Origin of the sequence: Streptomyces sp. NRRL S-455 (genome assembly GCF_000717875.1) — a bacterium.
Classification (GTDB): domain Bacteria; phylum Actinomycetota; class Actinomycetes; order Streptomycetales; family Streptomycetaceae; genus Streptomyces.
The window spans coordinates 1-113,311 of the sequence record NZ_JOCT01000017.1 but is presented as its reverse complement, the minus strand read 5'-3'; the positions used below and the strand labels follow the sequence as shown (position 1 = coordinate 113,311).

Genomic DNA, 113,311 nt, shown 5'->3' with positions numbered 1-113,311 from the left:
GAGCAGCAGGGATCCGGTGCACACGGACGTCGTCCAGGTGCTGGCGGCGTCGGCGGTGCGCAGCCAGTCCAGCAGGGGTGCGTGTTCCATCAGCGACTCCTGGCCGGGGCCGCCGGGGACCACGACGATGTCGGGGTTCGGTACGTCGGTCAGGGTCCGGTCGGCGGTGAGCGCGAGGTTCCCGGTCTCGTTCCGTACGGGTCCGGCCTTCTCGGCGACGAAGACGGTCTCCGCGTCCGGGATACGGCCGAGGGTCTCGTACGGTCCCACGGCGTCGAGGGCGGTGAAACGGTCGAAGAGGACGATGGCGATCTGCATGAGGTCCTTCCGTCTGATCGGCGGGGTTCAGGGCGTGGTCGCCGGGCGGAAGCGGCGGCGGTACTCGGCCGGGGGCGTACCCAGGGCCTTGACGAAGGCACGGCGCATGGCTTCGGGGGTGCCGTAGCCGCTGGTGCGGGAGATCTCCTCGATGCCGTCGGCGGTGTCCTCCAGGAGGCGGCGGGCGTGTTCGAGGCGCACCCGGTCCACGTACCGGCCGGGCGTCATGCCGGTCTCGGACCGGAAGGCGCGGGTGAAGTGGCGGGGCGACAGGCGGGCGCGGGCGGCCAGCGACTCGACGGAGAGGTCGGCGTCGGGGCGGTCGGTGATGAACCGCTGGATCTCCCTCAGGGGTTCACGGTGTGCGGTCTGGGCGGCGAGCTGGACGCTGAACTGCGCCTGGTTCCCGGGCCGGCGCAGGAACACCACCAGGTGGCGGGCGATGGTGAGGGCGGCCTCCCGGCCCAGGTCCTCCTCGACGAGAGCGAGGGCGAGGTCGATGCCGGCGGTGACACCGGCCGAGGTGGCGATGGGGCCGTCGCGTACGTACACGGGGTCGGGGTCGATCTCGGCGGCCGGGTGGTCACGGGCGAGCTGGTCGCAGTACGCCCAGTGGGTCGTGGCCCGACGGCCGTCCAGCAGGCCGGCCTCGGCGAGCACGGCCGCCCCGGTGCACACGGAGACCAGCCGGCCGGCCCCCGGCCCGTGCTCGCGCACCCAGTCGACCAGGCGCGGGTCGGGCGCCAGGGAGCCGGTGCCGCCGGGCACGAGAAGGACGTCCGGGGCGGGCGCGGTGGCCAGGGACGTGTCGGGGACCAGGGTCAGGCCGCTGGTCGTCCGCACCGGAGCACCGTCGAGGGAGGCCGTGCGGATCCGGTACGCCCCCGGGGAGAGCAGCTCCGCGCCGGCGAAGACCTCCACGGGTCCGGTGACGTCGAGACTCTGCACGCCGTCGAAGAGGACGGCGAGTACGGTGCGCTGGGCCATGCCGTCGATTCTTCGCGGGCGCGGAGTGTGGCCGCAATGACGACTTCCCCACCTTTCCTGCCATGGGATGTGCGGGTGGGGGAGCATCCGGGGCCGGGGAGTCGTGTCCGGCCGTGACGCATGGTGAGGCGTTGGTGAGGTACCCGGTCTCTCCCGGCCGGTGCGGTCGGGGAGGAGAAAGGGGAGTTACGTGTTCCGTGCTATCGCAGATGTGCTGCGTCAGATCGGCGGCGCCATCGCCACCGTCGTGACACTGCCTTTCCGGGCCCTGGCCCGGCTCTTCGGCGGGGCTTCGTCCACCACCCGCAGCCGCAGGGTCTGATCGGGGTCACTTCCGACGTGCCGGGTGCCGCCCTGGCCCCCGGGTGTCGGTGTCACCTGCCACAATTGCCGCGCAACCTCAGTGGAGAAGGCGGTACGGGACGTGACGACACCCGGGTCCCTCGAAGTAGGGTCCATCGAAGGCAGGATCGCCGGGGAACTCGGCGTACGGGAGCGGCAGGTCAGGGCCGCCGTGGAACTGCTCGACGGCGGTTCTACGGTGCCCTTCATCGCCCGCTACCGCAAGGAAGCGACCGAGATGCTCGACGATGCGCAGCTGCGCACGATCGAGGAGCGGCTGCGCTATCTGCGGGAGCTGGAGGAGCGCCGGACCGCGATCCTGGAGTCGGTGCGCGAACAGGGCAAGCTCACCGAGGAGCTGGAGGCACGTATCCGGGGCGCCGAGACCAAGGCGCGTCTGGAGGACATCTACCTCCCGTACAAGCCCAAGCGGCGCACCAAGGCGCAGATCGCCCGCGAGGCCGGTCTCGAGCCGCTGGCGGAGGGGCTGCTCGGCGATCCGTCGGTGGATCCCCTCGCCGCGGCCGCCGCGTTCGTCGACGCCGACAAGGGCGTGGCCGATCCGCAGGCCGCCCTCGACGGTGCCCGGGCGATCCTCACCGAGCGGTTCTCGGAGGACGCCGACCTGATCGGCGAGCTGCGCGAGCGCATGTGGGTGCGTGGGCGGCTGGCCGCCAAGGTGCGGGACGGCAAGGAGGAGGCGGGGGCGAAGTTCGCCGACTACTTCGACTTCGCCGAGCCGTTCACCGAGCTGCCCTCGCACCGCGTCCTCGCCATGCTGCGCGGCGAGAAGGAAGAGGTCCTCGACCTCGTTCTGGAGCCCGAGGAGCCGACCGACGGCCCGTCGTCGTACGAGGGGATCGTGGCCAACCGGTTCGGGATCGCCGACCGGGGCCGCCCCGCCGACAAGTGGCTGACGGACACGGTCCGCTGGGCGTGGCGCACCCGCATCCTCGTCCACCTCGGCATCGATCTGAGGCTGCGGCTGCGCACGGCCGCCGAGGACGAAGCGGTGCGGGTGTTCGCGGCGAACCTGCGCGACCTGCTGCTCGCGGCTCCCGCGGGCACGCGCGCCACGCTCGGTCTGGACCCCGGCTTCCGTACGGGTGTGAAGGTCGCCGTGGTCGACGCGACCGGCAAGGTCGTCGCCACGGATGTCATCCATCCGCACGTCCCCGCCAACCGGTGGGACGAGGCGATCGCCAAGCTGGCCCGGCTCGCGAAGGAGCACGCGGTCGAACTGATCGCGATCGGCAACGGCACGGCGTCGCGCGAGACCGACAAGCTCGCCGGGGAACTGATCACCAAGCACCCGGAGCTGAAGCTCACGAAGGTGATGGTGTCGGAGGCCGGCGCGTCCGTGTACTCGGCGTCGGCCTTCGCCTCGCAGGAACTGCCCGACATGGACGTCTCGCTGCGCGGCGCCGTGTCGATCGCCCGGCGTCTGCAGGACCCGCTGGCCGAGCTGGTGAAGATCGACCCGAAGTCGATCGGTGTCGGCCAGTACCAGCACGACCTGTCCGAGGTGAAGCTGTCGCGTTCGCTGGACGCGGTGGTGGAGGACTGTGTGAACGGCGTGGGCGTGGACGTCAACACGGCGTCGGCCCCGCTGCTCTCCCGCGTCTCCGGCATCACCTCGGGGCTCGCCGAGAACATCGTGGCGCACCGGGACGCGAACGGCCCGTTCACGTCCCGGGGTGAGCTGAAGAAGGTGACACGGCTGGGCCCGAAGGCGTACGAGCAGTCCGCGGGCTTCCTGCGGATCCGCGGCGGTGACGACCCGCTGGACGCGTCCAGTGTGCACCCGGAGGCGTACCCGGTGGTCCGGCGCATGGTGAAGACGACGGGGCAGGAGGTGGCCGGTCTCATCGGCAACACCTCTGTGCTGCGTTCGCTGAAGCCGCAGGACTTCGTGGACGAGACGTTCGGTCTGCCGACCGTCACCGACATCCTCAGGGAGCTGGAGAAGCCCGGACGCGACCCGCGCCCGGCGTTCAAGACGGCCGCCTTCAAGGAGGGCGTCGAGAAGATCTCCGACCTGTCGTCCGGGATGGTCCTGGAGGGCGTGGTGACGAACGTCGCCGCCTTCGGGGCGTTCGTCGACGTGGGTGTCCACCAGGACGGCCTGGTGCACGTCTCCGCGATGTCGAAGACCTTCGTCAAGGACCCGCGGGACGTGGTCAAGCCCGGCGACATCGTCAAGGTGAAGGTGCTCGATGTCGACATCCCGCGCAAGCGGATCTCGCTGACACTGCGACTGGACGACGAGGCGGCCCCGCAGGGACAGGGCGGCGGTTCCGGCGAGCGCCGGCAGCGCGGCGGGCGTCCGCCGCAGCAGCGGCAGGGCGGCGGGCGCGGCGGCCAGGGCGGCGGTTCGCGTCAGGCGCCGCCGCCGGCCAACAGTGCGATGGCCGATGCTCTGCGCCGGGCCGGGTTGGTGGATCCCAAGGGTGGCAAGCGCTGACGGCGTTGCCGGGGAAGGCCGTGGGGAGCTGCGGGTCCGTTGTGGCTGGTCGCGCAGTTCCCCACGCCCCTGAAAGAGGCGCTTCGCGCCCTTTCCACCATGGGCCCCGCCTGACGGCCCGTCAGCGCTCGGTGACCTTGCCGTCCGTCACCTCCAGGCGGCGGGTCACATGTACGGCGTCCAGCATGCGGCGGTCGTGGGTGACCAGCAGCAGGGTGCCTTCGTAGGAGTCGAGGGCCGACTCCAGCTGCTCGATGGCGGGCAGGTCGAGGTGGTTGGTCGGCTCGTCGAGGACGAGGAGGTTGACGCCCCGGCCCTGGAGGAGCGCCAGGGCGGCTCGGGTGCGTTCGCCCGGGGAGAGCGTGGCCGCGGGGCGCAGGACGTGGTCGGTCTTGAGGCCGAACTTGGCCAGCAGGGTGCGGATCTCGACCGGTTCGGTGTCGGGGACGGCCGCGCGGAAAGCGTCGAGCAGCGTTTCCTGACCGTAGAACAGCTTGCGGGCCTGGTCGACTTCGCCGAGCAGGACGCCCGAGCCGAGAGCGGCGTGCCCGGCGTGGAGCGGGACACGGCCGAGCAGGGCGGCGAGCAGCGTGGACTTTCCGGCGCCGTTCGCGCCTGTCACCGCGACCCGGTCCGCCCAATCGATCTGGAGGGAGACCGGGCCGAGCACGAAGTCACCGCGGCGCACCTCGGCGTCCCGCAGGGTCGCCACGACCGCGCCCGAGCGGGGCGCGGAGGCGATCTCCATGCGCAGTTCCCACTCCTTGCGGGGCTCCTCGACGACCTCCAGGCGCTCGATCATGCGCTGGGTCTGCCGGGCCTTCGCGGCCTGTTTCTCGCTGGCCTCGCTGCGGAACTTGCGGCCGATCTTGTCGTTGTCGTTGCCCGCCTTGCGGCGCGCGTTCCTCACGCCCTTGTCCATCCAGGCGCGCTGCGTCTGGGCCCGGTCCTGGAGGGCGGCCTTCTTGTCGGCGTACTCCTCGAACTCGTCGCGGGCGTGCCGGCGGGCGACCTCCCGCTCCTCCAGGTACGCCTCGTAGCCACCCCCGTAGAGGTTGATCTGCCGTTGCGCGAGGTCGAGTTCGAGGACCTTGGTGACGGTGCGGGTGAGGAACTCGCGGTCGTGGCTGACGACCACGGTCCCGGCGCGCAGGCCGCTCACGAAGCGTTCGAGGCGCTCCAGGCCGTCCAGGTCGAGGTCGTTGGTCGGCTCGTCGAGGAGGAAGACGTCGTAGCGGGACAGGAGCAGGGAGGCGAGTCCGGCCCTGGCCGCCTGGCCGCCGGACAGGGACGTCATCGGCTGGTCCAGGTCGACCGCGAGGCCGAGGGAGTCCGCGACCTCCTCTGCGCGTTCGTCGAGGTCGGCGCCGCCGAGGCCGAGCCAGCGCTCCAGGCTCGTGGCGTAGGCGTCGTCGGCTCCGGGCGCCTGGTCGACCAGCGCCTGGGTCGCCTCGTCCATCATCCCCTGGGCCTCCGCGACGCCGGTACGACGGGCCAGGAACGCGCGGACGGTCTCGCCGGGCCGGCGCTCCGGCTCCTGCGGCAGGTGGCCGACGGTGGCGGTCGGCGGGGACAGGCGCAGCTCTCCCTGTTCGGGCGCGGTGAGTCCGGCGAGCATCCTGAGCAGGGTGGACTTGCCCGCACCGTTGGCTCCGACCAGACCGATCACGTCGCCGGGCGCGACGACGAGGTCGAGGCCGGTGAACAGGGAACGGTCGCCGTGGCCGGCGGCGAGGTTCTTGGCGACGAGGGTGGCAGTCATCAGGTCGCTGATCCTAATGGCCGCAGCGAGCGGTTCGCGTACCGGCTTTCCGTACCCGTTCTCACCGGCGTACGGCCGTCACCAGCACGCTCGTGGAGCTGCGTGCCACCAGGTACGACCGTCCTTTCACCGCCCTGGCGTCGAGGACGATGCGGTGGCGGCCCGGTTCGAGGACGCCGTCGAAGATCTCGTGGGTGTGGGGGCGGGCGAGCCGGTCGAGGCGGTACGCGGTGAGCGTGACCCGGCAGGCGGAGGTGACGTCGACGTCCGCCGTCCCGCCGTCCGCGGTCAGGCCGGTGAGACGGCGCCGCTCGACCGGGCCGCGGTCCAGGGCCTGTTCGATCTGGGCGACGAGGAGGGGGACGATCGGGGCGAGTCCGTCGACGTGGGCGACCGGGACGCGGGCGTTTGCGAAGGCGCGGCGGACGGCGGCACGTTCCCGCTCGCCGATGCCGGGGCCGAAGGCGACGGCGTCGTAGCCGCGCAGTTCGTCGGCGGGCACCGCGTCGGCGTCATGGGCGATGTCGGCGCCGACGCCGATGCCGCGCAACGCCGCGGCGAGCCTGGCCAGGACGGCGACGCGGGCGCCGATCAGCAGGACTCTGCGCCGGGTGTCCGGGGCGGAGCCGTCGAGCAGGGCGCTCAGTGCCGCGCGGTACTCGGCACCGCGGAAGCGGAAGGGACCGATGCCGTGGTAGCCGTTGAGGTCCAGGTCGGCGTGTTCACCGGTCTGCCAGGCGAAGTCGCGCCAGAGGAAGTCCTCGCCGTCCCGGAGGATGACCGCGGTGACGGCACCGCAGGCCAGGTCCTCGCACTCGGGACAGCCGTAGACGACGTACCGGCCGCCCGGCAGTGGGGCCGGGCTCTCCAGGAGCAGGCTGCGGACCTGGTCGGTGAAGATCGCGGGTGGTACGTCGGAGGCGAGCGGGGAGACCGCGTCGAGGTCGGAGAGCTGGAACAGCAGCGGGCGTCCGTCGACGATGAAGTCCACGAAGTCCCGGTGGACCTGGAAACCGCCGTCGGTGAGGACGCCGCCGGCCCGCGTGGCGGGAGCCAGGCCGAAGGTCGCGTACTCGGCACACATACGGTGAGTATTCCCACACCGCGCGTGATGTGAGCACGGCATGACACATTCCGCTACGGTCCGGGCATGGCGGGTGAGCGCGGTGACGAGATCGTGGTGGTCGGTGGCGGGGTCGTGGGGCTGACGACCGCGGTGGTTCTCGCCGAGCGCGGGCGGCGGGTGCGGGTGTGGACGCGGGATTCCGTCGAGGCGACCACCTCGGCGGTCGCGGGCGCGCTGTGGTGGCCGTACCGGATCGAGCCGGTCGCGTCGGCGCGGGCGTGGGCCTTGCGGTCGCTGGAGGTGTACCGGGAGCTGGCGGCGCGGTCCGGGCGGAGCGGCGTACGCATGGTCGAAGGGGTACTCGGCGAAACGCGTCTCGACGAGGTCGACGCGTGGCTGGCGGGGCGGGTGCCGGAGCTGCGCGCCACCTCGGCCGGGGAGTACCCGGGCACCGGGGTGCGGGCGCGGCTGCCGCTCATCGACATGCCGGCGCATCTGCCGTGGCTGCGGGAGCGGTTCGTGGCGGCCGGTGGCGTGGTCGAGGAGCGTACGGTGTCCTCGTTCGCGGGGGTCGGGGCACCGGTCGTGATCAACTGCACGGGCCTGGCCGCGAGGGAGCTGGTGCCGGACGAGTCCGTGACTCCCGTACGCGGGCAACTGGTCGTCGTCGAGAACCCCGGCATCGACACCTGGCTGGTCTCCTCGGACGCGGCCGGGGAGCACGCGTACATGTTTCCGCAGCCGGGCGGACTCGTCCTCGGCGGTACGGCGGAGGAGGACGCCTGGTCGCTGGAGCCGGACCCCGCGACGGCGGAGGCGATCGTACGCCGTTGCGCCGCGCTGCGGCCGGAGATCGCGGGGGCGCGTGTGCTGGCCCACCGGGTCGGACTGCGCCCCACCCGCCCGGCGGTGCGCCTGGACCGCGAGCCACTGCCGGACGGGCGCATGCTGGTGCACAACTACGGCCATGGCGGCGCGGGTGTGACGGTGGCCTGGGGGTGCGCGGAGGAGGCGGCCGGACTGGCACTCGCCTGAGAGGTCCGGACGGCCGCCCCACGGTTGTGGGCTGGGCGGCCGGGCCGGAATCCTGGCGGCTCCGGAGGCGTCCGGGCCTACGGCCCGGGCCGGCTTCCGGCTGACCACGCACGAGCCCGGGCCCATGGCCCAGGAGGCCGGAGGGGATCGGGGCGCCGGGTCCGGTTGGCCCGGGCGTTGATGCCGCGGCCGGGAGGCTGGTGCCCGGGGTCCGGCACCGACGCGGCGGGGCCGGGCGGCCCGGCTCGGAGAGCCGGGCCGCCCGGTTGCCGCTCAGTGCTTGCCGATCGGGTCGCCCTCCACGTCCGGGCCACGGCCCGGGCCGACGCGGAACTCGAAGTCGCCGTCGTACTTCTCATGTCCGGCGATGACGGCCTGTTCGACGGCCTCGGAGCCCATCTGCTCACGGACCATGACCGGATCGCGGCGCAGGTCGCGCATGAGAGCGACGCACATCAAGGTCATGACGACGACGAACGGGGCCGCCGCGAGAATCGTGAGGTTCTGCAGGCCGGTCAGGGCGTCGCCCTGACCGCTTCCGACGAGAAGCATGATCGCGGCCACCGCACCGGTGACCACGCCCCAGAACACCACCACGAACCGGCCGGGTTCGAGCGCGCCCCGCTGCGACAGGGTGCCCATGACGATCGACGCCGCGTCCGCGCCCGACACGAAGAAGATGCCGACGAGGATCATCACGAGCAGGCTCGTGACGGTCGCGACGGGGAACTGCTGGAGCACGTCGAAGAGCTGGCCCTCGGCGGTCGCCTCCTTGCCGAGCTGTCCGTCTTCCTGCATCTTCATCGCCGAGCCGCCGAAGATCGCGAACCAGATCAGGCTGACCGTGCTGGGCACGAGGATGACCCCGCCGATGAACTGCCGGATGGTCCGGCCCCGGCTGATCCGGGCGATGAACATGCCGACGAACGGCGTCCAGGAGATCCACCAGGCCCAGTAGAAGACCGTCCAGCTGCCGAGCCAGTCCGCGACTCCCTCCCCGCCGCTGGCCTCCGTACGGCCGGCCAGCTGCGGCAGGTCGCCGAGGTAGGCGAAGACGGAGGTCGGCAGCAGGTCGAGGACGATGATGGTCGGACCCGCCACGAACACGAACAGGGCGAGGATCAGCGCCAGCACCATGTTGGTGTTGGACAGCCACTGGATGCCCTTCTCCACACCGGAGACCGCGGACGCGACGAAGGCCAGGGTCAGCACCGCGATGATCGTGACGAGCAGCCCGGTGCTCACCTTGTCCATCCAGTTCAGCTCCTGCACACCGGAGCCGATCTGCAGCGCGCCCAGCCCCAGTGAGGCGGCGGAACCGAAGACGGTCGCGACGATCGCGAGGATGTCGATGACGCGGCCGGCGGCGCCGTTCGCGTGCTTCTTGCCGATGAGCGGGGTGAAGACGGCACTGATCGTCTGGCGCCGCCGCCTGCGGAAGGTGCTGTAGGCGATGGCGAGGCCCACCACCGCGTAGATCGCCCAGGGGTGGAGCGTCCAGTGGAAGAGGGTGGTGGCCATGGCCGTCTCCATGCGGTCCCCGGAGTCGGCCGGATTCGTGCCCGGCGGGGCCGTCGAGTAGTGGGAGAGCGGCTCGCTCACACCGTAGAACATCAGCCCGATGCCCATGCCCGCGCTGAACATCATCGCGACCCAGGAAACCGTGCGGAACTCGGGCTCCTCACCCTCCGCTCCCAGGTGGATACGCCCGTAGCGGCTGGCCGCGAGCCACAGGGCGAACACGACGAATCCGGAGGCGGCGAGCATGAACGCCCAGCCGCCGTTGTGCATCAGCCCGCTGAGCATGCTGGTGGAGACGCTCTCGAGCGAGTCGGTCGCCGTGGCACCCCAGATCACGAAGGCGAGGGTGAGCGCCGCCGTGACCCCGAAGACTATCCGGTCGGTTCTGGGCCGTTCCTGGCCGGGGAGGCCCGCTTCCGAACCCGGAAGCGTGCCTCCCGCAGGGGGGCTGTGATCGCTTGGTCGGTCGTTCGTCACAGGCGGCACCTTTCATTGGGACGTAGGAGGGACGTAAGTCCTCCGTAACGCCCCTACCACGTGTGGCGCAAATTCACCCCCCTCAACATTGCGTTTCGGGAACGGCTTCCGTCAGGTGGTACGTGGCCCGCGCGTCCAGCAACAGCGGGACGAGCGCCCGCAGGGACTGACGCAGAGGTACGAGCACGCCCTCGCCGTCCTTGCGTACGCGTACACCGTGCAGCGCGAGTTCGTCTCCGACGTCGTCGTACTGCGCGGGTGTGAGGCGGTAGCCGCAGGGCGGATTCTCGATCACGTCTGCCGGTTCGGGCGCGTCGTTGTCGGCGCCGCCGACGTAGACGGGGCCCGTGTCGGCCCAGCCCGTGAGCCGGGCCCTGCCCGTCGCCGCCCCGACCGCTCCGCGCCGCTGGTCCGCGTATGTGAACAGGCCCTTGAGCGCGTTCAGTTGGGACGTCACCCGACGTCGGTTGTTCAGCGCCTCGTCCTCCTTCTCCGCGTCGGTGAGCGGGTCCACGCGGCTCTCGATGAGCAGTCCGACCCCATGCTTCACACCGGACATATTGCGCAAAATGCGCTCCTGTCCGTCTCCGGCGACCTGCTTGACCGGCTCGCCCGTCACGGGGTCGGTCCAGATGCCGTAGGTGCCGGTCGAGTGTCCGCCCCGCCGCGCGGCGGGGCGGACGTACTTTTCGGACAGGGTCCTGGCCTCGTCATGCACCGCCTGGTGGGTGTTGAGGTTGCGCGGCCACAGGTCGAAGAGGTCCTTGTCGTAGTACGGGGGTGTGGCGCCGTACTCGTGCAGGTCGTACACGAGGTCGGGGCGCTGGTCGCGGATGAGCGCCGCCAGTGCCCGGCCTTCGGCGGTGCGCAGTGCGAGGTGGTCGCGGTTGATGTCGACGCCGTCACTGTTGCCGCGCGTGCCGGCGGCCCTGCCGTCGGGGTTGGCCGTGGGTACCACGAGGACCGTGGTGCGGTCCAGGAAGCGCCGGGTGCGGCTGTCGCGGGCGTACGCGAGATCGCGGATCGTGGTCAGGCACGCTTCCCGGCCGGAGGGTTCGTCGCCGTGCTGGCTGCAGACGAGCAGCACCTTGCTGGGTGTCGGCCGGGTGCCGATCCGGACGAGTTGCAGCGGGCGGCCCTGCTTGGTGGTACCGAAGCGGGTCATGGAGACGCGGCTGCTCGACCGGTCGACGGACTTGAGGAAGTCCTGCTCCTCGGGCTGGGTCGTCCAGCGCGCGCCCTGGGCCTGCTCGAAACCGGTGCGGGGCGGGGAGTCGGTGGTGGCCCGGGCCGGGACGGCGACCAGGGACGCGGCCAGGGCCGCGGCGGTCAAGGTGAGGGCGCGGACGCGGGTCACCGGCTTGCCTCCGGGACGCGGTGAGTGGTGCGCGGCTCCCGCACGCCGTCCAGGAAGCGGGCGTCAGGCGTGGTGAACACGGCACCCGTGGTGGCGCGGGCGAAGGCGGTGGCCCCGCCGACGAACGGCACACGCGCCGAGGTGCGGGACAGGTCGAGCTTGAGCCGGGGCTTGTCCGCGGGAGGGTCGATGAGGCCCTTGTCGGTGCCCGCCACGATCAGTGCCAGGCGGTGCCCCTTGGGCACGACATGGTCGGTCGCCGCCAGGTCGAGGGTGATCGTGTACCGCTTGCCCGGGGTGAGGGGGGCGCCCTTCAGGTCCGACGCGTGGTTGCCGAGGTCGGCCCAGCCGCGGCTGACGATCGTGTAGTCGACGCCGGTGGTCTTGGCCTTCGTCTCCTTGAAGCAGGAGCTGTCGCCGGCGGTGCTCGCACCCCAGCAGGTGCGGTCAGTGAGGGTCGTGATGCCTTCGTCGCCGTCGGCGTAGTCGCGGATGGTGGCGGGGCCGACGTCCACGAGGACGGCGGAGAGGTGGGCCGTCGGCGTGGAGGGCGTCGCGGTGACGGTGACCTCGGAGGCGCCGGACAGGCGCAGGTCGCGGCCGAGCGGCCCGGTGACGAAACCGGCCTTCTCCGGCGTCGACTTGTCGATCTGTGCGGCCCAGTCGCTCTCGCTCAGGTCCGGGCGGTCGGTGAAGGTCTCGGTGCCCTGGCCGCGGCGCAGGCCGAGGGTGCCGACACCGGGCAGGTTGCCGCGGTCGGGGCGCAGGGTGGCGGCCCGGGTGCCGTTCGGCGGCCAGACCTTCGAGGTCGTCCACTGGTCGGGGTGCCGTTCGATGTCGGCCATGGGCTCGCGGTCGATGCCGTTGTCGTAGCCCATGAGTTCGTGGTCGAACCAGCGGTGCAGGGTGTCGACCCAGGCGGCGCGGCGGAAGTCGAAGGGGTCGACGTGGCCGGTCTGGGAGAGCCAGATCTTGCGCTCGACGCCGTTCTTCGCGAGGGCGTCCCACCACTGGCCGACGTGCTTCATACGGACGTTGAGGTCCTGCATGCCGTGGACCAGGAAGACGCTGGCCTTGACCTTGCGCGCGGCCCTGACGTAGTCGCGTTCGGTCCACAGCGGCGTCCAGTCACCGGTGCGCGGGGCCCCGTCGACGAGCTTCTGCTGCACGGCGCCGCACCTGGCGCGGGCGTCGGGGCTGTTGACGTAGTCGGACAGCCACTCGGGGCCGGAGTCGTACAGTGGGGCGCCCTGCTGGAAGTAGTAGTCGTACCAGGAGGAGATGGCGCTGATCGGGACGATGGTCTTCAGGCCCTTGACGCCGGTCGCCGCGACGCCGTTGGCGATGGTGCCGTCCCAGCTCTTGCCGATCATGCCGGTCCGGCCGTTGGTCCAGCCGGCCTTGGCGCGAGTGGTGCCGGTGCGGGTGGTGTAGGCCTTGGCGCGGCCGTTCAGCCAGTCGACTACGGCCTTCGCGGACTGGATGTCGGAGCGGCCGCCGACGTCGACGCAGCCGTCCGAGCGGTTGGTTCCGGCCAGGTCGACGCCGACGACGGCGTAGCCGCGGGGCACGAAGTAGTTGTCGTAGAACAGCGGCATCTGTACGACGTCGCCGTCCGCGTCGTAGGTCTTCTTCTGGCTCTCGTTGCCGCGGCCGCAGCAGGAGTAGTACGGGCTGGCGTCCATGATGACGGGAATCTTGCGGCCCTGCCGGGCGGGCTCGCGGGGGCGGACGATGTCGACGGCGACCCGGTCGGCCTTTCCGTCGCGGTCGCCGTCCAGCCCGGTGTCCACCCAGACGGCCTCGCGGATGGCGTTCTCGTAGGAGTGGACGGGCTGGCTCCCGCGCGGGGCGGCGTGTGCCGCGGCCGGGGTGAGCAGCGTGGCCAACAGGGCGGCCGTGGCCGCCGTCGCGAGCGGTCTCCAGGTCGTGAAGCGCGTGCGTTTCGGCATGGCCGGACGCTACATCGGTCAACTCCTGTTCTGAAGAGGGCACCTGACGGACCGGCGTGTCCGGGGTGACCGCCGGAAGACAGGGGTCCATGTCGGCCGAATGGCGATCGTGTGACAGCGGTGTCCATGGACATGACCAGAGGCACCGGGGTCAATAGGCTTCGGGAAGACTTCGGGACCCTACGACTTGGAGCTTGCGTGCACCGCAGAATCATCGCGCCGGGAGCCCTGACGACGGCCGTTCTCCTGCTGGCGATCCCGGCATCGGCCGCGTCCCACTCCCCCGGCGCGCCGGGCATCGGCGACCCCTACTACCCGGCATACGGCAACGGCGGATACGACGTCTCCCACTACGACCTCCGACTGAAGTACCAGCCGGCCACGGACGAACTCGAGGGCACGGCGACCCTCGTGGCCCGGACCACGCAGGATCTGTCGCGGTTCAACCTGGACTTCCTGCTGGACGTCGGGGAGGTCCGCGTCAACGGCGCCAAGGCCTCGTTCCGGGCGTCGGCTGAGCACGAGCTGGAGATCACACCGAAGACCCCGCTGGCCAAGGGCACGCCCGTCACGGTGGTCGTGCGCTACCGCGGGGTTCCGTCGTCGAAACAGGCGTACGGCTTCACCAGCTGGCACCGCACCCCGGACGGCGGAGTCGCGGCGAACGAGCCCGAGGCGGCGGCGTGGTGGTTCCCGAGCAACGACCACCCCCTCGACAAGGCCACCTACGACGTGTCGGTGCTGGTCCCGGACGGCACGCAGGCCATCTCCAACGGCACGCTGCAGTCGACGAGTTCGCGACTCGGCTGGACCCGCTGGAACTGGCGCTCCGACAAGCCGCAGGCCACGTATCTCGCCACCCTCGCGGTCGGGAAGTTCGACATCACCACCGGCACGACCGAGAGCGGTATCCCGGTCCTCAACGCGTACAGCGAGGACCTGGGCGCGAACGCCGGCTCGGCCCGCGCGAGCCTCGAGCGGACCGGGGAGATCGCTGACTGGCTGACCGGGTACTTCGGCCCGTACCCCTACAACGCGCTCGGCGGATACGTGCCGAACACGACCACCGGGTACGCCCTGGAGACCCAGACCCGGCCGTTCTACAGCCCGCGCCAGTTCGCGAACGGGTCGAACGTGTCCGTCGTCGTCCACGAGCTGGCGCACCAGTGGTACGGGGACCTGGTGTCCCTCAAGCGCTGGAAGGACATCTGGATCAACGAGGGATTCGCCCGGTACGCGCAGTGGCTGTGGTCCGAGCACGAGGGCGAGGGCACGGCGCAGGAACTCGCCGACCACGTGTACGCCTCGCATCCGGCGGACGACCCGTTCTGGACGGTGAAGCCCGGCGACCCGGGCCCTGACAACCAGTTCGACACGGCGGTCTACGACCGGGGCGCGCTGGCCGTGCAGGCGCTGCGCAACGCGATCGGTGACGAGGCGTTCTTCGCGATCCTCAAGGGCTGGCCGCGCAAGTACGCCCACGGCAACGCGTCGGTCGCCGACTTCCGGCGGTACGCCGAGGAGGTCTCCGGCAAGCCCCTGGCCGCGCTGTTCGACACATGGCTGTTCCAGCCGTCCAAGCCGACGGCATCGGCGGCCCGGACGGCGTCCGTCGCGCAGGCCGGCGGCCCGGTGACGCGGCCGAAGTCGTGGAAGAAGATCGCGGCGACGAACGGCGTGCACGCGCACGCGGAGCGCGGGAACGGGGGGCACGTGCACTGACGCGCCCGGCGCCGGCACCCACGCCGAGCGCCTTCCAGCCCCTCGTTCTAGCTTGGGTGCATGCCGGGCATACGGAACATGGCGACCATCGAGGCACCGTCCATCCTGGGGCTACGCCCCACCGGCGTCGAGCAGCTCCCGGAGGCGCTGCTCGGTGCCGGGCTGGCCGAAGGGCTGGGCGCGGTACGGGCCGGCCGCGTCGAGCCGCCCGCCTACGACCCCGTGCGGGACCCGGACACCGGGGTCCTCAACCCCAACGGCATCGCCGCGTACTCCGCCGCCCTGGCCGACGCGGTGGGCGGCGTCCTCGACGAGGGCCGTTTCCCGGTGGTGCTGGGCGGCGACTGCAGCGTGCTGCTCGGCGACCTGCTCGCCCTGCGCCGCCGGGGCCGGCACGGTCTGCTGTTCCTCGACGGGCACACCGACTTCTACCAGCCGTCGGCGGAACCGGCCGGCGAGGCGGCCTCCATGGAACTCGCCCTGGCCACCGGGCGCGGCCCGCGTGTACTGGCCGACCTGGAGGGCCGGGCCCCCCTCGTGCGGGACGAGGACGTCGTCGCCCTGGGATTCCGGGACGCGGAGGAGTCGGCGGGGTACGGCATGCAGCCACTGCCGCCGGCGTTGCACGCGCTGGAGCTGGACACCGTGCGGGCCCTGGGGGCGGATGAAGCGGCCCGGCGCGCGGTCGGGGTGCTGAGGGGCGCCGGGTACTGGGTGCACCTCGACGCCGACGTGCTGGACGACGCGGTCATGCCCGCCGTCGACTACCGGCAGCCGGACGGGCTGTCCTGGCAGGAGCTGGAGACGATCCTGCGCACGGCCCTGTCCGGCCGCGGAGCCGTCGGCTTCGACGTCACGATCTTCAATCCCCGGCTGGATCCCGACGGGACGATCGCGGAGCGTCTCAGCGACTGTCTGGTGCGAGCCTTCGACACGGATGGCCGGGGCTGAGCCGGGCACCGTCGGTCCCCGTGGTCGTACATCGTCACCGGTATCCCCCGCCGCGCCGGGTGCCCGCTACTTCGTGAGCCGCGACAGCTCCTGGTCGGCCGTCTGCGAGACCCGGCGGCGGACGCCGAACCAGCCCGCGACCAGCATGGCCGCGATCAGCGGGACGAGCAGCAGGGTCCTGCGGCCGACCTCGGGGTCGTTCCACATCATGCCGAGGCAGGCCAGCAGGAAGGCGATCGTGGTGATCTCCGTGACCGGGCTGCCCGGGAGGCGGAAGGACGGCCGGGCGACCAGGCCCGCCTTGGCGCGACGGACGAAGACCAGGTGGCAGATCATGATGATCACCCAGGTGCTGATGACGCCGAGCGAGGCCACGTTCAGCACGATCTCGAAGGCCTGGGCCGGCACGAGGAAGTTCAGTCCGACGCCGAGCACGCACACCGCGCAGGTGAGCAGGATGCCGCCGTAGGGGACCTGGCTGCGGTTCATGAGGGCGGTGAACTTGGGCGCCGAGCCGGCCATCGCCATGGAGCGCAGGATACGGCCCGTGGAGTACAGGCCCGAGTTCAGCGAGGACATCGCGGCGGTCAGGACCACCAGGTTCATCACGTCGCCCGCCGCCGGGACGCCGATCTTCGACAGGACCGTGACGAAGGGGCTCTGGTCGGCGGAGTAGACGGAGCCGGGCAGGAGCAGGGCCAGGAGAACGACCGAACCGACGTAGAAGAGGCCGACCCGCCACATGATCGAGTTCACCGCGCGCGGGACGACCTTCTCCGGCTCGGCGGTCTCGCCCGCGGCGACTCCGACCAGCTCCAGCGCGGCATACGCGAAGATCACGCCCTGCATGACCAGGACGACGGGCATCATGCCGTGCGGGAAGACGCCGCCGTGGTCGGTGATCACGCTCAGGCCCGGGGTCTGCCCGCCCACCTCGGACTGCGTGGCGAGCAGGAAGATACCGATGAGCATGAAGCCGACGAGCGTCGCGACCTTGATGATCGAGAACCAGAACTCCATCTCGCCGAAGATCTTCACCGAGATGAGGTTGACGGCCAGCACGACCGCGAGGGCGGCCAGCGCCAGCACCCACTGCGGGATGTCGGTGAACAGACTCCAGTAGTGCGTGTAGAGCGCGATCGCGGTGATGTCGGCGATGCCGGTGGTCGACCAGTTCAGGAAGTACATCCAGCCGGCGACGTAGGCGCCCTTCTCACCGAGGAACTCACGCGCGTACGACACGAAGGAGCCCGAGGAGGGGCGGTAGAGCACGAGTTCGCCGAGGGCCTTCACGACGAAGAAGGCGAAGACGCCGCACACCAGGTAGGCGATCGCCAGCGCCGGGCCCGCGTCGTGGAGGCGGCCGCCGGCACCCAGGAAGAGTCCGGTTCCGATCGCGCCGCCGATGGCGATCATGTTGACGTGGCGTGCCTTGAGGTCCTTGCTGTAGCCGGCGTCGCCCGCGTCCGCGGGCACCTGGGCCGCGTCGCTGGGGGATGCGGCTGCTGCCGTGTTCACGGCGTCCTTGCTCACGGGTGGATCCACTCTCTGGTGCGCCCGAGCGGGTCGCGCTCGGCTGTCCGGACGTACATGAGGTCTGTGCCCCGGTAAAGGCACAGACCAAGGGGCCGCCTTCCCCCGCGGAACCCGGCTCACGCGGTGGCTTACGTCACAGAGCGCTGCTTCTCACACTGCCGTCACCTTGGTCGCCGGAGGTTTCACAGCGCTGGTGAGACAGCGATACTGCTGCACATGACGACCGACACCGAGGAGCCGACCCTCACGATCGACGAACTGGCCGCCCGGGCCGGTGTCACGGTGCGCACGGTCCGCTTCTACGGCACGAAGGGGCTGCTGCCGCCGCCGGTGCTCGGTCCCCGGCGCGTGGGGCGGTACGGGCGGGAGCACCTGGCCCGGCTGGCGCTGATCGAGGAGTTGCAGCACCAGGGCATGACGCTGGCGGGCATCGAACGCTATCTGCGGCAGCTGCCGCCGGACCTGAGCGCGCACGATCTGGCCATTCACCGGGCCGTGGTGGCGTCCTGGGCGCCGGAGACCGTCAAGAGGGTCACGCGGGAGGAACTGGAGCGACGGGCGGGGCGCGCACTCGCCGACGAGGATGTCGAGCGGCTCGTCGCGATGGGCGTGGTCCGGTCCGGGGACGGCGAGTTCGAGGCCGACCTCGGGCTGCTCCGGCTCGGCGCCGGGCTGCTGGACGTGCCGCTCTCGCCGGAGGCGATCTTCGCGGCGCGCAAGGTTCTCCTCGAACACTCGCGCGCCGCGGCCCGTGAACTCTCCCAGCTCTTCCGCGGCGAGGTGGCGGAGCGGGACGCGCGGGACGTGCGGTCCCTGTCCGCGCACATGCACCCGCTGGTGGTGCAGGCGCTCCTCACGGCCTTTCAGCGGTCGCTGAAGGAAGAACTGGGCGAGTGGCCGGCCGAGTCCCCACGGGAGACCCGGCCTTCGCGGCAGTCAGGCTGAGTCGCTGAACCGCTCCCCCCGCTCGGCCTTCTCCACCAGCAGGGCGGGCGGCGTGAACCGCTCCCCGTAGCGCTCGGCGAGTTCCCGCGCGCGGGCCACGAATCCGGGCAGACCGCCCTCGTAGCCGTTGATGTACTGCAGCACGCCGCCCGTCCAGCCCGGGAAGCCGATGCCGAAGATCGAGCCGATGTTGGCGTCGGCGACGGAGGTCAGCACGCCCTCCTCCAGCAGCCGGACGGTGTCCAGCGCCTCGGAGAACAGCATGCGTTCCCGCATGTCCTCGAAGGGGATCCGGTGGCCGGCCCTGGTGAAGTGCTCGCGCAGTCCGGGCCAGAGGCCGGTGCGCTTGCCGTCCTCGCCGTAGTCGTAGAAGCCGGCGCCGCCGCTGCGGCCGGTGCGGCCGAACTCGTCGACCATGCGGTCGATGACGGCCTCGGCGGGATGCGCGACCCAGGTGCCGCCCGCCTCCTCCACGGCCCGCTTCGTCTCTCCCCGGATCTTGCGGGGCAGGGTCAGCGTCAGTTCGTCCATCAGGGACAGCACCTTGGCCGGGTAACCGGCCTGGGCGGCGGCCTGTTCGACCGACGCGGGCTCGATGCCCTCGCCGACCATGGCGACGCCCTCGTTGATGAAGTGGCCGATGACCCGCGAGGTGAAGAAGCCGCGCGAGTCGTTGACGACGATCGGGGTCTTGTTGATCTGCCGGACCAGGTCGAAGGCCCGGGCCAGTGCCTCCTCGCCCGTGCGCTCGCCCTTGATGATCTCGACCAGCGGCATCTTGTCGACCGGCGAGAAGAAGTGCAGGCCGATGAAGTCGGTCTGGCGCTCCACTCCCTCGGCGAGGGCGGTGATGGGGAGGGTGGAGGTGTTGGAGCAGAGCAGCGCGTCGGGCGCGACGACGTTCTGGATCTCCTGGAACACCTTGTGCTTGAGGGACGTGTCCTCGAAGACGGCCTCGATGACGGCGTCGCAGCCCGCCAGGTCCCGCGCCTCGGCGGTGGGGGTGATGCGCGCGAGCAGCGCGTCGGCCTTCTCACGGGTCGTACGGCCCTTGGCGACGGCCTTGGCGCACAGCTTCTCGGAGTAGCCCTTGCCCTTGACGGCCGCTTCCAGGGAGACGTCCTTCAGGACGACCTCGATGCCGGCGCGGGCACAGGAGTAGGCGATGCCCGCGCCCATCATCCCGGCACCGAGGACGGCGACCTTGCGGACCTTGCGCGGCTCGATGCCCTGGGGGCGGTTCGCGCCCGAGTTGACGGCCTGCAGGTCGAAGAAGAAGGCCTGGATCATGTTCTTCGACGTCTGTCCGGCCGCCAGCTCCACGAAGTAGCGGGCCTCGATGACCTGGGCGGTCTCGAAGTCGACCTGGGAGCCCTCGACGGCCGCGGCGAGGATGTTGCGCGGTGCCGGGTAGGGGGCCCCGCCGGTCTGCTTGCGCAGGGTGGCCGGGAAGGCGGGCAGGTTCGCGGCGAACTTGGGGTTGGCCGGCGTGCCGCCCGGGATCCGGTAGCCCGGCCTGTCCCAGGGCTGCTGGGATTCGGGGTTGGCGTCGATGAAGGCCCGGGCCTTGGCGAGCATGTCCTCCCGGCTGTCGGCCACCTCGTCGACGAGGCCGTTCTCCAGGGCGCGGCGGGGGCTGTACTGGGTGCCCTGGAGGAGCACCTTCAGCAGGGCGTCGGCGATGCCCAGCAGGCGGACGGTGCGGACGACGCCGCCGCCTCCGGGGAGCAGGCCGAGGGTGACCTCGGGGCAGCCGATCTTCGAGCCTGGTGCGTCGAGGGCGACGCGGTGGTGGCAGGCCAGGGCGATCTCGTAACCGCCGCCCAGGGCAGCGCCGTTGAGAGCGGCGACGACGGGTTTGCCCAGGGTCTCGATGCGGCGCAGGTTCCGCTTGACCGCCATGCCGCCGTCGAAGACCTCCTGGGCCGTCTCGGGCGTGACCCGGATGAGGTCGCGCAGGTCGCCGCCGGCGAAGAAGGTCTTCTTGGCGGAGGTGATGATGACGCCCCGGATGGAGTCCTTCTCGGCCTCCAGGCGGTCGGTGACAGCGGCGAGCGAGTCGCGGAACGCCTGGTTCATGGTGTTCGCGGACTGGTTCGGGTCGTCGATGACGAGGGTGACGAGGCCGGTGCGGTCCTGTTCCCAGCGGATGGTGGTGGGCTCAGTGCTCATGTGGAGGTGCTCCGTGTGATCCGTCGGGAGGGGGTCAGATGCGCTCGACGATGGTGGCGACGCCCATGCCGCCGCCGACGCACAGCGTGGCGAGGCCGTAGCGCTTGTCCTGGCGCTCGAGTTCGTCGACGAGGGTGCCGAGGATCATGGCGCCGGTGGCGCCGAGGGGGTGGCCGAGCGCGATCGCGCCGCCGTTGACGTTGACCTTGTCCAGGGACAGGCCCATGTCCTTCACGAAGCGCAGCACCACCGCCGCGAACGCCTCGTTGATCTCGACCAGGTCGATGTCGTCGATGGTGAGCCCGGCCTTGGCGAGTGCTTTGCGGGTGGCGGGGGCGGGGCCGGTGAGCATGATGGTGGGTTCGGAGCCGGACACGGCGGCGGAGACGATCCGCGCGCGGGGCGTGAGGCCGTAGCGCTCGCCGACCTCCTTGGATCCGATCGCGGTGAGCGAGGCACCGTCCACGATGCCGGAGGAGTTGCCCGCGTGGTGGACGTGGTCGATCTTCTCCACCCAGTGGTACTGCTGGAGCGCCACCGCGTCGAAGCCGCCGAGTTCACCGATGTCCGCGAAGGACGGCTTCAGCTTCGCGAGGGAGTCGGCGGTGGTACCGGGGCGCATGTGCTCGTCGTGGTCGAGGACGACGAGGCCGCTGCGGTCCTTCACCGGCACGACGGACCTCTCGAAGCGCCCCTCCTTCCAGGCGGTGGCGGCCCGCTCCTGGGAGAGGGCCGCGTATTCGTCGACGTCACGCCGCGAGAATCCCTCGATGGTGGCGATGAGGTCGGCGCCGATGCCCTGCGGCACGAAATTCACCTGGAGGTTGGTCATCGGGTCGTTGAACCAGGCGCCACCGTCGGAGGCCATCGGCACCCGGGACATCGACTCGACGCCGCCCGCGAGGACGAGGTCCTCCCAGCCGGAACGCACCTTGGCGGCCGCCAGGTTCACGGCCTCCAGGCCCGAGGCACAGAAGCGGTTCTCCTGCACACCGGCGACCGTGTCGGGCAGTCCCGCGGCGATGGCGGCGATCCGGGCGATGTCGGAACCCTGGTCGCCGACCGGGCCGACGACACCGAGCACGATGTCGTCGACGGCGGCCGGGTCCAGACCGGGGAAGCGGGCGCGGATCTCGTGGATGAGGCCGACGACCAGGTCGATGGGCTTGGTGCCGTGCAGGGCGCCGCCGGCCTTGCCGCGTCCGCGCGGAGTGCGGATCGCGTCGTACACGTACGCTTCGGTGCTCACGAGGAGGCCTTTCACTGAGGGTGTCGGGACGACGGGAAAAGCCCGGGGACGTCCCAGTCCCGGGCGACCTCCGCAGTGTCGGCGCCCGGGAGGGCCGGGCCGGTGCGGACGGAGGTCGGGGTCGCGGAGAAACGGGGGGCCGGGGCGGGCTGGGTGATGCCGCCGTGGTCGGTGAAGGTGCCGCGGGCCGCCAGGTGCGGGTGGTGCGGGGCCTCGCGCAGGGACAGCACGGGCGCCACGCAGGCGTCGGAACCCTCGAAGACGGCCGTCCACTCGTCCCGCGTACGGGTCTTGAAGCGGGCCGCGACCTGTTCCCGTAGTTCACCCCAACGGGTGACATCCTTGCGGGCCGTGGCCTGGCCCTGGATGCCGAGGAGGGCGAGGAACTCCGTGTAGAACCGCGGCTCCAGCGCGCCGACGGCCATGTGCCCGCCGTCGGCGGTCTCGTACGTCCCGTAGTACGGGCAGCCGCCGTCCAGGAGGTTCGCGCCGCGCCGGTCCTGCCAGCCGCCGGCGGCGAGCATGCCGTGGATCATCGTGGCGAGGTGGGCGGTGCCGTCGACGATGGCGGCGTCGACGACCTGGCCGGTGCCCGTCGCCCGCGCGTGGTGCAGGGCGGCGAGGACGCCCACGACGAGGTAGAGGGAGCCGCCCGCGTAGTCGCCGAGCAGGTTGGCGGGAACCGCCGGCGGCTGGTCCGGGCGGCCGATCATGCCGAGGGTGCCGGTGGGGGCGATGTAGGCGATGTCGTGCCCGGCGCGCTGGGCGAGCGGCCCGTCCTGGCCCCAGCCGGTCATCCGGCCGTAGACGAGCCGCGGGTTGCGGGCGTGGCAGGCCTCGGGGCCGACGCCGAGGCGCTCGGCGACGCCGGGGCGGTAGCCCTCGACGAGGATGTCGGCGTGTGCGGCCAGGTCGAGCACCCGGTCGGGGCCGTCCGGGGACTTCAGGTCGACGACCACCGAGCGCTTGTTGCGGTTGGTGACGTCGTACGCCGGGTCGATCGCCAGCCCGGGCCCGCCCGGACGGTCCACCCGCACGACGTCGGCCCCGAGGTCGGCGAGCAGCATGGCGGCGAACGGGCCGGGCCCGATCCCGGCCAGCTCGACGACCCGCACCCCGGTGAGCGGTCCGTACGCCGGCGTCGTTGCCGTGGTCATCGAACCCCCAGTGCCGTGACACAAGTGATGTAACACCAGTGATGCTAAGAACACGTTCCACTCGGCACAAGACCTGAACGAGCAAGCGCTTAGCAATCTGCCGGACGGGGTCGGACCCCGTCCAGTACCGTCGTTCCTCCGGGCTCGTCGTCGGGCTGCGCACCTCTCACGCTAGCCTCGGCCACCGACAGCGGCACGGGCTGCACGACCGAGGGGTGTCATGAGCAGGCAAAGCAGGACGGACCGTCCGTACGACATCGTGCTCTTCGGAGCCACCAGTTTCGCCGGGACGCTCACCGCGGAGTATCTGGCCGGCCACGCGCCCGAGGGGCTGCGCTGGGCGATCGCGGGCCGCAGCGCCGAGAAGCTGGAGCGGCTGCGGGACCGGCTGCCCGGCGGCGCGGAGGTGGGGGTGCTGCGGGCGGACGTCTCCGACCCGGCCTCGGTGCGCACGCTCGCCGAGAGTGCGCGCGTGGTGGCCACGACGGTCGGCCCCTACCTGACGTACGGCGAGGAACTCGTGGCCGCCTGCGCGGACGCCGGGACCGACTACCTCGACCTCTCGGGCGAGCCGGAGTTCGTGGACCTGATGTACGTGCGGCACGACGCACGCGCGCGGGAGACCGGGGCACGGCTGGTGCACGCCGCCGGGTTCGACTCGATCCCGCACGACCTCGGTGTGTACTTCACCGTGCAGCAGCTGCCGGAGGGCGTGCCGCTGACCGTGGACGGCTTCGTCACCGCCGACGCGGCCTTCTCCGGCGGCACCTTCGGCTCGGCCCTGAACCAGTTCGCGCGGCAGCGGGAGATGGCGGCGGCCGCGCGGGACCGGCGGCGGCACGAGCCGCGGCTGGTCGGCCGGCGGGCTTCGGCGCCGACGGGTGCGCCGCGGTTCGCCAAGGAGGTCGGCGCGTGGGCGCTGCCGATGCCGACCATCGACCCGCAGATCGTGCGGCGGTCGGCGTCGGCGCTCGACCGGTACGGGCCCGACTTCCGCTACCGGCAGTACGCGGCCGTCCGGCGCCTGCCCGTCGCGGCGGGCGGGGTCGCGGCCGTCGGCGCCGTGGTCGCCGCGGCCCAGCTGCCGTCCGCGCGACGCTGGTTGTCCGACCGCCTCAGGCCCGGGGACGGGCCGAGCCCCGAGAAGCGGGCGAGGAGCTGGTTCTCCCTGCGCTTCGTGGGCGAGGGCGGTGGCCGGCGGGTGTTCACGGAGGTCTCCGGCGGCGACCCCGGTTACGACGAGACGGCCAAGATGCTCGCCGAGTCGGCACTGTGCCTCGCCTTCGACGATCTCCCGAAGACAGCGGGTCAGGTCACCACGGCGGTGGCCATGGGGGACGCGCTGATCGACCGGCTGCGCGCGGCGGGCATCCGCTTCCGCGTCGCGTCCACGCGCTGAGGCCGCTTCCGGCCTAGAGCGGCCACTCGGCGAGGGTGTAGATCATCCCGGCGATCCAGCCGAGCCCCGCCAGGACGGCGAGGATCAGCCCTATGGTGACGGCCCGCTCGACGGTCTGGGTCGGGTGGGCGACAGGCTTGGGTGCGCGGTGCGTCGTCATGCGCCCCAGCCTGCCGACGGGGGTGGGGGCCGGGCATCCGTACGGATACTCAGAGCCGGTACTCAGATCGCGCCGCCCCGGCCCGTGCGGGCTCCTCCCCCGTTTGAGACCTTTCGCCCTCCGATGCTGCCCATGGCTTCAAAAGTGCCAACAAGGACTTCAATGGAACCATTGAAGGCATGAAGTTCCTTCTCGAAGTCACCATGGACGACACGGCGTTGGCGAACGATCCGGCGGGCGAGCTGGGCCGGATCCTCAGGTACTGGGGCGGCAATCTGCACCACTACGCGCTCCGGCCGGGTGACGGTTCGGTCGTCTACGACTCGGAGTACCGCGAGGTGGGGCGCTGGCGCGTGGCCGATCAGTCGGAGGAGTAGGCCTGCCGGAGCGCCTCTCGGCAGAGCGCGTCCGCCCGGCGCGTGGTCTCCGGGAGGCGGTACTCGGGGGTGAGCGCCAGGGTGTGGGCGCAGGCGCCGGGCAGGGTCACGCGGTGGCCTACCGAGACGAAGACCGGCTTGACGCCGTCGCGTGTGCGCAGGGCACGGCCGACCTCCTCGGTGCCGGCGAGCAGCGGCGACGTGCTGCCGCGCGGGGCGGCCGGGTCGTCGTGGGTGAAGGTGAACGGGTTCTTCGCGACGCCGATCGTGGGCAGGCCCGTCAGGACGCCGAGGTGGCTGGCGAGGCCGAAGCGGCGGGGGTGGGCGCGGCCGTAGCCGTCGCAGACCACCAGGCCGGGCGGGCACGGCAGGGCGTCGAGGGCGGCGAGGACCGTGGGGAGCTCGCGGAAGGCGAGCAGTCCGGGTACGTAGGGGAACGCGACCCGGCCCACCGCCGTGGCCTCGGAGACGACGGCGAGACTCGACGCGTCCAGGACGACCGCCGCCGCGGCGACCACGTCCCGTTCGTCGTCGTACGCGACGTCGACGCCTGTCACATGGCCGGTTCCGGGCGGCGGCCCCGGTTCGTCGAGGATCACGCGCTCACGCAGTTCGTCCTGGACGGCACGGGCCTGTTCCTCGGTCACGGGCCAGCCGGCGGGGATGGGTACGGTCGTCGTCATGGTGGCCTGAGCCTACGGGCCGTGCGAAGGCCGACGGGACCAGAGAGCCCCGCCGGCCTCGGAGGGTGTGCGCCTTACTTGCCCAGTGCGCGCTGCAGCTGGCTCTTGTTCATGTTGGAACGGCCCTCGACGCCCTTGCGCTTGGCCTCCTGGTACAGCTGGTCGTAGGTGGGGCCCTGGGAGCCCTGCCCCGACCGCTGCCCGCCGCGCTTGCCGGACGACATGTCCTTCGTGGAGGTGCGGCTGGCCGTCTTCGACTCGCCGGAGCGGGCGCGTTCCTTGTTCACCGTCCGCGCGGCGATCTCCTTGGCGCGGCCGGTGCTCTCGCCCCGGTCCTTCGCACTCTCCTTGATGTGCTCGTACTGGCGCTCCCGCTTGGGGCTCGAACCGCGTGGCATTCTCGCTCACTCCCTTTCACATTCGGTGAACGAGTACCCACACTGCCGACCATCACCGCGTACCGCTCGCTCACTGCTCCAGGCGGGCCACCCGCCCCTGCTCGCCGGCGGCCCAGCATCCGTGCCGCGCGGTCAGTGCGGCCAGGGGCGCCGCGCATGTCACCGCAGCGGTCGCGGTCAAGAGAAATCCATGAATCCGCGCATCTGGTGAACATTCCGTGCCCGCATCCGTATCCCAGAGAGGTTCCCGTGCGGGAAGCCCCCAGCGGCTCCGCAAGATGCTCTGAGAGGCCTGATGAGACGCAACACGCGGAAGAGATCGAAAACCGCCCGCCGGGTGGTGGGCGCGGTGGCCGCGCTGGCCGTGGGAGCCGGCGGACTGGTCGCGGCCAACATCTACGCCTCGGCCGACGAGACCGGCGCGCCGGGCGCAGCCCAGAACCAGGCCAAGGCTGCCTCCTCCACCATCGACTGTCCCGACGTGGGCCAGAAGCTGACGGCCGTCCCGGCGCGGGCCCGCGCCCAGGTCGACAAGGAACTGGCGCTGCTCGACAAGCAGGTGGCCGAGGCCTACCAGCGCCTGGCCTCCTCCCAGCGGGCGATCCAGCAGGACCCCGGTTTCGCCCAGAACGCGATCATCAATCCGCTGAAGGACAAGCGGAAGGCGGCGATCGACCGGATCGCCATCGCCATCGGCCGGGTCGCCGCCAAGCCGCAGGGACTCGACACCCTGGCGGCCTGCACGCTGCGCGCCACCGGCAACCAGACCAACGCCGGTCAGGCCGGCAACGGCAACGGCCCCGTCGCGGCCGACTTCGTGGACATCACCAAGGTACGTCCCAACGTACGCGCCCCCCGCAAAGCGGCCACGGCCTCCACCGGCGTCTTCACCACCAAGTGCGGCGTCAACGCCAACAAGCTGTACAACTCCGACAACGTCATCGTCGCGCCCGGCGTCACCAACGGCGCTCACCACATGCACGACTACGTCGGCAACCAGGCCAACGACGCCTTCGCCAGCGACCAGACCCTCGCGGCCGGCAAGACCAGTTGCCGCAACCAGGGCGACAAGTCGACCTACTACTGGCCGGTGCTGCGGCTGCGCGACGGCACCAAGGAGTTCGACGCCGACAAGCTGGGCGGCGGCGCCGAGGGCAACACCGGCCGGATCCTGACCGCCAAGGCGGCCACGCTGAACTTCGTGGGCAGCCCGCGCGGCAAGGTGGTGGCGATGCCGAAGTTCCTGCGCGTCATCACCGGTGACGCCAAGGCGTTCACCAACGGCACGGCCAACGCCAACGCCTCCTGGAGCTGCACCGGCTTCGAGAACAAGGTGCAACTGAAGGACAAGTACCCGCTCTGCCCGTCCGGCAGAGACGTGGTACGCACCTTCAAGTTCCAGAGCTGCTGGGACGGCCGGAACACGGACAGCGCCAACCACCGCGCGCACGTGGCCTTCGCCGACGCGAGCGGTCGGTGCCCGAGCGGCTTCAAGGCCATCCCGCAGCTGGTGCAGCGCCTGGTGTACGACGTGGACGCGCCAAGCCTCAAGGACAACGGCAAGACCCGTCCGTTCTTCGCCCTGGACGGCTTCCCCGAGCAGGCGCACAAGCCCGTCACCGACCACGGGGACTTCATCAACGTGTTCGACGCACGGCTGACGAACAAGATGGTGCAGTGCATCAACACCGGACGCAGGTGCAGCTGACCTGACGGACCGTGGGGCGGGCGGCGTACGGCCGGCGCCCGCCCCGCTCCACATCAGTCCCGCGCTGCTGCTCCCCGCGCTGGGCAACGTCGGCATCCGCCCACTGGGCGCACACGGCCGGAACAACGCCTTCCACCGGTACCAGGGCACGCGAGGAGAGTCATGTCACTCCCGTGCATGAACGCGGTGACAGAGGTCACTCGCAGTTCGTGTGCACGGATTGGCTCATTCCGTCGTCTCTTCCAGTGCCCCGGTCTCATACGCCCGGAAGTCCGTCCAGCCGTCACAAGGGAGCAAGGCGTTGTCCATCGTCATCGAGCAGCCCGTGGAGGCCCGCCTCGTCGCCGCCGCGCCGCGTATGCCGAGCATTCCCGCGACGCTGCACTACGACCGGCGTGACCCGTTCGCCGTCCGTATGACCTTCCCCGCCCCGGCCACGCTGGAGGGCGTCGAGGTCTGCTGGACCTTCTCGCGCGAGCTGCTCGCGGCCGGTCTGAAGAACGCGGAGGGCCACGGCGACGTACGGGTGCGGCCGTACGGGTACGACCGCACGGTGCTGGAGTTCCACGCCCCCGAGGGCACCGCCGTCGTGCACATCCGCTCGAGCGAGGTGCGCCGGTTCCTGGAGGCGACGAGCGAGCTCGTGCCGGTCGGACTGGAGCATCTCCAGCTGGACCTGGACCACGACCTGGCGGAACTGATGCGGGACGCGTGCTGAGCTGACCGGCCCCCACCGGCCGTGGAGGGACCGGCCGGTGGGTCTCCCGTTAATTCGTTGACAGGCTCCGCGCACCCTTCTACGGTTTCACCGGTCCTGTTGCCGCCGATTGGAGAAGGACGTTGCTCGTCTGAGGTCCTGAGACACCGTGTCACCCACATCAGGTGGGTGCGCTGCGTGCGACCTCGGCGTCCGAGCCGTCCTCCGGTACAGGGCTTTTCTCATGCCCGTGACGTACTCATGGAGCCCTCTCCCCTGGTCGCAGGTGTCTCGACACGCGTTTGCCCCTGACCGCAAGCAACCGCGAAAGAGGCCCGCATGCCTACTTCCGTCACCGTCACGTCCCTCGCCTTCACCTGGCCCGACGGCACCCCCGTCTTCGAGGGCCTCGACGTCGCCTTCGGCCCGGGGCGGACCGGCCTGGTCGGTGTCAACGGATCGGGAAAGTCGACCCTGTTGAAGCTGATCGCCGGTGAGCTCGCACCGGCCGACGGCACCGTCCGCGTCGCCGGCGAGGTCGGCTGCCTCCCGCAGAACGTCACGCTGGACACCACCCTGCGCGTCGACGAGGCACTCGGCATCGCCGCCCAGCGGGCCGCGCTGCACGCCATCGAGGCGGGCGAGGTGTCCGAGGCACACTTCGAGACCGTCGGCGACGACTGGGACGTGGAGGAGCGCGCCCTGGCCACCCTCGGCGAACTCGGCCTCGGCCACGTCGGGTTGGACCGCACCGTCGGCGAGGTGTCGGGCGGCGAGTCCGTCCTGCTGCGCTTGGCCGCGTTGCTGCTTCGCCGGCCCGACGTGCTGCTGCTGGACGAGCCGACCAACAACCTCGACCTGTACGCGCGCAGGCGGCTGTACGCGGCCGTGCAGTCCTGGCCGGGCGTGATGGTCGTCGTCAGTCACGACCGTGAACTGCTGGAACTCGTCGACCAGATCGCCGACCTGCGCTCCGGGGAGATCACCTGGTACGGCGGCAACTACTCCGACTACGAGGAGGCCCTCGCGATCGAGCAGGAGGCGGCCGAGCGCATGGTGCGCGTGGCCGAGGCGGACTTCCGCAAACAGAAACGCGAACTGGCCGACGCCCAGGTCAAGCTGGCCCGCCGCAAACGCTACGGGCAGAAGATGTGGGACCAGAAGCGCGAGCCGAAGATCGTCATGGGGGCGCGCAAGCGCGCGGCGCAGGAGTCCGCGGGCAAGCACCGGATCATGCACGAGGAGAAGCTCGCCGAGGCCAAGGAGCGGCTGGACGGGGCGGTGGAGGCGGTCCGGGACGACGACGAGATCCGGGTCGAACTGCCGTACACGGCCGTGCCGCCGGGGCGTACCGTCCTCACCCTCCAGGATCTCGGGCTCCGCTACGGCGCCCGGGTGGAGGGCGGCTTCGAGCTGCGCGGCCCCGAGCGGGTCGCGCTGATCGGGCGCAACGGCGCGGGCAAGACGACGCTGCTGCGGACGATCACCGGGGAGCTGGAAGCGGAGTCGGGCGAGGTGACGGCGCACGTCCCGCTGCGGTTCCTGCCGCAGCGGCTCGACATCCTGGACGGGGAGCGGACCGTCGCCGAGAACGTGGCCCGGTTCGCGCCGAGTGCCACCAACAACCGGATCCGGGCGCGGCTGGCCCGCTTCCTGTTCCGGGGCGCCCGGGCCGACCAGAAGGCGGCGACGCTGTCCGGCGGCGAGCGCTTCCGGGCGGCGCTGGCCGCGCTGATGCTGGCCGAGCCCGCTCCGCAGCTGCTCATGCTCGACGAGCCGACCAACAATCTCGACATGTCGAGCGTGCGGCAGCTGACCACGGCCCTGGAGTCGTACGAGGGGGCGCTGATCGTGGCCAGTCACGACCTGCCGTTCCTGGAGTCCATCGGCATCACGCGCTGGCTGCTGCTGGAGGAGGGAGAACTCAGGGAAATCACGTCAGAGGCTGTCGGGTTTCCCGCCTAGCGTCGGTGGCATGACCGACTTCACGCACGATGTCATCACCCTGACCGGAGCCCGTGAGAACAACCTCAAGGACGTGACCCTGCGCATCCCGAAAGGCCGGCTGACGGTGTTCACCGGCGTTTCGGGGTCGGGGAAGTCGTCCGTCGTCTTCGACACGATCGCGGTGGAGTCGCAGCGTCAGCTGAACGAGACGTTCCCCTGGTTCGTCCGCAACCGGCTGCCCAAGTACGAGCGGCCGCACGCGGACGGCCTTGAGGACCTCTCCCCCGCGATCGTCGTCGACCAGCGGCCGGTGGGCGGCCACTCCCGGTCGACCGTCGGCACCATGACGGACGTCTACTCGGTGATCCGCGTGCTGTTCTCCCGGCACGGCACCCCCAGCGCCGGGCCGGCCACGGCCTACTCGTTCAACGACCCGTCGGGCATGTGCCCCGAGTGCGACGGTCTCGGCCGGACGGTGCGGCCCGACTGGGACCGCATCCTGGACCCGGACCGCTCCCTGGCCGGCGGGGCGGTCCGCTTCCCGCCGTTCGCCGCCGGGACCTGGCAGGGCCAGGCGTACACCAACAGCGCCGACCTGGACCCGGACAAGCCGGTGGGGCGGTTCACCGCCGCCGAGCGCGAGTTCCTGATGCGCGGCCGACCCGGCAGCAAGGTCACGGTGAACGGCAGTGGCGGCACCTGGACCACCGAGTACGAGGGGCTGGCCGACCGTTTCGAGCGGCTGTACCTGAAGCGGGACCTGTCGGCCATGAGCCAGAAGACCCGCGACCTGGTCCGGGAGTTCCTGGTGGACGGCGTCTGCCCGGCCTGCCGGGGGGCGCGTCTGAACGCGGCGGCGCTCGCCACCCGGATCGACGGCCGTACCGTCGCCGACTGCGCCCGCATGCAGGTCACCGACCTGATCGCGGTGCTGAAGGAGATCGACGACCCGGTCGCCGGGCCCGTGGCCGGGGCGGCGGTGGCCGCGCTGGAGCGCATCGAGGCGATCGGTCTCGGCTATCTCAGCCTGGACCGGGAGACGGCCACGCTCAGCGGCGGGGAGGGGCAGCGGCTGAAGACCGTGCGGCATCTGGGCTCCAGCCTGAGCGGGATGACGTACATCTTCGACGAGCCGAGCGTCGGTCTGCACCCGCGTGACGTGGGCCGCCTCGGCGACCTGCTGCTGCGGCTGCGCGACAAGGGCAACACCGTGCTGGTCGTCGAGCACGACCCGGACGTCATCGCGCTGGCCGACCACGTCGTCGACATGGGGCCGGGGGCCGGTGCGGAAGGCGGCACGGTGGTCTTCGAGGGGACGCCGCGCGAGCTGGCCGCGTCCGGCACGCTCACCGGGCGGTGTCTGCGCCGCCGTACCACGGTCAAGGAACAGGTGCGGCAGGCCACCGGCGAGCTGTGGGTCAAGGGCGCCGACCGGCACAACCTGCGCGATGTGACCGTACGGTTCCCGGCCGGGGTGCTCACGGCGGTGACCGGGGTGGCGGGGTCGGGGAAGAGCACCCTGCTCGGGGAGTTCACCGCCACGCACCCGGACGCCGTGGTGGTCGACCAGTCGTCGATCGGGATCTCGGGCCGGTCCACTCCGGCCACGTACCTGGGGGTCATGGACACGGTGCGGAAGATCTTCGCCCGCGAGACGGGGGCCGAAGCGGGCTTCTTCAGCTTCAACTCCAGCGGGGCGTGCGGCACCTGCGAGGGCCGGGGGATCATCTACACCGACCTCGCCTTCATGGACCCGGTGACCACGACCTGCCACGACTGCGAGGGGCGGCGCTTCAAGGAGGAGGTGCTGCGGATGACCGTGCGAGGCGCGTCCGTCGCCGACGTCCTGGAGATGACGGCCGAGCAGGCGCTCGGCTTCTTCGACGACACGGGCGTACGACGCCGGCTGCGCGCCCTGCGGGACGTCGGGCTGACGTACCTGACGCTCGGGCAGCCCCTCTCCACGCTCTCCGGCGGTGAGCGCCAGCGCATCAAGCTGGCCACGCGGCTGCACCGGACGGGCGCGGTCTACGTGCTCGACGAACCGACGACCGGGCTGCACATGGCGGACGTGGCCGGACTCGTCGCCCTGCTGGACCGGCTGGTCGACGCGGGCAACACGGTCGTCGTCGTCGAACACAACCTGGACGTCGTCGCCCGGGCCGACTGGGTGATCGACCTCGGCCCGGACGGCGGCAGGGACGGCGGCCGGGTCGTCTTCGAGGGGACGCCGGGTCAGCTGCTGGAGGCGGAGGGCTCGTTCACCGGGGAGCATCTGCGGCGGGCGCTGGGGCGGACAGGTGCCCCTCCGGAGGCCGTCGTACCGGTGTGACGGGCATGACGGCCCCCGGGAGCGGGACCGGCGGCTCGGGTACGGCCGCTTCCGCCCCTGCCCCGGGGGTGTCGTCTCCAGGGCTCGCCCTGCATGATGGTCGGCCGACGCCCGATGGGTTCCGGTCGACCCCGGAGGTTCCGTCGGCGTAGTCCAGACACCTCCCATCCGAATACGGAGTCACGCTCGTGCCCAGCAAGAAGGCCCTCGTCCGCCGCCCCAGCCCCCGTCTGGCCGAAGGGCTGGTGACACACATCGAGCGGGAGAGGGTCGACGCCGAGCTCGCGGTCGAGCAGTGGGAGGCGTACGTGGAGGCCCTGCGTACGCACGGCTGGGAAACCATCGAGGTGGACCCGGCCGACGACTGTCCGGACTCGGTGTTCGTCGAGGACACGGTCGTGATGTACAAGAACGTCGCACTGATCACGCGCCCGGGCGCCGAATCCCGGCGCGACGAGACCGCCGGGGTCGAGGAGGCCGTGGCCGGTCTGGGCTGCTCGGTGAACTGGATCTGGGAGCCGGGCACCCTGGAAGGCGGCGACGTGCTCAAGATCGGTGACACCGTGTACGTGGGCCGCGGCGGGCGCACCAACGCCGCCGGCGTCCGGCAGCTGCGCGCCGCGTTCGAGCCGCTGGGCGCGCGGGTGGTCTCCGCGCCGGTGAGCAAGGTGCTGCACCTGAAGTCGGCGGTCACCGCGCTGCCGGACGGGACGGTCATCGGGCACATCCCGAAGATGGACACGCCGTCGCTGTTCGCGCGCTTCCTGCCGGTGCCGGAGGAGGCCGGGGCCCATGTCGTGCTGCTCGGCGGCGACAAGCTGCTGATGGCGGCGAGCGCCCCGAAGACCGCGGACCTGTTCGCGGACCTCGGCTACGAACCGGTCGTCGTGGACATCAGCGAGTTCGAGAAGCTCGAGGGATGTGTGACATGCCTCTCGGTGCGGCTGCGTGAGCTGTACGCCTGACCGGTGAGCGGCACGACCCCTCCGGCCCTCCACCTGCGGCTCCCCGGGGCGGCGGGCATGTCCGGCCGCCCCGGCTGATCAGCGGCCTTTACAGTGCTCTTAACCTACGGCCTCGTAACCTACGGAGACGTAGCCTACGATGCCGTAGGTTTCCGCACATCGCTCGTACGTATGTCCCCTGGAGAGTCCATGACGATCACCACTCCCCACCTCGGCAGCCCCGCCGGCGCCTGGACCGACGCTCAGCTGCTGTACGCCCTGGAGGAAGTGGTCGAGAAGGAACTCAACCGGCATCTGCAGGTCGCGAAGGACTGGATGCCGCACGAGTACGTTCCGTGGAGCGACGGGCGCAACTTCCCCGGCCTCTTCGAGGACGGGGAGGCCTGGGAGAAGGAGCACTCCAAGGTCACCGAGATCGGCCGTATCGCGCTCGTCGTCAACCTTCTGACCGAGGACAACCTGCCCAGCTACCACCACGAGATCGCCTCGCTCTTCGGCCGTGACGGCGCCTGGGGCACGTGGGTGCACCGCTGGACCGCCGAGGAGGGCCGGCACGGCATCGTGATGCGGGACTACCTGCTCACCTCGCGCGCCGTGGACCCGGACAAGCTGGAGCAGTTCCGCATGGCGCACATGAGCGAGGGCTTCGAGTCGGACAACCGGCACTCGATGCTGCACTCGGTCGCCTACGTCGCCTTCCAGGAGCTCGCCACCCGCATCTCGCACCGCAACACCGGTCACCAGTCCGGTGACCCGGTCTGCGACCGCATGCTGGCCCGCATCGCGACCGACGAGAACCTGCACATGGTCTTCTACCGCAACCTTCTGAAGGCGGCCTTCGAGCTCGCCCCCGACCTGACCATGCAGGCGGTGCGGGACGTGGTCGTGAACTTCCGGATGCCCGGTCACGGCATCCCCGGCTTCGAGCGGGCCGCCGCGCAGATGGCGATCGGCGAGGTCTACAACCTGCGCATCCACCACGACGACGTGCTCCAGCCCGTGCTGCGCTTCCTGAAGGTCATGGAGATCGACGGCCTGGGCCCGGAGGGCCTCAAGGCACAGGAGGAACTCGGCCTGTACATGGGAGGCCTGGACTCCGAGGCGTCGAAGTTCGACGAGAAGCTGGCCGCCCGCAAAGCCCGCATGGCGGCCCGGGCCGGCGCCTGACGGCAGGCCGTCACCCGGCGCGACGCCGTGAGGCCCCGACCGCCACGAGCGGTCGGGGCCTCACGGCGTTCCGTGCTGCCGGTGCGAGGCCCGCCGCAGCTCCAGGCGTTCCTTCTCCGACAGGCCGCCCCAGACGCCGAACCGCTCGTCGTTGTCCAGCGCGTACTCGAGGCAGGCCGCGCGGATCGGGCACATTCTGCAGATCCGCTTCGCCTCCCGCACCGAACTGCCCGGCTCGGGGAAGAAGAAGTCCGCCCCGGTCTGCGCGCACAACGCCTCCTGCTGCCAGGCGAGTTCGGGCGAGGTGATCGTTTCGATGTGCATGGCCAGAAGCGTCGCGGTCGGCGAAAAACGTTCGATCAACGCGGGATCAACACGCGTTCACGGGCCTCCGGCCGTCTCGATGGTCGCCTGTCGGCGGCGCCGGCGCACGGCGGCGCGCGGGTTCAAGCGAAACCAGGCGATCGCTCCGGCGGCGGGGCTCCGGCACGGATCACGCCGACGCCCGTCGCACCAGCGTCGTCGGCAGGACGACACCGGCCGGCGTGCCGGCGACGCCCTCGTGTGAGGTGCCGCGGTCGAGGTCGCGCAGCAGCAGACGGGCCATCAGGCGCCCCATCTCCTCGATGTCCTGGCGGACGGTCGTGAGGGGCGGATCGGTCTGTTCCGCGACGGGCAGCATGTCGTCGAAGCCGATCACGGCCACGTCGTCGGGAACGCGGCGACCGGCCTCCCTCAGGACGCGCAGCGCCCCCGAGGCCGTGAGGTCGTTCGCGGCGAACACGGCGTCCACGTCCGGGCACCGGTCCAGGAGCTGACGCATGGCCCGCTCGCCCCCGGCCGGCGTGAAGTCGGCCTCGACGATGAGACGTGGGTCGGCGTCCACCATGACGTCCCGGTAGCCGTCGAGCCGGTCCACCGCGGAGGTCTGGTCGAGAGCGCCGGTGAGGTGCGCGATACGGGTCCGGCCGAGGCCGACGAGGTGCCGGACGGCGTCGCGCGCCCCGCCGCGGTTGTCGCTGTCGACGTAGACCACATCGCGCCGGTCGCCGCTCCAGCCCGGCCGTCCGCCGAAGACCGTGGGGACACCGGCCCGCTGGATCAGTTCCGGCAGCGGGTCGTCGAGGTGCAGCGAGAAGACCAGGGCCCCGTCCACGTGCCCGCCCGCGAGGTACCGGCCGACTCGGGCGTGGTCGTCGCGGCCCTCCGTGAGCAGCAGGACGAGCTGGTTGTCGTGGGCGGTGAGCTCCTTGCTGATGCCTCGCAGCTGGAGCGCGAAGAACGGGTCGGCGAACACCCGGGTCTCCGGTTCGGCGACGACGACCGCGACCGCGTCGTGCCGCCGGGTGACCAGGGAGCGGGCGGCCTGGTTGGGCACGTACCCGAGCTCCTCGACGGCCTTGCGGACCCGCTCGACGAGGACGTCCCGTACCCCGTCCCCGCCGTTGACCACACGCGACACGGTGGCCCGTGAGACACCTGCCCGGGCGGCCACGGCCTCCAGGGTGGGACGCGGCGCTGTGTCGGTCACTGTCGGGGCTCCTCACCTGCGGTTGCGGATCAGGATAGCCCCGAGGGCGGACGTCGTGAGAGCGCTCTCCACGGAGGGGGAGGTCGGCCCCTCACACGCCCCGTGCGTCTCTGCCCCTTACACACCCCATGTGTCCGTCACCGCTCGTGCTGACCGTGCCCCGGGTCGTCACCCCCGTGCTCGTGCGGCTCGTACCCGGGAATCGTCCCGTCCGGCTTCTTCACCAGGAACAGCCCCACCATCCCCATGTCGGAGTGGCTCTGCACATGGCAGTGGTACATCCAGGCGCCGGCACCGACCCCCTCCCCCGCTATCACCTGGAAGCCGAACGAGTCGGCCGGGCCGGTGATCTTGTTGTCGATGACCGGGCTGGGGTCGTCGGGGCCGGTCAGCATGCCGGTGCGGTTGTCGGCCCAGCGGTGACCGTGCATGTGGAACGTGTGGTAGAACTCGCCGTGCGTGATCACGACGAACTCCACGCGATCGCCCACCGTGGCCTCGAAGTCCGGGCCCGAGTGCGGCGGCCTGTTGTTGATGAGCATGTCGTTGAAGACGACGGTGTGCGTCCGGTCGGGCAGGACGTCGCCCTTGCGGCGGACGATGACCGGGCCGTACAGGCCGTTCCGCAGGCCCTGCGTGCCGTGTTCCGTGCCGACGACGTGGTCGTGGTAGTGCCAGTAGCCCGCGCTGCCCGCCCGCCAGGTGCCGTCCTTGCGGCGGCCGGGGGCGTGGGTGCGCCAGGTGTAGGTGCGGGTGCCCCCCGGCTCGACATGACTGCGGTTCATCTTCGTGCCGTCGCTGGTGATCTCGTAGTCCAGGCCGTGGACGTGGAGGCTCACCGCGACGTCCATGGTGTTCTCGAACTCGATGTGGAGCGTGTCGCCCTCGTTGAGCTCGATCAGCGGGCCCGGGATGCTCGCCTTGCCCTTCTCCAGGCCGTAGCCCATCTGGCCGTCGGCCAGCTTCTCCGCGTACAGCTTGATCCGCTTCACCTCGCCCCCGGCGGGGGCCGTCTTCGCCGGCTTGTCGGCGCTGACGGCCTCCGGCGCCACGGACAGCGATGTCGCGACGGCCGCGCCGCCCAGCAGCACACGCCGGTTGAAGCTGCGTCTGTCCATGCGGAACTCCCCACCCTGGTAAGGCTTTTACGGAGGCGTACCTGTGATGAACCTGTGCGACGGTACCGGGCGCGCTCCCGTTTATCCACAGTCGAGACAAAGTTGATGGCATCCCGGTCATAGGTATTGGCGGAACAGGCAAAGGGGTTTAGCTTCCTTGGCGGTGTTGCTGTGACCGAGGAGGTGCCCATGCACTTACGAGGGCTGAGCAAGAGAAGACGTGTCTGGGCGGCCTCACTGGCCGCCGGAGCCGTGACCGCCGGACTGCTGTCGGGGCCCGCCGCGAGCGCGCGCCCGTATCCGGAGCCACCGCTGACAACGATGTCCATCAAGTCGCCGCCGGGCGGCGCGAACGTACGTGTGCTGATCTTCCACGGTTCCGCGGCGGCCGGAGAGGAGTCGCCGGTGGTGAACGCCGGGATCGAGGCCATCGAGGACATCGGCCTGTCGGGTCCGGCGAACCGCCGCTTCAAGGTGCAAGCCACCGACGACGCCTCGGTGTTCACCGACGAGACGAAGCTCGGCCGCTTCAACGCGATCGTGTTCCTGACCGGCGGGGGCGATGTCCTCGACGCGGAGCAGGAAGCGGGTCTGGAGGCGTACATGGAGGCCGGCGGCGGGTTCGTCGGCCTCCATGACGCGGCGCGTGCGGAGCCGTACTCGGACTGGTTCACCGGCCTGGTGGGCGCACGGCCGGCCGCGTCGAGCCCGGCGGCCGTCCAGCGGGCGACCGTGGAGGTCGGCGACCGCCGGCATCCGGCCACCGAGGAGCTTCCGGTGCAGTGGAAGCGCCCGGACAAGTGGCTGAACTGGGTGAAGAACCCGTCCGGTGACGTCCACACGGTGGCGCGCGTCCGCGAGTCGACGTACCAGCCGGGGGCGAGCGCCAACGGCTGGGACCACCCGGTCAGCTGGTGCCGCGACTACGACGGCGGCCGCTCCTTCTACACCGGCATGGGCGGCACGGTGTCGTCGTACGACGAGACCGACTTCCGGGCGCACCTGCGCGGCGCGCTGATGTGGACGACCCGGCTGGAGCAGGCCGACTGCAAGGCGACCATCAACGCCAACTACGCGGCGGAGCGGCTGACCAAGCCCAACCAGCCGGGGCAGAACGACCAGATCGGCGAGCCGCACGGGCTGGTCACCGCGCCCGACGGCCGGGTATTCTACATCGGCCGGGGCGGCGCGGACTCCTCGCAGCCCGTGATCACCGACTGGAACAACCCCGACATCGGCAAGGGCAAGGGCGAGATCCACGTCTACGACCCGAAGACCAGGCAGGTCACCCTGGCCGGTGCGCTCACCGTCTTCGGCAACAAGGGCGGCGGCGACGAGCTGGTCAAGGTCGAGGAGGGACTGCTCGGGATCGAGCTGGACCCGGAGTTCGCCCGGAACGGCTGGGTGTACCTGCACTACACGCCCCACTCCCGGATCAACCGCGACACGCGGATGGCCGAGCGGCGGGTCTCCCGTTTCACTTTCGACCAGGCCACCGGCAAGCTGGACCTCTCCAGTGAGAAGGTCCTGCTGAAGTGGCCGGTGCAGATCCACAGCTGCTGCCACGCGGGCGGCGGGATGGCCTGGGACTCCAAGGGCAACCTGTACATCGCCACCGGTGACAACAACTCCAGCGGCTTCAGCGGCGGTTACTCGGGCAACAACCCGGAGCCGAACTACAAGGGCGTGTCCTTCGCGGACGCGCGCCGCACCGCCGGCAACACCAACAACCTCAACGGCAAGATCCTGCGCATCCACCCGGAGCCGGACGGCACGTACACGCTGCCCGAAGGCAACCTCTTCACCGGCAAGGAGACGGACGAGGGCGGCGGCAAGACGCGCGGCGAGATCTACGTGATGGGCGTGCGGAACCCGGCACGCATCTTCGTCGACAAGTCGACCGACGTGCTGTACGCGGGCTGGGTCGGCCCGGACGCGAGCGCGCCCTCGACGACCTGGGGTCCGGCCAAGTACGACACCTTCGCCGTGATCACCAAGGCGGGCAACCGCGGCTGGCCGTACTGCATGGGCAACAAGCAGCCCTACCGCGACCGGGGTCTGCCGGACCCGTCCAAGCCGCTGGGCTGGTACGACTGCGACCACCCGAAGAACGAGTCGCCGAACAACGACGGACTGGTCAACCTGCCGCCGGTGACCGGCAACAACATCTGGTACTCGCCGTCGGGCGGCGCGCCGGACTACCCGCGGGACGCCGCCGGTGTCCCGTCCTACAAGCCGGAGGAGGCCACGTACCGGCTGCCCTGGCTGAAGGGCGGCGGGCAGGCAGCGATGAACGGGCCGGTCTACCGGTACGGCACAGTGGCGGCCGACAGTGCGGTCAAGTGGCCGGCGTACTGGGACGGCAAGTGGTTCGTCGGTGACTTCTACGACGCCGACCAGCCGCGCAACGCGGTGATCATGGACCCGAAGACGCAGGGCGACGGCGGTCTGCCGGTGCACTCGGAGTCGCTGAAGAAGATCGTGCCGGTCGGCAACGACGGCATCAGGAACCTCATGGACTGGAGGTTCGGTCCGGACGGCGCTCTGTACGTCCTCGACTACGGGCGCGGCTTCTTCACCTCGGACTCCAAGTCGGCCCTGTGGCGGGTCACGTACAAGGGCGGCGGGCCGACCCCGGCCGCCGGTCAGCTGGCGAGGGGGACCGAGTGATCCGGAGACGAAGAGTCTGGGCCGCCCTGCTGGCCGCCCTGCTCGTGATGCTCGGCGTGCAGGCGGTGCCCGCCGCCGGGCAGCCCGAGAGGGAGGCCGCCGAACAGGTCCTCACCTGGACGGCGGGAAACGACATCGACAAGTACCTCTCGGCACCGAAGACGGCGGTCGCCGGTTCCGCCACGATCGTCTTCGAGAACAGTACGGCCACCGGCAACACCACCGGCATGCCGCACACGCTGACGTTCGTGACCAGCGATCCCGAGTTCAACAACGACGTACAGCTCAACATCCTGGCCAACCCGAACGACGCCCAGGGCGGCAAGCACACCGCCCAGGTCACGCTCACGCCCGGCCGGTACTTCTACCACTGCACCATCCCCGGCCACGGCCAGATGCAGGGCATCCTCGTCGTCACCGAGGGGACCGGCGAGGACACCACGGCGCCCGAGGCGTCGGCGCACGTGAGCGGCACGCAGAACACGCAGGGCGAGTACGTCGGTTCGGCGAGCGTGGCGATCCACGCCACCGACGAGGGCGGCTCCGGCGTGGAGAAGGTCGAGTACGCGATCGGTGACGCGGGTGCCTGGCAGCCGTACACCGCGCCGGTCGTCGTCGACCGGGTCGGCAGCCACAAGGTCCGCTACCGGGCGTTCGACAAGGCCGGGAACGTCTCCGCCGAGAAGAGCGCGCAGTTCACGGTCGTGGCGCCCCAGTCGGACGACACCACGGCGCCGGAGACCTCGGCGACGGTGAGCGGTGAGCGCGACCCGGACGGGGCGTACATCGACATGGCGACGGTCACCGTCTCCGCCTCCGACACCGGCTCCGGGGTCAACACCATCGAGTACGCGGTGGGCTCCGGCGCCTGGCAGGCGTACACCGCGCCCGTCATGGTGCACCAGGTGGGCGAGCACACCGTCCGTTACCGGGCCACCGACAAGGCCGGCAACGTGGCGGCCGAGAAGAGTGTGCGGTTCACGGTCGTGGCGGCGCCGCCGCGGGACACCACCCCGCCGGTGACGGGCGTGACCGTGGAGGGCACGAAGAACTCGGCAGGGGCGTACGTCAACAGCGCCCGGGTGACCGTCACGGCGACCGACGAGCACGGTTCGGGTGTCGAGAGGATCGAGTACTCGCTGGACGGCGGGCCGTATCTCGCGTACTCGGCGCCGGTGGTGGTCGACCGGGCGGGCGCGCACACCGTGGCCTACCGGGCGACGGACAAGGCCGGCAACACCGCGGCGGCCCGCACGGTGACCTTCACGGTCGTCTCCGGGCAGGTCCCGGCGCCGGACTGCCCGGAGTACGACGAGCGGCTGACGGTGATCGTCGGCACGGTCGACTCGGGCGTGCGCAACCGGGTCACCGACAACCGCTGCCGGATCGGCGAGCTGATCGAGGACGAGAAGGAGTGGACGTCCCACGCGCTGTTCCTCAAGCACGTGACGTCCGTCCTCGACGAGCTGCTGAAGGAAGGGGTCATCGACCAGCGGGAGTCCAGGGCGATCCGGAAAGCGGCCCGCCAGTCGGGCATCGGCAAACCGGGGCAGACCGAGGGCTACCGTGCGCTCTTCGACGGCACAGCCGAGTCCCTCGGCAAGTGGCAGCAGGTGGGCGGCGGTTCGTTCGGGCTGAACCCGGACGGGACGATCACCTCCAGCACGACCACGCCCGGCATGGGCATGCTGTGGTTCCCGGAGCGCAAGTACGGCGACTTCTCACTGAAGCTCCAGTGGCGCGACGACGCACCTGGCACCGGCAATGCCAACTCCGGTGTGTTCGTGCGCTTCCCGTGGGTCCACGACCACCCGGAGGAGTCCCGGCCCGAGTGGGTCGCCATCAAGTACGGGCATGAGGTGCAGGTGCTCGACCGGCCCGACGGCGACATGTACAAGACGGGCTCGGTCTACGGATTCGACCGTGTGGGCCTGGCCGGCGCGGGCGTGACCCAGAAGGGCACCTGGAACGACTACGAGATCCGTGTGGAAGGCCAGCACTACTCGGTGTTCCGCAACGGTGTGCTGCTCAACGAGTTCGACAACACCGGCGGCCAGGAGTTCACCCCGCCCCGCTCGGACGACCCGGGCACGGACGGGCGGCGCTTCTCCTCCGGCTACATCGGGCTCCAGGTGCACGGCACGACGGACGTGGTCTCGTACCGCGACATCCGGATCAAGGAGTTGTAGGCCCCTCGGGCGCCTTCCTGGCCCTGCTCGGCTGTACCCGCCTGGGCTCCCCCGGCATCTTCGGATACTCGGGCGGGTATGGCAGGTCTCCCAGCCCGTGGTCGTGCTCGTCGCGGCGGGCGAGGTCGAGCAGGGCTTCCAGGGAGTAGCGGCGGTCGTCCATGTCCGCGTGCACGTCGCCGAGTTCGGCGAAGCGCGTGGGCATCGTCGCGAGGTCGAAGTCCTGGGGGTGCGCGACCCCGACCTCCTCCCAGCGCAGGGGTGCGGAGACGGGGGCGTGCGGGCGGGGGCGTACGGAGTAGGCGGAGGCGATGGTGCGGTCGCGTGCCGTCTGGTTGTAGTCGATGAAGATGCGCTCCCCGCGCTCCTCCTTCCACCACTTGATGGTCACCTGGTCCGGCATCCGCCGCTCCATCTCCCGGCCGACGGCGATGGCGGCGCGCCGGACCTGGGTGAAGGTCCAGCGCGGTTCGATCGGCACGAAGACGTGCAGGCCCCGGCCGCCGGAGGTCTTGGGGAAGCCGCGCAGTCCGCCGAACTCGTCGAGCACGGACCGGAGTTCGTGGGCGGCGCGGGCGGCGTCGTCGTAGTCGGTGCCGGGCTGCGGGTCGAGGTCGATGCGCAGTTCGTCGGGGTGGTCGACGTCGTCGCGGCGGACCGGCCAGGGGTGGAAGGTGAGGGTGCCGAACTGGGCGGCCCACACCACCGCGCCGACCTCGGTGGGGCACATCTCGTCGGCGCTGCGGCCGCTGGGGAAGGTGATGTGCGCGGTCGGGATCCAGTCGGGCATGTTCTTCGGCGCCCGCTTCTGGAAGAAGTTCTCGCCGTTCACGCCTTCGGGGTAGCGCTCCAGGGTGGTGGGCCGGTCGCGCAGGGCGCGCAGGATGCCGGGGCCGACGGCCAGGTAGTAGCGGGCGAGGTCCAGCTTGGTGAAACCGCGCTCGGGGAAGAACACCTTGTCCGGGCTGGACAGCCGTACGGTCCGGCCGCCGGCCTCCAGTTCCACCGCGTCACCCATGCGAGCAACGGTAGGCGTACCACGCAGGTATCGCATATCGGGCGTTGCGGCTCATGCAGGAGCAGAATCGACCCATGGATCTACCGGTGATGCCCCCTGTGCTGCCGATGCTCGCCAAGTCCGTGGCGGCGATCCCGTCGGGCATGCAGTACGAGGCGAAGTGGGACGGATTCCGGGCGATCGTGTTCCGCGACGGGGACGAGGTGGAGCTCGGCAGCCGGACCGGGAAGCCTCTGACCAGGTACTTTCCCGAGCTGGTGGTGGCCGTGCGGGAACGGCTGCCGGAGCGCTGCGTGATCGACGGGGAGATCGTGATCGCGCGGGAGGGACATCTGGACTTCGACGCCCTGACGGAGCGGATCCACCCCGCGGACTCGCGGGTGCGGACGCTGGCCGAGCGGACGCCCGCCTCACTGGTCGTGTTCGACCTGCTGGCGCTGGGGGACGAGTCGCTGATGGGCGCTCCGCTGACCGAGCGTCGGGAGCTGCTGGCCAGGGAGCTGTCCGGGGTGGCGGCCCCGGTGCACCTGGCTCCGGCGACCACGGACATCGAGGTGGCGCGGCAGTGGTTCGAGGAGTACGAGGGAGCGGGCCTGGACGGTGTCATCGCCAAGCCGCTGACCGTGCGCTACCGCCCGGACGAACGCGCCATGTTCAAGATCAAACACGAACGGACGGCGGATGTCGTCGTCGCCGGGTACCGCCTGCACAAGAGCGGCCCGGTGGTCGGCTCGCTGCTGCTCGGACTGTACGACGACCGGGGCGCACTCCAGCACGTGGGCGTGTCCGCCGCCTTCCCGATGAAGCGGCGCGCCGAGCTGGTGGAGGAACTGGAACCGCTGCGCATGGACGACGTCCAGGGGCATCCGTGGGCGGCCTGGGCCGACGAGGCCGCGCACGAGAAGGCCCGGCTGCCGGGGGCGCCGAGCCGCTGGTCGGGCCGTAAGGATTTGTCGTGGGTGCCGCTGCGGCCGGAGCGGGTGGCCGAGGTGGCGTATGACCACATGGAGAACGGGCAGCGTTTCCGGCACACCGCCCGTTTCCGCCGCTGGCGCCCGGACCGGGCTCCCGAGAGCTGCACCTACGCGCAGCTGGAGGAGCCCGTCCGGTACGACCTGGCGGAGATCCTCGGCTCCTGACCGGGCCCCTGAGGGCGACTCAGGGCTGCATCAGGACCTTGACCGCGCCGTCCTGCTTGCGCTGGAACATCTCGTAGGCGTGCGGTGCCTCGGACAGCGAGACCCGGTGGGTGGCGAAGTCGTCGACGCCGAGCGGGTCCTCGTCGGTCAGGTACGGGATGATGTCGTCGCTCCAGCGGCGGACGTTGGCCTGCCCCATCCGCATCTGGATCTGCTTGTCGAACAGGGTGAGCATCGGCATCGGGTCCGCCATGCCGCCGTAGACACCGGACAGCGAGATGGTGCCGCCGCGGCGCACCAGCTCGATGGCGGTGTGGAGGGCGGAGAGCCGGTCGACGCTGAAGCGTTCGGCGAACGGTCCGCTGATCTTGCGGGGCAGCATCGACGAGGCCGTCTGGGCGAGCTTGGCCGCCGCGCCGCCATGGGCTTCGGTGCCGACCGCGTCGATCACAGCGTCGGGGCCGCGCCCGTCGGTCTGGTCGCGGATCGCGGCGACGAGTTCCTTCTCGTCGTCGAACGACCTGAGGTCGAAGGTCTCCACGCCCCGCGAGCGCGCCCGCCGCAGGCGCTCCGGCACCAGGTCCACTCCGAACACCCGTCCGGCGCCGCGCACCTGGGCGACGCGGCAGGCCATGTCGCCGATGGGCCCGAGCCCGAGCACGGCGACGCTGCCGCCCTGTGGGACGTCAGCGTAGGCGACCGCCTGCCAGGCGGTGGGCAGCACGTCGGAGAGGTAGACGAAACGGTCGTCGGACGGGCCTTCGGGGACCTTGATCGGGCCGTACTGCGCCTGCGGGACGCGCAGGTACTCGGCCTGGGCGCCCGGCACGGAGCCGTACAGCCGGGTGTAGCCGAACAGGGCGGCGCCCATGCCCTCGCCGTGGACCTGGGTGGTCTCGCACTGGGTGGGCAGGCCGGTCAGGCACATCCAGCAGTTGCCGCAGGCGATCTGGAACGGGACCACGACCCGGTCCCCCACCTGGAGGTCCGGGACGCCCGCGCCGACCTCCTCGACGATGCCCATGGGTTCATGGCCGAGGATGTCGCCCGGAGTCATGAACGGCGTGAGCACTTCGTACAGGTGCAGGTCGGATCCGCACAGTCCGGTGGAGGTGATGCGGATGATCGCGTCCGTCGGCTCCTGGATCTTCGGATCGGGCACGTTCTCCACCCGCACGTCCCGTTTGCCCTGCCAGGTCACTGCCCTCATCGCCTCGCGCTCCCTCCGTAGCGTGCGCGTCGGTCTACGGCGAGGCCCGAGTACCCGGGCGCTTCGCGCCGAACCTTGCGCCGATCGACGGACAAGGCGGAGAACCTGCACCATAAACGATCGACTATGGCCATCGTCAGACATATAAGTGCACAATCATGACAATCGATGACATGAGGCGCGGTGGCGACGGTGGTCAAGGGACGAAGGCTGCGCGGACGGCGTGCCGCGACCACAGCGGCGCTGCTGGCCGCCACGGTGACGGCCGCCCTGGCGGCGGGGTGCACCGGCGGGGGCGGCCCGGGCGACGACGGACGGGGGTCGGCGAGGGAGTCGGAGCAGGGAGCATCACCTCCGGCGACCGGCCCCGGCGTGCTCGCGGTCAAGATCGACAACGCCCGCACGGCCCGGCCGCACACGGGCGTCGGCACCGCGGACATCGTGTACGTCGAGCAGGTCGAGGGCGGGCTGAGTCGGCTGATGGCGGTGTACGCGACCCGGTTGCCGAAGACCGTGGGCCCGGTGCGCAGCGCACGTGAGTCGGATCTGGAGTTGCTGCGCCAGTTCGACCAGCCCACGCTCGCCTTCTCCGGCGCACAGTCGAAGCTCCTGCCGCTGATCGACAAGGCGCCCCTGCGGGCGGAGACGCCGGGCAGCGCCTCGGACGCGTACTTCCGGGACTCCGGCAGAACCGCCCCGCACAACCTCTTCCTGCGGCCCGGGCAGATCGTGCCCGACACCCCGGGAGCGACCGCACTGACCACCGGCTTCCGCTACGGCTCCGCCCCCGCAGGCGGCACCCCGGAGACCCAGCGGACGGTGCGCTATCCGGCGGCCCGTTTCACCTTCACCTGGTCCGAGGACCGCGACCGCTGGCTGGTCGGCATGGACGGCGCGCCCGCGACGACGGCCGACGGGGAGCGGATGACGGCGGCGACGGTCGTCGTGCAGTACGTGAAGGTGCGCGAGTCGGCCTTCGGGGACTTCCTCGGCAACAACACGCCGTACACCGAGACGGTCGGCTCGGGGACGGCTGAGGTGCTGCGCGACGGCCGGGCCCACGACGTGGCCTGGGAGCGCGAGAACGCCACGGACGGCACGGCGTTCACCACCGGCGACGGCACGCCGGTGAACTTCGCGAGGGGACCGGTGTGGGTGGTGTACGCCGAGGCGCCCTGACCCGCCCGTGCGGGGCACGCCGGTCAGCGGGGCGCCGGCAGGGGCTCCCCTGGGTTGCGCAGCCCCTCGGCCGCGTCCGCCACGCGCCGGATGAGGTCGAAGAACACCGTCCGCTCCTCGGCGGTCAGCGGCGCGAGGAACACCTGGTTCATACGGGCGGTGCGCACGGTCAGCCTGCGGTGCGTACGCGCCCCCTCCTCCGTGAGACGCAGCAGGAACCGGCGGCCGTCCTCCGGGTCGCGGACCTTGTCGAGCAGTCCGCGCCGGCTGAGCCGGCTGATCACCTCGGCGATCGTCGACCGGTCGAGCCCCACCCGCTCCCCCACCGTCCGCTGGTCCAGGCCGGGCTCGGCCACGAGCGTGTTGAGGACCGCGAACTGGGGCGAGGTGATCTCCTCGGAGACCATCGTGTTCCACAGCAGGTAGTGCGCCTGCTGGAGCCGCCGGGCCAGGTGCCCGGGGTGGGTGGTGAGGTCCGCCGCCGCCATGTGCACCCCTCGGTTGCTTTACTTGGTGCACTGAACAATACCCGGCCGTCCAGGAGCTGTCTGCCGTCCGTGCAGGGGCCCATCAGTGCCGACACCAGGGCCTTGACGCCCTGCCGCCCTGATGGCAGCGTGAGGGAAGGCTTCAGAGAAATACTCAGTGCCCTGACTAAGTGGGTCGGGACGCTCGGAGAAGATGGGGCTTCCATGACTCTCACACAGCACGACATCGACCAGGAGATCGCGGCCGGTCGCGCCGCGTACGAGAAGCGCCTCGCGGACGGCGGGCCGGTCGAGCACCAGCCGCGCCGCGACTACGCGCCGTACCGCTCCTCGGTGCTCCGCCACCCGAAGCAGCCGCCGGTCACCATCGACGTCAGCCAGGACCCGGAGCTGGTGGAGCTGTCCTCCCCGGCCTTCGGGGAGCGGGACATCACCGAGATCGACAACGACCTCACCCGGCAGCACCACGGGGAGCCGATCGGCGAGCGCATCACCGTCTCCGGCCGTCTCCTGGACCGTGACGGCCGTCCGGTGCGCGGCCAGCTCGTGGAGATCTGGCAGGCCAACTCCGCGGGACGCTACGCCCACCAGCGCGAGCAGCACGACGCCCCGCTGGACCCCAACTTCACCGGCGTGGGCCGCACGCTCACCGACGACGACGGCCGGTACCACTTCACCACCGTCCAGCCGGGCCCGTATCCCTGGCGCCAGCACGTCAACGCCTGGCGGCCGGCGCACATCCACTTCTCGCTCTTCGGTACGGCGTTCACCCAGCGGCTCGTGACGCAGATGTACTTCCCGAGCGATCCGCTGTTCCCCTACGACCCGATCATCCAGTCGGTGACGGACGACGCGGCCCGGCAGCGGCTGGTCGCGACGTACGACCACAGCCTGTCGGTGCCGGAGTTCTCGATGGGCTACCACTGGGACATCGTGCTGGACGGCCCGCAGGCCACCTGGATCGAGGAAGGGCGCTGACCTGCCATGACGAAGATCGACACCAGCAGGCCGGAGAGCGTGCTGCCCACCCCCTCGCACACCGTCGGCCCGTTCTACGGTCACGCCCTGCCGTTCCGCGGCGGTGAGGACATCGCGCCCGCCGGACATCCGGACACGGTCACCGTGCACGGGTACGTCCTGGACGGCGAGGGCAAGCCGCTGCCCGACGCCCTGATCGAACTGTGGGGCCCGGATCCCGACGGCAAGGTCGCGACAGCCGACGGTTCGATGCGCCGCGACCCCGCGTCGGGCGGCTTCCTGGGGCGCAACGGTGTGGAGTTCACGGGCTGGGGGCGGATCCAGACCGACGCGAACGGCCACTGGTACGCGCGCACCCTGCGGCCCGGTGCGCGCGGGCGGAACGCCCCGTACCTCAGCGTGTGCGTCTTCGCGCGCGGGCTCCTCGTGCACCTGTACACCCGGATCTACCTGCCGGGCGACACGGAGGCGCTCGCCGCCGACCCGCTGCTGTCCCGGCTGGAGGAAGAGCGCCGCGACACGCTGATCGCCGCGGCGGAGGACAGCGGGACGTACCGTTTCGACATCCGCCTCCAGGGCGAAGGAGAGACCGTCTTCCTGGAGTTCCGGTGACAGCCGCGCAGGGCGACCCCGGTCTGCTCGGCCCCGGGTGGGCCGGCTCGGCGGCCTCCTCCGCCACGAGTGACCACGCGTACCTGCGGGCGCTGCTCGACGCCGAGGCCGCGCTGACCCGGGCTCAGGCCGCGCTGGGCCTCGCCCCGGCCGAAGCGGCGACGACGGTGACGGATGCGGCCGGCACCGGCGCCTTCGACCTGCGGGCCCTCGCCGAGCGGGCCCGGGCGGGCGGCAACCCCGTCATCCCCCTGGTCGCCGACCTGACGAAGGCGGTCGGCGACGAGTACGGCCCGTACGTCCACCGGGGCGCGACCAGCCAGGACATCATGGACACGGCGACGATGCTGGTCGCCGTGCGCACGCTTGGCCCGATCCTCGACGATCTCGGCCGCACGGAGCGGGCGCTGGCCGCCCTCGCCGCCGAACACCGCGACACCGTGATGCCGGGGCGGACCCTCACCCAGCACGCCGTACCCACGACGTTCGGGCTGAAGGCCGCAGGGTGGCGGTCGCTGGTCCTCGACGCACGGGACCGGGTGACGGCCGTGCGGGACGCACTGCCCGTCCAACTGGGGGGCGCGGCGGGGACATTGGCGGCCTTCGGCGCGTACGGCGCGAGCGATCCGGCAGAGCTGCCGTGGGCGTACGCCCGTGAACTCGGTCTACGGGCGCCCGACCTGCCCTGGCACACCCTGCGCACGCCGGTCGCCGATCTCGCGGGGTGCCTCGCCTTCACCGCCGGCGCGCTGGGCAAGGTCGCCGTGGACGTCCTCACCCTCTCCCGCACCGAGATCGCCGAGGTCGTTGAGGGCAGCGGCGGGGGCTCCTCCGCGATGCCGCACAAGTCCAACCCCGTACGGTCCACCCTCATCGCCGCCGCGGCCCGGCGGGCGCCCCAGCTCGCGGCCATGCTGTACGGATCGCTGGCCGCGGAGGACGAGCGGCCTGCCGGGGCCTGGCACGCGGAGTGGGAGCCGCTGAGGGACCTGCTGCGGCTGGTCGGCGGGGCCGCCCGGGATGCCGCCGGCCTGGCCGAGGGACTGCGGGTCCGGCCGGAGGCCATGCGCGAACACCTGGATCTGACCGGCGGGCTGATCGTCTCCGAGCGGCTGTCCGCCGAACTGGCCCCGGTGCTGGGCCGGGCCCGCGCCAAGGAACTGCTCTCCAGGCTGGCCTCCGAGGAGCGGCAGCTTTCCGAGGCGCCGGAGCTGGCGGACGCCGACCTCGACCCCACCCACTACACCGGCTCCGCCGGAGCCCTCACCGACCGTGCTCTGGAGCGACGTTGACACTCCTCAACCACCGTGCCGAAGGGCCCGCCTCCGCGCCCCCGCTGCTGCTGGGCCCCTCACTCGGCACGTCGTACGCCCTGTGGGACAAGGTGGCACCCGAACTGTCGGCCACCCATCGGGTGGTCCGCTGGGATCTTCCGGGACACGGGGGTTCGGCGGCCGGTCTCATCGAGGCGGGCGCGACCGTCGGTGACCTCGCCGGGCTGGTGCTGGCGCTCGCCGACTCGCTCGGCATCGAGCGGTTCGCGTACGCCGGTGTGTCGCTGGGCGGGGCCGTGGGGCTGCATCTCGCGGTCCGGCATCCCGAGCGGCTGTCCTCGCTGGCCGTGATCTGCTCCTCGGCACACTTCAACGGGGCGAAGCCCTGGGAGGAGCGGGCGGCGCTGGTGCGGCGGGAAGGTCTTGCCGGGCTGGCGGAGAACGCCGACGCCCGCTGGTTCACGTCCGGCTTCACCGTGCCGGAACTCGTTCAGGACCACCGGGACGCCGACCCGGACGCCTACGCCGCCTGCTGTGACGCGCTCGCCGCGTTCGATCTGCGGGACCGGCTGACCGGGATCGCCGTACCGACCCTGCTGGTCGCCGGCCGTGACGATCCGGCGACGCCGCCCGCACACCTGCGGGAGATCGCCGACGCGGTGCCGGGCGCGGCACTCGTGGAGATCCCGGGTGCCTCGCACCTGGCTCCCGCGCAGTGCCCGGAGGCGGTGCTGACCGCGCTGCGGGCACACTTCGGCGGGCCCGCGGGGCGGGGGATGGAGGTGCGGCGCGAGGTGCTCGGCGATGCGCACGTCGACCGGGCGCAGGCCCGGCAGACCCCCTTCACCGCGCGATTCCAGGACTTCATCTCGCGCTACGCCTGGGGCGAGATCTGGACCGACCCTACGCTGTCCCGTCGCGAACGCAGCATGATCACCCTCACCGCGCTGGTCGCGCACGGCCACTACGACGAGCTGGCCATGCACGTCCGCGCGGCCCGCCGCAACGGGCTCACACCGGAGGAGATCGGCGCGGTGCTGCTCCAGACGGCGGTGTACTGCGGGGTGCCGGCGGCGAACTCGGCGTTCGCGACGGCCCAGCGGGTGCTGGCCGAAGAGGACGGCGCGCCAGGGTGACCCCGCTGGTCATCGCCTCGGCGGTGGCGCGCCCGGGCACCCACGGCGTGGCTCGCCGACGGCGCGGCGGGTGTGCCGGCCCTGGCCACGCGGGGCGTGGGAACCGGCCGCTTCTACGACGGGACACGGGCGGGGCAGGGGCACACCCGGCGGCGTACGACCCGGGTGTGCGGCCGCGACTGGCCGCGGTGACCGGCCAGTCGGTGCGGGGGAAGCGGCGCGGCTGCGCTCGCCGCGGCAGCGCCCCGCGCTGTGACCGCGCACTTTTCACTGCCCCGGCCGGGCGGCTTCAACGCGTCTGAAACCGGCCGCGGTGACCGACCGGCCGGCGCGGATCCGGTTCCGGACCGCTGTCGTCGCGGACACGGGGAGCCGGCCGGGCCGCGCTCAGCGCAGCCCCACGTCCGTCTTCAGTTCGGCCCGTGCCCGGGCCGCCAGGCCGTCCGCGCCGCACGAGACCGCCAGGTCCAGGCCGCGCTCGAGGTCGGGCACCGAACGTGCGGCGACGCCGTACTCGACGCGGGCCGCCGCGTGTTCGTACTGGCAGGGCGAGGCCTCCAGGTAGGTGACGGCCTGGGCGGCGAGCCGGACGGCGCGCTGGCCGGTCTCCAGGGCGGCGGCGCAGCGCAGGGCCTCGCCTATCGCGGTGTCCGTGCCGAAGCGCTCGGCCCGGCGGCGGACGTCGACGGCGAGGCGGGCGGCGCGGGCCGGGTCCTCGGTGCTGAGGGCCCGGGCCAGATCGGCGGCCCAGGGGACGAGCACGGGATTGTGGTGGCCGCGCGCCGCCGCCGCCTTCTCGGCGGCCTCCAGTTCGTTGATGCCGTCCTTGGTGCGGCCGACGGCGATCAGCAGCCGGCCGCGGACCGAGCGCGGGTCGGGCAGGACGATGGTGGAAGGGTAGGGCGGGGCGAAGCCGTGCCGTTCGGCGACCTCCCAGGCCTCCTCGACGCGGCCGCGGGCGAGCAGCGTGTCGACGAGGTTGCAGGTCGCGGTCCAGTACAGGGGCAGACCGCGGCCGACGCGCTCGGCGAGCCGCAGCGACTCGCGCAGGGACGCCTCCGCTTCCTTGAGGCGCCCCCGCCTGCGGTGCCCGAGCCCCACGTAGGCGTGGGCCAGGGCGAGGTGGCCGCCGCTCCAGCCGGCGGTCTCGTAGGAACGCAGGGCTTCGTTGTAGAGAGCCTCGGCTCGGTCGAGGCGGTCGGTGAACCCGTACGCGTTGGCCAGCATCAGCAGCAGTTCGATACCCCACTCGGTGTCGGTCCAGCCGAGCCCGGGGGCGAGGCGGCCGTTGACGAGGGCGCGGTCGCACGCCTCGGTGACCTCCTCGGCGTTCTCGCCGTGCATCAGGGCGTCGAAGCCGCGCAGGATGAGCAGGGCGCGTTCGGAGTTGTCCCGGCCGGTGCAGGTGCTCGCGAGGTCGGCGAGCCGCCGGGAGCGGTCGGGTGAGGTGGCCTCGCCGGCGTGTATGCCCTCCCACATGAAGTGCACGGCCTGCAGCCGCATCCGGGCGGGCCCGGCCGGGAGCCGGGCGGCCTCCGCCTCGACCGTGCGGACGGCCTCCTCCAGCTGGTCGTTGTGGAGCAGTGCCTGGGAGAGCCGGAAGACGGCGTCCACCCGCTGGTCGCCGTCGAGTCCGGGCATGCCGAGCGCGGTCCGCAGATGGCCGATGGTGCGGGCGGGCGCGGTCAGGAAGGTCGCTTCGGCCAGTTCGTACAGGACGTGCGGGTGGGACTCGGGCCGGGGCGGTTCCTTCAGGGCGCGCTCCAGGCAGCGGCGGGCCGCGTCGGGCGCGCCGACGGCGAGGTGCTCGCGGGCGGCCTCGCGCAGTTGCCCGACGAGTTCCTCGTCGTCGTCGGGGTGGACCTCGATGAGGTGACGGGCGGCGGCCGCGGCGCCGTGCCCCTCGTCGGTGACGATCCGGGCGGCGATGCCGTGCATGGCGGTGCGCAGGGCGTCGGGGATGGAGTCGTAGACGGCGGTGGCGATGAGCGGGTGGACGAACTCCAGGTCGCCGTCGCCGCCGCGGCCGGTCGCGGGGTCGGACGCGGTGAGGATGCGGGCGGTGCGCAGCAGTTCGGCGCAGCGGCGGGCGGCGTCGGGTTTCAGGGTGGCGAGCTTGGCGACCAGGTCGACGGAGATGCCGGTGCCGAGGATGGCGGCGGCCCAGGCGAACCGTGTGGCGTCGATGCCGAGTTCCTCCAGGCGGGCGACGAGGCCGCCGCCGCGGGCCGAGCGGTTCAGCTCGCGCAGTTCGCCGGCCCGGGCCTCGACCGGTTCGAGCTCACTGTCCCGCACCTTGGCGAGGAGTTCGACGGTGTCGTAGGGGTTGCCGGCGGTGACGGCCCAGACCTCGCGGCAGAACGCGGCGTCGGCGTGCCTGCCGAGGGCGGCGCGGGTGAGTCCGGCCGTGGCGTCCGGGGTGAGGGCGTTCAGCGTGGTGGCGGGGCCGTTCGCGGCGGCGGCGACGGTGTCGAGGTGGCGGGCGCTCGCGCCGGGGACCTCGTCCGGGCGGCGGGTGACCACGACCAGGACGGACGTCTCGTCGAGTCGCTCGGCGAACGCCGCGAGCCAGTGCAGGGTCTCCTGGTCGGCCCAGTGGGCGTCGTCGATGAGCAGCACCAGCGGCCAGTCCCGGCGGGAGAGGCGGCGCACCGCGGCGACCAGGCCGTCGCACACACCCTGCGGGTCGGCCTGCCGGTCACCGGGGTCTGCGATGCCGAGGGCGGGGCCGGCGATGTCGTACCAGTCGCCGAGGTACTCGCGTGCCTCCTCGGGCAGCATGGACACCAGTGCCGGCTGCAGTAACTGCCGTACCACGTTGAAGGGGACCGACCTGAGGGTCTCGCCTCCGCGTGCCGACCAGACCGTGCAGCCGCGGGCCTCGGCGATGCGGCGGATTTCGGCCAGCAGCGCGGTCTTGCCGAGTCCTGCCTCGCCCCGGAAGACGAGCAGCCCGCCGGACGAGGAGCGGTCCGCGCACAGGCTGTCGAGCGCCCGCGTGACGGCGGAGACTTCCTCGTCACGCTCCCACAGGGAGGCCGAGGCGGCCGTGGGCCGTACCTCCGTCATCCCGCTACCTCCCCAAGTCGCCCGAACGACGTACCGACATCGAGCGTAGTCCCCCTTCCGCCTGAATGGAGGGCGGACCTGGCACCAGTTGCCGTGACGGATGACACCGGGTGCGGCACCGGTCGTTTTCACGCCAACAGCGCGTGGCGACAAGGCAGGTGACGTTCTATCACCGAATCCAGGACTCGCGGGCATGGCCGCCGGGCTCTGGAGGCGGGCCGATGAGTGATCTCACCGTGTGGTACGAGTCAGGCGTCTACGGCCGCACCGCGACGATCATCGCGGCGCGGTTCGTGATGCCGCCGCTGACTTTCCCGCGGCCGCGTCGGATCCGACTCCTCTCATGCCCCTTTCACGCACGCCTCATACGGTGGGGGCATGACGCAGGAGACTCCCCCCGGGTGGTACCCCGACCCCGGACAGACAAGTGACGGGCCCGCCACCGTACGCTGGTGGGACGGCAAGGCCTGGACGGACCGCATCCGCCCGGCGGAACCGGCCACGGCCTGGACTCCCCCGGCAGAGCCGTCGCCCGCCGAGGCACCGGAGCATCCGGCTTCCGACGGAGGGCCTGCTGCCGCCGGTGACCGGGGGACGGCCGGGCAAGCCGCCGACGCCGGGGCCCCGGGAGACGTCGGGCACTCCAGCGCCGCCGGAGGACCGGGAAGGGCCGGGGAACCAGGCGCTACCGGACAACCGGGCGGACCCGGACAACCAGGTGCAGCCGGACAACCGGGCGTAGCCGGACCTGCCGGAACCGCCGGAGAACCGGGAAGGGCCGGACAGTGGGGCACCGCCGAACAACCAGGCGGACCGGGACAATCGGGTGTCATAGGACATGCGGGCGCCGCCGGGCATCCCACATATGCCGCCCATCCTGCCTATCCCACCTATCCCGCCTACCCATCCGCACCTCCGGCCGCCCCCGGCCGACGGCTGCGCGTCGGGGCCGCCGTGGCGGCTGCCGTCGTGGTGCTGGCCAGCATCGGTGTCGGGGTCTACGCGCTGACGGACAACGGCGGTGGGAGCGGCGGTTCGGCGACCTCGCAGGGACCGGGCGGCCCTGGCGGATCCGGAGGCCCCGGCGGGCCGTTCGGGGCACCGGGCGGCTCCGGGGGGTCCGGAGGTTCAGGTGGATCCGGGGGATCCGGCGGGTCCGGTGGGCAGAGCCCGTCGCCCGAGCAGTCCGAGCCGCCGAAGATCAGGAGCGGCTCGGTGACCGACGCGGCCTCCGGCATCAGTCTGCCGATCCCCGAGGGCTGGTACGGCCAGGAGGGAACGGCCGGCGCGCAGGTGACGTCCGACGACTCCTACAAGTGCCCCGGCGACACCTCCTCGACCTGCACGAAGGGCGGCGCCTACTCGGCACCGGCCCTGCTCCTCGGCACCAAGGGCGGCACCGCCGAGGAGGTCGCGAAGGCGGACATCGCGGCGAACGCCAAGGAGTCCTACGGCGGCAAGTCCTACGGCGGAATCACCTCGCACGACGTGCTCGCCTCGAAGGCCGTGACCGTGGCCGGACAGAAGGGCTATCTGGTCCGCTGGAGGGCCGTCACGAACAAGGGCGTCGACGGCATCGTGGAGTCGCTCGCGTTCCCCTCCCCCGCGAACCCGCGGCAGATGGTCGTCGTCCGCTTCGGCGTGGACGCCGACCAGAAGGAGTCCGTCCTGGACGAGATCACCAAGGGCATCAAGGTGTCGACGGGCGGCGGCAAGGGCCAGGACGTCTGACCGGCAACAACCCGTCGGACAGCGGTCGGCCGGATGGGGCGCCCCCGCCCGCGCGCCGCAGCCGAGCAGCCGCGGCGTGCCCGCGCCGGGGAGCGGGAGGCGACTGGCCGCCGCGGTGACCGGCATGCCGCTGCTGGGCGAACGTTTCCAGGACGGCCCGGCGGGCGTGCCGCCGCGCCCGCCGGGGCGGGTCCGGCGTCCTGGGGCGTGGTACCGCTCAGCCGCTCACAGCCCGCCGACGCGTCGGCACACGCACCGGTGAACGACGACCAGCCGGTGGCGGCCCTCCTGCCCCCAGAGCCCGGCTCGGCTCGGCAACAGCCGAACCGGCCTGTGTGCCCCGGCCGCACCCATCCGGGGCACCTGACCACCGCTAGCCGGTGATGATCGCCGGGTCGCTCACCCCCGGCCGGCCGTTCTCGACATGGCCCGCGAACCGCCGCAGGAAGGCCTTGTCGCCCTCCGCCGTGACGGTCAGGTCGTACCAGCGGCGGCTGGCGGCGAGATCGACGGTGCGCCGTACGGTGGCGCCCGGGCGGACGGTGACGGTCGAGGGCCGGCCGCCGTAGCCGTCGGTGAGCTTCAGCCGCGCGGTGCCGGAGCCCTTGTGGGTGAAGACCAGCTCGATGTCGTCGCCGGTGTGACGTGCGGTGACCTCGCAGCCGGCCGTCCTGTTCGAACCCTTGAAGATCCGCACGAAGCCGTTGGGGCCGTGCACGGTCAGGTCGTACGAGCCCGCCGAGTACGCCGAGTTCCAGGTGTCGGAGAGGGTCTTGCCGGCCTCGGTGGTGTACATCCAGGGGCCGTCGGCGCGGTTGCCGGAGGTGACGTGGAAGGCACCGCCCGCCTTCGGCCCGGAGGCGAAGGTGAGCGTGAGTTTCCCGGCCGCCGCGTCGACCGAGGCGTCCACGTGCGGGGCGTACTTCAGCGGCCGGGAGCGGCGCAGGCCGGGTTCCTGCCGGGGCATGCGCGGGTCGGTGGGCGGAGTCGGCTTGTAGTCGGGGTGGCGCTCGCGGTCCTGCGGCTCGTACTCGTCGGTGCCGGGCAGCGGCGCCGGGCGCGTGTCCCTGCGGGAGAAGTCGAACGCGGCCGTCAGGTCACCGCAGACGGCCCGGCGCCACGGCGAGATGTTGGTCTCGCGCACGCCGAAGCGGCGTTCCATGAACCGCAGGATCGAGGTGTGGTCGAGGGTCTCGGAGCAGACGTAGCCGCCCTTGCTCCACGGCGAGACGACCAGCATCGGCACGCGCGGGCCGAGGCCGTACGGGCCGGCCGTGTTCTTGCTGTCGCCGGGGAAGAGGTCGAGGGAGACGTCGACGGTGGACCGGCCGCGGGAGGCGTCCTTCGGCGGCAGCGGCGGTACGACGTGGTCGAAGAAGCCGTCGTTCTCGTCGTAGGTGATGAACAGGGCGGTCTTCGACCAGACCTCCGGGTTGGAGGTGAGGGCGTCCAGGACCTGGGCGATGTACCAGGCGCCGTAGTTGGAGGGCCAGTTGGAGTGCTCGGAGAAGGCCTCGGGGGCGGCGATCCAGGAGATCTGCGGGAGCTTGCCCGCCTTGACGTCGGCGCGCAGCAGGTCGAAGTAGCCGTCTCCGGCCTTGACGTTCGTGCCGGTGCGGGCCTTGTCGTACCAGGGGTCTCCTGGCTGGGCGTCGCGGTACTTGTTGAAGTAGAGCAGGGAGTTGTCGCCGTAGTTGCCGCGGTAGGCGTCCTCGATCCAGCCCCAGGAGCCCTTCGCGTCGAGGCCGTCGCCGATGTCCTGGTAGATCTTCCAGGAGACGCCGGCCCGCTCCAGGCGCTCGGGGTAGGTCGTCCAGCCGTAACCGAGTTCGTCGTTGCCGAGGACGGGGCCGCCGCCGGTGCCGTCGTTGCCGGTGTATCCGGACCACATGTAGTAGCGGTTGGGGTCCGTGGAGCCGATGAACGAGCAGTGGTAGGCGTCGCAGACGGTGAAGGCGTCGGCGAGGGCGTAGTGGAAGGGAATGTCCTCGCGCGTCAGGTAGGCCATGGTGGTCGTGCCCTTGGCGGGCACCCACTTGTCGTACTTGCCGCCGTTGTAGGCCTGGTGGCCGTCGGGCCAGGAGTGCGGCAGCCCCTCCAGGAACTGCATGCCGAGGTCGTCGGCGTCCGGGTGGAACGGCAGGATCTCCTTGCCGTCCTTCTCCTGGTGCCAGACCGGTTTGCCGTTGTCGAGGGTGACCGGGCGGGGATCGCCGAAGCCGCGGACGCCTCTCAGGGTGCCGAAGTAGTGGTCGAAGGAACGGTTCTCCTGCATGAGGACGACGATGTGCTCGACGTCCTCGATCGACCCCGTGCGGTGGTTCGCCGGAAGCGCGGCCGCGCGCTGGATGCTGGCGGACAGCGCGCTGAAGGCCGTGGTGGCGCCCGCGAGTTTGAGGAAGCGGCGCCGGTTGACTTCGGACATGAAGGACAGACCTCTCATCGTGAGGTGCGGGATGGCCGGAAGATGACGGAATCTGCGCGGAAGGAGTGTTTCAGGGACACCAAACGTCAAGGAAGGGGCGCGTGACACTCATGTGAAAGTCGCCGGTACGGCAGGTGTGCCCGGGCCGCGACAGGGGAGGGTGAGGGGCGTGACAGAGACGCAGACGGCCTCCCCGCCGACGAAACGGCCCGTTCGCCAGCTCCTCGCCGCCTCGGTGGGCAACGCGGTGGAGTGGTACGACTGGTACGCCTACACGTTTCTGGCCACCTACATCGCCGACCAGGTCTTCCCGAAGAGCGCGGACAACTCGCTGGTGCCGCTGCTGTCGACGTTCGCGGTGTTCGCGGTGGGCTTCTTCATGCGGCCGGTGGGCGGGCTGCTGATGGGCGCGGTCGCGGACCGGCACGGGCGGCGGGCCGCGCTGACCGTCACCATCCTGTTGATGGGCGGCAGCAGCCTGCTGGTCGGGCTGACCCCCACCTACGCGGCGGTGGGTGTGCTCGCGCCGGTGATCCTCGTCCTCGCGCGACTGCTGCAGGGCCTGTCCGTGGGCGGCGAGTTCGCGGCCTCGACGACGTTCCTGGTCGAGTCGGCGGGCCCCGGCCGGCGCGGGTTGTTCTCCAGCTTCCAGTACGTGTCGACGACCGTGGGGCAGCTCGTCGCCTCCGGCACAGCGACCCTGCTGGTGGACACCCTGAGCGACGGGCAGATGAACGGCTGGGGCTGGCGGGTCCCGTTCGTGCTCGGGGCCGTGCTGAGCCTGGTCGGCTTCTGGATCCGGCAGGGCGCGCAGGAGACCCGCAGCGCGGAGCAGCGGCAGGCACCGCGCCCGGGCCTGTTCGAGGCGCTGCGCCGGCATCCGCGCGAGTCGCTCCTCATCTGCGGCATCACGGCGGGCGGCACCATCGCGTACTACACGTGGACGTCGTACCTGCCGACGTACGCCGAACTCAACGCGGGCATCGAGAAGTCGGACGCGCTGCTCGCGGGCACGATCTCACTGGCCTTCTTCGCCCTGCTGCAGCCGCTCGGCGGCCTGCTCTCGGACCGCTTCGGCCGCCGCCCCCTGCTCCTCTTCTTCGGCCTGGGCTTCGCCCTGCTCACGGTGCCCCTGCTGCACACCCTGCGCGACTCGTTCGCCGTGCTGTTGCTCGTGAGTTGCGCGGGCATGGTGCTGCTGACGGGCTTCACCTCGATCAGCGCGGCCGTGAACGCGGAGGTCTTCCCGCCCCGGGTCCGCGCGGCCGGCATCGGCTTCCCGTACTCGCTGACGGTCGCGCTGTTCGGCGGCACGGCTCCGTACGTCGGCACCCTGTTCAAGGAGCTGGGGCACTCGGGTCTGTTCCCGTGGTACGTGGCGGTGCTCTGTCTGCTGTCGTCGATCGTGTATCTGCGCCTGCCGGAAACGGCTCACGCACCGCTGCGGCGGTGAGCGGGCGCGCCGGAAATGGACGAGCACACCCGAGTGTCGAAGCGTATCGACGGTGTGGCGTTCTGACGGTCTGCCAACGACGCGAGCAGCGAAAGTTTCCGGCTGCCACGCCTCTTGTTCCGCGAGAAACGCGTCCGTTACCTTCACTTGCGGAGTGAAGCGCTTCGACACTCAGCTCTCCTCAGGGAAGGGCCGCCGCCGAACGTCCTGATCGACCACGGCGCCGACGCCGTGCCTCTGCGGGACCCCGCTCACGACCTGCTCAGCCGTGCACTCGCGCACGAACCGCCGCCCGCCGCCGCGCGGTACCGGGCAGGCCATGACTCCCTGAGCTGCCGTCCGGCGGCTCAATTCGACGAAAGGACAGAAGGGGTGCCCCTTCAGCACCGGACCGCCCACGTGGCCACCCCCGTGATCCCCGGCTTCCACCCCGACCCCAGCGTCTGCCGGGTCGGCGAGGACTACTACCTCGCCTGCTCCAGCTTCGAGTACTTCCCCGGCGTACCGCTCTTCCACAGCCGTGACCTGGTGAACTGGACGCAGGTCGGCAACGCCCTGGACCGGCCGGAGCAGTTGCGTCTGCCGGCCGGCATGCCGTCCTCCGGCGGTGTCTACGCCCCCACCCTGCGCCATCACGACGGCCGGTTCTGGCTGATCGTCACCAATGTGAGGGTGGGCGGCGGCAACCTGATCGTCACGGCGACCGACCCCGCCGGACCGTGGTCGGATCCCGTCCCGGCGCCGGGCGTGCCCGGCATCGATCCCGACCTGGCCTGGGACGAGAACGGCACCTGCTGGTGCACCGTCGCCGGCGTGTCGCAGGTCCGTATCGACCCGTCCACCGGACAGACGTACGGAACACCGCACAAGCTGTGGTCCGGCACTCCCGGCGCCAAAGCCCCGGAGGCGCCGCACCTCTACCGGATCGGCGCCTACTGGTACCTGCTCATCGCCGAGGGCGGCACCGAACGCGGCCACGGCGTGTCGATCGCTCGCGGCCGCACGCCCAGCGGCCCGTTCGAGCCGTGCCCGGCCAATCCGATCCTCTCCCACCGGAGCACCGACCACCCCGTGCAGAACACCGGCCACGCCGACCTGGTCCAAGGCCCGGACGGCTCCTGGTGGATGGTCCTGCTCGGCGTACGACCACGAGGCGGCACCCCCGGCTGGCACGTGCTCGGCCGGGAGACCTTCCTGGCCCCCGTGACCTGGGTGGACGACTGGCCGGTCGTCGGAGAGGTCGCCCCCGACCCGGCCACTCTCCCGTGGCCGCTCTCCCCCGCCCCCGCCGAGCAACGACGCGACGACTTCGACCTCAGCGAACTCGGGCCGGCCTGGATCTCCCTCCGGGACCGGCCTGTCGAGCACTGCACCACCAAGGAGCGCCCCGGCTGGCTGACGCTCCGTGCACGGGGCAGTTCCCTGGACGAACCCGACGTCGTGTTCACCGGCCGCCGCCAGCAACATCTCACCTGCCGGGCCGGCACGCTCGTCGATCCCTCGGAAGGACGCGGCGGACTCGCCGTCCGGCTCGACGAGCGCCACCACTACACGCTCGAGGCGTCCGGCACGGAAGTGCGGGTGATCGCACGCGTGGGCTCCCTGGGCACGGTCGTGGCCGAACGCTCCGTGCCCGCCGGGCCCGTGGTCCTCGGCCTCACGATCACGGACCCGCCGCCTCCGCACGGACCCGGAACCGGGCCCGACGTCATCTCCTTCGGCGTCGAGGAGTCCGACGGCACCTTCACCGTGCTGGCGACGCTCGACGGCCGCTATCTGTCGACCGAGGTCGCCGGCGGCTTCACCGGTCGCGTCATCGGTCTCTACGCCGCGGCAGGCACCGTTCACTTCGACTGGTTCGACCACGAGCCCCTCCCGCGCTGAACCGCACGCGTCTGCGTGGACTCCCACGGCGGACGGGCCGGGCGGCGGCAAGTGAGTTGTCGCCGCCCGGTCCTCGGACGCCACCGTGGCCGGTGAGGGACGCCCTGCACGCTCTGCGCAGGCGCCTGCGGGCGGACAGCAGCACAGTCCCCCGGTCGCCCGATCCGGCGCCTGACGGACCCCCGAAGCACCGCCCTGTTCCACGGGCCCGAACGGTGGCGGCGTTCACGTTCAGGGCGCCACGGCGGCTTCCGCGCGAGCCAGGGCGACTTCCAGTACGACCAGCAAGGCATCGCGGACCGAGCCCGTCTTCCGCGCGTCGAAGACGATCAGCGGAACATGCTCGGCGATGTCCAGTGCCCACCGCACCTCGTCGAGGTCGTGCTCGACCTCCCCGTCGAAGGCGTTGACGGCGACCGCGAAGGGGACGTCCTTGTGCTCGAAGTAGTCCACCGCCGCGTAGCAGTCGTCGAGTCGGCGGGTGTCCACGATCACCAGGCCGCCGAGGGCTCCCTCGACCAGGTCGTCCCACATGAAGCCGAACCGGTCCTGGCCCGGGGTACCGAACAGGTACAGCTTGAGCGTCGGGTCGATGGTGATGCAGCCGAAGTCCATGGCGACCGTGGTGGTGGTCTTGCCCGGGGTGTGGGTGAGGTCGTCCACTCCTGCCGCGACCTCGGTGATCGCGGCCTCCGTGGTGAGCGGCCGGATCTCGGAGATCGAGCCCACGGTCGTGGTCTTACCGACGCCGAAGCCGCCGGCGATGACCAGTTTGACCGGCGTCGGCGGCTGTTCAGCTGGTGTCACGGAGTGTCCCCCGTGAGTCGGGGACGGCACGAAGACCATCGATAACCCTTCGCAGTACGGAGAGATCCTGGGCGGTCCCGGCGTTCGGCCGGTGGACCGCCAGATGCCCTGCGGCACGCAGGTCCTCGGCCAGCACCCGGACCACGTTGAGATGCAGTCGCAGCGCGGCGGCCAGTTCCGCCACCGACTGCGGCTGCCGGCAGGCCGCGACGATGTCGTGGTGCTCGAAGGTGAGCGAGTGCAGGGCGGAGAGCCCGGCCGAGGTCGACACGACTTGGGTCTCGACGGGAATCGGCAACACCGTGCCGCCCCCCGACACCCGGCCCGCGGTCAGCAGGAACGGCCGGATCGCGGGGGCGCGGCCGACGGCCGGATCCGGCGAGCCGCCGGGGTGCCCCGCCGCGTCGTGTGGTGGTCCGCCCACAGCCATCACGATCCCTTTCCGAAGTGCCTGTACCCGTGCCTCGACCGGGGGACGGTCAGCCGCCCGGGGCCGCGCCGACATTGTTCTTCAGCTCCAGCACCAACTGGGGCGTGAGCGCGGCCCCGGCCCGGTTGGCGAAGAGGGTCATCTCGTAGGCGATGTTGCCCAGCTTCGCCTCCTTGGAGGTCACCACTCCCAGGACGGCGCCGCAGCCGATGGCCGATACCAGCACATGGCCACCCTCCAGATCGAGGATGACCTTGTTGAGGCCGCCGAGCCCGTAGTTGCCAGAGGCGCCCGCGGCGAGACTCGTCAGACCGGACACGATCGCGGCGAGCCGCTCGGAGTCCGCGTGCTCACGCAGTTGGGAGACGGCGATCAGCAGGCCGTCGGACGACACGGCGATGGCGTCGACGACCCCGGCGGTCTCCCTGGCGAACCGGTCGAGCAGCCAGGTGAAATCGGCCGCAGCGGCTCGCAGATCGGTGGGTTCCGGCCGCTCGGAACTGCTGTCAGCTGTCGACGTGGTCACTGCCGGACTCCTTCTGGGATTGCTGGTGGTGCGATGGTGCTGGTTTCGTGCGGGCGTGAGCGCTGTCCTGCTCCGCCCTGCGTACGGCCGCCTCGAACTCGTCGAGCTCCGAGCGGACGGCCTCGGCGTCGGCGGGCTGCCGCACCGTCGGCTCCTCCCGGCCCGCCCGCGGAGAGGTCATGGCGAGTGTCGCGCCCCGTACCCGCCGCCGCAGCGGCCGTGAGTCCTCGGCGGCACGCTGTTCGCCCGAGGGGGCCGTCCGCTCCCCGCCGGCGTCCTCGGCGGTCCGTTGCGCGGGGGCCGGTCCCGCGCCGGTGCGCGCCGGGAGGCGCCGGGGAAGCGCGTCGCGCGACGACGGGGCGGCCGACCGCTCGGGGGCACCGGCGGCGGAGACCACTACGGGCGACGGCGCGGGCCCGGTGTTCTGCTGCCCGGTCCTCAGCGGCAACGCCGCCACGGATCCGATGGGACCCGTCTCCACGGGCTGCTCGGGTTCCTCGGGACTCGTGGTCAGCAGGAGTGAGGCGGGGATCCAGACGGTCGCGGTGACCCCGCCGCCCGGCGTACGGCTCAGCGTCACCCGCACACCCCACCGCCGGGCGAGACTGCCGACCGCGAAGAGGCCGAGCACCCTGGTCGGCACGAGGTCGAGCCGTTCCCGTCGCACGAGCCGGGTGTTCTCCTCGGCGAGGCGCTCCGCACTCATGCCGAGGCCGTGGTCGATGACCTCGATCAGCGCCCCGCCCTCCTCGGTGACGTCGGTCCCGGGGCGGACGACCACCTCGACGGGCGCGTGGGAGGGTGAGAACGCGACCGCGTTCTCCAGCAGTTCGGCCAGCATCAGGGTCAGGTCGCCGACGATGTCGGGCGCGACGGTGACCTCCTCCGTCTCGGGCCGCAGAGACACCCGCTGGTACCCCTCGATCTGGCCGAGCGACGCCCTGATGACGTTCGCCAGGGGGGTGGGCCGGGCCTCGACGCCGGTCTCCCGGATTCCGGCGAGCAGCATCAGGCTGTCGGCGTTGCGCTGGAGACGTACGGCTATGTGATCGATGCTGTACAGCCGTTCAAGCAGTTCGGGGTCGGTCTCCTCCCGTTCGACGGCGTCGATCAGCATCAACTGACGCGTTGTCAGGTTGCTCACCCGCCGGCCGACGTTGCCGAACATCTCGGCGACGTTGCGCCGGCTGAGCACCTGCCGCTCCAGCAGCTGGGCGGCGGTGACCTGAACCTGGTTGAACGCCTCGGCCAGTTCGCCGATCTCGTCGCGGACCGGGACCGGGATCGACCTCGGCCGCAGCGGGGTGCTGTCGGCGGACTCGTCGTCGGAGACCCGGGCGAGTTCCTCGCCCGCCACGTCGACCACCTCCTGGGCGGAACGGGTCAGGGCCGCCAGGGGCCGCACGACCGAACGCCGGATCAGGACACAGAAGGTCAGCCAGGCGGCGAAGCCGAGCAGGGTCAGAGCGAGCAGGTACAGGGCGTTGCGCAGGGCGTCGGCCGAGGCGGCGTCGGCCCGGGCGGCGGTCTGCTCGATCAGCGACCTGGTGATGCCGAGCCGGACTTCGGACTGCCGGCTCCCGTCGTCGATCGCCTTGCGGAGCTGCGTCGGCGTCTGGCCCTGCAGGGCCGCGGGGTCGATCTGCAGCTCCGCGAACCGGGCTTCGAGACCGTACCGTTCGGCACTGCGCCGGATGCCGTCCATGCGCAGGGCCTGCGCCGGTGTGGCGATGCGTTCGAACCGGTTCACCTGGTGGTCGTGGAGCTTGCGGGCGCCGACCGCCCGGCTGTACTCCGTGAGCGCGTTGGCGTCCCTGGTCTGGGCGGAGAACACGGCGCTCTCGAAGGCCGCGTGGGAGGCGTCGGCGCGCAGCACCGTGTCCAGGAGTGTCACGACCGAGGACGACGAGGTGCCGGAGTGATGACCCAGGCCGATGCCGTCGATCAGGTACTCGACGGCGGAGGCGTACGCGGGGTCGATGTTGGCGGCGGGGACGTAGGCCCGTTCGAGCTTCTCGCGCAGCACACCGAGGCCGCGGATGTAGTCGAGCGCCTGCGCCTCCTCGGGCGGCAGGCCGGAAGCGAACGCCGAACGCACTGCGGCGACCTGCGCGTCGGTGTTCCGCTGCGCCCGGCGGTAGTCGGTGGTCGGCGGCAGCGGGGCTCCGGGGCGGGCCGAGTCGTACTGCACGGACAGCAGGAGCGCCTGCCGGTGTTCGGCCTGTACGTCGTTGATGAGCCGCGCGACCTGTTCACTGTCGCGCACCAGGTCCGCCATCCGGCCCGCGTCCCGGGCCTGCTGCACCTGGCCGTAAGCGCCGACGCCGAGCAGTACGCCGACGACCGCGACGGGCGCGATCACCAGGACGTTGAGCTTGCGCCGGAAGGGCCACCGGTCGAGGACGGTCACCGCCCCGCGGCGCGAACGGGGAGTCCGGCGGGCATCCCTGGGCGGGCCCGGTGCGTGCGGCGGGTTCCCTGTGGTGGCGGACACCCGAGCCTCCTTCGAACGTGTGGCTGAGCGGGGACGGAGGTGATGTGACCACGGACCGCCGACGAGCCGGCACCGGACGTGACACTTTCACAGCCTTCATCGCTGATAGGAAAGAGATCGCGCCGGGTGTCTGGAACCAGCTGGGCGAGAGTACATCTTTTATCATGACATGACAAAGTTTGGGTCATAAAAAGTCAATGACGGAATGTTTGCGAAGTATCTCCCGAGTGCGACGCTTCGCCCGATGAGGCGCGCGTCGCACCGCAAGGCGCCCCTCGGCTCGGGCGTGCGCCGCCGCCCCGAGCCATCCGAGCCACTGCCGGGCATCACCGCCCGCCGGCCTCGCGGGTTTCTCCGCCCGTCGCGGGCCTGATCCTCACGCCAGGGCCACGCGCGGGAACCGTCGCCGACCCCACGCTCCGCCTCTCCCCCAGCCCCGCCCCCTCTCGCACCGTGTTCCTTGGGAGATCCCGTGCACCCCACCCGCAAGGCGGCCGTAACGGCCACCGCTTTCCTGGCCTCGGCCACCCTCACCCTCGCCGGCTGCGAGAGCGGTTCGACCACCGCCGGACCCTCCGCCTCCCGCAGCGGCTCCTCCGGCCCCGGCTGCCCCACCGCACTCGCCGAGGCCCAGCGGGCCGTCAAGAAGGCCGAGGACGTCAACGCCCCCTGGTCCGGACCGACCAGCGGGCCCCGGGCCGTCCCCGACAAGACGATCGTCTACATCGCCCAGACCCTGACCAACCCCGGCGTGGCGGGCGTCGCCAAGGGCGTCCAGGAAGCCGCCGGCGTCATCGGCTGGCGCGTGCGCACCCTCAACGGCCAGGGCACGTCCGCCGGAATCAAGTCCGCCTTCACCGAGGCCCTGGCCCTCAAACCCGACGGCATCGTCGTCAGCGGCTTCGATCCCGCCTCCGCCGCCGCACAGGTCGAGCAGGCGAACGCGGAGGGCATACCGCTGATCGGCTGGCACGCCGTCGGGGCTCCCGGCCCCAGCGAGAACCCGAAGCTGTTCAGCAACATCACCACCAGGGTCGAAGAGGTCGCGAAGATCAGCGGCGACTGGATCATCGCCCGGTCGGGCGGCCGCGCGGGCGTTGTCCTGTTCACCGACGCCTCGATCCCCTTCGCCAAGCGCAAGTCGGATCTGATCAAGAAGGAACTCGCCACCTGTTCCGGCGTCAAGCTGCTGAGCTACGAGAACGTCCCCATCCCGCAGGCGGGCAGCCTCACCATTCGGAGGGTCTCCTCCCTGGCCTCCCGCTTCGGTGAGAGGTGGACCCATTCCGCCGCCATCAACGACCTGTACTTCGACCACGCGGGACCCGCCCTGCGTGCCGCAGGCAGGCAGGGCGACGGCGCCCCGTTCAACATCGGGGCCGGTGACGGCGACCCCTCGGCCTTCCAGCGCATCAACGGCAAGGAGTTCCAGGCCGCCACCGTGCCGGAACCGCTGTCCGAACAGGGCTGGCAGATCATCGACGAGTTCAATCGTTCCTTCGCCGGCAAGCCGGCCAGCGGGTACGTCGCCCCCGTCCACGTCACCACGGCCGCCACCAGCGGCGGCGCACTGTCCTGGGACTCCGAGGGCTACCGCGAGGCCTACCGCACGATCTGGAAGAAGTAGGAGGCAGACCCACTACGCCACCCGGCGATGCCCCAGCTGGAGTTCTACGACCGCATCGCCGGATGGGTGGCCCCCGGCGGCACGCTCCTCATCGTGGGGCACCTGCACACCTCGGGCTCCGTCGGCCACGGGCACCACCCTCGTGCCGAAGCGCCGGCCACCTCCGCGGCCGTCACCGCGCGCCTGCACGGTGCTCTACACCACCGGGGCGGGCTCCATCGTCCCCGACCCGCGGGTCGCCAACGTCAACGCCGCCGCCGCGGCGCTGCGCAACTGGGCGATGGGCCTCTCCCCCGTCTACTGGGAGCTGCACACCACCGGCCGCGACCAGGCCGAGCGCCTCTTCAGTCTCTGAACGCCGGCGGGCCGACGGACCAGAGGCCACGCCGGGGCGACGCTGCCGCCGGTCCGATCGGGCGGGGGGGGGAGCCGGTCCGGGCGAGGAACCCGGGTCCGCACCCCCCGGCCCTGTGCGGGGCAGGTCCGCACCGGTGGGTGGTCAGCCGTGCGGCGGATCCCGGGGGAAGGAGCCGGTGTCCTGGGTGGCCGTCCAGGAGGCGAGCAGGCGCAGCGCTTCCTCGGAGGCGGACCCCGGTTCGGCGGTGTAGACGGTCAGGGAGTGCGCTTCGTTGCCGGAGAGGGGGAAGATCCAACGGCTGGTAGGTCAGTTCCAGAGGGCCGGCCTCGGGATGGTGGAAGCGTTTGACGCCGCCGTGGTGGATGTGCACGTCGTGGGTGGCCCACCGGGTACGGAACTCGGGGCTGAGGGTGGACAGTTCGCCGATGAGATCGCGCAGGGCCTTGTCGTCCGTGTAGCGGCCGGCTTCGGCGCTCAGGAGTGCGGCGGTCATGGTGGCGGCTCTGTCCCAGTCGTAGGCGAAGTCGTGGGAGTCGTCGTCGAGGAACCAGTACCGGGCGAAGTTGGGGCGGCCACGCGCGCTGACGACGGGACTGCCGAACATGGGCGCGGGCGAGCCTGTTGGTGGCCACGACGTCGAGGCGGCCGTTGGTGACGCAGGCGGCGGACAGGGTCATGGAGTCGAGCAGCCACTGGACGCGTGGCGGGACATCGACGGCCTTGCGGCGGCGCCGGGACGCCGGGCTCGGCTGGGCGGCCTTGGCGAGGCCGAACAGGTAGGTGCGTTCGTCGTCGTCCAGGTGCAGGGCGCGGGCCACCGCGGCGAGGACGTCCTCGGAGACGCCGCTGATGTGACCCTTCTCCAGCCGGGTGTACCACTCGGTGCTCACACCGGCGAGGACGGCGACCTCCTCGCGGCGCAGCCCGGGCACACGGCGGCGGCTGCCACTGGGCAGCCCGGCCTGCTCCGGAGTGTAGGCACAGGGCAGGCTGGAGATGCCGCCGCCGATCGCGGAGGCTGCGCGTCCGCCCCGCCTCCCGGTCAGCCGGACTGGCGCACCGGCTCCGATGCCTCCCGTCGTGCGTACGCCGCCCAGTCCACGATCCGTACCGCCGCGCCGGCGGCCTCAGTACCCCGGCAGTGGGCGTGATGCCGGCGGGCGATGCCGTCCAGGTCGAGGTGAGAGCCGAAGGCGGGATGTGCCGCCAGCCGTCGTGCGTACGCCCACAGACGGGGATGGTCGGTGATCCGGTCAACCGCGGCGGCGTCCAGGTGGTGGCGGTGCACGGTGTCCAGCTGCACCAGCGTCACCCACAACTGCACATCGGCGAGGGTGCGTTCGCCGTCCAGCACGTGCTCCCGGGAGGCGAGCCGCCACTCCAGCACGTCCAGCGCCCGCAGCAGGGTGGCCAGCGCGGTGTCGCGTGCCGACGGGTCGCCACCGGACTGCCCGGCGCGCTGGGCCGCCCAGGTGATGCCCTGCTCGCAGAGCCGGCCCACGGCCTCGATCGCCTCCTCGGCACCGCACGGCTGGAGTTCGGGGCCATGACCGCCGAACTGCCGGGTCATGTCCCGCAGGATGTCGGGAGTGTGGGTGCTGACGATCCGCCCGGTCCAGTGGTCACTGAGGACCGGCGCCACGGCCGGACCCGGGTACTGGTGTGAACTGGCCTCGTACAGCGGGCGCAGGACCCGGTGTCCGCCGCCGGGTGCGTCGGGTACGGCGGGCAGCAGGGTCACCGGGAGGGTACCGCCGAGACCGAGCAGGCTGTGCGTGACGGCGATCTGCAGACAGCGCGGACAAGACAGTGACAGGTGAAGCCGGTAGCGGTGCGGTACGGCGTGGTAGCCGCTGCGCGCGTCGCGGCCGATCCTGCTCCGGAAGGACGGCACGGCTGTCGGGGATGTGGCGGACATGCGTCTCCCTGGGGGTGCTCGATCACAGGCATACGGGCCTACGGGCATACGGAGGCGACGGCACGTGGCGGCTTCGGCACGGGCCGGGACGCGGTACTCGTGGCGCGAAGGTCAGGCGGCGTAACCGGGGGTCGGGCCGCCCTCGTGGAGGGAACTTGCCGCACTGCACACACGGAGCAGATCGATGTGGCGGCGGGACGTCAGCAGGGGCAGCGGCCGGACGGCGACACGGACAGCGTCGCTACCGAGGTCCAGCGCGGCACAGCCCATGATCCCCTACCAGTTCACTAGGATTCCTGTAGTGGAGTGTCAGGCTGCGTCCAAGCCGCGTCAAGGGGGCCGTTCGACCGGCACCAGGACGTCTCACCACGTGAGCGGGCCCCTGGACCGCCGGGGCGGTCAGGCCACGCGGCCGTTCTCGCCGGCCGCGAGCAGCGCGCGGACCGCCTCGACGGCGGCGCCGGTCACAGAGGGATCCGCTCCATGCCGAGGGCGCGCGCTGAGCCGTACCGGAAAGGCGGTGGGCAAGCCCTCGACCGTCGTCAGTCCCTCGGGGTGCTGGCCGCCGGGCACGGCGAGCAGCGCAGCGCCCAGTCCGGCACGGGCCGCATCCAGGACGCCCGCGAGATACCCGGCCTCGGCGACGACAGTGGCCGGGGTGTGGTCGGCGGCCAGCGCGGTGAGGGCGCGGCGGCGGATGACGCACGGTTCGTTGATGGCGACCAGCGGCAAGGGGGCGGGGGCAGCGGGCGGCTTCCAGCCGGGGGCTGCGTACCAGCGCAGCGGCAGTCCGCCCACGGGGTTCCCCGCCGCTGCGGTCGCCTCGGTGACGTAGACGGCCAGGTCGAGCTCGCCGCGGTCGACCGCGTCCGTCAGCCGCGCCGAGCGGTCGATCCGCACCCGCACCTCGGCACCCGGGCGCACCTCCCGTACCGCCTCGGTGAGCACCGGGAGGATCTGGTCGGCGCCGTGCTCGGTGGCGCCGATGACGACGGTGGCGGCTTCCGGGCCGTCGTCACTCAGGAGCCTGCGTACGGCCGCGTCGTGCGCCGCGACGATCAGCCGTGCCTCCTGAAGCAGTTGGGCGCCGTGGGCCGTGAACCGGGTCTTGCGGCCGTCGCGTTCCACGACGGGGCCGCCCAGCGTCCTCTCCAGCCGCCGCACGTGCTGGCTGACCGCGGACTGGCTGAGCGCGAGCGCGCCGGCGGCTCGGTGGAAGCCGCCGTAGTCGGCGACGGCGATCAGGCTGCGCAGCGCCACGATGTCCAGGACCGGTCGCATGGGCGCAGGCTAGCACTAATTGATTAAGGATCGTGATCGGTTTTGATGGCGAATCGTCGTTGGACGTACGGCTTTCGCCTCCTGCATGCTGGGCGCATGCCGCGTACAGCCAACGCGTCGGCCTGCGGGCCGCGCCCCCACAGCACTGGACCCCGGCCGACGGCCGTCGGGTCGGCGGTGTGCTGCGGTGCGGGCACCCGGCTGACGCGGCGGCGGGTGGTCGACCTCGGCCGCGCCGTCACGATGCGCTGTCGCTGATCCGCTCACGCGCCGTGCTCCGCTGAGCCGGAACCCGTCCAGCTGATCCCCGCACGCCCGGCGGCCGTGCGGGCCCACGACGCATGTGCGCGTCCCGTTCTCGCCCCCGCAACGGCACAGGTGCGACCCGTTCAACCTCCTGAGCCCTCCGATGAATCGAGTCACCATGAGCTCTCCTCAGCCTGTCCACGCCTGGGACGAACCAGAGGGGATCGCCCCGCGCGGCACCCTGGTCGTCCTCCCCGGCCGCGGCGAACACGGCGGCGTGTACGAGCGGTTCGGCCGCCGCGTCGCAGCCGACGGCTACCGCGTACGGGCCCTGACGGATCCCTCCCCGGACCCGGCAACGGTCACCGATGAGGCCGCCAAGCTGCTGCGCGACGAGACGTTGCCGGGCCCCCGGGTACTGGTCGGGTCCGATACCGGCGCCCTGTACGCGGCGTCGCTCGCCGCACATGGCACACCCGGCCTGGACGCACTGATCCTCGCGGGCCTGCCCACCGCACCGTACGCGCTCGGGGCGACGACCGACTGGGAGGCCGAACTCGACCAGCGCACCGCCTGCCCCACACACCGGGGCCGAGTCACCTCCGATGTCTCGTTCCGGCGCGGCGCACTCACAGCCCCGGCCCCTGCCGAACTGCCCGCCCTGGACGGCATCTCCGTCCCCGTCCTCGCGCTGCACGGCGCCGACGACAGCATCAGCCCGCTCCCGGAGGCCCACCGCGCCTACCGTGCCCTGCCCGGTGTGGAGCTGGTGAGCCTGGCCGGCACCCGGCACGACGCCCTCAACGACCTCACCCACCGCACGGCCGCCGCCACGATCGTGCTGTTCCTGGAGCGGCTGCGGCTCTCCCCGGACCTCGCGCCCATTGCCGTACGCGAGGACCTCGCCGTACGGGAGGACCTGGCATGACCGCCCCGGTGCTGACCGACGTGGCCGAGCTGCACTCCCTGCTGCACAGCGGTGAACCGAGCCCTCTCGTCCTCGACGTGCGGTGGCGGCTCGGCGACCCGCACGGCCGCGAGCACTACCTCAAGGAGCACATCCCCGGGGCCCTCTACGTCGATCTCGACACCGAGCTCGCCGCCGCGCCCACGCCCGAGGGCGGCCGCCATCCCCTCCCCGACCCCGCGGACCTGCAAGCGCGGGTACGCGGCTGGGGCCTCACCGCCGGCCGCCCGGTGGTCGTGTACGACGACAGCGGCAACACCGCCGCCGCCCGCGCCTGGTGGCTGCTGCGCTGGGCCGGAGTCGAACACGTCACCCTGCTGGACGGTGCGCTGGGCGCCTGGCGCGTGGCCGGACTGCCCACGGAGGCCGGGGAGCCCGAAGCGCCCACTCCGGGCGACATCGTGCTCACCCCGGGACGGCTGCCGGTACTGGACCCAGACGCGGCGGCCGAAGTCGCCCGTGACGGCGTGCTGTTGGACGCTCGGGCCGCCGAGCGGTACCGGGGCGAGAGCGAGTCGGTCGACCCGCGTGCCGGGCACATTCCCGGTGCGCTGTCCGCCCCGACCGGTGACAACCTCAACCCCGACGGGACCTTCCGCGATGTGGAGGAGCTCGCCGTGCGGTTCACGGCACTGGGTGCCGATGACGCGACCGAGGTGGGGGTGTACTGCGGGTCCGGCGTCACGGCCGCCCATCAGATCGCGGCTCTCGCCCACGCCGGCATCCCCGCCGCGCTGTACCCGGGTTCCTGGTCGGCCTGGTCCGCCGACCCCCACCGCCCAGCGGTGCTGGGCGAACCGCCGTACTGACCCCTGACCGCAGGCTCCCCCGCCGCCCCCTTCCCGACGAGAGGCCCTGATGTCCTCCCCGAACACAACCGTCTCCGGAACGTCCCCGCCGACGCGCACGACCGCGCCCCCGGCACCTAACGCGGCGAAGACGGCCGCCCTTCCCCGGCCGCGCAAACGCGCCGGCCTCCGCGTGCCGCGCAGCGTCCGCCGAGCCGCCGGGCCGGTCGGACTGCTGGCGGTGTGGTTCCTCACGAGCACCACCGGTGTGCTGCCCGAGTCCGTCCTCGCCTCCCCCGTCGATGTCGTCCGACGGGCCGTCGACCTCACACAGACCGGTGAACTGCCCCAGGCCATCGGCGCGTCCGGCCGCCGCGCCGCGATCGGCTTCCTCATCGGTGCGGCCGTCGCCCTCGCGCTGTCGCTCACCGCTGGGCTGTTCCGGCTGGGCGAGGACGTGATCGACGCGTCGATGGGCATGTTCCGGGCCATCCCCTGGGTGGGGCTGATCCCGCTGTTCATCGTCTGGTTCGGCATCGACGAGACTCCGAAGATCGCGCTGGTCGCGCTCGGTGTGACGTACCCGCTGTACTTCAACATCTACGGCGGCATCCGCTCCGCCGACGCACAACTCATCGAAGCGGGGCGGATGGTGGGGCTCGGCCGCCTCGGTCTGATCCGGCACGTGATCCTGCCGTCCGCGCTGCCCGGAGCACTGGTGGGGCTGCGGTACGCCCTGTCGACCGCCTGGCTGGCGCTGGTCTTCGCCGAGCAGGTCAACGCCGACGCCGGCATCGGCTACCTGATGAGCAACGCCCAGCAGTACTTCCAGACCGACGTCATCGTGCTGTGCCTCGCCGTGTACGCGGTGCTCGGGTTGCTGTGCGACTTCGCCGTACGGCTGTTGTCGCGGCGGCTGCTGGCCTGGCGGTCCTCGTTCGAGGGGGAAGGGGCGTGACGGAGATGACCGCGCACGTGGAGGTCCGCGGACTGACCCGCGCCTTCGACGACAAGACCGTCATCGACGGGCTGGATCTCACCCTTCACCAGGGCGAATTCGTCGCCCTTCTCGGGCACAGCGGCTGCGGCAAGTCGACGCTGCTGAAGATCCTCGCCGGGCTGGACAGCGAGACCGAGGGCGAGGTGACCGTGCCGGAGCGCCGCTCGGTGGCCTTCCAGTCGCCGCGGCTGATGCCCTGGCTGCGCGTGTGGCGCAACGTCGTGCTCGGACTGCCGGGCTCCCCCGACCGAGCGCTCGCCGAGCGGTATCTGGCCGAAGTGGGCATCGAGGAGTACGCGGGCCGGTGGCCCAAGACCCTCTCCGGCGGCCAGGCCCAGCGCGTCTCGCTGGCCCGTGCCCTGGTGCGCGAGCCCGAACTGCTGCTGCTCGACGAGCCGTTCGGCGCCCTCGACGCCCTGACCCGCGGCAAGGCGCAGCGCCTGGTCGCAGACCTGTGGCGGCGGCACGGCTGCTCGGTCCTGCTGGTCACGCACGACGTGGAGGAAGCGCTGCTGCTGGCCGACCGGGTCCTGGTGATGGACGGCGGGCGGATCGCCTACGAGGCCGACGTCGGCCTGGTGCGGCCGCGCGACCTCGGCTCCCCCGACTTCGTACGGCTGCGCGGCGAACTGCTGCACCGGCTCGGCGTCGAGGACGCCTCGGCACATCTCCAAGAGGCCAGGTCATGAACGACAGCCATCACAGAAGCCGCATGAACGACGGCCACAGCATTCGCACGCACGACATCCACCACAGAAACCGCACGCACGACGGGAACCTCATGACACGCACGACCGGCCGCGCGGTGCGCGCCCTCGGCGCCGCGCTCTCCCTCACCGCCCTGCTCGCCACCACCGCCTGCGGCGGCGACAGCGAGGCCGCCTCCGACGGGAGCTCGTCGCGTGTGACGCTCACCATCGGTGACCAGGCGAAGAACCTGCAGACCTTGCTCAACGCCTCCGGCGCCCTCAAGGGGACGTCGTACAACGTGAAGTGGGCCGAGTTCGAGGGTGCGGCGCCGCTGTTCCAGGCCGTGCAGGGGGGCGCCGCGGACACCTCGTACGCCGCCGATCTGCCCACGCTCCAGGCCCTCTCCGGCGGTGTGCCGGTCAAGGCGGTGGGCGCGCTGCGCAACGACGGTACGCACACCGGGATCGTGGTCCGGGAGGGCTCTTCGGTGCGGGGCGTCAAGGACCTCAAGGGCAAGAAGGTCGTGGTGTCCTCGGCCAAGGGATCCATCGCCGAGTACCTGCTCGCACACGTGCTTCAGCAGGCTGGGCTGAGCTACGACGACGTCAAGGTGCAGTACCTGCTGCCGACCGACGCACAGGCCGCGTTCACCTCCGGAAAGATCGAGGCCTGGGCCACCTTCGGGGTCTACAAGGCGGTCGCCGAGCAGCAGGGCGGCCGGCTCCTCGTCAACGGCGCCGACGGGCGCGTGAGCGGCTACGGCTTCATCGGCGCCTCCGAGGAAGCGCTGGCCGACCAGGGCAAGAAGGCGGCCATCGCCGACTACCTCCGCCGCCTGGACAAGGCTCTGGCCTGGTCGCGGAAACACCCGGACGACTACGCCAAGGTCATCCAGCAGAACAACGGCGCCTCCGCCGAGGTCGCTAAGACACTGGTCAGCCAGGCCAACAGCGACCTGCTGCCGGTGAGTTCGCAGGTTGTCGACGCCGTGCAGAAGGTCGGCGACACCATGCACGGCATCGGCGTCCTCACCCCGAATCCGACCGTCGCCGACCACGTCGACACCAGCCTCGTCAAGGAGTGAGCCCCCGCCATGCCGGTCGAGTTCATCAGCGCCGTCCACCCCAACCCCGCCACCGAGGGCGACCCCACCGCGGGCAACGGCATCGACGTCGACTACGCCCGCCGCTACGCCCGCGCCCTGGACGACGGCGGCTTCGACTACACCCTCGTCACCTACCATTCCGCCTCGCCCGACGCGCTCCAGCTGGCCCAGTTCGTCGCGAACCACACCGAGCGCATCAAGCCCGTCCTCGCCCATCGCCCCGGCGTGGTCTTCCCGACCCACGCGGCCCGCGCCCTGGCCACCCTGGACCGGATCAGCAAGGGGCGCCTGGTGGTGCACATCATCTCCGGTGGCAGCGACGAGGAGCAGCGCCGTGAGGGCGACTATCTGAGCAAGGGCGAGCGGTACGCACGTTCGGACGAGTACATCCGGATCCTGCGTGACGTGTGGGCGGCGGACGGCCCGATCTCCCACGAGGGCCCTTACTACCGCTTCGAGGGCTTCCGCTCCGACGTCACGCCCTACAACGGCACCATCCCCATCTCGGTGGGTGGCTCCTCCGAAGACGCCTACCGGGTAGGTGGGCAGCAGGGCGACATCTTCGGGCTGTGGGGCGAGCCGTTGCAGGAGACCACCGACCAGATCGCCGCGGTCAACAAGTACGCGGACGCCGCCGGCCGGCCCCGCCCCCGCATCTGGGTCTCCTTCCGCCCGATCATCGCGCCCACCGACGAGCTGGCCTGGGAGAAGGCCCACCGCATCCTCGGCTCGATCAAGACCAACCACGAGCAGCGCGCCCAGCAGCGCCACTACCCGGCGCTCGGCCAGGGCACTCCGGCCAACGTCGGCTCCCAGCGACTGCTGGCCGTGGCCGGGCGCGGTGAGGTGCACGACCGCTGCCTGTGGACCGCGCCCGCCGCGGCCACCAACGCCGCCGGCGCCTCCACAGCGCTGGTCGGCTCCCCGGAGACGGTCGCCAAGGCGCTGCTCGACTACGTCGACATCGGCTGCGAGCTGCTGTCCATCCGGGGGTACGACCCGCTCAACGACGCGATCGACTACGCCCGTCACGTCCTCCCGCTGGTCCGCCAGGAGCTGGCGCACCGCGCCGCCTCGGGAGCGGCCGCGTGAGGCGGGCCGGGGTTGCGCTCGCCCTCGCCGGGCTGCTCATCGGCGTCCTCAGCGCATGCGGCGGCCGCGCTGGCGCCTGGGACGGCGGCGACAGCGTCACGCTGCGCGTGGGCGCGACGGGCTGGAAGCGGGAGGAGGCCCACTTGGGCGTGGCCCGCGCGGCCCAGCGGTACTTCCACCGGTTCGCGCACGAACGGAGCCCCGCCAACCTCGGCCACCCGGTCGCCCGTACGGAACGCTTCCGCCGGACTGCCGGTGAGATCGCCCTGCGGCTGGATTCGGCCGAACAGTTGGTATTCGGCGGCGCCGAGCGGGTGGACACGGCCGACGGCACGTACACCCCCGAACCGGCTTCGGGCGCCCGAATCCTGTCCGACCGGCACGCCGTCGAGGCCGTTGGGCTTGCGGTACGGCTGTCGGGCAATCCGGGGCTGAGCCGTGACAACCCGCTGGAGCGCCACTTCCGCGACGTCCAGTGCGCCCCGGTGCACGTCCCGCAGGAGGACGTGGCGCTGCTCGCCGTCGGCAGCGGTGCGCTGGAGGGCGCCGGATGACCGTCAGTCGACTCGGCACTGACGAGGACCTGCTGACCGCCCTGAGCCGTGACCTGCCGGGTGACACGCTCATCACCGGCCCCGAAGCCACCGCCCCGTACGCCGCCGACCGTTCCGGCAGCCGTCCGGGCGGCGAGCCCCTGGCCGTCGTGCGCGCGGCGGACGCCGAGCACGTGCGGACGACGCTGCGGCATGCGCACGCACTGCGGGTATCGGTCGTGCCCCGCGGGGCCGGGACCGGACTGTCCGGCGGCGCGAACGCCGGCACGGGCACGGTCGTGCTGGACCTGTCCCGGATGAACCGGATCCTCGAGCTGGACCCGCACGACCAGGTCGCCGTCGTCGAACCGGGCGTCATCACCGCCGAACTGGACCGCGCTGCGGGCGAGTTCGGGCTGCGCTACGCGCCCGATCCGGCCAGCGCGGCGATCTCCACCGTGGGCGGCAACATCGCCACCAACGCGGGCGGGCTGCGCTGCGCCAAGTACGGGGTGACCCGGGACGCCGTGCTGGGACTGGACGTGGTCCTCGCGGACGGCACGCCGATCCGGACCGGCCGACGTACGGTCAAGGGAGTCACGGGCTATGACCTGACCGCCCTGTTCACCGGCTCGGAGGGCACCCTGGGCGTGATCACCGCCGCTACTGTGCGGCTGCGCCCGCTGCCGGAGTCGACGGCCACCGTGGCCGCGTACTTCGGCTCCTTCGCCGAAGGTGCCGAGGCCGTGTCGGCGCTGACCGCAGCCCGGCTGGAGCCTTCCATGGCGGAGCTGGTGGACGGGCCGGTGCTCGCTGCCGTGGACGACGCGCAGGGCACGGACCTGCGCGCCCGTGGTGGAGCGTTGCTGCTTCTGCAGTGCGACGGACGCGCGGCGGCGACCGAGGCGGAACTCGCGGTACGGCTGCTGCGCGGGCGCGCGACATCGGTGGAGACCACCGCAGACCCGGCGGAGGCCGACCGGCTGCTCACGGCCCGCAGGCTCGCCCTGCCCGCCCTGGAGCGGCTGGGTCGGGTGCTGATCGAGGACATCGCCGTGCCCCGTAACCGGCTGGCCGACGCCGTCCGCGAGATCAACGCGGCCGCCGAGCGCCACGACGTACGGATCTTCACCTTCGCGCACGCCGCGGACGGCAACCTCCACCCCATCCTCGTCCTGGACCCCGACGCGCCCGGCATTCCGGACACGGCCTGGCGGGCGGCGGGCGACATCTTCACCGCCGCACTGCGCCTGGGCGGCACTCTCACCGGGGAGCACGGCGTGGGCACCCTCAAGCGGCGGTGGCTCGCGGACGAACTCGGCCCGGAGCAGCACGGGTTGCAGCAGCGCATCAAGGCGGCCTTCGACCCGCACCACATCCTCAACCCGGGCAAAGTCCTCTGAAGGAGACCCCGCATGGCCACCGTTCTCTCCGTTTCCGGAAGCCCCTCCCTCACCTCCCGCACCGCCCGTCTCCTGCGCGACCTCGACGCCCGCCTCACCGAGCAGGGACACGAGGTGATCCCATTGGACGTCCGCACGCTCCCGTCCGAGGCCCTGCTGCACGCCGACTTCGGCCATCCGGCGATCGCCCGGGCCACCGCCCTGTTCGAGCGTGCGGACGGGGTCGTGATCGGCACCCCCGTCTACAAGGCCGCCTATTCCGGGCTACTCAAGGCGCTGCTCGACCTGCTGCCGCAGTACGCGCTGAAGGGCAAGACCGTGCTGCCCCTCGCTACCGGCGGCACGACCGCCCACGTCCTGGCCATCGACTACGCGCTGCGCCCCGTCCTCGCCTCCATGGGCCCCGCGCACATCACCCCCGGCTGGTTCGTCCTGGACAAGCACATCGAGGTACGGCAGGACGGCGGCATCCTCATCGAACAGGCCACGCGGGAGGCACTCGACCAGGTCACCGACCAGTTCTCCGCCGCCCTCAGCCAACGTCGGCCGCTGAGGGCGGCGGCGTGAGCGATGGTCGCCGTACGGCTCCATCTCCCCGCACAGGGACCAGCAGGCGGCAGCCGCCTTGCCTTTGACGCGCACGTCAGGGATCAGCGTCGGTGCGCCGACCACGGCCGACGTCGCACACCGCGGGCCCCCACTTCCCGATCAGGAATCCCCGACATGGCTGCTGCCCTGCCCTGTGCCACACGCGAGATCCGGCTCTCCTGGACGATCGAGGCGTCCTGGTCCGTGGGGCCGCCTACGAGGCACTGGGTACGGCCGGCTGCCCGGCCGCCCTGGCCGCCACGGATCCCGACGTCGCCGTCCCCGCACTCGCCAAGGCCCTCTCCGACGCCAACGCCGACGTCCGCGAGGCCGCCGTACTGGCCCTGACCCGCCACCGTGCCGCCGAGGACGCCCGAGCGGTCCTGGCCGCCGCGGCAACCGACTCGGACGCGGACGTCAGGGCCTGTGCGGCACAGGCGCTGCGACCGCGTCCTACCGTGACACCGGTCCTACCGTGAGGCCAGGAGCCGTCCGGTGTTCCGCTGGTCAGGTCGAACGGGGCGGTACGAGGCCCCACGAGCGCCGACAGCACGGTTCCGCGGCGCCCGCGTAGGTGTTGTGGCCGCTCGGGTAGCTCGAAGACCCGCATGCCTCGTCCGCGCCCGCAGGGTCATCGCGGACTCCCAGCCTCGGCGAAGGGGACCTGGGACGAGATGGCCGCCGGCCTTCCGAAGGGGTGCTGCCACAGGCCCTGCGCCTGGAGCTTCGGCAGGACGCCCTCGCCGAACCAGTACGCCTCCTCCAGGTGCGGATAGCCGGAGAGGACGAACTCCTCGATGCCCAGGTCGGCGTACTCCTTGATCCGCTCGGCGACCTCCTCGTGGCTGCCGACCAGGGCGGTACCCGCGCCGCCGCGCACCAACCCGATACCGGCCCACAGGTTGGGGTGGATCTCGAGCCCGTCGCGGTTTCCGCCGCCGTGCAGGGCGAGCATGCGCTGCTGTCCCTCGGACTCGCTGCGGGCGAGCCCGGCCTGCACGGACTTCACCGCCGCCGGATCGAAACTGTCCAGCAGCCGGTTCGCCTCCGCCCAGGCCTGCTCCGAGGTGTCCCGGGTGATGACGTGCAGCCGGATGCCGAAGCGGAGGGTACGGCCCTCCTTCGCTGCCAGCGACCGGATCCAGGCGATCTTCTCCGCGACGGCGGCGGGGGGTTCACCCCAGGTGAGGTACGTGTCGACGTACCGGGCGGCGACCTCTCCCGCCGCGGGCGAGGAGCCGCCGAAGTACACCTCGGGGACCGGGTCGGGCAGCCGGGCCAGCGTCGCGTCCTCCACGCGCAGGTGCTCACCGTCCAGGTCGACGCTCTTGCCCTCCCACAGTCCCCGTACGATCTGCAGGAATTCACCGGTACGGCGGTAACGGTCGTCCTTGTCGAGAAAGTCGCCGTAGGCGCGCTGCTCGTGGCTCTCGCCACCGGTGACGACGTTGAGGAGCAGCCGTCCGCCGGTCTGCCGCTGGAAGGTGGACGCCATCTGCGCGGCGAGTGTCGGCGAGACGAATCCGGGCCGGAAGGCGACCAGGAACTTCAGGCGCTCGGTGTTCTGGCTGACCATGGCGGTCGTGAGCCAGGCGTCCTCGCACCAGGCCCCGGTGGGCGTGAGCGCGCCGACGAAGCCCAGGTCCTCGGCGGCGCGGGCGATCTGGCTGAGGTAGGCGACCGTCGGCGGCCGGTCCCGGCCGGAGGCGGTGGCCGGCGTGCCGTGGCCGCCGCCGACGACGTGGCGGCTGTCGCCGTTGGTGGGCAGGAACCAGTGGAAGGTGAGGGACACGTGGTGCTCCGATCAGGGGTGCGATCAGGGTTGATCGTCAGAGGAGGCCGTGCCGGGGCGGCCTGGTGCCGTTGAGGACGTAGCGGCCGATGTGCTGGACCTTCCAGCGGGCCGGGTCGTGCAGGGTGTGGGTGCGGGCGTCGCGCCAATGGCGGTGCAGGCCCAGCGAGTCGAGCGCCGAGCGGGTGCCGGCGACCTCGAAGAGGGCGCTGCCGACCTCCACGGCGGCCTCCGCCGCCGTCACCTTGGCCGTGGCCACCGCGATGGAGGCCTGGGCGGCCGAGTCGTCAGTCAGGTCGGCGCGGGCGGCGTCGACCGCTCTGGCCGCCTCGCGGAGCAGCGCCTCGGCGGCGCGTACGCGGATCGCCAGTTCGCCGAAGCGCTGGAAGAGCAGCGGGTCTTCGGCAGCCGTCTCGAATCCGCTCTCGAACCAGGGGCGGCTCTTCGTCCGCACGAACTCCACGGCCTCGGCCACTGCACCGGAGGCGATCCCGGCATCGATCGCGGCGTGCAACAACTGAGCCACGGCGCCGTGAAGTTGGGGCTCCCGGAAGGTGAGGTGGTGCGGCACGACCCGGTCGGCGGGGACGCGCACCGACTCCAGACGGACGGTTCCACTGGCGGTGGTGCGCTGCCCCATGCCGTCCCAGTCGTCCACGACCGTGAGGCCGGGCGCGTCCCGCGGTACGTACGCCACATGCAGGTTGTCGTCGTCGGTACGGGCGAGGACGGGAATCCAGTCGGCGAACAGGGCACCGGTGGCATAGTGCTTGACGCCGTCGAGGACATACGACCCGTCCGGGCGCCGCGCGAGCCGGGTACGGATGTCCTGCACATGCCTGGTCCCGGCCTCGGACTGGGCGTTACCGAACCGTTTGCCCCGTAGCACCTCGCCGAAGAAGAACTCCTGTTGCCGGGGACTCCCCTGGCGGCGCAGCACGCCCACGTACACGAAGTGGCTCTGCGGGATCTGAGCGAGGCTGGCGTCGGCGGCGGCCAGCAGCCGGAAAATCTCGGCGAGCGTCTGCGCGCCGACGTCCGGGCCACCGAACTCCGCGGGCACCGTCACCGAGAGCAGACCGGACGCGGACAGCCGCTCCACCTCCGCGTGCGGGAGCCGGCGCCGCGCGTCCCGTTCGGCGGCGTCCTCGCGGAAGTCCGCGGCGAGTTCCGCGGCGACGGCGAGGGCTTCGGCGTCGTCGGCGATGACGATCGCGGCACTCATCCGGCGGCCGCCAGCACCGTCGTGCGCCCGCCCAGCGCGGCGGAGAACTGGTCCGTGACCTGCGCGAGGGCCTCAGCCGAGCCCGGTGCGACGGTCAGCGTTCCGTCGTCGCCGACGGCGATGTCCTTGTCAAGTATGAACCAGCCCGGGGTGATGTGGGCGGGGCCCATGGAGGCGAGGACGGGGCGCAGGGCGTAGTCGATGGCCAGGACGTGGGCGGTGGAACCGCCGGTCGCCAGCGGGAGGACGGTCTTGCCCGTCAGTGCGTACTGCGGAAGCAGGTCGAGAAGTGACTTCAGCAGGCCTGAGTAGGCCGCCTTGTAGACAGGGCTGCCGATCACGACGCCGTCCGCCTGCTCGAACAGGGCGGTGGCCCGCGCGATCGCCGGGTGACCGAAGTCGGCGTGCAGCAGGGCCTCGGCGGGGAGCGTACGCACGTCCAGCGGGATCACGTCGTGCCCCTGGGACGTGAGGCGGTCGTCCAGGTGGCGCAGCAGCCGTGCGGTGCGGGAGGAGGCGGAAGGGCTTCCGGAGACAGACAGGATGGTGGCCATATGGGGACCTTTCGCTTTGGACCGGGTGCGGGGTGGCGGTCAGGCGTGGGTGGCGGTGGTCGCTGACTCGGACTGCCGCGCCTCCAGTTCGCGTACGAGCGGCAGCACGCGCTTGCCGAAGTACTCGACCTCCTCCAGGTAGTGCAGGAAGCCGAGGAGGAAGAGGTCGACGCCGAGGCGCTTGTAGGCGACGATCCGTTCGGCGATCCGCTCGGGCGTGCCGATCAGGCCAGTGCGGAAGCCGTCGTTGTACTGGACGAGGTCCTCGAAGCCGGAGTCCTGCCACATGCCCTTGCCGTCGGCGGTGGAGGCCCCGGCCTGCTGGACGGCGTCACGGAAGCCGTGGACGGCCGCGGTGTCGGCCTTGGCGACGATCTCGCGGAGGGTCTCGCGGGCCTCGGCCTCGGTGTCACGGGCGATGAGGAAGCCGTTGAGTCCGAACCTCGGTGCCTTTCTCCCGGCTTCGAGGGCGGACTTCCGGACGTCCGCGATCTGCTCGGTCACACCGTCGAAGTCCTTGCCATTGCTGAAGTACCAGTCGGAGACACGGCCCGCCATGGCGCGGGCGGCGGTGGAGTTGCCGCCCTGGAAGATCTCCGGGTGCGGGCGCTCGGAGGTGTTCAGCGGCTTGGGCTTGAGGGAGAAATCGCGCAACCGGTAGAAGTCACCGGCGAGTTCGGCATGGTCCTCGGTCCAGATCTTCCGCAGGGCGCGGATGAACTCCTCCGAACGACGGTAGCGCTCGTCGTGCTCCAGCCAGGGCTCGCCGAGGGCGGTGAACTCGCCCTTGAACCAGCCACTGACGACGTTCACCGCGAAGCGCCCGTTCGACAAGTGGTCGGCGGTGGCGCCGAGTTTGGCCAGGACGCCCGGATGCCAGAGGCCGGGATGAACGGCGGCGATGACCTTCAGCCGCTGGGTGGCCAGCAGCAGGGCGAGACTGAAGCTGGTCGACTCGTGCTGGTACTCGGCGCCGTAGCCCGCCATGTAGCGGACCTGGCTGAGGGCGTAGTCGAAACCGTTGTTCTCGGCGAGGACGGCCAATTCGCGGTTGTATTCGTAGCCCCAGTCGGTGCGCTGCTCGATGGTGCTGGTGACCAGGCCACCGCTGACGTTCGGCACCCAGTAGGCGAATCGGACGGGATCGGGTCCGGGAGATGCGGGCATGGAAACTCCAGGCGGGAGAATACTGCTGCGGGCAGGACGAATGAGCTCCTCGGGAATTCAGGCACCGTGGAGCGGCGTTCCCGGGAAATTCGTCATCGCGACAGAGTGAAAGAGCGAGCGAGCGACAGAAATCGGCCGGGATCGGAATTCACAGAAGGAGAACGCAGGCGGGGTGGGAGGGTTTCCCTCGGGTGCGCTCAGGTCCGACAGCGACAGCAGGAGCTGGAGACACGCGCGAGGTCGACGTGGCGCCGACGCGTGAGGTCCTGTCGCTTCATGTCACCGATAGAACCAGCGGGGAGTCCTGCCGGTCAAGAATTCCTGGCCGTGATTCCACATTCTGAGAGTCGGTATTCACGAGGTTGTGACAATGTGGAGTCACCCCCGGCGGCGCCATTCCTCCGCGAGCAGTTCGTACGAACGGACCCGGTCGGCGTGGTCGTGAGTGATCGTCGTGATGAGCAACTCGTCCGCACCGGTGGCCTCCTGGAGTTGCTCCAGCTGGTCGGCCACCCGGGCCGGTGAGCCGACGAACTGGGTGTCGATGCGGTCCTGTACGAGGTCCCGGTCCGCGTCGCTCCACGCGTGGGCGTGCGCCTCCTCAGGTGTCGGGAACTCAATGGCGCCTTCGGCGGTGCGGATGCTGCGGACCCACAGGCCGTAGCCGGTGGCGAGTTCCCGGGCGGTCGCGTCGTCCTCGGCGACGACGACGTCGGCGGAGACACTGACGTACGGCTTGTCGAGGAACTCGGAGGGCTGGAAGAAGGAGCGGTAGCCCTCCACCGCCTCCAGCACCGTGGCCGGGCTGACGTGGTAGTTCGCGGCGAAGCGCAGGCCCCGGGCGCCCGCGACCTCGGCGCTCTGTCCGCCGCTGCTGCCCAGGATCCACACCTCCACGTCGGCGCCCTCGCCCGGCACGACGTGCACCTCGATGCCCTCCGGGGAGCGGTAGGTGCCGACCAGCAGTGCGAGGATGTCGTCGATCTGCTCGGCGTAGTCCTGCGACTCGGCCCCCGGGAGCAGGAGCAGCTTGCGCTGCAGTGCCACGCGAGGTGAGCCGAGCAGGTGCTCGAAGGAGAAGCGGGGCGGGATGAGCAGGCCGTTCGGGGCGCGGCCGTCGACGACCGGGGTGGCCGTCGGCTTGGTCGTCTTCTCCCCCGGCGGACGGCCGCCCGAGCGGCCCAGGCCCAGGTCGAGGCGGCCGGGATGAAGGGCGTCGACCAGGCCGAACTCCTCGACCGTGGACAGCGCGGTGCGGTGTCCGAGCTGTACAGCACCTGAGCCGAGTCGGATCGTGGAGGTCGCGGCGGCGGTCAGGGCGAGGACGACCGCCGGGGACGTACCCGCCACGCCCGGGTTGAGGTGGTGCTCGGCGAACCAGTAGCGGGCGTAACCGAGCCGCTCTGCCTGCTGGGCGAGGTCGATCGAGTTGCGAAGGGCGTCCGCGGCCGTCGATCCGGACGGGATCGGGACGAGGTCGAGGACGCCGAGGGGGATGTCAGACACGGGGGGACTCCTGGGTGAGGGGTGGGGCCGGAAGCACGGGGCCCACGCGAACGGCGGGTCCGGGATCTCGCGGCGCAGCACGGGGGCGAGCTGGGACTGAAACAGCTCAAGGGAGGCGCGATGCTGACTGTCGGTCAGCCCGCCTGCTTCGGCGTGCAGATGGAGCACGGTGTGGCCGAACTGCACACCCGCTCGCCGCGGAGGTCGTCCGGGTGCGTGAGGCCCAGGTGGTCGCGCAGGGTCGTGCCCCCGTACTCGGTGCGGAACACGCCCTTTTCCTGGAGCAGCGGGACCACCTTGTCGGCGAACTCGTCCAGGCCGCTCGGGGTGATGTGCGGGACGAGGATGAAGCCGTCGGCGGCGTCGGACTGGACGAAGTCGTTGATGGTTTCGGCGATGGTGGCCGGGGAGCCGACGAAGTTCTGCCGGTTGCCGGTGTGGATGACCAGGTCGCGGATGGACCAGTTGTTGGCCGCGGCGAGTTCGCGCCACTCGCGGGCCGTGGCCAGCGGATCCCGGTACATGCGGACCTGGGCCCGGCCCTGGGAGATGTGATCGTCGCCGACGTCCGGGTCGATGTCGGGCAACGGCCCTTCCGGGTCGTACGCCGACAGGTCCCGGTTCCACACGAACTCCAGGTGCTTGAGGGCGGTGGCCCCGCTGACCTGCTGGCGGCGCACCTCGCGCGCCAGTTCCTCGGCGTCCGCGTCGGTGTCGGCGAGGGCGAAGGTCGCGGCGGGAAGGATGAGCAGCTGGTCGGGGCGGCGGCCGTACCTGACCAGGCGGGACTTCACGTCGGTGTAGAAAGCCTGGCCCGCCTCCAGGGTGCCGTACCGGCTGAAGATGGCGTCCGCCTCCGCGGCGGCGAACTCGCGGCCCTCGTCGGAGTCGCCGGCCTGGAAGATGACGGGGCGGCCCTGCGGGGAGCGGGGGACGTTGAACTGCCCGTGGATGTCGAAGTGCTGTCCGGTGTGGACGAATGCGCCGGCCTTGGTGTCCCGCAGGAAGGTGCCGGTGGCCTGGTCGGCGAGGATCTCGTCGCCGTGCCAGGAGTCGAAAAGTTCGTTCGCGGTGGCCAGGAACTCCTTGGCGCGGGAGTAGCGCTCCTCCTGCGGCAGGAAGCCGCCCCGGCGGAAGTTCTCCCCGGTGAAGGCGTCCCAGGAGGTGACGACGTTCCACGCCGAGCGGCCGCCGGAGAGGTGGTCGAGGCTGGCGAACTGGCGGGCCACCTCGTACGGCTCGTTGAAGGTGGAGTTGATGGTGCCGGTCAGGCCGAGATGTTCGGTGACGGCGGCGAGCGCGGCCAGCACGGTGAAGGTGTCGGGGCGGCCGACGACGTCCAGGTCGTAGATCTTCCCGCCCTGTTCACGGAGCCTGAGGCCCTCGGCCAGGAACAGGAAGTCGAACATGGCGCGTTCGGCGGTCCGTGCGAAGTGCGCGAAGGAGCTGAACTCGATGTGGCTGCCGGCGCGTGGGTCGCTCCAGACGGTGGTGTTGTTGACGCCGGGGAAGTGGGCGGCCAGATGGATCTGCTTCAGAGGCTTGGTCATCGGTCGGGGAGCCTCCCGGCTCAGGCAGCGGCGTAGCGGTTGGCGGGGCGGGCCAGGCCCAGCAGGCCGCGCAGGGTGTCGGCCTCGTAGGCGCGGCGGAAGACGCCACGGCGCTGGAGCTCGGGGACCAGGCGCCGGGTGATCGCCGGGAGATCGTGGCCGGCGACGGCGGGACGCAGCCGGAAGCCGGTCAGCCCTGCGCTGTGGAACTCTTGCAGCAGATCGGCGAGTTGGGGCGGGGTGCCGGTGAAGACCGGGGCGTCGCTCGTGTACGGCTGTCCCGCGAGCGCGTCGAGCCGTTCCCGGCGTGCGGTCGCTTGGGCCGGGTCGGCGTCGAGGAAGACGACCAGGTCACCGAAGACATGCAGTGGTTCGGCGGCTCGCCCGGCCGCGTCCTGCTCGGCGCGGATCTGGGCCACGACGGCGCGGGCCTCGTCGGCGTCGTACGGCGTGACGTAGCCGATGTCGGCGGCGCGGGCCACGAGCCGGTACGGGACGGTGTCGTGGGCGAGGGCACTGACGAGCGGCTGGCCCTGCGGCGGGCGGGGTGTGATGGAGGGGCCCTTGACGCTGAAGTGCCTGCCCTCGAAGTCGATGTAGTGCAGCTTGTCGCGGTCGATGAAGCGGCCGCTGGCGGCGTCCCGGATCTCGGCGTCGTCCTCCCAGGTGTCCCAGAGACGGCGCACGACCTCAACGTAATCGGCGGCCTCGTCGAAGAGGTCGGCGACCAACTCCCGGGTGTCCGGGTGGTCGTAGGCCTCGATACGCGGGATCGTACGGCGGCCGAAGTGGGCGGCCTCGTTCGGGCGGGCGGTGATCTGCAGGCGCAGGCCGGCTCGGCCGGTGCTGACGTAGTCGAGGGTGGCGATCGCCTTGGAGATGTGGAACGGCTCCGTGTGGGTGGCGACCACCGTCGGCACCAGGCCTATGTGCCGGGTCAGCGGTGCCACGCGGGAAGCGATGAGGACGGCGTCCAGACGGCCGCGCACTTGGTCGGTGCGCTCGTCCGGGTCCAGGAAGTGGGACGACTGGAGGCCGAGGCCGTCCTCGATGGTCACGAAGTCGAGGAGCCCGCGCTCGGCCTCCGCGACCAGGTCGGCCCAGTACGCGGCGGTGAACAGATCCCGGGGCCGGGCCACCGGATCGCGCCAGGAGGCGGGATGCCAGCCGGTGCCGTCCAGGGCGACGGCAAGGTGCAGAAAAGAAGAAGGTGTTGAGGACACGAGTGGAGTGCCTTCCTGGAAGTCCGTGACGAGAACGCCTGCCCTCACGTGCAGGTCGGCCCAGGCGGCCGGATGGCGGGCGGCTGCGGGCCGGCCGGCGCGGACCAGACAGCGTGGTGCAGAACGCGCATGCTCGGGATGACCAGGGCTTCGCCACCACGAGAGTCGATCGGATGTGACACGGGGTGGATTCCTTGAGGGCCGAAGACGGTCCGGGGCGGTCGCGCCTCGCAGGGGAGCGGTTGAGGGCGCGGAGGCCGTGCGTCCCCGCGCCTGGACCGGCTACTCGTCGGTCTTGGGCAGGCCGGGCGGGTTGATCTCAGACTTGGTCACCGCCTCGTCGGACAGGCCCCAGCGCTTCAGCACCTTCGCGTACGTCCCGTTCTCGATGACGTGGTTGAGGGCGTCGGCGAGGGGCTTGACCAGGCCGCTGTCCTTCTTGGTGGTCGCGGCGATGAGGCCCTGGAGGGTGGCGCCGGCGCCGGAGTAGGTGCCGACGACCTCGGTCCTGCCGGTGGTGGCCGCGTGGTAGGCCGCGGTCGGGTTGGGGCCGAGGTAGAGATCGATGCGGCCGGACTGGAGGGCGAGGTAGGTGTCGCTGTCGTTCTGGTAGTACTTGATGTTCACCGGCTTGCGGCCGGCCTTCTCGTTCTCCTTGCTCCACTCGATGAGCAGCTTCTCCTGGTTGGTGCCGCTGCCCACGGCGACCGTCCTGCCCGCCACGTCCTCGGGCCCGGTGACCTTCAGTCCGCTGCCCTTCTTCGCCTCGAAGCCCAGGTTGTCCTCGCGGTAGGTGGCGAAGTCGTACTTCTCCTTGCGTTCCTCGGTGACCGTGATGTTGCTGAAGCCGATGTCGTACTTGGCGCTGTCGAGGCCGACGAAGATGTTCTCCCAGGAGACCGTGTTGATGTGCGGCTTGAGGCCGAGCACGTCGGCGACCAGAGAGGCGATGTCGGGCTCGACGCCGATGACGGTCTTGTTGTCGGTGGCGAAGAAGGTCAGGGGCGCCGCGGAGCCGGACGAGTCGACGATCTCCAGGGTGCCTCTCTTGCGGATCTTCTCCGGGACCTCGGCGGCTATGGAGTCGACCTTGTCGGTGGTGATGCGGTTCTGGTCGGGACTGATGTTGATCTTCGTCTTGCTGTCGGACGTGGCCGCGACCTCGGTCGTGCCGCCGTCGTCGGGGTTGCCGCACGCGGCAAGGACGAGGGTGGTGGCGAGTCCGAGCGCGGCTGCGGCAGTGCGGCGGGTGATCGAGGTGGACATGGTCGTGCTCCTTGCCTGTGGAAAGGGGTGAGGGTCGGTCAGAGGACCTTGGAGAGGAAGGCGCGGGTGCGCTCGTGCTGCGGGTCGTCCAGGACGGCCGCGGGCGGGCCCTGCTCCACGACGACACCGCCGTCCATGAACACCACGGTGTCGGCGACCTCGCGGGCGAAGCCGATCTCGTGGGTCACGACGATCATGGTGGTTCCGGTGCGGGCCAGGTCCTTGATGACGTCGAGGACCTCACCGACCAGTTCCGGGTCGAGCGCCGAGGTGGGCTCGTCGAAGAGCAGCACCTTGGGTTCGAGGGCGAGTGCGCGGGCGATGGCCACGCGCTGCTGCTGGCCGCCGGATAGCTGCCGGGGGTAGGCGTCGGCCTTGTCGGCGAGGCCGACCCTGTCGAGGAGCCGGCGGGCTGTCTCCTCCGCTGCCCTGCGCGGGCGGCGCAGCGCGGAGACGGGCGCCTCGATCAGGTTCTCCAGCACGGTCAGATGGGGGAAGAGGTTGAAGTTCTGGAAGACGAACCCGATGTGGGTGCGCTGCTTCAGAACGTCCTTCTCCTTCAGTTCGTGCAGCTTGCTCCCGGAGCGGCGGTAGCCGATGAGTTCGCCGTCGATGCTGATCCAGCCGCGGTTGACCTTCTCCAGGTGATTGATGGTGCGCAGCAGCGTGGACTTGCCGGAGCCGGACGGGCCGAGGATCACGGTGACCTCGCCGGCGCGAACCTGGAGGTCGACGCCGCGCAGCACCTCCAGGGGGCCGAAGCTCTTGTGGACGCCGTGGACGTCCACCATCACGTCGTCGACCGTCGGCGTCGCGTCCTTGACGGCCACCGTCACGTCGCTCATCGGCTGTCTCCCAAGGGCTTCAGGGGTACGACGGGCTGGGTGCGCTGGGCGGCGGCCGCGCGCAGGGTGCGGACGAAGCGCCGGGCGCGCTGGAGCGGGCTGGGCGGCGGGGTGCGGTTGGCGCCCCGGGCGTAGCGGCGCTCCACGTGGTACTGGGCGACCGACAGCAGGGAGGTCAGCACCACGTACCAGGCGGTGGCGACCAGCAGCAGCGGGATCACCCGGCCGTTGCGGCCGTAGATCACCTGCACCTGATAGAAGAGCTCGCCGATGGACATCACGTAGACCACCGAGGTGCCCTTGAGCAGGCCGATGACCTCGTTGCCGGCCGTGGGCAGGATGGCGCGCATGGCCTGCGGCAGCACGATCCGGCGGATCTGCCGCAGCCGGGGAATGCCCAGCGCGGCGGCCGCCTCCAGCTGCCCGTGGTCGACGGCGATGACACCACCGCGCACGATCTCGGCGGCATAGGCGGCCTGGTGCAGCGTCAGCCCGATGACGGCGGCGCCCATGGTGCCGATAATGCTGTTGCTGTCGACGGACCAGAACACCGGGCCGAAGGGGATGCCGAAGCCCAACTCCTCGTACAGCGCGCTCAGGTTGAACCAGAACACCAGCTGGACGATCATCGGGATGGAACGGAAGATCCAGATGTAGGTCCAGGCGACGGTCTGCAGCACCGGACTGCGCGACAGCCGCATGAAGGCCAGGACGGTGCCCAGGAGGAAGCCCAGCACGGTGGCGTACGCGGTGAGCTGAAGGGTCACGTACACCGCCTGCACGATCGTCTCGGACAGCACGTAGTCGCTGAAGACGCCCCATTCCCATACGGGGTTGGTGGCCAGACCGTGCACGAACTGGGCGACCAGCACGATCACGGCGACGGCCGCCACCCAGCGGGCGTAGTGGCGGGCGGGTACGACCCTGAGGATGGCTGGATCGTCCGGGGCGGGCGGAGCTTGTGGGCCGGTGCCCGGGGTGGCCGCCCCGGGTGGCGCGGTGTCGGTGGTGGATGCCATCGTGGTGTTCCTGCTCAACTCTCAGGTGTGCTCGGACGGGTTGATCCGCGACGTGTCGATCGCGGAGGCGGAGGTGCCCCACTTCTTGAGGATCCGGGCGTACGTGCCGTCCTTGATCAGCTCGTTGACGGCGGCCTGGAAGGCCTTGGTGAGTGGGGAGCCCTTCTTGAAGGCGAAGCCGACGTCGAGGCGGTGGAACTCGCCGAGGAAGGTGGTCTGAGAGGCGGGCTGGGCCGCCTGGTGGCGCAGGCCGTTGATGGTCGACATGATCACGTCGATACGGCCCTGCTGGAGTGCGGTGAGGGTCGCCGCGTTCTCCGAGTAGACCTTCACGTCGTACGGCTTCTTGCCCGCCTTGGCGCACACCCCTTTCTGCGCGGTGAGGGTCGCTTCGAAGGTGGTGCCGGCGCCGGTGCCGATGGTCAGCCCGCACAGCTGGGTGAGGTCGGTGACCTTCTTGCCGAGGGAGGTGTTGCCCGTCTTCACCGCGAAGCCCTGGCCGTCGTTGATGTAGGTGACGAAGTCGATGGTCTTCAGGCGTTCGGTGGTGACGCCGAAGTTGCCGGTCCCGAAGTCGTATTTGCCGCTGCCCAGGGCGGGCAGGATCGTCTCGAAGGAGGCGTCCTGCCGCTCCAGCTTCACGCCGAGGACCTCGGCCACGGCGTCGGCGAGGTCGATGTCCTGGCCCGCGGGCGGCTTGTCCTGCCCCTTCGGGTAGTACGCCCCGGGCGGGAACCCGATCGAACTGCCGACGCGGAGCGTGCCCGCCTTGCGGACATCGGCGGGGAGCAGGGCCGCGACGGAGTCCACCTTGCGTACCGCGGCCACCGGGTCGTCGGTCGGTGCGGGGGATGCCTGAGCGCCCGCCGGTGTGGTGCCGGAGGTGTCGCCGGAGCCACAGGCGGTCAGCGCCAGTACGGGCAGCAGAGCGACGGTCGCGGCGATGCGCAGGCGGGTTCTGATCGGGCGAAGGTTCACAGGTCGCCTGCCTTTCCCGTGCGTGCTGCGCGTGCTGCGGTCGGCAGATGCTTCTCGAAGGGCAGCGGGCCGATGGTTTCCGGGGCGGCCTCGGTGTCGAACAGCGGTGTGTAGCCGGTGGCCAGGTACAGTCCTCGGGCCTCGGGCTGGCGTGGCCCGGTGGTCAGGTAGATCCGCCGGTAGCCGCGTGCGCCGGCCTCGCGTTCCAGCTCGGCGATGACACGGCGGGCGAGGCCACGCCTCCGGTGGCTGGAGTGGGTCCAGATCCGCTTCAGCTCGGCGGTGGTCGCGTCGTACCGGCGGAAGGCGCCGCCCGCGACGGGCTCGCCGCGCTCCAGCAGCAGGAGAAGCAGACCGCCGTGAGGTTCGGTGAACTCCTCATCGGGGTAGCGGGAGATTTCGGCGTGGGCGTCCTTTCCGTAGCGCGCGGAGTACTCGTGCCCGAGTTCGCGCAGCAGGGGTCTCACGCGCGGATCGGAGACCGGGACATGAAGCACCGTCACATCCATTGCTGACGGTGATGGTTGGGCTATGGAGGTCATTCGCCCACCGCCGCAAGGGTTTGCGTCCCGCGTGCCGTCCGCTCGGCGTCGCGCTTGGCGACCTCCTCGCGGACGATCGGGATCACATACCGGCCGAAGTCGATGGCGTCGCCCAGCAGGTCGTAGCCGCGGGCGGAGAGGATGTCGACGCCGAGGTCGTAGTAGTCGAGTAGCGCCTGGGCCACGGTCTCGGGCGTGCCGACCAGGGCGTTGGAGTTGCCGGCGCCGCCGGTCGCCGCGGCGGTCGGCGTCCACAGGGCCCGGTCGTAGCGCTCCCCCGCCTCGGCGATGGCGAGCAGCCGCTGCGAGCCGACGTTTTGAGGTGTTGCAGCCTGCGGCTGTGCGTGCCCGTTGTGGCGCTTGGTGATCGCCTCGCCCCTCTCCTTGCGCGCCTTGATCGCGCCGACCGTGCGGTGGGCCCTCTCCCAGGCCAGTTCCTCGGTCGGGGCGATGATCGGGCGGAAGGCGACCTGGATGCGCGGCACGTCGGTGCGGCCCGCGGCCTTCGCGGCGGCCTTCACGTTCTCGATCTGCTCGGCGGTCTTCGCCAGGGGTTCGCCCCACAGGCAGTAGATGTCGGCCTCAGCGCCGCCCGCGGCGTACGCGGCAGGGGACGAGCCGCCGAACGACACGTTCGGGCGCGGCTGCTGGAGCGGGAAGACGTCGCTGACGAAGTCGTGGAAGCGGTAGTGCTCGCCCTCGTGGTCGAAGGGCTCGTGGGTGGTCCAGATCTTCTTGACGATCCGGATGTATTCGCGGGTGCGGGTGTAGCGCTGGTCCTTGGTGAGGGTGTCGCCCTCGCGGCCCTGTTCGTGATCGTTGCCGCCGGTGATGAAGTGCACGGTCAGCCGGCCCTCGCTGATCTGGTCGAGGGTGGCGAAGGTCTTGGCGGCGAAGGTGGGGTAGGACACGTTGGGCCGGTGGGCGAGCAGGATCTGCAGGCGCTCCAGCCTGCTCGCGATGTAGGCGGCGGCCGGTGCGGGGTCGGACGATCCGGAGCCGTAGGCGAACAGCACCCGGTCCCAGCCGTGGTCCTCGTGGGCCCGGGCGAGCCGGAGTGTGTACTCCTTGTCGAAGGCGGCGCCGGAGCGCGGGGTGGTTTCGGAGCCGTCGTTGGTGGCGGCGATGCCGAGGAACTCCACTGGCATGGAGATGGCCTTTCAGGGTGCGAAGCGACACGCAGGCATGACGGAACTGCCTGGCGTGCAGGCATGAGCGCACAGCCCGTCAGGCAGACGGGTCGATGCAGTCGTGACGACGTCGAGCGTCGGGAGAAGCAGAGCTGCGGCAGCGCGCGTGAGGAGAGAACTCGGCCCGCGACGGGGTCAGCGAGGGAGGGAAGGGCCGGTCAGACGGCCCGCTGCCGAGTCAGGCGCAACACGCGGCGGACCACACCCGACCGAAGTCGATGTGATCGCGCGAGACCAAGCGCTGCTGGGCATTCATGCGACTAATTGAGCAGTACATCGTGGTGCCCGTCAAGCAGCGCCCGGATGCCGGACCGTTCGGGACCGGCCCTGTCCGGGGTGCTGTTGACACATCGATGCCCTGGGCACATACGATCGACAGCGGATCGGCCGCCCTGCGCGGCAGCCTCTCCGGCCGCGTTGAGGGACGCGGCGAAAGTGACGACGCCGAGCCCCGGCCGCACCGTACGCACATAGCTCCTGTGCCGTTGCGCTCCCTGCGAGTGCCACCGCGTGGTCACTCACGCCTGCGATCCCCTCCCCCGGAGAGCCTCTCGATGGTCACGCCTTCCGAAGTCACGCCGGCCCCGTCAGCCCCTGCGACGCAACCCCCGAAACGAGCGAGCGCGCCTGGCCCCGACGTGCCGCGGATCGTGCCGCGCCGGCACACCGGCCGGTGGCTGACCGCCGTCGTGGCGCTGCTGCTGTTCGCGATGGTGCTCAATTCCGTCGTCCGCAACGACGCCTTCCAATGGAGCGTGGTGGGCCGGTACTTCACCACCGCCGCCGTGCTCGACGGACTGCTGCTCTCCCTGTGGCTGACCGCCGTGGTGATGGTGCTCGGCTTCCTGCTCGGCACCGTGCTGGCGGTGATGCGGCTGTCGGTCAACCCTGTGCTGCGCACGCTGAGTTGGGGCTATGTGTGGATCTTCCGGTCCACGCCGCTGCTGGTGCAGCTGCTGTTCTGGTTCAACATCGGCGCCCTGTATCCGACGCTGGGCCTCGGCATCCCGTTCGGTCCGCAGTTCCTCACCGTCAAGACGGTCAACCTCCTCGGCCCCACCCTGACCGCCGTCATCGGCCTGACCCTGCACGAGACCGCGTACGCCGCCGAGGTGGTGCGCGGCGGCATCCTCTCCGTGGACGCCGGGCAGACGGAGGCCGCCCAGGCGCTCGGCCTGAGCAGACGCCGCACCCTGCGCCGGATCGTCGTCCCGCAGGCGATGCGCTCCATCGTGCCCACGGCCGGGAACATGCTGATCGGCACCCTCAAGGGCACCAGCATCGTCAGCGTGCTGGCCGTGCACGACCTGCTGTACTCGGTGCAGCTGATCTACAACCAGACCTACCAGGTCATCCCGCTGCTGATGGTCGCCACCCTGTGGTACATCGCGGTCACCACGGTGCTGAGCACGGGCCAGTTCTACGTCGAGCGGTACTACGCGCGCGGAGACTCCCGCGCCCTGCCGCCGACCCCGCTGCAACGGCTTCGCGGCCAACTGACCGCCGTGCGCCGCCGACTGAGCGCGGCCACGGCCGCCGACGCCCACCCGGCGATCGGCGGTGACCGGTGAGCAGCACCCCTTCGCCGGCCGTCCTGGTCGTCGTCGGCGCGGGGCCGCGCACCAGACCTTCCCTATTTCCTATGGAATTACTAGGGAACTCTTGACTGTGTCCACCGGGGGCGCACAGGATGATGAACATGTCCCGTAAGCAGCAACGACTCGTACGTCGTCGGCATGTCGACTTCGGTCACGTCGTCAGTGCCGCCTGCTGCCGCGTGTAAGGCACGCGACTCACCCCTTCGCCCGTGCCGCTCCGCTGCTTCTTTCCCTGGCGATCAGGCGAATTCACCCACTGCGCCGCCTGATAGCCCGACACACTTCTGAGGGACAACCGCCATGACCACGGCACTTCCAGCCCAGGCCACCCCACAGGATCCGCTCCTCTCCGGCACACCCCATCTCCGCCTGGTGGGCGACACCGCTCCGAGAGACACCCAGGGACACACTTCCGCGCCTCTCGTCGGCTACCTCGCGCTCGCCCCCGAGGGCACCGATCCCACCGAGCTCTTCGCCAAGGACAGGCCACGGCCCGAGATCCACCGCGTGCCCGAGCAGCAGGAGAGCCCCACCGCCGCACACTGCGGCCGACCTTGAGGAGACACCTTCCATGGGCCTTGCCTCCGCGCCGTCCCGCCCCGCCTCGCCGTCCGACCGAACCGGGCCCGGCCATGCGCACTGGCTGCGCGTGGCCCGCGAGGCGGCAGACGACCTGGCCACGGACACCGTGGCCAGGGAGCAGGCGGGCAAGGCCCCGATCGACGAGGTGTCCCGGCTGCGCGAGGCGGGGCTGCTGACGCTCCTGACGCCGGCCGATTCCATGGGAGCCGACGCGGACTGGCCCACGGCCTACGCCGTTGTCCGGGAGATCGCCGCGGCCGACGGCGGGATCGGTCAACTGCTCGGCTGTCACTACTTCCTGTCGGGGAGCGCCCGGTTCTTCGCCGGGCCCGCCCTCGCCGCGCAGATGGACGAGCGGTCCGCAGCCGAACAGTGGTGCTGGGGCGGCGGTTTCGCCCGTCAGGAGCCCCCTCTCATGCTGGCCAGGACCTCCAAGGGACTCGTGCTCGACGGTCGGCAGAGCTATACCACCGGGGTCCTGGTCGCCGATCGCCTCGCCGTGCGCGCCGTGCGAGGGGACACGGGTGAGCCACTCGCTGTCGTGGTCGATCCCGCCCGTCGCGGTGTGGCGATCGACGGTGAAGCCGATACTTTCGGCCAGCGGCTCGCGGCCGGCGGCAGCGTGGAGTTCGACAACGTACAGGTGGGTACCGATGACGTGCTCGGCTCCCTGTCCACGGACGAGGACGTGCTGTCGCCCCGGGCCGCCTTGGCATCTCCGGTCGGGCGTCTGTTCTCCGCCCAGCTCCTTCTCGGCATGGCTGAGGGAGTGCTCGCCGAAGCCCGTGAGTACAGCAGGACGGGCTACGCAGCCATGCACCCCGCCTGGCCCGCCGGTACTCCGCACGACCCGCACGTGCAGACCGCCTACGGAGAACTCACCGTCCTCACCCGCTCCGCGTCGGCACTCACCGATCAGGCACTGGAAGCCGTGCGGGGCGGCCTTGAGCGCGGCGAAGGACTCACCTATGACGAGTCCGCGGACATCTCCGCCCTCGTGGCCATGGCCGAAACCGCTGCGGCCAGGGCAGCACAGGAGTCCACCACCCGTGCCCTCGATATCGTCGGCGCCCGCTCCATCTCCGCGCGGCTGGGCTTCGACCGGTTCTGGCGCAATGCCCGCACCCACACCCTGTACGAGCCCGTGCCCCACCGGCTCCGCGACGTCGGGGAGTACTTCCTCAACGGCACCCACCCTCCGTTCGTCCTGCCCGCCTGATCGGGGGGGCGGGGACGTTCAGGGAGACCGATTCCGGAGATCGATTCCGTAGTCCCACCCATGCCTGAGCCGACCGATCTGCTGCCGGGATCCCTCGCTGCCGGGGTGCTCAGCAGCCCCGTGGGGCGGCAGCGGGGAGCACGGCGGCGATACTGGCCGGACATTCGAATCGGAGGCCTGCTGTGACATGGTCAACGGGGCTGGCCGGGCTGGCCGTCGGCCTGCTCATAGCGGTGGTGACCGCGCCGGTGGGGGTATCGGGTGCGGTGTTCCTGCTGCCCGTGCAGTTGAGCGTCCTCGGGGTGCCCAGCCCGGCGGTCACGCCCACCAATCTGCTGTTCAACGTGGTGGCCGGGCCGGGCGCCCTGCTGCGCCACCATCGCGAGGGCCTGCTGTACGGTCCGCTGACGCGCCGCATGGTGACCGGCACTCTGCCCGGGGTGGTGATCGGCGCCGTGATACGGGTCTTCGCCGTACCGGGGGCCACCGTCTTCCGCCTCCTGGTCGCCGCTCTGCTGATGCCACTGGGCCTGTGGCTCATCGGGCGCACCCTCCGGCCCACCCGGCCTGCCCCGACTGCGGAACCCTCGCCCCGGGGCATCACCGGACTGGCCCTGGTCGTCGGGGCCGTCGGTGGGATCTACGGGATCGGCGGAGGATCCATCCTCGGCCCCATACTGGTCGGCCGGGGCATGCCAGTCGCCCGCGTGGCACCGGCCGCCCTCGCCTCCACGTTCACCACCTCGGTGACCGGGGCCGCGGCCTTCGCCCTGCTGTCCCTGACGGGCTCCGGTGACATCGCCCCTGACTGGTACCTCGGTCTGGCCTGCGGCCTCGGCGGACTGATCGGCGGCTACCTCGGGGCACACCTGCAACCTCGTCTGCCCGAAACGGCGCTGCGTCTCCTGCTCGGCGCCCTGGCCACCGCCCTCGGTGCCCTCTACGCCACGCAGTCACTGCGCTGACGGCGGTGACGGCGCAAACGGCAGCCACTGTCGGCTCGTCCCGTTCGACAACCGCCTTACCCAGCGCTACGCCCCCCGACGACCACGGCGACCTGCCACGCCTGCTGCACCGGGTGACTGTCGCGGGCGACGTCCCGGCCGGTGTCGACGGCGCGCGCAGCCACGTCATCGAGGGCGACGACGCCGCCCACTACACCCCGGCCGTAGCCTGACCACCGCACTCGCCACGCGCGGTCTTACGGGATAATGGACGCATGCGGATCTCAGCCAGAGCGGACTACGCGGTACGTGCCGCGCTGCAGCTCGCCGCGTCACGGGATGACGGGCCACTGAAAGCCGAGGCCATCGCCGAGGCCCAGGACATCCCGCACAAGTTCCTCGAAAGCATCCTGAACGACATGCGCCGGGGCGGCCTCGTCCTCAGCCAGCGCGGCGGCAACGGCGGCTACCGGCTGGCCAGACCCGCCGAGTCGATCAGCATCGCCGACGTCATCCGCGTCGTGGAGGGCCCCCTGGTCTCGGTACGCGGGGTTCGCCCGCCCGAGCTGTCCTACACCGGCCCCGCTGAGTCACTGCTCCCCCTGTGGATCGCCCTGCGGTCCAACGTGCGCGAGATCCTTGAGGGCGTGTCGCTCGCCGACGTCGCATCGGCACAACTGCCCGCCGACGTAGCCGCGCTGACCGACGCCCCGAAAGCCTGGGTAAACCCCTGACCCGCTGGACCTTCAACCAAGGGCTTCCAAAGAGCGAGATGGCCGCGTCCATCATATGAACACCCCCTTGGGGTGAACGCCACCTTCTGCCACGATCCCTATCAGCCAGGTAGGAAAACTAGGGATCTGTGGGGGCGGCCATGAGAACGCGCGACCGCGCAGACCTGTCGCTCCCTCTGCTGACCTCGCGCCGCCACATCGACCTCGGCCGCACGTCCAGCGCCATCTGTCGGCCCGCCTGAGGCCGTCGGCAGAACATTTCTCCGTCGGCAGCGCCACGCGCGCCTACCCGTCCCGCTCACCTCCGCTCCCGGACCCACGACGGCATTCCTGCCGCCGAGGGCCGACGAACGGAGCGCAGGCGCATGCCCATGAGATTTGCGCCTCGCGCTTTCGGCATCTCCCTGATCAACCCATTCCCCGAGAGGACACCTCCGTGTCTGCCGCAAGACCGCTCACCGCCCTGCGCACCATCGCCGTCGTAACAGCGCTCCCCATCCTGCTCACCGCCTGCGGCTACGGATCCGACGCCACCGACGACGACAAGCAGACCGAGGTCGCGGCGGACGCCAAAAAGCTCTCCGCCGACGAGGTGAAGATCGGCTACTTCCCCAACCTCACCCACGCCACCGCTCTGGTGGGCGTCCAGCAGGGCCTGTTCCAGAAGGAGCTCGGCGGCACCACGATCAAGGCCTCGACCTTCAACGCCGGCCCCTCCGAGATCGAGGCGCTGAACGCCGGGTCCATCGACATCGGCTGGATCGGCCCCTCCCCCGCCATCAACGGCTACACCAAGTCGAACGGCAAGAACCTGCGCATCGTCGGCGGTTCCGCCTCCGGCGGTGTGAAGCTCGTCGTGAACCCGAAGAAGATCAAGTCCCTGGACGACGTCAAGGGCAAGAAGATCGCCACGCCGCAGCTCGGCAACACCCAGGACGTCGCGTTCCTCAACTGGATCGCCGACCAGGGCTGGAAGGTCGACGCGGAGAGCGGCAAGGGCGACGTCTCCGTCGTCCGTACGGACAACAAGATCACCCCGGACGCCTACAAGTCCGGCTCCATCGACGGTGCCTGGGTGCCGGAGCCGACCGCGTCCAAGCTGGTCGCCGAGGGCGGCAAGGTGCTGCTCGACGAGTCGACGCTGTGGCCCGGCAAGAAGTTCGTGATCACGAACATCATCGTGTCGCAGAAGTTCCTGAAGGAGCACCCGGACGTCGTCGAGGCCGTGTTGCGCGGTTCGGTGAAGACCAATGAGTGGATCAACGCCAACCCGGACAAGGCGAAGGCGTCCGCCAACGCGGCGCTGAAGGAGCTGTCGGGCAAGGCGCTGCCCGCCGAGGTCATCGACCCCGCCTGGAAGTCGGTCACCTTCCTCGACGACCCGCTGGCCTCGACCCTCAACACCGAGGCGGATCACGCGGTGAAGGCCGGCCTGCTGGAGAAGCCCGATCTGAAGGGCATCTACGACCTCACTCTGCTCAACAAGGTCCTCAAGGCCGAGGGCAAGGACGAGGTCGACGACGCCGGTCTCGGCGCCGAGTAGCGACAACCGGACCAGATGAGTCCCCAGGAGGTGACGACCATGGCCACCACGTTCGCCAAGGCTGCCGAGGACGCCACGGCGGTGACGTACGCCGCCCGTATCGAGCATGTCTCGAAGTCCTTCCCCTCGCCGGGCGCGCCCGGCGGACAGCAGCTCGTGCTGGACGACATCACGCTCGATGTCGCACCGGGCGAGTTCGTCACCCTCCTGGGGGCCTCCGGCTGCGGCAAGTCCACTCTGCTCAACCTGATCGCGGGGCTCGACCAGCCGTCCGCCGGCTCCATCGGCACGGACGGCCGGCCCGCCCTGATGTTCCAGGAGCACGCCCTGTTCCCGTGGCTGACCGCGGGCAAGAACATCGAGCTCGCGCTGAAGCTGCGCGGGATCGCGGGGCCCGAGCGCCGGGACGAGGCAGAACGGCTGCTGGAGCTCGTACGGCTGAAGGACGCGTACCGCAAGCGGGTGCACGAACTGTCGGGCGGTATGCGCCAGCGCGTCGCGCTGGCCCGGGCACTGGCCCAGGACAGCCGCCTGCTGCTGATGGACGAACCGTTCGCGGCGCTGGACGCCATCACCCGTGACGTGCTTCACGACGAGCTGACCCGCATCTGGCACGAGACAGGACTGTCGGTGCTGTTCGTCACGCACAACGTGCGCGAGGCGGTGAAGCTGGCGCAGCGGGTGGTGCTGCTGTCCTCACGACCGGGACGGATCGCCCGGGAATGGACCGTCGGCATCCCGCAGCCGCGCCGCATCGAGGACAGCGCGGTCGCCGAGCTGTCCGTGGAGATCACCGAAGAACTGCGTGGGGAGATCCGCCGCCATGGCCAGCACTGACACCGGCGTCGACGCCAAGAAGGACGGCTCATCGGCAGCCGGGGAGTCCCAGGGCATGCAGGACACGCAAGACCTGGCAGGGTTGGAGGCCGGGCTCGACGCGCTGGACTCGGTACAGACCGGCCGTACACCGCTGCGCGAGACCCTGGTAAGCAAAGCACTGCCGCCCATCAGCGCCGTCGCACTGGTGCTGGTGGTCTGGCAGCTGCTGGTGTGGGCCGAGGTCGCCCCCGACTACAAGCTGCCGTCGCCGTCCGCGGTGTGGGAGGAGGTGACCGACGCCTGGCGGCAGGGCACGCTCCTCGACTACATCTGGACATCCGTCTCGCGCGGCCTGCTCGGCTTCCTGATGGCACTCGCCATCGGTACGCCGCTCGGCCTGCTGGTCGCCCGGGTGAAAGTCGTCAGGGCGGCCATCGGCCCCATCCTCTCCGGTCTGCAGTCGCTGCCATCCGTGGCCTGGGTGCCGCCCGCCGTGCTCTGGCTGGGCCTGAACAACTCGATGATGTACGCCGTGATCCTGCTCGGCGCGGTCCCCTCCGTCGCCAACGGCCTCGTCGCGGGCATCGACCAGATCCCACCGCTGTTCCTGCGCGCCGGACGCACCCTGGGCGCGACCGGCCTGCGCGGCGCCTGGCACATCGTGATGCCGGGCGCGCTCCCCGGCTATGTCGCCGGCCTGAAGCAGGGCTGGGCATTCTCCTGGCGCTCCCTGATGGCCGCCGAGATCATCGCCTCCTCACCCGATCTCGGCGTCGGCCTCGGCCAGCTGCTGGAGAACGGCCGCAACAACGCCAGCATCTCGCAGGTGTTCCTGGCCATCTTCCTCATCCTGCTCGTCGGCATCGCCATCGACCTGCTGATCTTCAGTCCGCTGGAGCGGCGGGTGCTGCGCGGGCGGGGCCTGCTGGTCACCCGCTGAACGACGGATCGCAAGCACTACCGCTCCGCCGGATATGCGCCTTCCAGACCCCTTGCGAGGGCTGTCTCGACATGCCGTCGGAGCGATGTCACCAACCCGACCCGGATGGGCACGTCGCGGTTCAGGGCGTGCCATCGCTGCGAGCATGACGATGCTCTGACCAGCTCTTTCGCAGAGACGCTTCCGCCTGACAGAAGCCTCCTTGCGCGACGACCACAGCCGTCAGGAACCTGTTCCCAACCACGGCACGCGGGGCGGCGCAGCCCCGCCGACAGGGATGGGAACCCATGCCTCACATGACCGCCTTCGCCAGGAACCAGTGGTACGTCGCCGCCTACAGTCACGAGGTCGGGCGGGAGTTGCTCGGACGGACGATTCTCGGTGAGACGCTCGTGCTCTACCGGACCGAGGAGGAGGGCACGCCGGTCGTGCTGCACGACCGGTGCGTGCACCGCCGTTATCCGCTGTCGGAGGCGCCGACGCGCCTCGACGGGGACCGGATCGTGTGCGGGTACCACGGGTTCACGTACGACACGACCGGTACGTGCGTGTACGTGCCGGGGCAGAAACGGGTGCCGCGCACCGCCCGGGTCGCCTCCTACCCGGTCGTCGAGCAGGACTCGCTGATCTGGGTGTGGATCGGCGACCCGGCGCTCGCCGACCCGGAGAGCATCCCTCGGGCCAGGCACCTGGACTCCCCCGGCTGGGTCACCGTGCGCGGCATGGAGCCGATCGACTGCGACTACGGTCTGCTCGTCGACAACCTCCTTGACCTGTCCCACGAGACGTATCTGCACGGCGGATACATCGGCACCCCGGAGGTCGCCGAGACGCCGATCACGACGGAGGTCGACGAGGGGGCGGGGATCGTCCGGGTCAGCCGGCACATGGACGACGCCGAATGCCCTCCGTTCTACGCCAGGTCCACCGGCATCGAGGGCCGGATCACCCGTTGGCAGGACATCGAGTACCACGCGCCCTGCCTGTATCTGCTGCACAGCCGTATCGCCCCGGTGGGTGTGCTGCCCGAGGAGGACGGCAGCGACCCGAACGGCTTCCACACCGAGATCACGTACGCGATCACCCCCTCCGGCGACGGCAAGGTGTACGACTTCTGGGCCGTCTCGCGCGACTGGGCGACGGACGACGCCGAGGTCACCGAGTTCCTGCGCGGCAACAACCACACGGTGGTCATGCAGGACGTGACCGCGCTCAACCTGCTGCAGAAGACGCTCGGCACCGAGCGCACCGGTTACCAGGAGCTGAGCATCAACATCGACACCGGCGGCCTGGCCGCCCGCCGGATCCTCGCCCGGCTGGTGGAGCAGGGCGAGAAGCCGGTGGAGAAGGTCCAGTGACCAGGCACCCCGCAGCGGCAGGGCCGCGCGAGATCTACCGCATCGACTGGCTGCCCGGCACCGACGTCCTGCACGGCACCTGCCACTGCGGCCGCGAGCACACCGCGCAGGACCCGGTAGAGATGTGGGAGTGGATGCTCGCCCACCCGCAGGGGCACGCGACCGACGAGCCACGAGGGAACAGTTCATGAGCGCGTACGAAGCCGAACTCGTCGTGGAGGGGCGGGAGTTCGTGGCCGACGGGGTAGTCGCCCTCACTCTGCGCCATCCGCTGGGCGAACCACTTCCGGAGTGGGAACCGGGCGCCCATGTCGACGCCCTGCTCGGCCCCGGTCTGGAGCGGCAGTACTCGCTGTGCGGCGACCCGGCGGACCGGTCGGCCTGGCGGATCGCGGTGCTGCGCGAGCCCGCCGGGCGGGGCGGCTCGGCCCTTGTGCACGAGCAGGTGGGGTTGGGTGACAAGGTCCGGGTGCGCGGGCCCCGGAACAACTTCGGCCTGGAGCCCGCCCCCCGCTACCGCTTCGTCGCCGGCGGCATCGGTATCACCCCGATCCTGCCGATGCTGGCGGCGGCCGACGCCGCGGGAGCGGAGTGGACGCTGCTGTACGGGGGTCGCACCCGCCGGTCGATGGCGTTCGGCGAGGAACTGGTGCGCTATGGGGACCGGGTGACGATCGCGCCCGAGGACGAGACGGGGCTGCTGGACCTGCCCTCGGTGCTGGACGACGTACCCGAGGGCACGCTCGTCTACTGCTGCGGTCCGGGGCCACTGCTGGACGCGGTCGAGGAGCGGTGCCCGTCCGGCGTACTGCGCGTCGAGCGGTTCCGGCCGAAGGAGCAACCGGACGGCACGGACGACGAGTTCGAGGTCGAGCTGTCGCGGAGCGGCCTGACCCTGACCGTCGCGCCGGGCGTTTCCGTGCTGGACACAGTGCGGTCGGCCGGTGTCGAGGTGCTCTACTCCTGCACCGAGGGCACCTGCGGCACCTGTGAGACCGACGTCCTCGACGGCAGCCCGGAGCACCGGGACTCCGTGCTCACTCCCGAGGAGCGGGAGAGCGGCGAGACGATGATGATCTGCGTGTCCCGGTGCCGGGGACGGCGGCTGGTGCTGGACTTGTGATTCGCGGGTCGGACCCGCTGCGGGCGACCGCCGCCGGCAGGTGCCGGAGCAGGTCGCGGCGTACGGAGTCAACCTGTCGTGTCCGCAAGGGCATTGACCATGGATCAGGCGTGGCTCTAGGTTCTCGCTGAGCACGAGCGCGTTGTCTGCGCACAGCCTGTCGGAGCACCAAACCGGTCCCACAGGAGGAGCCATGCGTCGTCGTCCCCTCATCCGTCTCGCGGCCGTGTCCGTCCTGTTCACCGCGGCGGCCTGTGGCTCGTCCGACAAAGGGGGCGCCTCGGACCCGGGCGCCCCGTCCGGCGGAGTGCGGACCGTGAAGGTCGGGCTCATCCCCATTGTCGACGTGGCACCGCTCTACCTCGGCCAGAAGCAGGGCTTCTTCGAGAAGCGGGGCCTGAAGCTGGAGTTCACCACCGCGCAGGGCGGCGCGGCGATCGTGCCGGGCGTGGCGAGCGGTCAGTTCCAGTTCGGGTTCAGCAATGTGACGTCCCTGATGGTGGCTGTGAGCAACGGCGTTCCGGTGCGGGCCGTCGCCAACGGCATCGCCTCGACCGGTGTCGAGGGCAAGGACTTCAGCGCGTTGATGGTCAAGAAGGACAGCGCGATCAAGTCGCCGAAGGAGCTCGAGGGCAAGAAGGTCGCCATCAACACCCTCAAGAACATCAACGAGACGGCCGTACGGGCCTCCGTGCGCAAGGCGGGCGGCGACCCGGACAAGATCGAGTTCGTCGAGCTCGGCTTCGAGCAGATGCCCGCCGCCCTCGACAGCGGCGACATCGACGCCGCGCAGGTGGTCGAGCCCACTCAGGCCACCATCAAGAACCGGGGCGGCCGGGTGATCGCCTCGCCGCTGGTCGACGTCGCGCCGAAGCTCACGGTGGCGATGTACTTCACCTCCACGCAGTACGCGAAGCAGAACCCAGAGGTGGTGAAGCGGTTCCAGGAGGCCACGGCCGAGTCCCTGGCGTACGCCGACGCCCACCCGGACGAAGCCCGCCGGATCGTGACGACCTACACGAAGATCCCCGCGGACGTGCTGGCCCAGGTGACCCTGCCGAGGTGGCCGGCCGAGGCCAACCGGTCCTCGATCGTGGACCTCATGAAGCTCGGCTACGACGACGGCCTCTTCAAGTCGTCGCCGGACATGAACAAACTGCTGCCGTGAAGGGCGTGAACGTCGCCCTAGGTGCGGCCGGGCTCGCGGCCCTCCTCGCGCTGGGCGAGACGGTGCCGCGGCTCGGCCTGGTCGAGGAGGACCACTTCCCGCCGACCAGCCGCATCGCCGGGGCTCTCGCGGACGAGGTCACCGACGCCGCCTTCTGGACGGCGCTCGGCGACACTCTCACCGGCTGGGCGCTGGGACTGGCGATCGCGTCCTGCTCGGGCATCGTGGTCGGTGTCGTCGTCTCGGTCGTGCCGTATCTGAGCCAGGTGACGGCCTCCACCATCGAGTTCCTGCGCCCGATCCCGTCGGTCGCCCTGATACCGCTCGCGGTGCTGCTCTACGGCACCGAACTGCGCTCCGTGCTGCTGCTCGTCGTCTACGCCTCGTTCTGGCAGGTGCTGATCCAGGTCCTGTACGGCGTCCGGGACGTCGATCCGGTCGCCGACGAGACGGCACGGTCGTACGGCCTCGGCACCTGGGCACGGATCAGGCATGTGCTGTGGCCGACGGCACTGCCGTACGTCATGACCGGCGTGCGCCTCGCGGCGGCCGTCGCGCTGATCCTCGCCATCACCGCCGAACTCGTCATCGGGGCACCGGGGCTGGGCAAGCGCATCGGAGTGGCACAGACCTCGCAGGCGGTGCCGGAGATGTACGCGCTGATCGTGGTCACCGGGCTGCTGGGGCTGCTGATCAACGCGGGCGTGCGGGCGGTCGAGCGGCGGGCCCTGGCCTGGCACCAGTCGGTGCGCGGGGAGGTGGCGGTGTGATGGGGGTCCCCTCTGGTCGAGCGGCGTCGAGAGCTTGGGGGCAGGTACTGCTGCGACTGGTGTTCGTCGTCGCGCTGCCGGCGGTGCTGGTCACGGTCTGGTGGGTGGCTTCGGCCGGCAGCACGGACGTGTACTGGCCGCCGCTGCGGAGGATCCTGGAGGCGTTCCCCGAGGTCTGGACAGCCGACCGTCTGAGGGGAGACGTCCTGCCCAGCGTGCTGCGGCTGGGCGGCGGGTACGCCCTGGCGGCCGTCCTCGGCGTGGTGCTCGGCACGGTCATCGGCTCCCACCGGCGGGTGCGGGCGGCGTGCGAGCCGGTGCTGGAGTTCCTGCGGGCGGTGCCGCCGCCGGTGCTGGTGCCGGTCATCATGTTGTTCGCGGGCATCGGCGACACCATGAAGGTCACGGTGATCGCGAGCGGCTGCGTCTGGCCGATCCTGCTCAACACGGTCGAGGGCGTGCGGGCGGTGGACCCGGTGATGGCCGAGACGGCACGGTCCTACGGCATCACGGGCACGGCGCGCCTCAGGCATCTGGTCCTGCGCTCGGCGAGCCCGCAGATCTTCGCGGGCCTTCGCCAGGCCCTGTCCATCGGCATCATCCTCATGGTGATCAGCGAGATGTTCGCCGCGAGCAATGGGATCGGCTTCACCATCGTCCAGTTCCAGCGCAGCTTCGCGATCCCGGACATGTGGACCGGCATCCTCGTGCTGGGTCTGCTCGGCTTCCTGCTGTCGGTGGTCTTCCGGCTGGTCGAGCGGCGGGTGCTCGGCTGGTACCACGGCCTGCGCGCCTCGGCCCGGCGGTCGCCGTGAACCTCGAGAAGGGGCGGTCCATGCTCGACGTACGGGGCCTGAGCAAGGTTTACGAGGGGTCGGGGCGGCGCGTGGAGGCGGTTCGTGACCTCACCTTCACCGTGGAGGCCGGGGAACTGGTCTGTCTCGTGGGCCCGTCGGGCTGCGGCAAGACCACCCTGCTGAAGTGTGTGGGAGGACTGCTCGACGCCACCGGCGGTGAGGTGCTCCTGGAGGGGCGGAAGGTGACCGGTCCGCCGCCCGGGACGGCGTTCGTGTTCCAGGAGTACGGCCGCAGTCTGTTCCCCTGGATGCGGGTCGGTGAGAACGTCGAACTGCCGCTGAAGCAGAAACGGTTGAGCAAGGCGCGGCGCCAGGAGCTGACGCGGGACGCGCTGGAGTCGGTCGGGCTGGCGGACGCCGTGGGGGCCTATCCGTGGCAGCTGTCGGGCGGGATGCAGCAGCGGGTCGCCATCGCCCGGGCGCTGGCGTACGAGCCGCGGGTCCTGCTGATGGACGAGCCGTTCGCGGCGGTGGACGCGCAGACGCGGGCCGATCTGGAGGACCTGGTCCGGGGGTTGTGGCGGGAGCGCGGCATCACGATCCTGTTCGTCACCCACGACATCGACGAGGCCGTGTACCTGGGCGAGCGGGTGATCGTGCTGTCCGCCTCCCCCACCGTCGTCCGGGAGCAGCTGAAGGTCGATCTGCCCGCCGAGCGGGACCAGTTGCACACGCGCGTGGACCCGCGCTTCGCCGGGCTGCGTACTCATGTGTACGAGCAGATCCGGGCGGCGAAGCGCGAGCTGCGGCCGGACGCGGTCCCGGAGCCGGATCCGCCTCCGTCTCACTGAACCGCCGCCCACAGCCCCCGGACATGCCCCAGGTGCCGCGTCATCACCGCCCGCACGGCTTCCTCGTCCCGGGCGAGCAGCGCGTCGAGGATCTCCAGGTGTTCCTTCGCCGACGTCTCCAGCCGCCCCTGTGCGGCGAGCGCGGTGAGCCCGTACAGCCGGGAGCGGCGTCTGAGGTCCCGTACGACCTCGACCAGGTGGCCGTTGCCGGCGAGGGTGAGCAGGCCGAGGTGGAAGCGCAGGTCGGCTTCGACGTACGCGATGAGGTCGCCGGCCGCGGCGGAGGTGACGATCTCCTGGGCCACCGGGCGGAGCGCCTCCAGCGCAGCCGGGTCGGCCGTGACCGCGAGGCCCGCCGTCGTCGGGATCTCGATCAGTGAACGGATGTGGGTGTACTCGTCGAGCTGCTTCTCGGAGACGGCGGTGACCCGGAAGCCCTTGTTGGGCACGGTGGCGACCAGGCCCTCCTTGGCGAGGTCGAGCATGGCCTCGCGCACGGGGGTGGCGGAGACGCCGAATCGGGCGGCGAGGCCGGGAGCCGAATAGACCTCGCCGGGGCGCAGTTCCCCGGTGATCAGGGCGGCCCGCAGCGCGTCCGCGACCCGCTCCCGGTGGCTGGGCTTCCTGCTGCCCAGCACGGGCAGGGCGGGGGTGTGCTGCGGGGCCATGGCGGTCGCAGTTCCTCTCTGGTGCACGGGCTTCGGCTCACAGGACGAACCCCGCCGGGAACGGGTCCTCGGGGTCCAGCAGGTACTGGGCGGTGCCGGTGATCCAGGCGCGTCCGGTGAAGCTGGGCAGCACGGCCGGGCGGCCGGCCACCTCGGTGGTGCCGAGCAGTCTGCCGGTGAACCGGGTGCCGATGAAGGACTCGTTCACGAACTCGGTGTGCAGCGGGAGCTCGCCGCGCGCGTGCAACTGTGCCATGCGGGCGCTGGTGCCCGTGCCGCAGGGCGAGCGGTCGAACCAGCCGGGGTGGATGGCCATGGCGTGCCGGGAGTGGCGGGCAGTGGAGCCGGGCGCGGCCAGGTACACGTGGTGGAGGCCGTGGATGGACGGGTCCTCCGGGTGGACGGGCGGCTCGTCGGCGTTGACGGCGGCCATGAGGGACAGGCCCGCCTGAAGGATCTCGTCCTTGCGGGACCGGTCGAAGGGCAGGCCGAACCGCTCCAGCGCCAGGATGGCGTAGAAGTTGCCGCCGAAGGCGAGGTCGTACGTCACCGTCCGGCCGTCGGGGAGGGTGGCCTCGCGGTCCAGGCCGACGGCGAAGGAGGGCACGTTCCGGAGCGTCACGGCCTTCGCGGCGCCGCCCTCGACCGCCACTTCGGCGACGACCGGACCGGCCGGGGTGTCGAGGCGGATCGTGGTGACCGGTTCGACGACGTCGACCATGCCGGTCTCGACGAGCACGGTCGCCACGCCGATGGTGCCGTGCCCGCACATCGGCAGATAGCCGGAGACCTCGATGTAGAGGACGCCCCAGTCGCAGTCGGCCCTGGTCGGGGGCTGGAGGATCGCACCGCTCATGGCGGAGTGGCCGCGCGGCTCGTTCATCAGCAACCGCTTGATGTCGTCGCGGTGTTCGCGGAAGTACAGCCGCCGCTCGTTCATGGTGGCGCCGGGGACGGTGCCGATGCCGCCGGTGATCACGCGGGTCGGCATGCCCCCGGTGTGGGAGTCGACGGCGTGCAGGACGAGTCCGCTGCGCATGGCCGCTACGCCAGTCCGGCCGCGACGGCCTTCTCGGTGGCGGCCCGGACGGCGGCCTCCTGCTCGGGCAGCAGCGGCATGCGCGGGGGGCGGCACGGGCCGCCGTGCCGGCCGACGACGTCCATCGACAGCTTGATGGCCTGGACGAACTCCACCCGTGAGTCCCACCGCAGCAGCGGGTGCAACTGCTGGTACAGGGACCGCGCGGTGTCGAGGTCGCCGCCGACGGCCGCGTGGTACAGCTCGACCGACGCCTGCGGAAGCGCGTTCGGGTATCCGGCCACCCAGCCCTTGGCGCCCGCGAGGGCCAGCTCCAGCAGGACGTCGTCCGCGCCGATCAACAGGTCCAGCTCGGGGGCGAGTTCGGCGATCCGGTAGGCCCGGCGTACGTCCCCGGAGAACTCCTTCACGCCCTGGATGTACCCCTCGCCGTGCAGCCGGGCGAGCAGCTCCGGTACCAGGTCGACCTTGGTGTCGATCGGGTTGTTGTACGCGACGACCGGCAGGCCGGCCTCGGCGACCTCGGCGTAGTGGGCGAGGACGGACCGCTCGTCGGCGCGGTAGGCGTTCGGCGGCAGCAGCATCACGGCCCCGCAGCCCGCCTCGCCCGCCTGTTCGGCCCAGCGCCGCGCCTCGGCGGAGCCGTAGGCGGCGACGCCGGGCATGACGCGCTGTCCGCCGATCGCGGCCACGGCCGTTTCGACGACCCGGGCGCGCTCCTTGGGGGTGAGCACCTGGTACTCGCCGAGGGAGCCGTTCGGCACGACGCCGTCGCAGCCGTTCTCGACCAGCCAGGCGCAGTGCTCGGCGTACGTGTCGTAGTTCACGCAGAGGTCGTCGTCCATCGGGAGCGCGGTGGCGACGAGGACGCCGCGCCAGGGGCGGTGATCGGTCATGACAGTCCCTCCTGGGGGTGTTGCCGGGCGAGGACGCCGAGCGGCACGGGACGGGCGAACGGCCTTCTGGTCGGGGTGGGTTCGCAGCCGGCGAGACCCGCGACCGCGCCGCCGCACATCCGGCCCTGGCACCAGCCCATCCCGGCCCGGGTCAGCAGTTTCACGGTGCGCGCGTCGCCCGCTCCGAGGTCCAGGGCGTCGCGCACGGCACCGGCGGTGACCTCCTCGCAGCGGCAGACCACGGTGTCGTCGGTGATCTGTTCGGTCCAGTGCGGGGGCGGCACACAGGCGGCTTCGAGGGCTGCGGCGGATCTCCGGTGCCCGGTACGGGCCTTGAGGGCGGCGGGGGCCGGGGCAGGGGTGGTGCCGTGCAGGTGCGCGGCGGCGGAGCACCCGGCGATGTGTCCCTCGGCGAGGGCCAGGGCCGCGCCGCCGATGCCGGTGGCCTCGCCGGCCGCCCACACGCCGGGCACGTCCGTGCGCTGCTCGGTGTCGACGGCCACCGCGAGCCCGTCGAGGCGGCACCCGAGGCCGTCCGCCAGGTCGGTGTGCGGGAGCATGCCGTGTCCGACGGCGAGGGTGTCGCAGGGCAGGTGCCGTTCGGTGCCGGACCGGACGCGTCCGCCGCTGCCGAGGGCGGCGACCGTGACGCCGGTCAGCCGGTCGTCGCCGTGGGCGCGGACGACGGTGTGACGGGCCAGGAACGGCACGCGGTGGCGCAGCAGGCGGGCGGCGTATCCGGCGGCCTCCGGGATCTTGCCGGCCAGGGCCCGGCCGTGGCGTGCCAGGCGCGCCGGGCCGGTGGACTCGACGAGCGCGGCGACCTCGACGCCGGCCGCGGCCAGCCCGGTCGCCACGGGCAGCAGCAGCGGCCCGGTCCCGGCCACGACCGCCCTGCGTCCTGGCACCACGAGCCCGCCCTTGAGCATGGCCTGGGCGCCCCCGGCGGTGACGACGCCCGGGAGGGTCCAGCCGGGGAAGGGCAGCACCTGCTCGTGACCGCCGGTGGCCAGGAGAACGGCACGGGCGTGCACCTCCGCCGGTTCCTCCTGCTCAGGTCCGAGCAGCGCGTGCACGGTGAAACCGCCGGATGTCCGCTCGGCACACCACACGTGGTGTTCCGTCAGGACGCGTACGGGGCCGGCGGCGAGCCCGTCCCGCAGCCGCTCCCAGGTCCGCCACCGGTGGTGCAGCGCCTGGGGCCGCCCGGCCCCGAGACCGGCGGCGGGCTGCCGGTAGAACTGCCCGCCGGCCTCCGTCGCCCCGTCCACGAGCACGACTCCGACGCCGCGTGCGGACGCCGCCAGCGACGCGGCAAGCCCGGCGGGTCCGGCGCCGATCACGACCAGGTCAGTCCGCACGGCCGTCCCCCTCATCACCCGTACCCGCGGTGCGTGTTCCGTCGCCGGTCACTCCCTCGCGGCCACGCCCCTCGAGGCCCACACGGTCACGATCGGTGTCCTTGCCGCCCATGTCCTCACGGCCCGCTCCCCCGGGACGCAGGGGCCCGCGCCCCGTTGCCTCGCACCCCGCCTCGCGCCCCGCCTGCTCGCGCCCCGCCCCCTTGTGCCCCGCCCCCTTGTGCCCCGCCCCCTTGTGCCC

General features: G+C 71.2%; 99 protein-coding genes and 4 pseudogenes (1 of these 103 cut by a window edge). 55 read left to right on the top strand and 48 right to left on the bottom strand.

The window, feature by feature from the left end; translation table 11 throughout:
- Both IE97_RS0122600 and IE97_RS0122595 read right to left on the bottom strand, forming a co-directional pair.
- Nucleotides 1-318, bottom strand: partial view of a DJ-1/PfpI family protein gene (locus IE97_RS0122600; RefSeq protein ID WP_030243550.1) — the 5' end (the start) only. The gene continues 318 nt to the left of window position 1, outside the view; only the first 318 of its 636 coding nucleotides appear in the window; its start codon is at nucleotides 316-318; its stop codon lies beyond the left edge, outside the window.
- Nucleotides 319-345: 27 nt separating this feature from the next.
- Complete coding sequence (locus IE97_RS0122595; RefSeq protein ID WP_030243547.1) at nucleotides 346-1,305, bottom strand: GlxA family transcriptional regulator; 960 nt, start codon at nucleotides 1,303-1,305, stop codon at nucleotides 346-348.
- A gap of 190 nt (nucleotides 1,306-1,495) precedes the next feature.
- Between IE97_RS0122595 and IE97_RS43490 the strand changes: the two genes are divergently transcribed.
- Together IE97_RS43490 and IE97_RS0122585 are read left to right on the top strand one after the other, a co-directional pair.
- Entirely contained in the window at nucleotides 1,496-1,627 is a 132-nt protein-coding gene (locus tag IE97_RS43490; protein ID WP_267881799.1) for an LPFR motif small protein, read from the top strand.
- A gap of 102 nt (nucleotides 1,628-1,729) precedes the next feature.
- Nucleotides 1,730-4,111 (top strand): Tex family protein, encoded by a 2,382-nt coding sequence (locus tag IE97_RS0122585; RefSeq protein ID WP_030243545.1) that lies wholly within the window; start codon nucleotides 1,730-1,732, stop codon nucleotides 4,109-4,111.
- A 121-nt stretch (nucleotides 4,112-4,232) separates the two neighbouring features.
- On the opposite strand, the gene IE97_RS0122580 is transcribed toward IE97_RS0122585, so the two are convergent.
- Complete coding sequence (locus tag IE97_RS0122580) at nucleotides 4,233-5,873, bottom strand: ABC-F family ATP-binding cassette domain-containing protein (protein WP_030243542.1); 1,641 nt, start codon at nucleotides 5,871-5,873, stop codon at nucleotides 4,233-4,235.
- A 61-nt stretch (nucleotides 5,874-5,934) separates the two neighbouring features.
- Nucleotides 5,935-6,957 carry a hypothetical protein gene (locus IE97_RS0122575; protein ID WP_030243539.1) on the bottom strand — a complete coding sequence of 341 codons (1,023 nt, stop codon included), beginning with the start codon at nucleotides 6,955-6,957 and terminating at the stop codon, nucleotides 5,935-5,937.
- A 66-nt stretch (nucleotides 6,958-7,023) separates the two neighbouring features.
- On the opposite strand from IE97_RS0122575, the gene IE97_RS0122570 reads away from it, so the two are divergent.
- Nucleotides 7,024-7,974 (top strand): FAD-dependent oxidoreductase, encoded by a 951-nt coding sequence (locus IE97_RS0122570; RefSeq protein ID WP_030243536.1) that lies wholly within the window; start codon nucleotides 7,024-7,026, stop codon nucleotides 7,972-7,974.
- A gap of 273 nt (nucleotides 7,975-8,247) precedes the next feature.
- On the opposite strand, the gene IE97_RS0122565 is transcribed toward IE97_RS0122570, so the two are convergent.
- The 3 genes from IE97_RS0122565 to IE97_RS0122555 form a co-directional block, all read right to left on the bottom strand.
- The gene (locus IE97_RS0122565; RefSeq protein WP_030243534.1) at nucleotides 8,248-9,972 is read right to left on the bottom strand and encodes a BCCT family transporter; all 1,725 of its coding nucleotides are present in this window, start codon (nucleotides 9,970-9,972) and stop codon (nucleotides 8,248-8,250) included.
- Nucleotides 9,973-10,054: 82 nt separating this feature from the next.
- A complete protein-coding gene (locus IE97_RS0122560) occupies nucleotides 10,055-11,329 on the bottom strand; it encodes a M14 family metallopeptidase (protein ID WP_030243531.1) in 1,275 nt (424 codons plus the stop codon).
- Entirely contained in the window at nucleotides 11,326-13,281 is a 1,956-nt protein-coding gene (locus IE97_RS0122555; RefSeq protein WP_030243529.1) for a Xaa-Pro dipeptidyl-peptidase, read from the bottom strand. Before IE97_RS0122555 ends, IE97_RS0122560 begins: the two co-directional genes overlap by 4 nt.
- A 198-nt stretch (nucleotides 13,282-13,479) precedes the next feature.
- Between IE97_RS0122555 and IE97_RS0122550 the strand changes: the two genes are divergently transcribed.
- Together IE97_RS0122550 and IE97_RS0122545 are read left to right on the top strand one after the other, a co-directional pair.
- Entirely contained in the window at nucleotides 13,480-15,003 is a 1,524-nt protein-coding gene (locus IE97_RS0122550) for a M1 family metallopeptidase (RefSeq protein ID WP_030243526.1), read from the top strand.
- Nucleotides 15,004-15,063: 60 nt separating this feature from the next.
- Nucleotides 15,064-15,954 (top strand): arginase family protein, encoded by an 891-nt coding sequence (locus IE97_RS0122545; protein ID WP_030243523.1) that lies wholly within the window; start codon nucleotides 15,064-15,066, stop codon nucleotides 15,952-15,954.
- A gap of 66 nt (nucleotides 15,955-16,020) precedes the next feature.
- Here IE97_RS0122545 and IE97_RS0122540 read toward each other — a convergent pair whose 3' ends face one another.
- A complete protein-coding gene (locus IE97_RS0122540) occupies nucleotides 16,021-17,487 on the bottom strand; it encodes an amino acid permease (protein WP_030243520.1) in 1,467 nt (488 codons plus the stop codon).
- 219 nt (nucleotides 17,488-17,706) lie between these two features.
- Here IE97_RS0122540 and IE97_RS0122535 point away from each other — a divergent pair, with 219 nt between their 5' ends.
- Nucleotides 17,707-18,435 carry a MerR family transcriptional regulator gene (locus IE97_RS0122535; RefSeq protein ID WP_030243518.1) on the top strand — a complete coding sequence of 243 codons (729 nt, stop codon included), beginning with the start codon at nucleotides 17,707-17,709 and terminating at the stop codon, nucleotides 18,433-18,435.
- On the opposite strand, the gene IE97_RS0122530 is transcribed toward IE97_RS0122535, so the two are convergent.
- Genes IE97_RS0122530 through IE97_RS0122520 form a run of 3 tightly spaced genes read right to left on the bottom strand, consistent with a single transcriptional unit; the run spans nucleotide 18,427 to nucleotide 23,013 of the window.
- Complete coding sequence (locus tag IE97_RS0122530; protein WP_030243515.1) at nucleotides 18,427-20,607, bottom strand: 3-hydroxyacyl-CoA dehydrogenase NAD-binding domain-containing protein; 2,181 nt, start codon at nucleotides 20,605-20,607, stop codon at nucleotides 18,427-18,429. The genes IE97_RS0122535 and IE97_RS0122530 overlap by 9 nt on opposite strands.
- Nucleotides 20,608-20,641: 34 nt before the next feature.
- Complete coding sequence (locus tag IE97_RS0122525) at nucleotides 20,642-21,856, bottom strand: acetyl-CoA C-acetyltransferase (protein ID WP_030243513.1); 1,215 nt, start codon at nucleotides 21,854-21,856, stop codon at nucleotides 20,642-20,644.
- A gap of 11 nt (nucleotides 21,857-21,867) precedes the next feature.
- Nucleotides 21,868-23,013: a CaiB/BaiF CoA transferase family protein gene (locus IE97_RS0122520; protein WP_030243510.1), complete on the bottom strand. Its 1,146-nt coding sequence runs from the start codon at nucleotides 23,011-23,013 to the stop codon at nucleotides 21,868-21,870.
- A 220-nt stretch (nucleotides 23,014-23,233) separates the two neighbouring features.
- On the opposite strand from IE97_RS0122520, the gene IE97_RS0122515 reads away from it, so the two are divergent.
- Nucleotides 23,234-24,412: a saccharopine dehydrogenase family protein gene (locus IE97_RS0122515; protein WP_030243508.1), complete on the top strand. Its 1,179-nt coding sequence runs from the start codon at nucleotides 23,234-23,236 to the stop codon at nucleotides 24,410-24,412.
- Nucleotides 24,413-24,425: 13 nt separating this feature from the next.
- Here IE97_RS0122515 and mmpA read toward each other — a convergent pair whose 3' ends face one another.
- A complete protein-coding gene (gene mmpA / locus IE97_RS42570) occupies nucleotides 24,426-24,572 on the bottom strand; it encodes a morphogenic membrane protein MmpA (RefSeq protein WP_199807052.1) in 147 nt (48 codons plus the stop codon).
- Between the two features lie 179 nt (nucleotides 24,573-24,751).
- Here mmpA and IE97_RS0122505 point away from each other — a divergent pair, with 179 nt between their 5' ends.
- On the top strand, nucleotides 24,752-24,949 hold the full coding sequence (locus IE97_RS0122505) for a hypothetical protein (protein ID WP_030243505.1): 198 nt from the start codon (nucleotides 24,752-24,754) through the stop codon (nucleotides 24,947-24,949).
- Here the strand turns inward: IE97_RS0122505 and IE97_RS0122500 are convergent.
- Together IE97_RS0122500 and IE97_RS0122495 are read right to left on the bottom strand one after the other, a co-directional pair.
- Nucleotides 24,934-25,632, bottom strand: coding sequence for an endonuclease V (locus IE97_RS0122500; protein ID WP_030243503.1), 699 nt, complete (start codon nucleotides 25,630-25,632; stop codon nucleotides 24,934-24,936). The genes IE97_RS0122505 and IE97_RS0122500 overlap by 16 nt on opposite strands.
- Nucleotides 25,633-25,706: 74 nt before the next feature.
- Nucleotides 25,707-26,030, bottom strand: coding sequence for a hypothetical protein (locus IE97_RS0122495; protein ID WP_030243500.1), 324 nt, complete (start codon nucleotides 26,028-26,030; stop codon nucleotides 25,707-25,709).
- Between the two features lie 295 nt (nucleotides 26,031-26,325).
- Here IE97_RS0122495 and IE97_RS0122490 point away from each other — a divergent pair, with 295 nt between their 5' ends.
- The 6 genes from IE97_RS0122490 to IE97_RS0122465 all read left to right on the top strand — a co-directional run bounded on the left by IE97_RS0122490 (nucleotide 26,326) and on the right by IE97_RS0122465 (nucleotide 34,846).
- Complete coding sequence (locus tag IE97_RS0122490; RefSeq protein ID WP_030243498.1) at nucleotides 26,326-27,738, top strand: DUF1996 domain-containing protein; 1,413 nt, start codon at nucleotides 26,326-26,328, stop codon at nucleotides 27,736-27,738.
- A gap of 301 nt (nucleotides 27,739-28,039) precedes the next feature.
- Nucleotides 28,040-28,456: an SsgA family sporulation/cell division regulator gene (locus IE97_RS0122485; RefSeq protein ID WP_030243496.1), complete on the top strand. Its 417-nt coding sequence runs from the start codon at nucleotides 28,040-28,042 to the stop codon at nucleotides 28,454-28,456.
- 318 nt (nucleotides 28,457-28,774) lie between these two features.
- Nucleotides 28,775-30,400 (top strand): ABC-F family ATP-binding cassette domain-containing protein, encoded by a 1,626-nt coding sequence (locus IE97_RS0122480; RefSeq protein ID WP_030243493.1) that lies wholly within the window; start codon nucleotides 28,775-28,777, stop codon nucleotides 30,398-30,400.
- A gap of 10 nt (nucleotides 30,401-30,410) precedes the next feature.
- Entirely contained in the window at nucleotides 30,411-32,714 is a 2,304-nt protein-coding gene (locus IE97_RS0122475) for an ATP-binding cassette domain-containing protein (protein ID WP_030243491.1), read from the top strand.
- A gap of 188 nt (nucleotides 32,715-32,902) precedes the next feature.
- Nucleotides 32,903-33,679, top strand: coding sequence for a dimethylargininase (gene ddaH / locus IE97_RS0122470; RefSeq protein WP_030243489.1), 777 nt, complete (start codon nucleotides 32,903-32,905; stop codon nucleotides 33,677-33,679).
- Nucleotides 33,680-33,868: 189 nt separating this feature from the next.
- The gene (locus IE97_RS0122465) at nucleotides 33,869-34,846 is read left to right on the top strand and encodes an acyl-ACP desaturase (RefSeq protein ID WP_030243486.1); all 978 of its coding nucleotides are present in this window, start codon (nucleotides 33,869-33,871) and stop codon (nucleotides 34,844-34,846) included.
- A 60-nt stretch (nucleotides 34,847-34,906) separates the two neighbouring features.
- On the opposite strand, the gene IE97_RS0122460 is transcribed toward IE97_RS0122465, so the two are convergent.
- The 3 genes from IE97_RS0122460 to IE97_RS0122450 all read right to left on the bottom strand — a co-directional run bounded on the left by IE97_RS0122460 (nucleotide 34,907) and on the right by IE97_RS0122450 (nucleotide 37,495).
- Nucleotides 34,907-35,170 (bottom strand): WhiB family transcriptional regulator, encoded by a 264-nt coding sequence (locus IE97_RS0122460; protein WP_030243484.1) that lies wholly within the window; start codon nucleotides 35,168-35,170, stop codon nucleotides 34,907-34,909.
- A gap of 169 nt (nucleotides 35,171-35,339) precedes the next feature.
- Nucleotides 35,340-36,377, bottom strand: a complete 1,038-nt coding sequence (locus IE97_RS0122455; protein WP_030243481.1) for a LacI family DNA-binding transcriptional regulator — start codon at nucleotides 36,375-36,377, stop codon at nucleotides 35,340-35,342.
- 137 nt (nucleotides 36,378-36,514) lie between these two features.
- On the bottom strand, nucleotides 36,515-37,495 hold the full coding sequence (locus IE97_RS0122450) for a multicopper oxidase domain-containing protein (protein WP_030243478.1): 981 nt from the start codon (nucleotides 37,493-37,495) through the stop codon (nucleotides 36,515-36,517).
- A gap of 189 nt (nucleotides 37,496-37,684) precedes the next feature.
- Between IE97_RS0122450 and IE97_RS0122445 the strand changes: the two genes are divergently transcribed.
- Both IE97_RS0122445 and IE97_RS0122440 read left to right on the top strand, forming a co-directional pair.
- Nucleotides 37,685-40,165, top strand: a complete 2,481-nt coding sequence (locus tag IE97_RS0122445) for a ThuA domain-containing protein (RefSeq protein WP_199809836.1) — start codon at nucleotides 37,685-37,687, stop codon at nucleotides 40,163-40,165.
- 47 nt (nucleotides 40,166-40,212) lie between these two features.
- A complete protein-coding gene (locus IE97_RS0122440; protein WP_037844644.1) occupies nucleotides 40,213-42,354 on the top strand; it encodes an OmpL47-type beta-barrel domain-containing protein in 2,142 nt (713 codons plus the stop codon).
- On the opposite strand, the gene ligD is transcribed toward IE97_RS0122440, so the two are convergent.
- A complete protein-coding gene (gene ligD / locus IE97_RS0122435) occupies nucleotides 42,341-43,372 on the bottom strand; it encodes a non-homologous end-joining DNA ligase (RefSeq protein WP_030243471.1) in 1,032 nt (343 codons plus the stop codon). The two genes, IE97_RS0122440 and ligD, sit on opposite strands and share 14 nt — an antisense overlap.
- Before the next feature lie 74 nt (nucleotides 43,373-43,446).
- Here ligD and IE97_RS0122430 point away from each other — a divergent pair, with 74 nt between their 5' ends.
- Nucleotides 43,447-44,511 (top strand): ATP-dependent DNA ligase, encoded by a 1,065-nt coding sequence (locus IE97_RS0122430; RefSeq protein WP_030243470.1) that lies wholly within the window; start codon nucleotides 43,447-43,449, stop codon nucleotides 44,509-44,511.
- 19 nt (nucleotides 44,512-44,530) lie between these two features.
- On the opposite strand, the gene IE97_RS0122425 is transcribed toward IE97_RS0122430, so the two are convergent.
- Entirely contained in the window at nucleotides 44,531-45,721 is a 1,191-nt protein-coding gene (locus IE97_RS0122425; protein WP_030243469.1) for a zinc-dependent alcohol dehydrogenase, read from the bottom strand.
- 183 nt (nucleotides 45,722-45,904) lie between these two features.
- On the opposite strand from IE97_RS0122425, the gene IE97_RS0122420 reads away from it, so the two are divergent.
- Complete coding sequence (locus IE97_RS0122420) at nucleotides 45,905-46,900, top strand: DUF3048 domain-containing protein (RefSeq protein ID WP_234310665.1); 996 nt, start codon at nucleotides 45,905-45,907, stop codon at nucleotides 46,898-46,900.
- 23 nt (nucleotides 46,901-46,923) lie between these two features.
- Here the strand turns inward: IE97_RS0122420 and IE97_RS0122415 are convergent, their stop codons facing one another.
- A complete protein-coding gene (locus IE97_RS0122415) occupies nucleotides 46,924-47,388 on the bottom strand; it encodes a MarR family winged helix-turn-helix transcriptional regulator (RefSeq protein WP_030243464.1) in 465 nt (154 codons plus the stop codon).
- Between the two features lie 204 nt (nucleotides 47,389-47,592).
- On the opposite strand from IE97_RS0122415, the gene pcaH reads away from it, so the two are divergent.
- The 4 genes from pcaH to pcaD are packed head-to-tail and all read left to right on the top strand — an operon-like array spanning nucleotide 47,593 to nucleotide 51,388.
- Nucleotides 47,593-48,366 (top strand): protocatechuate 3,4-dioxygenase subunit beta, encoded by a 774-nt coding sequence (gene pcaH / locus IE97_RS0122410; protein WP_030243462.1) that lies wholly within the window; start codon nucleotides 47,593-47,595, stop codon nucleotides 48,364-48,366.
- A 6-nt stretch (nucleotides 48,367-48,372) separates the two neighbouring features.
- A complete protein-coding gene (gene pcaG, locus IE97_RS0122405; RefSeq protein ID WP_030243459.1) occupies nucleotides 48,373-48,978 on the top strand; it encodes a protocatechuate 3,4-dioxygenase subunit alpha in 606 nt (201 codons plus the stop codon).
- Nucleotides 48,975-50,270, top strand: a complete 1,296-nt coding sequence (pcaB, locus tag IE97_RS0122400; RefSeq protein ID WP_030243456.1) for a 3-carboxy-cis,cis-muconate cycloisomerase — start codon at nucleotides 48,975-48,977, stop codon at nucleotides 50,268-50,270. The genes pcaG and pcaB overlap by 4 nt, the downstream gene beginning before the upstream one ends.
- Nucleotides 50,267-51,388 carry a 3-oxoadipate enol-lactonase gene (pcaD, locus tag IE97_RS0122395; RefSeq protein ID WP_030243454.1) on the top strand — a complete coding sequence of 374 codons (1,122 nt, stop codon included), beginning with the start codon at nucleotides 50,267-50,269 and terminating at the stop codon, nucleotides 51,386-51,388. The genes pcaB and pcaD overlap by 4 nt, the downstream gene beginning before the upstream one ends.
- Nucleotides 51,389-51,775: 387 nt before the next feature.
- Here pcaD and IE97_RS0122390 read toward each other — a convergent pair whose 3' ends face one another.
- Nucleotides 51,776-54,457: an ATP-binding protein gene (locus IE97_RS0122390; RefSeq protein ID WP_030243451.1), complete on the bottom strand. Its 2,682-nt coding sequence runs from the start codon at nucleotides 54,455-54,457 to the stop codon at nucleotides 51,776-51,778.
- A 378-nt stretch (nucleotides 54,458-54,835) separates the two neighbouring features.
- Between IE97_RS0122390 and IE97_RS43635 the strand changes: the two are divergent.
- Both IE97_RS43635 and IE97_RS43630 read left to right on the top strand, forming a co-directional pair.
- Nucleotides 54,836-54,955: pseudogene (locus IE97_RS43635) on the top strand (DUF2510 domain-containing protein); the annotation flags it as partial.
- Nucleotides 54,938-56,188 (top strand): hypothetical protein, encoded by a 1,251-nt coding sequence (locus IE97_RS43630; RefSeq protein ID WP_420706129.1) that lies wholly within the window; start codon nucleotides 54,938-54,940, stop codon nucleotides 56,186-56,188. The pseudogene IE97_RS43635 and the gene IE97_RS43630, both read left to right, overlap by 18 nt.
- A gap of 373 nt (nucleotides 56,189-56,561) precedes the next feature.
- Here IE97_RS43630 and IE97_RS0122375 read toward each other — a convergent pair whose 3' ends face one another.
- Nucleotides 56,562-58,613: a phosphocholine-specific phospholipase C gene (locus tag IE97_RS0122375; protein ID WP_030243449.1), complete on the bottom strand. Its 2,052-nt coding sequence runs from the start codon at nucleotides 58,611-58,613 to the stop codon at nucleotides 56,562-56,564.
- A 169-nt stretch (nucleotides 58,614-58,782) separates the two neighbouring features.
- On the opposite strand from IE97_RS0122375, the gene IE97_RS0122370 reads away from it, so the two are divergent.
- Together IE97_RS0122370 and IE97_RS0122360 are read left to right on the top strand one after the other, a co-directional pair.
- Nucleotides 58,783-60,066 (top strand): MFS transporter, encoded by a 1,284-nt coding sequence (locus IE97_RS0122370; protein ID WP_030243447.1) that lies wholly within the window; start codon nucleotides 58,783-58,785, stop codon nucleotides 60,064-60,066.
- Nucleotides 60,067-60,438: 372 nt separating this feature from the next.
- Entirely contained in the window at nucleotides 60,439-61,950 is a 1,512-nt protein-coding gene (locus tag IE97_RS0122360) for a glycoside hydrolase family 43 protein (protein ID WP_030243444.1), read from the top strand.
- A gap of 231 nt (nucleotides 61,951-62,181) precedes the next feature.
- Here IE97_RS0122360 and IE97_RS0122355 read toward each other — a convergent pair whose 3' ends face one another.
- Genes IE97_RS0122355 through IE97_RS0122340 form a run of 4 tightly spaced genes read right to left on the bottom strand, consistent with a single transcriptional unit; the run spans nucleotide 62,182 to nucleotide 66,207 of the window.
- A complete protein-coding gene (locus tag IE97_RS0122355; RefSeq protein WP_030243442.1) occupies nucleotides 62,182-62,796 on the bottom strand; it encodes a GTP-binding protein in 615 nt (204 codons plus the stop codon).
- The gene (locus IE97_RS0122350) at nucleotides 62,744-63,187 is read right to left on the bottom strand and encodes a DUF742 domain-containing protein (protein ID WP_030243439.1); all 444 of its coding nucleotides are present in this window, start codon (nucleotides 63,185-63,187) and stop codon (nucleotides 62,744-62,746) included. The genes IE97_RS0122355 and IE97_RS0122350 overlap by 53 nt, the downstream gene beginning before the upstream one ends.
- A 49-nt stretch (nucleotides 63,188-63,236) precedes the next feature.
- Complete coding sequence (locus tag IE97_RS0122345; RefSeq protein ID WP_030243437.1) at nucleotides 63,237-63,713, bottom strand: roadblock/LC7 domain-containing protein; 477 nt, start codon at nucleotides 63,711-63,713, stop codon at nucleotides 63,237-63,239.
- Nucleotides 63,694-66,207, bottom strand: coding sequence for an ATP-binding protein (locus IE97_RS0122340; RefSeq protein WP_420706125.1), 2,514 nt, complete (start codon nucleotides 66,205-66,207; stop codon nucleotides 63,694-63,696). Before IE97_RS0122340 ends, IE97_RS0122345 begins: the two co-directional genes overlap by 20 nt.
- 472 nt (nucleotides 66,208-66,679) lie before the next feature.
- Here IE97_RS0122340 and IE97_RS0122335 point away from each other — a divergent pair, with 472 nt between their 5' ends.
- Nucleotides 66,680-67,834: a substrate-binding domain-containing protein gene (locus IE97_RS0122335; protein ID WP_030243432.1), complete on the top strand. Its 1,155-nt coding sequence runs from the start codon at nucleotides 66,680-66,682 to the stop codon at nucleotides 67,832-67,834.
- A gap of 190 nt (nucleotides 67,835-68,024) precedes the next feature.
- Nucleotides 68,025-68,189: a hypothetical protein gene (locus IE97_RS40645; protein WP_234331851.1), complete on the top strand. Its 165-nt coding sequence runs from the start codon at nucleotides 68,025-68,027 to the stop codon at nucleotides 68,187-68,189.
- Between the two features lie 144 nt (nucleotides 68,190-68,333).
- On the opposite strand, the pseudogene IE97_RS38615 reads toward IE97_RS40645, so the two are convergent.
- The 3 genes and pseudogenes from IE97_RS38615 to IE97_RS0122310 all read right to left on the bottom strand — a co-directional run bounded on the left by IE97_RS38615 (nucleotide 68,334) and on the right by IE97_RS0122310 (nucleotide 71,391).
- A pseudogene (locus tag IE97_RS38615) lies at nucleotides 68,334-69,202 on the bottom strand (helix-turn-helix domain-containing protein).
- Between the two features lie 32 nt (nucleotides 69,203-69,234).
- Nucleotides 69,235-70,110 carry a glutathione S-transferase C-terminal domain-containing protein gene (locus IE97_RS0122320; RefSeq protein ID WP_037844626.1) on the bottom strand — a complete coding sequence of 292 codons (876 nt, stop codon included), beginning with the start codon at nucleotides 70,108-70,110 and terminating at the stop codon, nucleotides 69,235-69,237.
- Between the two features lie 399 nt (nucleotides 70,111-70,509).
- Nucleotides 70,510-71,391, bottom strand: coding sequence for a LysR family transcriptional regulator (locus IE97_RS0122310; protein WP_037844623.1), 882 nt, complete (start codon nucleotides 71,389-71,391; stop codon nucleotides 70,510-70,512).
- Between the two features lie 424 nt (nucleotides 71,392-71,815).
- On the opposite strand from IE97_RS0122310, the gene IE97_RS0122305 reads away from it, so the two are divergent.
- The 10 genes from IE97_RS0122305 to IE97_RS0122260 all read left to right on the top strand — a co-directional run bounded on the left by IE97_RS0122305 (nucleotide 71,816) and on the right by IE97_RS0122260 (nucleotide 80,282).
- A complete protein-coding gene (locus IE97_RS0122305; protein WP_030243425.1) occupies nucleotides 71,816-72,565 on the top strand; it encodes an alpha/beta hydrolase in 750 nt (249 codons plus the stop codon).
- Nucleotides 72,562-73,413, top strand: coding sequence for a sulfurtransferase (locus IE97_RS0122300; RefSeq protein WP_030243423.1), 852 nt, complete (start codon nucleotides 72,562-72,564; stop codon nucleotides 73,411-73,413). The genes IE97_RS0122305 and IE97_RS0122300 overlap by 4 nt, the downstream gene beginning before the upstream one ends.
- A 49-nt stretch (nucleotides 73,414-73,462) precedes the next feature.
- Nucleotides 73,463-74,350 (top strand): ABC transporter permease, encoded by an 888-nt coding sequence (locus IE97_RS0122295; RefSeq protein WP_030243420.1) that lies wholly within the window; start codon nucleotides 73,463-73,465, stop codon nucleotides 74,348-74,350.
- Nucleotides 74,351-74,355: 5 nt separating this feature from the next.
- Complete coding sequence (locus IE97_RS0122290; protein ID WP_037844641.1) at nucleotides 74,356-75,081, top strand: ABC transporter ATP-binding protein; 726 nt, start codon at nucleotides 74,356-74,358, stop codon at nucleotides 75,079-75,081.
- A 92-nt stretch (nucleotides 75,082-75,173) separates the two neighbouring features.
- Nucleotides 75,174-76,166 carry an ABC transporter substrate-binding protein gene (locus tag IE97_RS0122285; RefSeq protein ID WP_030243414.1) on the top strand — a complete coding sequence of 331 codons (993 nt, stop codon included), beginning with the start codon at nucleotides 75,174-75,176 and terminating at the stop codon, nucleotides 76,164-76,166.
- Nucleotides 76,167-76,175: 9 nt separating this feature from the next.
- Nucleotides 76,176-77,279 (top strand): LLM class flavin-dependent oxidoreductase, encoded by a 1,104-nt coding sequence (locus IE97_RS0122280; RefSeq protein WP_030243412.1) that lies wholly within the window; start codon nucleotides 76,176-76,178, stop codon nucleotides 77,277-77,279.
- Nucleotides 77,276-77,833, top strand: a complete 558-nt coding sequence (locus IE97_RS0122275; protein WP_234331850.1) for an acyl-CoA dehydrogenase family protein — start codon at nucleotides 77,276-77,278, stop codon at nucleotides 77,831-77,833. Before IE97_RS0122280 ends, IE97_RS0122275 begins: the two co-directional genes overlap by 4 nt.
- Nucleotides 77,830-79,215 carry an FAD-binding oxidoreductase gene (locus IE97_RS0122270; protein ID WP_030243408.1) on the top strand — a complete coding sequence of 462 codons (1,386 nt, stop codon included), beginning with the start codon at nucleotides 77,830-77,832 and terminating at the stop codon, nucleotides 79,213-79,215. Before IE97_RS0122275 ends, IE97_RS0122270 begins: the two co-directional genes overlap by 4 nt.
- 12 nt (nucleotides 79,216-79,227) lie before the next feature.
- On the top strand, nucleotides 79,228-79,782 hold the full coding sequence (gene ssuE / locus IE97_RS0122265; protein WP_030243405.1) for an NADPH-dependent FMN reductase: 555 nt from the start codon (nucleotides 79,228-79,230) through the stop codon (nucleotides 79,780-79,782).
- 92 nt (nucleotides 79,783-79,874) lie between these two features.
- Entirely contained in the window at nucleotides 79,875-80,282 is a 408-nt protein-coding gene (locus IE97_RS0122260; RefSeq protein WP_030243402.1) for a HEAT repeat domain-containing protein, read from the top strand.
- Between the two features lie 152 nt (nucleotides 80,283-80,434).
- Here the strand turns inward: IE97_RS0122260 and IE97_RS0122255 are convergent, their stop codons facing one another.
- The 14 genes from IE97_RS0122255 to IE97_RS0122195 all read right to left on the bottom strand — a co-directional run bounded on the left by IE97_RS0122255 (nucleotide 80,435) and on the right by IE97_RS0122195 (nucleotide 94,618).
- Nucleotides 80,435-81,595 (bottom strand): LLM class flavin-dependent oxidoreductase, encoded by a 1,161-nt coding sequence (locus tag IE97_RS0122255; protein WP_030243401.1) that lies wholly within the window; start codon nucleotides 81,593-81,595, stop codon nucleotides 80,435-80,437.
- A gap of 37 nt (nucleotides 81,596-81,632) precedes the next feature.
- Nucleotides 81,633-82,820 (bottom strand): SfnB family sulfur acquisition oxidoreductase, encoded by a 1,188-nt coding sequence (locus tag IE97_RS0122250; RefSeq protein ID WP_030243398.1) that lies wholly within the window; start codon nucleotides 82,818-82,820, stop codon nucleotides 81,633-81,635.
- Nucleotides 82,817-83,374, bottom strand: coding sequence for an NADPH-dependent FMN reductase (gene ssuE, locus IE97_RS0122245; RefSeq protein ID WP_030243396.1), 558 nt, complete (start codon nucleotides 83,372-83,374; stop codon nucleotides 82,817-82,819). The genes IE97_RS0122250 and ssuE (IE97_RS0122245) overlap by 4 nt, the downstream gene beginning before the upstream one ends.
- A gap of 39 nt (nucleotides 83,375-83,413) precedes the next feature.
- On the bottom strand, nucleotides 83,414-84,541 hold the full coding sequence (sfnG, locus tag IE97_RS0122240) for a dimethylsulfone monooxygenase SfnG (RefSeq protein ID WP_030243394.1): 1,128 nt from the start codon (nucleotides 84,539-84,541) through the stop codon (nucleotides 83,414-83,416).
- Nucleotides 84,542-84,738: 197 nt separating this feature from the next.
- Entirely contained in the window at nucleotides 84,739-84,819 is an 81-nt protein-coding gene (locus IE97_RS43825) for a putative leader peptide (protein WP_420706128.1), read from the bottom strand.
- Nucleotides 84,820-84,919: 100 nt separating this feature from the next.
- On the bottom strand, nucleotides 84,920-86,047 hold the full coding sequence (locus IE97_RS0122235) for an MsnO8 family LLM class oxidoreductase (RefSeq protein ID WP_030243391.1): 1,128 nt from the start codon (nucleotides 86,045-86,047) through the stop codon (nucleotides 84,920-84,922).
- Nucleotides 86,048-86,181: 134 nt separating this feature from the next.
- A complete protein-coding gene (locus IE97_RS0122230; RefSeq protein WP_051705076.1) occupies nucleotides 86,182-87,597 on the bottom strand; it encodes an NtaA/DmoA family FMN-dependent monooxygenase in 1,416 nt (471 codons plus the stop codon).
- 20 nt (nucleotides 87,598-87,617) lie between these two features.
- Nucleotides 87,618-88,820, bottom strand: coding sequence for an LLM class flavin-dependent oxidoreductase (locus IE97_RS0122225; RefSeq protein WP_030243386.1), 1,203 nt, complete (start codon nucleotides 88,818-88,820; stop codon nucleotides 87,618-87,620).
- A 282-nt stretch (nucleotides 88,821-89,102) separates the two neighbouring features.
- A complete protein-coding gene (locus IE97_RS0122220; protein ID WP_030243384.1) occupies nucleotides 89,103-90,086 on the bottom strand; it encodes an ABC transporter substrate-binding protein in 984 nt (327 codons plus the stop codon).
- Between the two features lie 38 nt (nucleotides 90,087-90,124).
- Complete coding sequence (locus tag IE97_RS0122215; RefSeq protein WP_030243382.1) at nucleotides 90,125-90,877, bottom strand: amino acid ABC transporter ATP-binding protein; 753 nt, start codon at nucleotides 90,875-90,877, stop codon at nucleotides 90,125-90,127.
- A 50-nt stretch (nucleotides 90,878-90,927) separates the two neighbouring features.
- Complete coding sequence (locus IE97_RS0122210) at nucleotides 90,928-91,950, bottom strand: amino acid ABC transporter permease (protein ID WP_030243379.1); 1,023 nt, start codon at nucleotides 91,948-91,950, stop codon at nucleotides 90,928-90,930.
- A gap of 21 nt (nucleotides 91,951-91,971) precedes the next feature.
- On the bottom strand, nucleotides 91,972-92,928 hold the full coding sequence (locus IE97_RS0122205) for an ABC transporter substrate-binding protein (RefSeq protein WP_078603349.1): 957 nt from the start codon (nucleotides 92,926-92,928) through the stop codon (nucleotides 91,972-91,974).
- Nucleotides 92,925-93,470 (bottom strand): GNAT family N-acetyltransferase, encoded by a 546-nt coding sequence (locus IE97_RS0122200; protein ID WP_030243375.1) that lies wholly within the window; start codon nucleotides 93,468-93,470, stop codon nucleotides 92,925-92,927. The genes IE97_RS0122205 and IE97_RS0122200 overlap by 4 nt, the downstream gene beginning before the upstream one ends.
- Nucleotides 93,467-94,618 (bottom strand): LLM class flavin-dependent oxidoreductase, encoded by a 1,152-nt coding sequence (locus tag IE97_RS0122195; RefSeq protein ID WP_030243372.1) that lies wholly within the window; start codon nucleotides 94,616-94,618, stop codon nucleotides 93,467-93,469. Before IE97_RS0122195 ends, IE97_RS0122200 begins: the two co-directional genes overlap by 4 nt.
- 596 nt (nucleotides 94,619-95,214) lie before the next feature.
- Between IE97_RS0122195 and IE97_RS0122190 the strand changes: the two genes are divergently transcribed.
- The 17 genes and pseudogenes from IE97_RS0122190 (at nucleotide 95,215) to IE97_RS0122115 (ending at nucleotide 109,106) form a co-directional block, all read left to right on the top strand.
- Entirely contained in the window at nucleotides 95,215-96,231 is a 1,017-nt protein-coding gene (locus tag IE97_RS0122190) for an amino acid ABC transporter permease (RefSeq protein WP_030243370.1), read from the top strand.
- A gap of 327 nt (nucleotides 96,232-96,558) precedes the next feature.
- The gene (locus IE97_RS0122185; protein ID WP_051705073.1) at nucleotides 96,559-96,816 is read left to right on the top strand and encodes a hypothetical protein; all 258 of its coding nucleotides are present in this window, start codon (nucleotides 96,559-96,561) and stop codon (nucleotides 96,814-96,816) included.
- A 13-nt stretch (nucleotides 96,817-96,829) separates the two neighbouring features.
- Entirely contained in the window at nucleotides 96,830-98,059 is a 1,230-nt protein-coding gene (locus IE97_RS0122180; protein WP_030243368.1) for an acyl-CoA dehydrogenase family protein, read from the top strand.
- Between the two features lie 182 nt (nucleotides 98,060-98,241).
- Nucleotides 98,242-99,024 (top strand): sulfite exporter TauE/SafE family protein, encoded by a 783-nt coding sequence (locus tag IE97_RS0122175; RefSeq protein ID WP_030243365.1) that lies wholly within the window; start codon nucleotides 98,242-98,244, stop codon nucleotides 99,022-99,024.
- A 34-nt stretch (nucleotides 99,025-99,058) separates the two neighbouring features.
- Nucleotides 99,059-99,236: pseudogene (locus IE97_RS40640) on the top strand (TauD/TfdA family dioxygenase); the annotation flags it as partial.
- Nucleotides 99,237-99,278: 42 nt separating this feature from the next.
- Nucleotides 99,279-99,737: an RrF2 family transcriptional regulator gene (locus tag IE97_RS0122165; protein WP_030243362.1), complete on the top strand. Its 459-nt coding sequence runs from the start codon at nucleotides 99,279-99,281 to the stop codon at nucleotides 99,735-99,737.
- Between the two features lie 140 nt (nucleotides 99,738-99,877).
- Nucleotides 99,878-99,979 carry a putative leader peptide gene (locus IE97_RS43820; protein WP_420706123.1) on the top strand — a complete coding sequence of 34 codons (102 nt, stop codon included), beginning with the start codon at nucleotides 99,878-99,880 and terminating at the stop codon, nucleotides 99,977-99,979.
- 194 nt (nucleotides 99,980-100,173) lie between these two features.
- The gene (locus IE97_RS0122160) at nucleotides 100,174-101,280 is read left to right on the top strand and encodes an aliphatic sulfonate ABC transporter substrate-binding protein (protein ID WP_030243359.1); all 1,107 of its coding nucleotides are present in this window, start codon (nucleotides 100,174-100,176) and stop codon (nucleotides 101,278-101,280) included.
- A gap of 39 nt (nucleotides 101,281-101,319) precedes the next feature.
- Nucleotides 101,320-102,117 carry an ABC transporter ATP-binding protein gene (locus IE97_RS0122155; RefSeq protein WP_030243355.1) on the top strand — a complete coding sequence of 266 codons (798 nt, stop codon included), beginning with the start codon at nucleotides 101,320-101,322 and terminating at the stop codon, nucleotides 102,115-102,117.
- Entirely contained in the window at nucleotides 102,104-103,039 is a 936-nt protein-coding gene (locus IE97_RS0122150; protein WP_030243353.1) for an ABC transporter permease, read from the top strand. Before IE97_RS0122155 ends, IE97_RS0122150 begins: the two co-directional genes overlap by 14 nt.
- A 287-nt stretch (nucleotides 103,040-103,326) precedes the next feature.
- Nucleotides 103,327-104,397, top strand: coding sequence for an aromatic ring-hydroxylating dioxygenase subunit alpha (locus tag IE97_RS0122145; RefSeq protein ID WP_030243351.1), 1,071 nt, complete (start codon nucleotides 103,327-103,329; stop codon nucleotides 104,395-104,397).
- The gene (locus tag IE97_RS0122140; protein WP_030243348.1) at nucleotides 104,394-104,588 is read left to right on the top strand and encodes a hypothetical protein; all 195 of its coding nucleotides are present in this window, start codon (nucleotides 104,394-104,396) and stop codon (nucleotides 104,586-104,588) included. Before IE97_RS0122145 ends, IE97_RS0122140 begins: the two co-directional genes overlap by 4 nt.
- Entirely contained in the window at nucleotides 104,585-105,520 is a 936-nt protein-coding gene (locus IE97_RS0122135) for a PDR/VanB family oxidoreductase (protein WP_030243346.1), read from the top strand. Before IE97_RS0122140 ends, IE97_RS0122135 begins: the two co-directional genes overlap by 4 nt.
- A gap of 193 nt (nucleotides 105,521-105,713) precedes the next feature.
- A complete protein-coding gene (locus tag IE97_RS0122130) occupies nucleotides 105,714-106,688 on the top strand; it encodes an ABC transporter substrate-binding protein (protein WP_030243344.1) in 975 nt (324 codons plus the stop codon).
- On the top strand, nucleotides 106,685-107,458 hold the full coding sequence (locus tag IE97_RS0122125) for an ABC transporter permease (RefSeq protein WP_030243341.1): 774 nt from the start codon (nucleotides 106,685-106,687) through the stop codon (nucleotides 107,456-107,458). The genes IE97_RS0122130 and IE97_RS0122125 overlap by 4 nt, the downstream gene beginning before the upstream one ends.
- On the top strand, nucleotides 107,458-108,273 hold the full coding sequence (locus IE97_RS0122120; RefSeq protein ID WP_051705072.1) for an ABC transporter permease: 816 nt from the start codon (nucleotides 107,458-107,460) through the stop codon (nucleotides 108,271-108,273). The genes IE97_RS0122125 and IE97_RS0122120 overlap by 1 nt, the downstream gene beginning before the upstream one ends.
- 20 nt (nucleotides 108,274-108,293) lie before the next feature.
- On the top strand, nucleotides 108,294-109,106 hold the full coding sequence (locus IE97_RS0122115) for an ABC transporter ATP-binding protein (RefSeq protein WP_030243336.1): 813 nt from the start codon (nucleotides 108,294-108,296) through the stop codon (nucleotides 109,104-109,106).
- Here IE97_RS0122115 and IE97_RS0122110 read toward each other — a convergent pair.
- The 5 genes and pseudogenes from IE97_RS0122110 to IE97_RS43120 all read right to left on the bottom strand — a co-directional run.
- Complete coding sequence (locus IE97_RS0122110) at nucleotides 109,100-109,774, bottom strand: GntR family transcriptional regulator (RefSeq protein WP_030243333.1); 675 nt, start codon at nucleotides 109,772-109,774, stop codon at nucleotides 109,100-109,102. The genes IE97_RS0122115 and IE97_RS0122110 overlap by 7 nt on opposite strands.
- A 37-nt stretch (nucleotides 109,775-109,811) precedes the next feature.
- Entirely contained in the window at nucleotides 109,812-110,813 is a 1,002-nt protein-coding gene (locus tag IE97_RS0122105) for a proline racemase family protein (RefSeq protein ID WP_030243331.1), read from the bottom strand.
- Between the two features lie 5 nt (nucleotides 110,814-110,818).
- Nucleotides 110,819-111,709: a dihydrodipicolinate synthase family protein gene (locus IE97_RS0122100; protein WP_030243329.1), complete on the bottom strand. Its 891-nt coding sequence runs from the start codon at nucleotides 111,707-111,709 to the stop codon at nucleotides 110,819-110,821.
- Nucleotides 111,706-113,085, bottom strand: a complete 1,380-nt coding sequence (locus tag IE97_RS0122095) for an NAD(P)/FAD-dependent oxidoreductase (RefSeq protein ID WP_030243327.1) — start codon at nucleotides 113,083-113,085, stop codon at nucleotides 111,706-111,708. Before IE97_RS0122095 ends, IE97_RS0122100 begins: the two co-directional genes overlap by 4 nt.
- Nucleotides 113,060-113,311 (bottom strand): annotated as a pseudogene (locus IE97_RS43120) (hypothetical protein); the annotation flags it as partial. The gene IE97_RS0122095 and the pseudogene IE97_RS43120, both read right to left, overlap by 26 nt.

What these genes read in the sequence shown, in the direction of transcription:
- IE97_RS0122165 (WP_030243362.1), top strand. Translation starts at nt 99,279, where the DNA reads ATGCGGATCTCAGCCAGAGCGGACTACGCGGTACGTGCCGCGCTGCAG.
- IE97_RS0122390 (WP_030243451.1), bottom strand. Translation starts at nt 54,457, where the DNA reads ATGACGGAGGTACGGCCCACGGCCGCCTCGGCCTCCCTGTGGGAGCGT.
- IE97_RS0122545 (WP_030243523.1), top strand. Translation starts at nt 15,064, where the DNA reads ATGCCGGGCATACGGAACATGGCGACCATCGAGGCACCGTCCATCCTG.
- IE97_RS0122130 (WP_030243344.1), top strand. Translation starts at nt 105,714, where the DNA reads ATGCGTCGTCGTCCCCTCATCCGTCTCGCGGCCGTGTCCGTCCTGTTC.
- ssuE (WP_030243405.1), top strand. Translation starts at nt 79,228, where the DNA reads ATGGCCACCGTTCTCTCCGTTTCCGGAAGCCCCTCCCTCACCTCCCGC.
- IE97_RS0122450 (WP_030243478.1), bottom strand. Translation starts at nt 37,495, where the DNA reads ATGGACAGACGCAGCTTCAACCGGCGTGTGCTGCTGGGCGGCGCGGCC.
- IE97_RS0122475 (WP_030243491.1), top strand. Translation starts at nt 30,411, where the DNA reads ATGACCGACTTCACGCACGATGTCATCACCCTGACCGGAGCCCGTGAG.
- IE97_RS0122150 (WP_030243353.1), top strand. Translation starts at nt 102,104, where the DNA reads ATGGCCAGCACTGACACCGGCGTCGACGCCAAGAAGGACGGCTCATCG.
- IE97_RS0122500 (WP_030243503.1), bottom strand. Translation starts at nt 25,632, where the DNA reads ATGACGACGACCGTACCCATCCCCGCCGGCTGGCCCGTGACCGAGGAA.
- IE97_RS0122495 (WP_030243500.1), bottom strand. Translation starts at nt 26,030, where the DNA reads ATGCCACGCGGTTCGAGCCCCAAGCGGGAGCGCCAGTACGAGCACATC.
- IE97_RS0122100 (WP_030243329.1), bottom strand. Translation starts at nt 111,709, where the DNA reads ATGACCGATCACCGCCCCTGGCGCGGCGTCCTCGTCGCCACCGCGCTC.
- IE97_RS0122505 (WP_030243505.1), top strand. Translation starts at nt 24,752, where the DNA reads ATGAAGTTCCTTCTCGAAGTCACCATGGACGACACGGCGTTGGCGAAC.
- IE97_RS0122135 (WP_030243346.1), top strand. Translation starts at nt 104,585, where the DNA reads ATGAGCGCGTACGAAGCCGAACTCGTCGTGGAGGGGCGGGAGTTCGTG.
- IE97_RS0122210 (WP_030243379.1), bottom strand. Translation starts at nt 91,950, where the DNA reads ATGGCATCCACCACCGACACCGCGCCACCCGGGGCGGCCACCCCGGGC.
- IE97_RS0122355 (WP_030243442.1), bottom strand. Translation starts at nt 62,796, where the DNA reads ATGGTCTTCGTGCCGTCCCCGACTCACGGGGGACACTCCGTGACACCA.
- IE97_RS0122155 (WP_030243355.1), top strand. Translation starts at nt 101,320, where the DNA reads ATGGCCACCACGTTCGCCAAGGCTGCCGAGGACGCCACGGCGGTGACG.
- IE97_RS0122555 (WP_030243529.1), bottom strand. Translation starts at nt 13,281, where the DNA reads ATGCCGAAACGCACGCGCTTCACGACCTGGAGACCGCTCGCGACGGCG.
- IE97_RS0122285 (WP_030243414.1), top strand. Translation starts at nt 75,174, where the DNA reads ATGACACGCACGACCGGCCGCGCGGTGCGCGCCCTCGGCGCCGCGCTC.
- IE97_RS0122480 (WP_030243493.1), top strand. Translation starts at nt 28,775, where the DNA reads ATGCCTACTTCCGTCACCGTCACGTCCCTCGCCTTCACCTGGCCCGAC.
- IE97_RS0122290 (WP_037844641.1), top strand. Translation starts at nt 74,356, where the DNA reads ATGACCGCGCACGTGGAGGTCCGCGGACTGACCCGCGCCTTCGACGAC.
- IE97_RS0122305 (WP_030243425.1), top strand. Translation starts at nt 71,816, where the DNA reads ATGAGCTCTCCTCAGCCTGTCCACGCCTGGGACGAACCAGAGGGGATC.
- IE97_RS0122460 (WP_030243484.1), bottom strand. Translation starts at nt 35,170, where the DNA reads ATGCACATCGAAACGATCACCTCGCCCGAACTCGCCTGGCAGCAGGAG.
- IE97_RS0122440 (WP_037844644.1), top strand. Translation starts at nt 40,213, where the DNA reads ATGCTCGGCGTGCAGGCGGTGCCCGCCGCCGGGCAGCCCGAGAGGGAG.
- IE97_RS0122270 (WP_030243408.1), top strand. Translation starts at nt 77,830, where the DNA reads ATGACCGTCAGTCGACTCGGCACTGACGAGGACCTGCTGACCGCCCTG.
- IE97_RS0122145 (WP_030243351.1), top strand. Translation starts at nt 103,327, where the DNA reads ATGCCTCACATGACCGCCTTCGCCAGGAACCAGTGGTACGTCGCCGCC.
- IE97_RS0122535 (WP_030243518.1), top strand. Translation starts at nt 17,707, where the DNA reads ATGACGACCGACACCGAGGAGCCGACCCTCACGATCGACGAACTGGCC.
- IE97_RS0122120 (WP_051705072.1), top strand. Translation starts at nt 107,458, where the DNA reads ATGGGGGTCCCCTCTGGTCGAGCGGCGTCGAGAGCTTGGGGGCAGGTA.
- IE97_RS0122105 (WP_030243331.1), bottom strand. Translation starts at nt 110,813, where the DNA reads ATGCGCAGCGGACTCGTCCTGCACGCCGTCGACTCCCACACCGGGGGC.
- IE97_RS0122465 (WP_030243486.1), top strand. Translation starts at nt 33,869, where the DNA reads ATGACGATCACCACTCCCCACCTCGGCAGCCCCGCCGGCGCCTGGACC.
- IE97_RS0122595 (WP_030243547.1), bottom strand. Translation starts at nt 1,305, where the DNA reads ATGGCCCAGCGCACCGTACTCGCCGTCCTCTTCGACGGCGTGCAGAGT.
- IE97_RS0122350 (WP_030243439.1), bottom strand. Translation starts at nt 63,187, where the DNA reads ATGGCTGTGGGCGGACCACCACACGACGCGGCGGGGCACCCCGGCGGC.
- IE97_RS0122295 (WP_030243420.1), top strand. Translation starts at nt 73,463, where the DNA reads ATGTCCTCCCCGAACACAACCGTCTCCGGAACGTCCCCGCCGACGCGC.
- IE97_RS0122490 (WP_030243498.1), top strand. Translation starts at nt 26,326, where the DNA reads ATGAGACGCAACACGCGGAAGAGATCGAAAACCGCCCGCCGGGTGGTG.
- IE97_RS0122570 (WP_030243536.1), top strand. Translation starts at nt 7,024, where the DNA reads ATGGCGGGTGAGCGCGGTGACGAGATCGTGGTGGTCGGTGGCGGGGTC.
- IE97_RS0122430 (WP_030243470.1), top strand. Translation starts at nt 43,447, where the DNA reads ATGGATCTACCGGTGATGCCCCCTGTGCTGCCGATGCTCGCCAAGTCC.
- IE97_RS0122215 (WP_030243382.1), bottom strand. Translation starts at nt 90,877, where the DNA reads ATGGTGGACGTCCACGGCGTCCACAAGAGCTTCGGCCCCCTGGAGGTG.
- mmpA (WP_199807052.1), bottom strand. Translation starts at nt 24,572, where the DNA reads ATGACGACGCACCGCGCACCCAAGCCTGTCGCCCACCCGACCCAGACC.
- IE97_RS0122200 (WP_030243375.1), bottom strand. Translation starts at nt 93,470, where the DNA reads ATGACCTCCATAGCCCAACCATCACCGTCAGCAATGGATGTGACGGTG.
- IE97_RS0122190 (WP_030243370.1), top strand. Translation starts at nt 95,215, where the DNA reads ATGGTCACGCCTTCCGAAGTCACGCCGGCCCCGTCAGCCCCTGCGACG.
- IE97_RS0122515 (WP_030243508.1), top strand. Translation starts at nt 23,234, where the DNA reads ATGAGCAGGCAAAGCAGGACGGACCGTCCGTACGACATCGTGCTCTTC.
- IE97_RS0122250 (WP_030243398.1), bottom strand. Translation starts at nt 82,820, where the DNA reads ATGAGTGCCGCGATCGTCATCGCCGACGACGCCGAAGCCCTCGCCGTC.
- IE97_RS0122320 (WP_037844626.1), bottom strand. Translation starts at nt 70,110, where the DNA reads ATGTCCGCCACATCCCCGACAGCCGTGCCGTCCTTCCGGAGCAGGATC.
- ligD (WP_030243471.1), bottom strand. Translation starts at nt 43,372, where the DNA reads ATGGGTGACGCGGTGGAACTGGAGGCCGGCGGCCGGACCGTACGGCTG.
- sfnG (WP_030243394.1), bottom strand. Translation starts at nt 84,541, where the DNA reads ATGCCCGCATCTCCCGGACCCGATCCCGTCCGATTCGCCTACTGGGTG.
- IE97_RS0122415 (WP_030243464.1), bottom strand. Translation starts at nt 47,388, where the DNA reads ATGGCGGCGGCGGACCTCACCACCCACCCCGGGCACCTGGCCCGGCGG.
- IE97_RS0122530 (WP_030243515.1), bottom strand. Translation starts at nt 20,607, where the DNA reads ATGAGCACTGAGCCCACCACCATCCGCTGGGAACAGGACCGCACCGGC.
- IE97_RS0122310 (WP_037844623.1), bottom strand. Translation starts at nt 71,391, where the DNA reads ATGCGACCGGTCCTGGACATCGTGGCGCTGCGCAGCCTGATCGCCGTC.
- IE97_RS0122220 (WP_030243384.1), bottom strand. Translation starts at nt 90,086, where the DNA reads ATGTCCACCTCGATCACCCGCCGCACTGCCGCAGCCGCGCTCGGACTC.
- IE97_RS0122095 (WP_030243327.1), bottom strand. Translation starts at nt 113,085, where the DNA reads ATGAGGGGGACGGCCGTGCGGACTGACCTGGTCGTGATCGGCGCCGGA.
- IE97_RS0122195 (WP_030243372.1), bottom strand. Translation starts at nt 94,618, where the DNA reads ATGCCAGTGGAGTTCCTCGGCATCGCCGCCACCAACGACGGCTCCGAA.
- IE97_RS0122110 (WP_030243333.1), bottom strand. Translation starts at nt 109,774, where the DNA reads ATGGCCCCGCAGCACACCCCCGCCCTGCCCGTGCTGGGCAGCAGGAAG.
- IE97_RS0122575 (WP_030243539.1), bottom strand. Translation starts at nt 6,957, where the DNA reads ATGTGTGCCGAGTACGCGACCTTCGGCCTGGCTCCCGCCACGCGGGCC.
- IE97_RS0122180 (WP_030243368.1), top strand. Translation starts at nt 96,830, where the DNA reads ATGGGCCTTGCCTCCGCGCCGTCCCGCCCCGCCTCGCCGTCCGACCGA.
- pcaH (WP_030243462.1), top strand. Translation starts at nt 47,593, where the DNA reads ATGACTCTCACACAGCACGACATCGACCAGGAGATCGCGGCCGGTCGC.
- IE97_RS0122300 (WP_030243423.1), top strand. Translation starts at nt 72,562, where the DNA reads ATGACCGCCCCGGTGCTGACCGACGTGGCCGAGCTGCACTCCCTGCTG.
- IE97_RS0122115 (WP_030243336.1), top strand. Translation starts at nt 108,294, where the DNA reads ATGCTCGACGTACGGGGCCTGAGCAAGGTTTACGAGGGGTCGGGGCGG.
- IE97_RS0122425 (WP_030243469.1), bottom strand. Translation starts at nt 45,721, where the DNA reads ATGAGGGCAGTGACCTGGCAGGGCAAACGGGACGTGCGGGTGGAGAAC.
- pcaG (WP_030243459.1), top strand. Translation starts at nt 48,373, where the DNA reads ATGACGAAGATCGACACCAGCAGGCCGGAGAGCGTGCTGCCCACCCCC.
- IE97_RS0122280 (WP_030243412.1), top strand. Translation starts at nt 76,176, where the DNA reads ATGCCGGTCGAGTTCATCAGCGCCGTCCACCCCAACCCCGCCACCGAG.
- IE97_RS0122580 (WP_030243542.1), bottom strand. Translation starts at nt 5,873, where the DNA reads ATGACTGCCACCCTCGTCGCCAAGAACCTCGCCGCCGGCCACGGCGAC.
- IE97_RS0122185 (WP_051705073.1), top strand. Translation starts at nt 96,559, where the DNA reads ATGACCACGGCACTTCCAGCCCAGGCCACCCCACAGGATCCGCTCCTC.
- IE97_RS0122230 (WP_051705076.1), bottom strand. Translation starts at nt 87,597, where the DNA reads ATGACCAAGCCTCTGAAGCAGATCCATCTGGCCGCCCACTTCCCCGGC.
- IE97_RS0122445 (WP_199809836.1), top strand. Translation starts at nt 37,685, where the DNA reads ATGCACTTACGAGGGCTGAGCAAGAGAAGACGTGTCTGGGCGGCCTCA.
- ssuE (WP_030243396.1), bottom strand. Translation starts at nt 83,374, where the DNA reads ATGGCCACCATCCTGTCTGTCTCCGGAAGCCCTTCCGCCTCCTCCCGC.
- IE97_RS43820 (WP_420706123.1), top strand. Translation starts at nt 99,878, where the DNA reads ATGAGAACGCGCGACCGCGCAGACCTGTCGCTCCCTCTGCTGACCTCG.
- IE97_RS0122520 (WP_030243510.1), bottom strand. Translation starts at nt 23,013, where the DNA reads ATGACCACGGCAACGACGCCGGCGTACGGACCGCTCACCGGGGTGCGG.
- IE97_RS0122375 (WP_030243449.1), bottom strand. Translation starts at nt 58,613, where the DNA reads ATGTCCGAAGTCAACCGGCGCCGCTTCCTCAAACTCGCGGGCGCCACC.
- IE97_RS43825 (WP_420706128.1), bottom strand. Translation starts at nt 84,819, where the DNA reads ATGAAGCGACAGGACCTCACGCGTCGGCGCCACGTCGACCTCGCGCGT.